This window comes from Novipirellula caenicola, assembly GCF_039545035.1.
Lineage (GTDB): Bacteria > Planctomycetota > Planctomycetia > Pirellulales > Pirellulaceae > Novipirellula > Novipirellula caenicola.
This window is the reverse complement of the sequence record NZ_BAABRO010000005.1, coordinates 1-115,343: the sequence shown is the minus strand read 5'-3', so window position 1 is coordinate 115,343 and position 115,343 is coordinate 1. Positions and strand designations below refer to the sequence as shown.

The 115,343-nt window shown below is 55.7% G+C and carries 81 protein-coding genes (1 of these 81 running past the window's edge); 32 read left to right on the top strand and 49 right to left on the bottom strand.

The genetic code is table 11. From position 1 onward, the window contains the following. The 4 genes from miaB to ABEA92_RS12210 all read right to left on the bottom strand — a co-directional run. On the bottom strand, positions 1 to 52 hold the start of the coding sequence (gene miaB, locus ABEA92_RS12225; RefSeq protein ID WP_345684113.1) for a tRNA (N6-isopentenyl adenosine(37)-C2)-methylthiotransferase MiaB. The gene continues 1,364 nt to the left of window position 1, outside the view; the window shows 52 of its 1,416 coding nt (coding positions 1-52); the start codon lies at positions 50 to 52; the stop codon falls past the left edge of the window. Between the two features lie 469 nt (positions 53 to 521). Continuing rightward, on the bottom strand, positions 522 to 1,742 hold the full coding sequence (locus tag ABEA92_RS12220) for a DUF1573 domain-containing protein (RefSeq protein ID WP_345684112.1): 1,221 nt from the start codon (positions 1,740 to 1,742) through the stop codon (positions 522 to 524). Positions 1,743 to 1,901: 159 nt separating this feature from the next. Then, a complete protein-coding gene (locus ABEA92_RS12215) occupies positions 1,902 to 3,173 on the bottom strand; it encodes a DUF1559 family PulG-like putative transporter (protein ID WP_345684111.1) in 1,272 nt (423 codons plus the stop codon). A 326-nt stretch (positions 3,174 to 3,499) separates the two neighbouring features. Further along, positions 3,500 to 4,741 (bottom strand): DUF1559 family PulG-like putative transporter, encoded by a 1,242-nt coding sequence (locus ABEA92_RS12210; RefSeq protein WP_345684110.1) that lies wholly within the window; start codon positions 4,739 to 4,741, stop codon positions 3,500 to 3,502. Positions 4,742 to 5,340: 599 nt separating this feature from the next. Between ABEA92_RS12210 and ABEA92_RS12205 the strand changes: the two genes are divergently transcribed. After that, on the top strand, positions 5,341 to 6,534 hold the full coding sequence (locus tag ABEA92_RS12205) for a phenylacetate--CoA ligase family protein (protein WP_345684109.1): 1,194 nt from the start codon (positions 5,341 to 5,343) through the stop codon (positions 6,532 to 6,534). A gap of 12 nt (positions 6,535 to 6,546) precedes the next feature. After that, on the top strand, positions 6,547 to 6,924 hold the full coding sequence (locus ABEA92_RS12200) for a DUF971 domain-containing protein (protein WP_345684108.1): 378 nt from the start codon (positions 6,547 to 6,549) through the stop codon (positions 6,922 to 6,924). Between the two features lie 112 nt (positions 6,925 to 7,036). Here the strand turns inward: ABEA92_RS12200 and ABEA92_RS12195 are convergent, their stop codons facing one another. Further along, positions 7,037 to 8,758 (bottom strand): outer membrane protein assembly factor BamB family protein, encoded by a 1,722-nt coding sequence (locus ABEA92_RS12195; protein WP_345684107.1) that lies wholly within the window; start codon positions 8,756 to 8,758, stop codon positions 7,037 to 7,039. 726 nt (positions 8,759 to 9,484) lie between these two features. Between ABEA92_RS12195 and ABEA92_RS12190 the strand changes: the two genes are divergently transcribed. Together ABEA92_RS12190 and ABEA92_RS12185 are read left to right on the top strand one after the other, a co-directional pair. After that, a complete protein-coding gene (locus ABEA92_RS12190) occupies positions 9,485 to 11,920 on the top strand; it encodes a PSD1 and planctomycete cytochrome C domain-containing protein (RefSeq protein ID WP_345684106.1) in 2,436 nt (811 codons plus the stop codon). After that, entirely contained in the window at positions 11,910 to 13,346 is a 1,437-nt protein-coding gene (locus ABEA92_RS12185; RefSeq protein WP_345684105.1) for a DUF1501 domain-containing protein, read from the top strand. Before ABEA92_RS12190 ends, ABEA92_RS12185 begins: the two co-directional genes overlap by 11 nt. A gap of 99 nt (positions 13,347 to 13,445) precedes the next feature. Here the strand turns inward: ABEA92_RS12185 and ABEA92_RS12180 are convergent, their stop codons facing one another. The 3 genes from ABEA92_RS12180 to rpmA all read right to left on the bottom strand — a co-directional run bounded on the left by ABEA92_RS12180 (position 13,446) and on the right by rpmA (position 16,275). Continuing rightward, positions 13,446 to 14,429 carry a hypothetical protein gene (locus ABEA92_RS12180; protein WP_345684104.1) on the bottom strand — a complete coding sequence of 328 codons (984 nt, stop codon included), beginning with the start codon at positions 14,427 to 14,429 and terminating at the stop codon, positions 13,446 to 13,448. Between the two features lie 40 nt (positions 14,430 to 14,469). After that, positions 14,470 to 15,705: a hypothetical protein gene (locus ABEA92_RS12175; protein ID WP_345684103.1), complete on the bottom strand. Its 1,236-nt coding sequence runs from the start codon at positions 15,703 to 15,705 to the stop codon at positions 14,470 to 14,472. A 324-nt stretch (positions 15,706 to 16,029) separates the two neighbouring features. After that, positions 16,030 to 16,275, bottom strand: a complete 246-nt coding sequence (gene rpmA, locus ABEA92_RS12170; protein WP_339941165.1) for a 50S ribosomal protein L27 — start codon at positions 16,273 to 16,275, stop codon at positions 16,030 to 16,032. A gap of 207 nt (positions 16,276 to 16,482) precedes the next feature. Between rpmA and tsaD the strand changes: the two genes are divergently transcribed. The 3 genes from tsaD (at position 16,483) to ABEA92_RS12155 (ending at position 19,162) form a co-directional block, all read left to right on the top strand. Further along, positions 16,483 to 17,520 carry a tRNA (adenosine(37)-N6)-threonylcarbamoyltransferase complex transferase subunit TsaD gene (tsaD, locus tag ABEA92_RS12165; RefSeq protein ID WP_345684102.1) on the top strand — a complete coding sequence of 346 codons (1,038 nt, stop codon included), beginning with the start codon at positions 16,483 to 16,485 and terminating at the stop codon, positions 17,518 to 17,520. Continuing rightward, a complete protein-coding gene (gene mqnB, locus ABEA92_RS12160) occupies positions 17,510 to 18,145 on the top strand; it encodes a futalosine hydrolase (RefSeq protein ID WP_345684101.1) in 636 nt (211 codons plus the stop codon). The genes tsaD and mqnB overlap by 11 nt, the downstream gene beginning before the upstream one ends. Before the next feature lie 168 nt (positions 18,146 to 18,313). After that, a complete protein-coding gene (locus ABEA92_RS12155; RefSeq protein WP_345684100.1) occupies positions 18,314 to 19,162 on the top strand; it encodes a menaquinone biosynthesis family protein in 849 nt (282 codons plus the stop codon). 147 nt (positions 19,163 to 19,309) lie between these two features. Here the strand turns inward: ABEA92_RS12155 and ABEA92_RS12150 are convergent, their stop codons facing one another. After that, positions 19,310 to 20,098 (bottom strand): sugar phosphate isomerase/epimerase family protein, encoded by a 789-nt coding sequence (locus ABEA92_RS12150; RefSeq protein WP_345684099.1) that lies wholly within the window; start codon positions 20,096 to 20,098, stop codon positions 19,310 to 19,312. 23 nt (positions 20,099 to 20,121) lie between these two features. On the opposite strand from ABEA92_RS12150, the gene ABEA92_RS12145 reads away from it, so the two are divergent. Continuing rightward, positions 20,122 to 23,070, top strand: coding sequence for a COG1470 family protein (locus ABEA92_RS12145; RefSeq protein ID WP_345684098.1), 2,949 nt, complete (start codon positions 20,122 to 20,124; stop codon positions 23,068 to 23,070). Between the two features lie 39 nt (positions 23,071 to 23,109). Here the strand turns inward: ABEA92_RS12145 and cysN are convergent, their stop codons facing one another. The 3 genes from cysN to rsmG form a co-directional block, all read right to left on the bottom strand. Beyond that, entirely contained in the window at positions 23,110 to 25,053 is a 1,944-nt protein-coding gene (gene cysN / locus ABEA92_RS12140) for a sulfate adenylyltransferase subunit CysN (protein ID WP_345684097.1), read from the bottom strand. Between the two features lie 54 nt (positions 25,054 to 25,107). Continuing rightward, entirely contained in the window at positions 25,108 to 26,019 is a 912-nt protein-coding gene (gene cysD, locus ABEA92_RS12135) for a sulfate adenylyltransferase subunit CysD (RefSeq protein WP_008702189.1), read from the bottom strand. A gap of 167 nt (positions 26,020 to 26,186) precedes the next feature. Further along, positions 26,187 to 26,852, bottom strand: coding sequence for a 16S rRNA (guanine(527)-N(7))-methyltransferase RsmG (rsmG, locus tag ABEA92_RS12130; protein WP_345684096.1), 666 nt, complete (start codon positions 26,850 to 26,852; stop codon positions 26,187 to 26,189). A 204-nt stretch (positions 26,853 to 27,056) separates the two neighbouring features. Between rsmG and ABEA92_RS12125 the strand changes: the two genes are divergently transcribed. After that, positions 27,057 to 27,461 carry a gamma-glutamylcyclotransferase family protein gene (locus tag ABEA92_RS12125; RefSeq protein ID WP_345684095.1) on the top strand — a complete coding sequence of 135 codons (405 nt, stop codon included), beginning with the start codon at positions 27,057 to 27,059 and terminating at the stop codon, positions 27,459 to 27,461. Positions 27,462 to 27,647: 186 nt separating this feature from the next. On the opposite strand, the gene ABEA92_RS12120 is transcribed toward ABEA92_RS12125, so the two are convergent. Beyond that, complete coding sequence (locus tag ABEA92_RS12120) at positions 27,648 to 28,655, bottom strand: helix-turn-helix transcriptional regulator (RefSeq protein WP_339941183.1); 1,008 nt, start codon at positions 28,653 to 28,655, stop codon at positions 27,648 to 27,650. Positions 28,656 to 28,875: 220 nt separating this feature from the next. On the opposite strand from ABEA92_RS12120, the gene ABEA92_RS12115 reads away from it, so the two are divergent. The 4 genes from ABEA92_RS12115 to ABEA92_RS12100 all read left to right on the top strand — a co-directional run bounded on the left by ABEA92_RS12115 (position 28,876) and on the right by ABEA92_RS12100 (position 34,006). Further along, positions 28,876 to 29,859: a 2-hydroxyacid dehydrogenase gene (locus ABEA92_RS12115; RefSeq protein WP_345684094.1), complete on the top strand. Its 984-nt coding sequence runs from the start codon at positions 28,876 to 28,878 to the stop codon at positions 29,857 to 29,859. 400 nt (positions 29,860 to 30,259) lie between these two features. Then, complete coding sequence (locus tag ABEA92_RS12110; protein ID WP_486348735.1) at positions 30,260 to 31,285, top strand: DUF1559 family PulG-like putative transporter; 1,026 nt, start codon at positions 30,260 to 30,262, stop codon at positions 31,283 to 31,285. Positions 31,286 to 31,389: 104 nt separating this feature from the next. Then, on the top strand, positions 31,390 to 31,884 hold the full coding sequence (locus ABEA92_RS12105; protein ID WP_345684093.1) for a transthyretin-like family protein: 495 nt from the start codon (positions 31,390 to 31,392) through the stop codon (positions 31,882 to 31,884). A gap of 121 nt (positions 31,885 to 32,005) precedes the next feature. After that, positions 32,006 to 34,006: a LamG-like jellyroll fold domain-containing protein gene (locus tag ABEA92_RS12100; protein ID WP_345684092.1), complete on the top strand. Its 2,001-nt coding sequence runs from the start codon at positions 32,006 to 32,008 to the stop codon at positions 34,004 to 34,006. A 126-nt stretch (positions 34,007 to 34,132) separates the two neighbouring features. On the opposite strand, the gene modA is transcribed toward ABEA92_RS12100, so the two are convergent. The 7 genes from modA to ABEA92_RS12065 all read right to left on the bottom strand — a co-directional run bounded on the left by modA (position 34,133) and on the right by ABEA92_RS12065 (position 42,095). Continuing rightward, positions 34,133 to 34,927: a molybdate ABC transporter substrate-binding protein gene (gene modA, locus ABEA92_RS12095; RefSeq protein ID WP_345684091.1), complete on the bottom strand. Its 795-nt coding sequence runs from the start codon at positions 34,925 to 34,927 to the stop codon at positions 34,133 to 34,135. Between the two features lie 78 nt (positions 34,928 to 35,005). After that, positions 35,006 to 35,446 (bottom strand): DUF3293 domain-containing protein, encoded by a 441-nt coding sequence (locus ABEA92_RS12090; protein ID WP_345684090.1) that lies wholly within the window; start codon positions 35,444 to 35,446, stop codon positions 35,006 to 35,008. Between the two features lie 15 nt (positions 35,447 to 35,461). Next, positions 35,462 to 36,748, bottom strand: coding sequence for a threonine/serine exporter family protein (locus ABEA92_RS12085; RefSeq protein ID WP_345684089.1), 1,287 nt, complete (start codon positions 36,746 to 36,748; stop codon positions 35,462 to 35,464). A 1,155-nt stretch (positions 36,749 to 37,903) separates the two neighbouring features. Then, positions 37,904 to 38,110 carry a hypothetical protein gene (locus tag ABEA92_RS12080; RefSeq protein WP_345684088.1) on the bottom strand — a complete coding sequence of 69 codons (207 nt, stop codon included), beginning with the start codon at positions 38,108 to 38,110 and terminating at the stop codon, positions 37,904 to 37,906. Between the two features lie 291 nt (positions 38,111 to 38,401). Beyond that, the gene (locus tag ABEA92_RS12075) at positions 38,402 to 40,615 is read right to left on the bottom strand and encodes an APC family permease (protein ID WP_345684087.1); all 2,214 of its coding nucleotides are present in this window, start codon (positions 40,613 to 40,615) and stop codon (positions 38,402 to 38,404) included. A 220-nt stretch (positions 40,616 to 40,835) separates the two neighbouring features. After that, entirely contained in the window at positions 40,836 to 41,654 is an 819-nt protein-coding gene (locus ABEA92_RS12070) for a TatD family hydrolase (protein ID WP_345684086.1), read from the bottom strand. A gap of 171 nt (positions 41,655 to 41,825) precedes the next feature. Then, positions 41,826 to 42,095, bottom strand: a complete 270-nt coding sequence (locus ABEA92_RS12065; RefSeq protein ID WP_345684085.1) for a hypothetical protein — start codon at positions 42,093 to 42,095, stop codon at positions 41,826 to 41,828. A gap of 458 nt (positions 42,096 to 42,553) precedes the next feature. Between ABEA92_RS12065 and ABEA92_RS12060 the strand changes: the two genes are divergently transcribed. Next, positions 42,554 to 44,095 carry a hypothetical protein gene (locus ABEA92_RS12060; RefSeq protein ID WP_345684084.1) on the top strand — a complete coding sequence of 514 codons (1,542 nt, stop codon included), beginning with the start codon at positions 42,554 to 42,556 and terminating at the stop codon, positions 44,093 to 44,095. 79 nt (positions 44,096 to 44,174) lie between these two features. Then, positions 44,175 to 44,591 (top strand): LPXTG cell wall anchor domain-containing protein, encoded by a 417-nt coding sequence (locus ABEA92_RS12055; RefSeq protein WP_345684083.1) that lies wholly within the window; start codon positions 44,175 to 44,177, stop codon positions 44,589 to 44,591. 15 nt (positions 44,592 to 44,606) lie between these two features. Here the strand turns inward: ABEA92_RS12055 and ABEA92_RS12050 are convergent, their stop codons facing one another. From ABEA92_RS12050 to ABEA92_RS12020, 7 genes are all read right to left on the bottom strand, one after another. Then, positions 44,607 to 46,292, bottom strand: coding sequence for a cation:proton antiporter domain-containing protein (locus tag ABEA92_RS12050; RefSeq protein WP_345684082.1), 1,686 nt, complete (start codon positions 46,290 to 46,292; stop codon positions 44,607 to 44,609). Positions 46,293 to 46,387: 95 nt separating this feature from the next. Beyond that, positions 46,388 to 47,680: a TlpA family protein disulfide reductase gene (locus ABEA92_RS12045; protein ID WP_345684081.1), complete on the bottom strand. Its 1,293-nt coding sequence runs from the start codon at positions 47,678 to 47,680 to the stop codon at positions 46,388 to 46,390. Between the two features lie 161 nt (positions 47,681 to 47,841). Next, positions 47,842 to 49,326 (bottom strand): MlaD family protein, encoded by a 1,485-nt coding sequence (locus ABEA92_RS12040; RefSeq protein ID WP_345684080.1) that lies wholly within the window; start codon positions 49,324 to 49,326, stop codon positions 47,842 to 47,844. After that, positions 49,323 to 49,913 (bottom strand): paraquat-inducible protein A, encoded by a 591-nt coding sequence (locus ABEA92_RS12035; RefSeq protein WP_345684079.1) that lies wholly within the window; start codon positions 49,911 to 49,913, stop codon positions 49,323 to 49,325. The genes ABEA92_RS12040 and ABEA92_RS12035 overlap by 4 nt, the downstream gene beginning before the upstream one ends. 54 nt (positions 49,914 to 49,967) lie before the next feature. After that, on the bottom strand, positions 49,968 to 52,304 hold the full coding sequence (locus ABEA92_RS12030; RefSeq protein ID WP_345684078.1) for a redoxin domain-containing protein: 2,337 nt from the start codon (positions 52,302 to 52,304) through the stop codon (positions 49,968 to 49,970). A gap of 158 nt (positions 52,305 to 52,462) precedes the next feature. Continuing rightward, on the bottom strand, positions 52,463 to 53,371 hold the full coding sequence (locus tag ABEA92_RS12025) for an alkaline phosphatase family protein (protein WP_345684077.1): 909 nt from the start codon (positions 53,369 to 53,371) through the stop codon (positions 52,463 to 52,465). After that, positions 53,361 to 56,534 carry a DUF6797 domain-containing protein gene (locus tag ABEA92_RS12020; RefSeq protein ID WP_345684076.1) on the bottom strand — a complete coding sequence of 1,058 codons (3,174 nt, stop codon included), beginning with the start codon at positions 56,532 to 56,534 and terminating at the stop codon, positions 53,361 to 53,363. The genes ABEA92_RS12025 and ABEA92_RS12020 overlap by 11 nt, the downstream gene beginning before the upstream one ends. Before the next feature lie 410 nt (positions 56,535 to 56,944). Here ABEA92_RS12020 and ABEA92_RS12015 point away from each other — a divergent pair, with 410 nt between their 5' ends. Both ABEA92_RS12015 and ABEA92_RS12010 read left to right on the top strand, forming a co-directional pair. Next, positions 56,945 to 57,634 carry a DUF1449 domain-containing protein gene (locus tag ABEA92_RS12015; RefSeq protein ID WP_345684075.1) on the top strand — a complete coding sequence of 230 codons (690 nt, stop codon included), beginning with the start codon at positions 56,945 to 56,947 and terminating at the stop codon, positions 57,632 to 57,634. Positions 57,635 to 57,678: 44 nt separating this feature from the next. Beyond that, a complete protein-coding gene (locus ABEA92_RS12010; RefSeq protein WP_345684432.1) occupies positions 57,679 to 59,769 on the top strand; it encodes an SPFH domain-containing protein in 2,091 nt (696 codons plus the stop codon). A gap of 53 nt (positions 59,770 to 59,822) precedes the next feature. On the opposite strand, the gene ABEA92_RS12005 is transcribed toward ABEA92_RS12010, so the two are convergent. After that, positions 59,823 to 60,068: a hypothetical protein gene (locus ABEA92_RS12005; protein WP_345684074.1), complete on the bottom strand. Its 246-nt coding sequence runs from the start codon at positions 60,066 to 60,068 to the stop codon at positions 59,823 to 59,825. 19 nt (positions 60,069 to 60,087) lie between these two features. Between ABEA92_RS12005 and ABEA92_RS12000 the strand changes: the two genes are divergently transcribed. The 4 genes from ABEA92_RS12000 to ABEA92_RS11985 all read left to right on the top strand — a co-directional run bounded on the left by ABEA92_RS12000 (position 60,088) and on the right by ABEA92_RS11985 (position 70,475). Next, complete coding sequence (locus ABEA92_RS12000) at positions 60,088 to 65,346, top strand: DNA repair ATPase (RefSeq protein ID WP_345684073.1); 5,259 nt, start codon at positions 60,088 to 60,090, stop codon at positions 65,344 to 65,346. A gap of 335 nt (positions 65,347 to 65,681) precedes the next feature. After that, positions 65,682 to 67,907, top strand: a complete 2,226-nt coding sequence (locus ABEA92_RS11995; protein WP_345684072.1) for an arylsulfatase — start codon at positions 65,682 to 65,684, stop codon at positions 67,905 to 67,907. Positions 67,908 to 68,058: 151 nt separating this feature from the next. Then, positions 68,059 to 69,405, top strand: coding sequence for a Gfo/Idh/MocA family protein (locus ABEA92_RS11990; protein ID WP_345684071.1), 1,347 nt, complete (start codon positions 68,059 to 68,061; stop codon positions 69,403 to 69,405). An 80-nt stretch (positions 69,406 to 69,485) separates the two neighbouring features. Next, positions 69,486 to 70,475, top strand: coding sequence for a hypothetical protein (locus tag ABEA92_RS11985; RefSeq protein WP_345684070.1), 990 nt, complete (start codon positions 69,486 to 69,488; stop codon positions 70,473 to 70,475). Here the strand turns inward: ABEA92_RS11985 and ABEA92_RS11980 are convergent. From ABEA92_RS11980 to ABEA92_RS11965, 4 genes are all read right to left on the bottom strand, one after another. Then, positions 70,465 to 70,863: a hypothetical protein gene (locus ABEA92_RS11980; protein ID WP_345684069.1), complete on the bottom strand. Its 399-nt coding sequence runs from the start codon at positions 70,861 to 70,863 to the stop codon at positions 70,465 to 70,467. The two genes, ABEA92_RS11985 and ABEA92_RS11980, sit on opposite strands and share 11 nt — an antisense overlap. A gap of 194 nt (positions 70,864 to 71,057) precedes the next feature. Then, positions 71,058 to 71,513, bottom strand: a complete 456-nt coding sequence (locus ABEA92_RS11975) for a TadE/TadG family type IV pilus assembly protein (RefSeq protein ID WP_345684068.1) — start codon at positions 71,511 to 71,513, stop codon at positions 71,058 to 71,060. Positions 71,514 to 71,517: 4 nt separating this feature from the next. Next, positions 71,518 to 72,705 carry a pilus assembly protein TadG-related protein gene (locus ABEA92_RS11970; protein ID WP_345684067.1) on the bottom strand — a complete coding sequence of 396 codons (1,188 nt, stop codon included), beginning with the start codon at positions 72,703 to 72,705 and terminating at the stop codon, positions 71,518 to 71,520. Between the two features lie 70 nt (positions 72,706 to 72,775). After that, on the bottom strand, positions 72,776 to 73,255 hold the full coding sequence (locus ABEA92_RS11965) for a TadE/TadG family type IV pilus assembly protein (RefSeq protein ID WP_345684066.1): 480 nt from the start codon (positions 73,253 to 73,255) through the stop codon (positions 72,776 to 72,778). Between the two features lie 378 nt (positions 73,256 to 73,633). Between ABEA92_RS11965 and ABEA92_RS11960 the strand changes: the two genes are divergently transcribed. Further along, positions 73,634 to 73,807, top strand: coding sequence for a hypothetical protein (locus tag ABEA92_RS11960; protein ID WP_008691263.1), 174 nt, complete (start codon positions 73,634 to 73,636; stop codon positions 73,805 to 73,807). 17 nt (positions 73,808 to 73,824) lie between these two features. On the opposite strand, the gene ABEA92_RS11955 is transcribed toward ABEA92_RS11960, so the two are convergent. From ABEA92_RS11955 to ABEA92_RS11945, 3 genes are all read right to left on the bottom strand, one after another. After that, a complete protein-coding gene (locus ABEA92_RS11955; protein WP_345684065.1) occupies positions 73,825 to 80,214 on the bottom strand; it encodes a type I polyketide synthase in 6,390 nt (2,129 codons plus the stop codon). Positions 80,215 to 80,220: 6 nt separating this feature from the next. Continuing rightward, entirely contained in the window at positions 80,221 to 82,545 is a 2,325-nt protein-coding gene (locus ABEA92_RS11950) for an AMP-binding protein (RefSeq protein ID WP_345684064.1), read from the bottom strand. Between the two features lie 303 nt (positions 82,546 to 82,848). Then, a complete protein-coding gene (locus ABEA92_RS11945) occupies positions 82,849 to 83,298 on the bottom strand; it encodes a hypothetical protein (RefSeq protein WP_345684063.1) in 450 nt (149 codons plus the stop codon). Between the two features lie 209 nt (positions 83,299 to 83,507). Here ABEA92_RS11945 and ABEA92_RS11940 point away from each other — a divergent pair, with 209 nt between their 5' ends. From ABEA92_RS11940 to ABEA92_RS11905, 8 genes are all read left to right on the top strand, one after another. Then, complete coding sequence (locus ABEA92_RS11940) at positions 83,508 to 84,212, top strand: hypothetical protein (protein WP_345684062.1); 705 nt, start codon at positions 83,508 to 83,510, stop codon at positions 84,210 to 84,212. 153 nt (positions 84,213 to 84,365) lie between these two features. Next, positions 84,366 to 84,806 carry a hypothetical protein gene (locus ABEA92_RS11935; protein ID WP_345684061.1) on the top strand — a complete coding sequence of 147 codons (441 nt, stop codon included), beginning with the start codon at positions 84,366 to 84,368 and terminating at the stop codon, positions 84,804 to 84,806. Positions 84,807 to 84,843: 37 nt separating this feature from the next. Next, positions 84,844 to 85,458: a class I SAM-dependent methyltransferase gene (locus ABEA92_RS11930; protein WP_345684060.1), complete on the top strand. Its 615-nt coding sequence runs from the start codon at positions 84,844 to 84,846 to the stop codon at positions 85,456 to 85,458. A 273-nt stretch (positions 85,459 to 85,731) separates the two neighbouring features. Further along, the gene (locus tag ABEA92_RS11925) at positions 85,732 to 86,583 is read left to right on the top strand and encodes a hypothetical protein (RefSeq protein WP_345684059.1); all 852 of its coding nucleotides are present in this window, start codon (positions 85,732 to 85,734) and stop codon (positions 86,581 to 86,583) included. Between the two features lie 186 nt (positions 86,584 to 86,769). After that, positions 86,770 to 87,411, top strand: a complete 642-nt coding sequence (locus ABEA92_RS11920) for a metal-dependent hydrolase (RefSeq protein ID WP_345684058.1) — start codon at positions 86,770 to 86,772, stop codon at positions 87,409 to 87,411. A gap of 172 nt (positions 87,412 to 87,583) precedes the next feature. After that, complete coding sequence (locus tag ABEA92_RS11915) at positions 87,584 to 88,645, top strand: glycosyltransferase family 61 protein (RefSeq protein ID WP_345684057.1); 1,062 nt, start codon at positions 87,584 to 87,586, stop codon at positions 88,643 to 88,645. Between the two features lie 196 nt (positions 88,646 to 88,841). After that, on the top strand, positions 88,842 to 89,666 hold the full coding sequence (locus ABEA92_RS11910; protein WP_345684056.1) for a serine/threonine-protein kinase: 825 nt from the start codon (positions 88,842 to 88,844) through the stop codon (positions 89,664 to 89,666). A gap of 61 nt (positions 89,667 to 89,727) precedes the next feature. Further along, positions 89,728 to 90,543, top strand: coding sequence for a PP2C family protein-serine/threonine phosphatase (locus ABEA92_RS11905; RefSeq protein WP_345684055.1), 816 nt, complete (start codon positions 89,728 to 89,730; stop codon positions 90,541 to 90,543). A 164-nt stretch (positions 90,544 to 90,707) separates the two neighbouring features. Here the strand turns inward: ABEA92_RS11905 and ABEA92_RS11900 are convergent, their stop codons facing one another. From ABEA92_RS11900 to ABEA92_RS11860, 9 genes are all read right to left on the bottom strand, one after another. Then, complete coding sequence (locus ABEA92_RS11900) at positions 90,708 to 92,297, bottom strand: sulfite reductase subunit alpha (RefSeq protein WP_345684054.1); 1,590 nt, start codon at positions 92,295 to 92,297, stop codon at positions 90,708 to 90,710. A gap of 60 nt (positions 92,298 to 92,357) precedes the next feature. Further along, a complete protein-coding gene (locus tag ABEA92_RS11895; RefSeq protein ID WP_345684053.1) occupies positions 92,358 to 94,181 on the bottom strand; it encodes a NirA family protein in 1,824 nt (607 codons plus the stop codon). Then, a complete protein-coding gene (locus tag ABEA92_RS11890) occupies positions 94,178 to 96,418 on the bottom strand; it encodes a molybdopterin oxidoreductase family protein (protein ID WP_345684052.1) in 2,241 nt (746 codons plus the stop codon). The genes ABEA92_RS11895 and ABEA92_RS11890 overlap by 4 nt, the downstream gene beginning before the upstream one ends. Further along, positions 96,415 to 98,106: a DmsC/YnfH family molybdoenzyme membrane anchor subunit gene (locus ABEA92_RS11885; protein WP_345684051.1), complete on the bottom strand. Its 1,692-nt coding sequence runs from the start codon at positions 98,104 to 98,106 to the stop codon at positions 96,415 to 96,417. Before ABEA92_RS11885 ends, ABEA92_RS11890 begins: the two co-directional genes overlap by 4 nt. 2 nt (positions 98,107 to 98,108) lie before the next feature. Then, entirely contained in the window at positions 98,109 to 98,969 is an 861-nt protein-coding gene (locus ABEA92_RS11880; RefSeq protein WP_345684050.1) for a GAF domain-containing protein, read from the bottom strand. Beyond that, on the bottom strand, positions 98,960 to 99,814 hold the full coding sequence (locus ABEA92_RS11875) for an ABC transporter ATP-binding protein (RefSeq protein WP_345684049.1): 855 nt from the start codon (positions 99,812 to 99,814) through the stop codon (positions 98,960 to 98,962). The genes ABEA92_RS11880 and ABEA92_RS11875 overlap by 10 nt, the downstream gene beginning before the upstream one ends. An 18-nt stretch (positions 99,815 to 99,832) precedes the next feature. Then, a complete protein-coding gene (locus tag ABEA92_RS11870) occupies positions 99,833 to 100,780 on the bottom strand; it encodes an ABC transporter ATP-binding protein (protein WP_345684048.1) in 948 nt (315 codons plus the stop codon). A gap of 52 nt (positions 100,781 to 100,832) precedes the next feature. After that, positions 100,833 to 101,948, bottom strand: a complete 1,116-nt coding sequence (locus ABEA92_RS11865) for an ABC transporter permease (RefSeq protein ID WP_345684047.1) — start codon at positions 101,946 to 101,948, stop codon at positions 100,833 to 100,835. A gap of 320 nt (positions 101,949 to 102,268) precedes the next feature. Beyond that, the gene (locus ABEA92_RS11860; protein ID WP_345684431.1) at positions 102,269 to 103,708 is read right to left on the bottom strand and encodes a CmpA/NrtA family ABC transporter substrate-binding protein; all 1,440 of its coding nucleotides are present in this window, start codon (positions 103,706 to 103,708) and stop codon (positions 102,269 to 102,271) included. A gap of 793 nt (positions 103,709 to 104,501) precedes the next feature. On the opposite strand from ABEA92_RS11860, the gene ABEA92_RS11855 reads away from it, so the two are divergent. After that, complete coding sequence (locus ABEA92_RS11855; protein ID WP_345684046.1) at positions 104,502 to 106,151, top strand: alginate export family protein; 1,650 nt, start codon at positions 104,502 to 104,504, stop codon at positions 106,149 to 106,151. A 139-nt stretch (positions 106,152 to 106,290) separates the two neighbouring features. Here ABEA92_RS11855 and ABEA92_RS11850 read toward each other — a convergent pair whose 3' ends face one another. The 4 genes from ABEA92_RS11850 to ABEA92_RS11835 all read right to left on the bottom strand — a co-directional run bounded on the left by ABEA92_RS11850 (position 106,291) and on the right by ABEA92_RS11835 (position 112,095). Continuing rightward, on the bottom strand, positions 106,291 to 108,033 hold the full coding sequence (locus tag ABEA92_RS11850; RefSeq protein ID WP_345684045.1) for a hypothetical protein: 1,743 nt from the start codon (positions 108,031 to 108,033) through the stop codon (positions 106,291 to 106,293). Positions 108,034 to 108,263: 230 nt separating this feature from the next. Then, positions 108,264 to 110,165, bottom strand: a complete 1,902-nt coding sequence (locus tag ABEA92_RS11845; RefSeq protein WP_345684044.1) for an adenylate/guanylate cyclase domain-containing protein — start codon at positions 110,163 to 110,165, stop codon at positions 108,264 to 108,266. 3 nt (positions 110,166 to 110,168) lie between these two features. Continuing rightward, positions 110,169 to 111,167, bottom strand: coding sequence for an esterase/lipase family protein (locus ABEA92_RS11840; RefSeq protein WP_345684043.1), 999 nt, complete (start codon positions 111,165 to 111,167; stop codon positions 110,169 to 110,171). A gap of 193 nt (positions 111,168 to 111,360) precedes the next feature. After that, positions 111,361 to 112,095, bottom strand: coding sequence for a methionine-R-sulfoxide reductase (locus ABEA92_RS11835; protein ID WP_345684042.1), 735 nt, complete (start codon positions 112,093 to 112,095; stop codon positions 111,361 to 111,363). Between the two features lie 348 nt (positions 112,096 to 112,443). Between ABEA92_RS11835 and acs the strand changes: the two genes are divergently transcribed. Beyond that, entirely contained in the window at positions 112,444 to 114,402 is a 1,959-nt protein-coding gene (acs, locus tag ABEA92_RS11830; RefSeq protein WP_345684041.1) for an acetate--CoA ligase, read from the top strand. 99 nt (positions 114,403 to 114,501) lie between these two features. On the opposite strand, the gene ABEA92_RS11825 is transcribed toward acs, so the two are convergent. Then, positions 114,502 to 114,987, bottom strand: a complete 486-nt coding sequence (locus ABEA92_RS11825; RefSeq protein WP_345684040.1) for a hypothetical protein — start codon at positions 114,985 to 114,987, stop codon at positions 114,502 to 114,504. Between the last annotated feature and the right edge of the window lie 356 nt (positions 114,988 to 115,343).

Below are 115,343 nucleotides of genomic sequence, written 5' to 3'. Positions count from 1 at the left end.
TGTCAAGCACATTCATTTGACAGCCAACGGTGTGGATAAAAACTTTGCTCATGTCTTCTTTTTTGATTTCTCTTTTTCGGTTTTGCTGCCGGCGTTTTGAGTACGCTGCACGAAGGATCGCAGGGCGTCGGTCAGTCGAGAGCGTCGACGATGGAGCCCCGAAAATAATAGCATTGCCGCGATTAACGAAAACACGAGCCACAACACAGTGGGTGGCGATATGCTTATCTGGCTCATTTCTGCGAACATGCCAATAAGATACCCGCATGTCCATCGTGTGCGGTAGGCATCTTCGGCGGTCCTGTGCCCCTTGCAACGCCGAAATTGCCGGTTTCGCAGTGAAAAACCGGGGGATCGCGAGTGAAATTAGGCTCGGGCGAGCGATCAAGGCCACGATTCCGCCCCAGCAAGGAACGGTCAGGACAAGCGTTTCCGGTGGCGAAACTCGCGAAGAGTCTCGGTCGGGACGTGAAGGAGGCCCGCAACTCTTGTCGACTTTCGCTACGATTTGCGGCCGAAAATTAGCGGCCCACCAAGCCCTTGGCGGCGGGCGTGATGATCTGTCCCGAAAGGGGCATCCAGTCGCTCTGCTCGGGATTCGCCTTGTTCGCGATTTCGATATAGCCTTGGCGATCAAAATAGAACCGGTGCGGCTTGGCATCCTCGGCCAACTTGATCGTCACGCGAAACGTGTTTTTGACCCGTTTGACGCGTTCAAGGACCGCGGTCAATCCAGCCGGGGCCATATCCGTGACGATCGCTTCGGTCACCTCGGTTTCCGTACGAAAACGGACAAAGAAGGACCATTCTTTCGGATCGCCGACTTCGACTGTGCCCAAGTCGAGTCCCTGTGCATCAAGCTCCGGGCCGTGAAAGATTAGCGGTTTGCCGATCGTTCCTTGGACGGGCAGATCGATCCACTCCGTTTGCGTTGTCTTGGTGTCGAGCACACAGACCCGAATGTTCTCTTGGAACGCCCCCATGCGGTCGGTGGGCGAACGGTATTTCACATTCAGCTTGTAACCGCAACGTCCTTGCAGCGAACGCAGATCAAGCGGCTCGAGTGGTTCGCTAGCAACCTCGATCGCTCCGCTGGATGTTTCGGTTTCCAGAATGACAAAGTCATCAAAGACTTGGCTGTACAACACGCACGAAGCTTCGATCGGTTTGTCGACGCTGCCTTTCAGATGAATGAGCGTGTCGGAGTTGACGGCCCATGTGGATCGCACCTTGCCACGGACGGTCAATTCGATGGTTGGTTTTCGTGGGTCGTTGGTTTCAATGATGGCGACCTGTTCGTATTGGTCGCTGACGTCCTCGCCGACGTTCCAGATCAACGTGACCGGGCGTGATTCGCCGGGCGGAACAATGCGGTCTTCGATCTTGGCAACCGTGCATTTGCAACTGCTGCCTGCCGCGGTCAACAGCAGTTCATCTTGTCCGTCGTTGTGAATGACGAAATCGTGTTTGGCTCCGTTGGTTCCAGGATCAAGCAAGCCAAAGTCGAATTCCGTTTGCTCAATTTTTGCGATCGGGCTCTTGCTCTTCTCCGCTTTGGCAATCGCCTTGGCTTCGGCGCCAAGCTTTGCCAGGATCGCGTCATACTCGGCACGACGATGATCCGGTACGCCGTACGGTTTGTACTTGGTCACCGAACCTAGTGCGATGGCAAGACCAAAAACGACCGTCAGAGCCAAGAAGCCAACTGCGATGCGAAGGCCTGTTGCGCGGAGTAAAAGCATGGGAAAAGTTCCGTCGTCAAAATCAATCGTGTTTATGAAAGAACGGGGATGAGGTCTGGCGATTCACCATCACTCATCCCCGTCGTTTGTGACTCATCGTCCGGTTTGACTCGCTTTAGACGAAAAGCGTCCAAGCGGCGTCAGCGCGGTAGACGATGTTTAGCTGCCCGAGGCACTTTCAAAAGTGCCCTTCAGGGTTGCGGAATCGATGAACAAGCCGTTGAACATTTCGTTGGGCATCAATTCCACTTCGCTGTCGGCGTAGCCACTGACTTGCGAGTCGGTGGCAATTCCGTTGGCGAATTGGAAGCCTGGGTTCAAGTAGCCGTCGCCGTTGCGACCGTCGTAGAACTGTTTGACCGAACCGTCCGCCATCAAAATGTTGGCGATACCACCGTGAACGGCCATCCAGTCACGCGTGTCTTGAAGGTAAAGATTGTTACCGCCTTTTCCGGTAGGACCTCGGTTGGAGGTGCCGGTGGTGGTGCTGTCAAAGTCAAAGCAAGCCGCGATCGTCGCATTGCCCTTTTCGCATGCCATTTGGCCTGCGATCGGAAGCGAGCTGTCACCGGCGGCATCTTGTTTGGCCAACGAAAGCGAGTCGGCCGAGTTGACGTAAGCAGGGCCGTCGTTGAACGCTTCGGTCAACAGCATGCCTTGAGGAAGCAATTCTTCACCGTTGCTGTCGGTGATCGAAACGATCAAAACCGCTTCGTCGATATCGCCAGGACCGGCGTCGCCAAGCAGGGCGATGCTTGACGATGGGATGCGGCTGCCGTCGATGATCGACAATTGGATCGGACCGTACGTGCCTTCGCGTTGTTTGAAGTCGGTTTGGTTGGCCGAGCGAGTGCTCAATACGATGTTCGATCCGGTTCCCGAGGTCAGCGGAGCGTTACGAACCAAGTGATAACCGGCCGCGTAGTTCGTGTTGTAGCCCTTTTCAAGGAATTGGGTTCCAATGTGTGCAGCACGTTCGGCTGATCCTGCGGCCAAAGCAGGGGTTGCACCAAAGATCTCGCGGCAAGCCCCTTTGTTCAAACGGGCGGCCGTGGTGCCTTTGCCGTTGGTCGAATTGCTGCCGAGCAAGTCATTGAGTTTTTCCGAACCCTTGCCACCGTTGCTCGGGCAAAGCATGTCCGATGGAAGTGCGGCACCCGAATTGACAAGGTCCGCGACCCAGCCGTAGGTGTCCATACATCCGTCGCGATTGTAGTCGCTCGCACCGGTGCACAAGCGACCGATTTGATCGCGTTCAGCATAGGTCAGTAGCCCGACGCCGAATTGGCGAAGGTTGTTCGAGCAGGTGCTGCGGCGAGCTGCTTCACGGGCTTTGGCGAGCGCCGGAAGCGCCAGTGCTGCCAGGATTGCGATGATCGAAATGACGACCAGCATTTCGATTAGGGTAAAGCCTTTTTTCGACAATTTCATTTGTAAAGTTCCTTGTTGACTCTGGACCCGCTTCGCAGAAGCAGTCCAGAATGGAAATAGTTAGGTGGAGTGTTGTGGCGTGGTCGCCAGCTTCCTGTGAAAGGGAGGCTGCTGTTTTGGTTGTCACGAACCAACACGATGACGATTTCACGCCACTCGCTCCGCTCTTTGGTTACTGCTTAGAAAAATGCACCGTGTCCGCTTGATGGAATTAGCTCCACCCAAGCCACCGGGTGCGTCGGTATTGCGTCTCCGCTTGCCCCCTCCTTCGTTGTTGAAAATCGAATCTCGGTAAATAAGACAGGTCTCGGTAATTCATCGGCAGCTTAGTTTTCGCTGCCTTTGGAGTTCAGCGAGTAGTAGCTGGACAACATGATCTCGGGTGCTTCGACATCGCTGCTGGTCCAGTAATCGGGATGTTGTGTAAAGCCGTTGTTGATGTAGCCGTCGCCGTTTTTGTCCGCAATCGCACGAATCGATCCGTCGGCCATCAGCACATAGGCGACGCCAAGGTGCAGCGGAGCCATGCCGCGATAGTCTTGGCGTGTCTTGTGATTCCAAACTCGTAGCCATCCGGAAACGCCTTCGCGTGGGGTGCCCGCTGGCAGACTGGGCACCTCGAGCAGACTCCAATCCGCACCATTGCTGATTGCGACCGGCTGTCCGACCATCGAAGTGGCGTACAGCACACTCTCGGGCATCGTTTCGCCGACTCCGATCTCTAAGAATCCGATGGCGGCGGCATCGCACAACAGCGGAATCGTGCTAGCGGGAGCCTTGCCCGAATCAACACGATTGGTCGAAAGCGGACCGCGAGTTTTGTAGCGGCCGCGAGTGTCGTTCATCAATTGCTTGAAGTCGCTGCTTGCCGAGGCAATCGCGGCACTGCATCCCGATTCGCTCGCCGCCGGGTTTCCGCTGTCGTCAAATGTGAACTCGGTGCGAAACAGGAACCAAGTGCCTGCGTAGTTGGTGTTGTATCCCTTTTGGATCAAACGCCGATCAACAAGGTTGGCACGCCCGGCGAGGTCGTTCACGGCGTTTTCGTCGATCTCGCGAGCGATGTTCATCACTCGGTCGCCCATCGCATCCTCGAACGGCTCGCTGCCGAGTCGGCGATCTTCGAGACAGTCGACGCAGGGTGCACAGCCAGCGTACTTCGATAAATTGATTTCACTGATATCCATCGTCAACAGCTGTTGGATCGCGGTTGACGCCATCGCTGGATTGCTCGGACATCGCATTTCACCGACCAACACGCCGCGGTTCACCAGATCGGCGACCCATCCAATTTCCGTGGGAACACCATCGCGTTCATAGTTGAAATCGCCTGAGCAAAACGTTGAATCGGGGGCGGTGGCCGTGCGTGAGGTCAATCCGACTCCGAATTGTTTTAGGTTGCTTTGGCACTGAGTTCCTCGTGCGGCAGCGCGAGCTCGGTTGATTGCCGGTAACATCAGTGTCGCTAACACGCCGATAATCGAAATCACCACCAACATCTCGACAAGCGTGAAAGCTGCACACGCTCGCGTTGCTGTAAGCGGAGTCTTCGAACGTTCGCGAAACATGATTTTTCTCAAGTGCATTTTGAAGGGGAACGGCAAAGTTCAAGGTTCGTTGGCATTCAATTTCACGCCGATGAAGGCAAGGTGATGGCCGTGATGAATTTGATGTAAAATCACACCGTCACTCGCCTTCAGGCGGAGAACCGTTGGTCGTGGTGGCAACCGTGATGGCTCCGAAAACCGAGGCTGAGTTGCAAGCTCGACGCCAACGTTGCGGAGCATTTAAAGCCCTCGATGCCGGGTTGAAAATGGCAATCTGAGTTACTCACAAAGGCTTCATCGAGTCTTCATCCGGCGCCGGGGCGTGGGGGGGGCCGCAGGGCTAACGGATTGCCTACGGGCGGCGATGATGTCTCCGCTAGAGCGGTCTAGTGGCGGCAGATGTGCCGCTGGAAAATTGGCGATGCAAAAATTACGCTTTTCCGAACCTTCCGGACGGACCTCGGAGCTTAACGGACACTTCACAATGGTAAGCCGCGATTTCCTCGCAATTTAGATGGATATGTTGGATGCGTGAGAGCAACTCAGAGACTTTTCCAGCAAGTGGATCCCGCGACCGCTTGCGCCAATGGCAGCTCGATCGGCTCAATGCCTTGTTAACCGTGGCTCAAAAGCGTCCGTTTTATCGAGATCGGCTGCAAAACTTGTCATTGCCACTGAAATCGCTTGAGCAATTGCAGCAGATTCCGCTGTTGACCAAGGCCGATTTGATTCCCTCGTCACAACCCAAAGCTGCGGGCATATTCGATCTGCCCATGTCGCATTACACCCGGATGCATCAAACCAGCGGGACTCGGGGATGGCCGCTGCCAGTACTCGATACGCAAGACGATTGGAGATGGTGGATTCGTTGTTGGCACTACGTGTTGGATGTGGCGAAGGTGACCGAGGATGACATTGCCATGATGGCGTTTTCGTTTGGTCCCTTCATTGGATTTTGGACGGCCAACGACGCCATGATCGACCGCGGCGCTACCTGTGTGCCGCTTGGCGGGATGTCCAGTGAATCACGATTGAAGATGATCCAAGATCACGGATGTACCGTGTTGTGCTGCACGCCTACCTATGCGTTGCATTTGGTTTCGACTGCAAAGTCGCTGGGCTTGGATCTGACGAAAAACCGTGTCTCGCGGATCATCGTCGCGGGAGAACCCGGTGGGTCGTTGCCTGCGGTCCGAAATCGAATCGAACAGGGATGGGGCGCGAAATTGATCGACCATGCCGGGGCCAGTGAACTTGGGGCTTGGGGATTCGGCAGTCCCGATGGACGCGGGCTGCATGTGATCGAATCGGAATTTATCGCAGAAGTGCTTGATTTCAGCGGTGACGATCCTGGCGGCAGCCAAGTCGCTGAGGGTCAGATCGGTGAATTGGTGTTGACCAATTTGGGGCGATACGGAGGCCCCGCAATTCGCTATCGTACCGGCGACATCGTGCGAGCATTTCGCGATCACGATCAGCCGTCGACGTTCCTGTGGCTCGAAGGAGGCGTGATTGGCCGAGCGGATGACATGATCGTCATTCGTGGAGTGAATATTTTTCCAAGTAGCATTGAGTCGATTATCCGCGAGATAAGCGAGTCGAGCGAATACCGGATCATTGTCGAGCAGGTCGATGAAATGGACCAGATTCGGCTCGAGTTGGAAGGGACGGCAGAGCAGGCTGCGTTCGTTTCACAATTACTGCGTGATCGTCTTGCATTACGGGTCGAAGTGGCGGCGGTCGCCGAAGGATCGCTGCCTCGATTCGAAGCCAAATCACGTCGTCTCGTTGACCAAAGGTCGAGCCAAGGTTAAACCGTGAGCACGATGAATACCTCTGAAAACAAATCTGCGTCAAACGAATCCGACCCCACGCCCGTTTCGATCACCCGCGAAGGCGAAACCGCGATCCAAATTCAATGGGATGACGGAACGACCACTCGCTGGACGGTGGCTCAATTGCGTGCCGCTTGCCCCTGTGCAACTTGCCGCGAAAAGAAACGCGGCGAACAGGAAAAGCAGGCCGAGAAAAAGCAGGCGTCGCCAAAATCGCTAAGTTTGCCGGTGCTTAGTGCCGAAGAGGCTCGGCCGCTACGGATCGAATCGATGCGACCGGTCGGCTCCTACGCCTACAGCATTGCGTTTTCTGATGGCCATTCCTCCGGCATCTTCCCGATGAAGATGCTGGCCAATCCGGCCGAATAGTTCGATGCCATCCACATCGATCGAAATCCTAACCCGGAGCGTTGGTTTTTGATGTTGCGATGGCGATGTCTCGTGCCGCACCGCTAAAAAGGTCGGCGGCATTGGGATTCGACTACTCTCGCTTGGGCAGCAGAAAACAGATCGCTTCACGATCATTTCGCGCGATCAGATGACGGCCTGCGATGGTCGGCACGTTCCATGTTTTCGAGGTGAGGGCCGGCAAGCGAAGTTCGAGTTGATATTGTGCTTCGTCTAATTTGACAAACAGCACATCGCCCGCTTCATCCTGGACCACCATCGTGTCTTCCACAACCAAGAGTTGACCTTGCCCCGAGCGTTCGCGTCGAGGTTGTTGCCATCGCTGATCACCGTCGGCAATCGCCACGGCTTCGAGCGACCCATTGCTTAGTGCGTAGGCGGTATCGCCGATGACAACCGTGTTGGCAAACTTGGTTTTGAGCACGCGGCCGGATTGCCAAACCGACTTTGCGACGAGTTCTCCGTCCGGATCGGCTGTGACTTCGACGAGAGCGCTTCCACCACCGTAGCCTTTGCCAACCAGGAATCGGTTTTTGCCCGCCAGGACCACCGAAGAGCAATTCGCCCCCGCATTACTTTGCCCAGGCCACTCGAACGACCACAAGCGTTTTCCATCCTCGACGCGATGTCCGCTCACCGTGCTTTCGTTGACAATCACAATTTGGCGTTGTCCCGCCAAGGTCATTAGCATGGGCGAAGCGTAGCTGATTTGGTCCTCGCCGGCGGTCCAGCGAATCTCGCCGCTGACGGCGTCAAACGCGATCAGCCCGCGGCCGGCTTTAGCTAGGTCGGACGATGGGATCGCAGCATCACTTGTCGCACCGAATGGCACAATGCAAAGCCCGTCGACCAACAAGGGAGACGCCGAGCGTCCCCAAGGAATCGCCGTTTCGGATTCAGCTTGATTCCATCCGGCAAGTGTCAGTAAGTCGGCGTTCCAGATCTCTTCACCGGTGTTGATGTTGACGCACCAGAGCTTGCCGGTGGCTCCGAGCGCGTAAACTCGTTCGCCCATGATCGTCGGGGTTGATCGTGGACCGACTCCTCCCAGCGGATTTTCGTGCCTCGCCTGATGACTAACCGCCCACAGCAAGGCGCCGTCGCCAAGTTGGTAACAGGTTAGCGATTCAGTGGTTTCTCGCTGTTCGAGCGTGACGGCTCGGTCGCTGCTAACGGCGAATCCCGCCCATCCTTTGCCAATACCTTGTCGCCACAGTACTTCGGCCTCCGCTGCATCGGCGGGCACTTCGAATTGTCGTTTTGCGATGTAGCCGTTTCGTGAATTTCCTAGAAACCCCGTTGAGTCTTCGGCAGCAATCGTCCGTTCCGACGGTTCAAGTGGCGCGATCGAGTCGGTGGATCCTGCTGCGATCGGAATGCGTTCGGGTTGATTGGCACTTCCAAATCTCCACTTGAAGTCCGGGACCATCTCGCCACTGAAACCTTCGAAGCGAAACAGAACGGCAAATGCGGCGGCCGCGGTGAGTGCCACGATCGGCACCAGCAGCGGATAGCCATGGTTGCGCGCAAGACGAAAGAGTTGAAATAAAATCGTCAGCAGCGCAATTGCAACGACGCCAAACGAAAACAGATTGGCGTTCTGGTGGTCTCGTTCGGAAACGAATTGCTGCAGCAAGAACACGATGATTGCTGCCGTAATCGCGACCACCGCCATCCGAAGCGGCAAGTTGGGTTCGCGTTGAGATGCAAAGGGAGTACGCGTCGAGGACGCATGATCTTCGTGGTGGGCAGGTTCGGAAGGGGAGGATGCGGCGTCTTGATTCGAATCGGTCAAGGAAAAGTCTCGATCACGGAATGGATGAGTGGTCACCGACAGGCATGTCGATATTTCCATCCATTGTAACGATTGACTTTAAAGCAACGTATGGATCACGATTGCCAACCGCCGTCGTTTTCGGCATCGGTTGCAGCGGTAGGCAGCAGAACAAAAGACGCGTTCCAGCCAATGGCGTGGCACGCGAAACATGGTGCTTTTGCATCGCGGGCATTGTTTACCAAAATCGGCCATCTTTCTGCTCCTTTCGTAAAGTAGTAAATGTAATATCACGTTTACCAGTAGAGTGGGGGGCAATGGCGGTTTCAAGTCGAGAAAACTCAGCGGGGTGTTTTTTAACCACCCGTGCGACGCAGTGGTGTTCATTGTCCCCTAGATGGTCGTTTTTATCGCGTCAATGTGCTGGATTTCTTGTTTGAGTTATTTGGGGGGCATGGCAGGCTCCAACAGGCGCAACTCAGGGCAAAGATGTTCGCTTTTCCGATAACTTGAGCGCTTATGGCAGGCGGATTCGCGATTTTTACCAAGTTCATACGTGAAAGCGAACGTTGGTGCGAAAAGGCGAATGTGGATGTTTTCACAAGATCTTTGGGGGATTGAATACAAATGATCCCGTCGCCTGGTTCTCGCGGAAACAAGGAATGAATGCTTTGCATCCGCCATCACGGTGCGTTTACAATACGAGTCCCGCCTCCGTTACCCTTCCTTCCCCCCCAGTCGATTGCCATGCCAATGTTTAACGGTGCTCCTCAGCCGTTGCCGCTCGGTCGCATGTCTGTATTGCTGATCGGTCTGACAATCGTAGGGCCAATAGTTCTGTTGCCATCTGTCGCGTTAGCAGAACCAGCGGAGTCCGTACCGCAGTCCGAGATTGATTTCTTCGAGAATCGCATTCGCCCGGTGCTGGTCGAACATTGTTATTCGTGTCATTCAAGCGACGCAGCGATTGTTCAAGGCGGTTTGTTGTTGGACAGTCGTGAGGCGACCCGGGTTGGGGGCGATAGCGGCCCCGCCGTAGTGCCGGGGGATGTTTCAGAGAGTTTGTTGGTTTCGGCACTTCAGTACGACGACTTTGAAATGCCACCGAAGCAGCAGTTGCCGCAATCCGTCATTGACGATTTTGTCACGTGGGTTGAACGAGGAGCGGTTGATCCTCGCACGCAGGCTGTCGCTGCCCCGCGTCATGGAATCGATCCCGTTGCCGCTCGCGATCATTGGGCGTTCCAACGCTTGGTTGCACCCGAGGTGCCGCAGGAAGAAATCCGTCAAGATGATCGAGATTGGGTTCGCAACCCGATCGACGCCTTTGTGCTGGCGAAACTCAACGAGAAAGGTTGGCGTCCAGCCGCCAAGGCCGACAAGTATACGCTGCTTCGTCGGGCGACGTTTGATCTGATCGGCTTGCCGCCGAGTCAGAGTGAGATCGACGCTTTCCTTGCCGACGACTCGCCACAAAGTTTTGCACGAGTCGTGGACCGCTTGCTGGCATCGCCCCATTATGGCCAGCGGTGGGGACGACACTGGTTGGACCTTGTTCGCTACGCTGACACCAATGGCGCCGATGAAAATCACAAAATGCCTCATGCTTGGCGTTATCGCGATTGGGTTTTTGATCGGCTCAATGAAGATCAGCCGCTTGATGAATTTATCATTCACCAACTTGCCGGTGACTTGTTGCCCTCGGGCGACGAGCAACTCAACCGTCAGCGGATCACTGCAACCGGGATGCTGGTGATCGGTCCCAAGATGTTGGCCGAGCAAGATAAAGAGAAAATGCGGATCGACATTGTCGATGAACAGATCGATTGTGTCACTCGCACGATGTTGGGGATGACCGTTGCGTGTGCTCGTTGTCACGATCACAAATTTGATCCGATTTCGACCGAAGATTACTACGCGTTGGCAGGCATCTTTGCGAGCACTCGCACCATGCTGCATGAAAAGTTTGTTTCGAAATGGATGGAGCGGGATCTACCATCGACCGAGATCGACAAACAGCGGAGCGAACACCAGAAGAAGGTTGATCGCAGCCGAGCTGCGGTCGAGAAGATCGTTGCCGACGCCAACAAAGCGTTACTGGATCAATTGAAATCAGAAACGTTGCCCGACAAGCCTGAAGATCAATACCCCGAAACGACAAAGAAGCAGCTCGCCACAGCCCGGAAATCGTTAGCCGATGTTGAGAAAGCGATGCCCGCGTACGACATCGCGATGGCGGTCGAAGAAGGAACGCCGACGTCATTGGCGGTGCACATCCGTGGGAATCATCTCAGCAAAGGCGATACGCCGGTGCCTCGCGGAGTGCCGCAGCGGCTGCAAAGCGTCGTCGGGTTCGACACGATTGCCGACGACGAAAGTGGGCGTTTGAACTTGGCTCGCTGGCTGACTTCGGCCGATCATCCGCTGACCGGACGTGTGATGGCCAATCGATTGTGGATGTGGCATTTCGGACAGCCGTTGATGCGGTCCCCTTCGAATTTTGGTTTGCAAAGTGAAGCTCCGCTGCATCAAGATTTGTTGGATTGGCTGGCGCGACGATTGGTCGATGATGGTTGGTCGCTTAAGCGAATGCATCGCACGATCATGCTCAGCAGTACCTACCAAATGCGGAGCGACCTTGCGGACTATTCCGAAGACGACCCTGAAAATGAGTACCTCTCGCACCAGAATCGCCGGCGATTGGAGGTTGAGCCGCTGCGTGATGCGATTCACATCGCTGGCGACTCGTTGGATCGCACGTTTGGGGGCAGCCCGGTTGATGCGGATGCCCCTCGGAGATCGGTTTATTTGCTGATCAATCGAGCGGCGCTGTTGGATCTGTTTTCAACTTTTGATTACGTCGAAACCGCCAACCATATCGAACAGCGTCCCGTTACCACGGTGCCCAACCAGGCCCTGTTCCTACTCAACAGCAAGCTGGTCCATCAACAAGCCGAGCGGCTAAGTGCATCGATGTTGGACCACAACGACGATGAGGAGCGAATCACCCATTTGTGGATGACGCTGTATGGCCGTCCGCCCACCGAGACCGACATCACGCTTTGCCGGGAATTTATCGTAGATGCCGCACAGCGACTTCCCGCACAGGCGAGTCCGCAGGAAGCTTGGTCGGGACTGTGCCGTACACTCATTGCGGGGAGTTTGTTTAGTTATGTCGATTGAATCCAAGCACGGTAATGCGTGTGGTCGAAATGGGGCTTGGGCTCACCGTCGCGATTGGATCAAAGGATCGATCGGTTTAGGCGGCATTGCCATGGCCGAGATGATGTCGGGCAATCTGGCCAACGCTGCCACGTCGCGAGCGGATTCGGATGCGGGATTGCCACATTTTCCGCCGCGAGCCAAGCGTGTCATCTTCTTGTTCATGCATGGTGGCCCGTCGCATCTCGATACGTTTGATTACAAACCGCAGCTCGCCAAACACGATGGCAAGCCGCTGCCGTTTGATAAGCCGCGGATCCAATTCGCCAAGACAGGCAATTTGCTTAAGAGTCCCTGGGCATTTCGCCAGTACGGGCAATCCGGTGCATGGGTCAGTGATCTGTTCCCTCACGTTGCAAAACACGTCGACGATTTGACCTTCGTTAAATCGATGCATGGATCCAATGAAGCCCATGGCGGGGCGATGTTGAAGGTGCATACCGGTTCGGACACCTTTGTTCGACCCAGTATGGGGTCATGGATCAGCTATGGTTTGGGATCTGAAAACGAGAACTTGCCAAGCTTTATTACGATCAATCCGACTTTGGGACATGGCGGAGTGCGTAATTTTGGCTCGGCCTTTTTGCCTCCGATCCATCAAGCCACTCGGATCGGATCGACGCGGGCCCCGATGAAGAACGCCAAGATCGAAAACCTTGCCAGCGCTACTGCGACCACGCCAAAGCTGCAACAGCTGCAGCTCGATTTGCTGCACAAGTTGGACGCTGCCAACGCGGGTCCCGAAGGCTTGGATGCTCAGTTGGCGGCGAGGCTGGAATCGTTCGAGCTGGCTTTTCGCATGCAGATGGAAACGCCCTCGCTGATGGAGCTTTCCCGAGAAACCGCGACGACGTTTGCCGAGTACGGGATCAATGGCGGTCCGACCGATAACTTTGGGCGTCAATGTTTATTGGCTCGCCGGTTATCAGAATCGGGGGTGCGGTTTGTCCAAGTCACGCATAACTACTGGGATCAACACAGCCAATTAAAAGAAAAGCACACCGAATTGGCGGCCGAGGTGGATCAGCCGATCGCAGCGCTGCTTGCCGATCTGAAACAACGTGGATTGCTCGAGGATACGCTTGTGATTTGGGGGGCCGAGTTTGGGCGAACGCCGACGGCGCAAGGCAACAACGGTCGCGACCACAATCCGCACGCGTTTACCTACTGGATGGCGGGTGGCGGAGTGAAGCGAGGGTTTAGTTACGGTCAATCGGACGAGTTTGGCTTTTACGCAGCCGAGCAAAAGGTCCATATCCACGACTTCCATGCCACGGTGTTGCATCTGTTGGGGATCGATCACCAACGATTGACCTATCGATACGGCGGCCGAGATTTTCGATTGACCGATGTCGAAGGCACCGTCATCTCGGAACTGTTTGCGTGACTCCGGCGTCATTCCAGTGGGCTCGGAATCACATGGACTCGGGATTGTTTGTCGGCAACGCAGCGGAGGGTCGATGCCCGATGCAATCGATTGGGGCGATTAGGAAGCCTGGTCTTCGGAAGGCAGATTTTTCAGCATCGCTTGTTCGGTCAGCTGCTTTTCTCGTTTGTGAGTGTGCCACAGCTTTAGCATGATCCACAACGCGGCAAACGTGCCTGCGAAGGCGAGTGCGGCGTAGAACAGCGGTTGCAGAAAGTTGTTAGAGATGTGTTCGGCTGCCTTGCCGGTTGATTCAATCGATCGGCCGACGATGCCAGCCTTGGAGACCACGATCGGGTTCCCGTCGGCATCAAAGACGACCTCGTCGCCCCCGAGAATCCGTTCGGGTTCGGCTAAGATGATTGTCGTGGTGGCGACCGTGAACAACGATTTGCCTGGGTTTGCTTCGATAAAACGTCCCGCAAACGCGACAACTTTCTCGGTATCCTTGCGGATCAGCGATAGCACACCGGTCCGTTGCGCCGCGGGCAACGCTGCGATTTCGTCGGCATGTCGTGCAATCACGATCGCTTGGTCGCTCGTCATTTTGCTGGCCAATTCGGCTCCGTCGTCGCCAAAATGTTTTAAGAGCACCAGCCCGGCGCCAGGGTGTTTGAGTTCCGTTTCGAGCGTTTTCACGCCATAGCGAGTGACCGCGGTGCTGAGGGCTTTGCCCGACTCGCCCGCCGCCAATTTGCCCAACGCCACGCGAACCTGTGATGCCGGCAGTTCTTCGAGTGCCTTCATGACGGGCAGCACCGCCGTGCTGTTGTCGAGCGCCATCAGGACTTCGGGGCCATGTTTGGCGGTCAGCCGAGCGACCTGCTCCACCGCTTCTTCGCCCCCTTCGCGAGCCGCGGTCGTTGCGACGCGTTCCATCACCTCCTTGCTAACATTCTTGGCAAGGAACTCGGTCGCTTGTTCGGCCCCTTCTTTGCCAAAGTACTTGACGATGGCTTTGACGACCGAGGTGGGGATTGCGTTTGCGGTGATTTGCTGACCCGCCGCGTCGCGGCCCATGCCCACCAAAGATAGGATCGACAACGCTGCTAATGAATAGAGGCAAACGCGAAAGCGTGAGGCGTTAATGAGCGTTGTCATCGGTTGCACCTGGAGAAACGATTTTGGTAAAGAATTGGTCACGGTAAGCGTTGACTAATTGGTCGCACACAAGCGGCAACGTTGCCTTTAACCCGCTGGCGTTGTCGATCGAACCAAGTCCGCGTGAAGCGGCCGGTTGGCTTGGCTGCGTCGCAAGCGATTGGGAATTGCGATCACGCGGCGCTCCGTCGATCAAGGTGGCTTCGAGCATGTCGAGATAATCGTGCAGTTGCTCACTGACTTTGCTCTCGAATTTTTCAGTCATCCACCAATCGATGATCAGCCCGACGGCCAATCCAACGCCCAGCCCGACGACGGTTCCGACCGGCCCGACAAAACTTCCGCCACCGGCTCCGGTGGCCGCCGCACCGGCGGTGGTTCCCGCACCCGCAGCAGCGCCGACGGCAGCGGATGCGGTAAAACGCGTCAGCAGACCAGCCACGATGGTCGTGGCCGCATAGCTGCCGGCTTCGCTAATCAAAATCACCACGATCGCGTTGTACACACTCGTCGCCCCCTGCTCGGCAGAGAACGATTGCAACCGATGTGAGATCGATTCGTAGAACGTTTCGTATTGATCGAGTCGGACTTCGGGAAGGTCCGCTACTGCAAGCGACGCGTGCACGTTGACGAGCATGCTTTTTTGATTGGCATCGATCTCTTTGCGAAAATCGTCGAGGATCGCGGCAATGTCGTCTGTCAGGTCCTGTTCCGAGAAAAGATGCTTCTCGAACTTTTCTGCAACATAGCTTTGGATGCGATTGTCTTCTCGCCACCAATCACCCGGCATTCGTTTGACGATTCCCAAGCGAGTCGAGATGCTGGTTAAATCGTTGACAAACGGGGTGACTCCGCGATGGTAGCGGCGGATTAGCAGTCCGATTCGCTGGATGCAGCGATCGGCCGCGTCCCGATTCAATCGGTCGGTCTTGGCGATCTCGGGTTCGACCTCGCGATCAAAGAACGCGGCGCGGACCACATCGCGGGAAGGCTCGAGAACCTTTGGGACGATGACATCGAATTCGTGGTGAGCGGGCGGCTCGACCTGTGGCGTCCTCGTCACATTGAACGTGGCGATGCCGACGATGCATGCCGCGATCGCCGCGAGCGATACTGCCACGCGGGTCGATGTTGGTGTGGTCGACGTTGGCTTGGTCGACATTGGCTTGCCCAGCGGTTTCGTTGGCGACGGGCCTGTTCTCGATCGGTCGGATGTCATCGCCATTGGCTCCGTCGGGAGATTGGCCCGGTGAAAGATCGAGCGCGATTTTGGGGGTGCCGCTGCGTTCTGGGTTTTTGCGGTTAGCGGAGGCAAGCGACGAAACACGTTGCTTTATTATAGCGGAACGGCGTCAACACGCCTGTCACGATGTTCGCCCCCTGCGACAGCGTCGGCGCACGAAAAAACCCAAGGCAGCGACGGACGCATTTGCCTCGGGTTCGTTTCATGGTGCCTGCGCGCAGGCGTCTACGGTCAATCAAGCGGCCACTGCCTACGAGTCTTCACGTAGGGATCGGGGCACGGGGTGACTCGATTTTGACTTTACTCGGTAACGATATTGATACGGCGGCCTTCACGGTCAAACATGACCTTGCCGTCGACCAATGCGAACAGGGTGTAATCCTTGCCTTGGCCGACACCTTTTCCAGCGTGGAACTTGGTGCCAACTTGGCGAACGAGGATATTGCCTGCGCGGACGGCTTCGCCACCAAACTTCTTGACTCCACGTCGCTGAGCGTTCGAATCGCGACCGTTTCGGCTGGAGCCCTGCCCTTTCTTATGTGCCATCAGTACCACCTGGGGGTTTTAGCGTGTTTTGAGCCACGAAATGTAGCAACCTGCCGCCAATCGATCAAGGCAGGCCTACCGCTGGATTCAAGCTAGTTTTAGGATTTAAGTTTCTTTTTATGCGGACAATTGCGGCTGGAACGCTTGTTTGTCGCAAAACCACTCTCGTTGCCCCTCTTCGGACGGGTTTTTCTGGCGGACTCTATTTTGCCTATTTTGACGATCGAATCGACATGTGACGAGACCGCTGCGGCTGTGATCAGCGACGATTGCGTGGTGCTAGGCCAATGCATCGCGACTCAGGAAGCACTTCACGAGCAGTTTCGCGGGGTCGTCCCCGAAGTCGCCGCCCGTGCTCATTTGGAGCGAATTTTGCCGGTCATCGACACCGCGATTCGCCAAGCAGGGGTGTCGCCAGACGATTTGACTGCGATTGCAGTCGCGGATCGGCCTGGGCTCGCCGGGTCGCTGTTGGTGGGGGTGGTGGCTGCCAAAGCGTTGGCAATTGCCTGGCAGAAACCGCTGGTGTCGCTGAATCATTTGCACGCTCACCTGTATGCGTGCCAGTTGTCAAATGACCAATTGTCGAACGAATCGTCGGTCTATCCCTGCGTGGGATTGATTGTCAGCGGCGGGCATACCAGTTTGTATTACTGCACCAGCCCGCTGGATTTGGAATACCTCGGCGGCACGATCGATGACGCGGCAGGCGAAGCGTTTGACAAAGTCGGTGCGATGCTAAGTCTGGGCTTCCCCGGGGGACCCGAAGTTTCAAAATTGGCAGCCGAAGGCAAGCGAGATGCGTATGCGTTCCCCCGCTCGATGATTCATGAGAAGCATTTTGATTTCAGTTTTAGTGGGCTAAAGACGGCGGTGCGTTATGCGATTACCGGTCCCGGGCAACAGGATTTTGCAAAACTGCAAATCGACGATCAAGTCAAAGCGGACGTCTGTGCATCGTTCGAAACCGCCGTAGTCGACGTGTTGCTTAGCAAGTGTCGTCGAGCACTGAAGCAGTACAAATGCAAGCAGTTGATCATTGGTGGCGGGGTTGCGGCCAATCGCTATTTACGTCAGCGATTCGAAAACGCGGCCCAGCAAGATAAGTTTGCATTGACGATCGCCCCACCGGATCTGTGCACCGACAATGCAGTGATGGGGGCGATTGCGTTGGAAAAAATTCGACGCGGCGATTTTGCTTCCTTTGATCTCGATATCACTCCGGGACTGCAGCGTGGCTTCTAATTTATTGCTGATTCCAACGGCGCTGGAACGTGACAAAATTGCGGCGCGGTTGGATACGAATGTGGGCAATGATCGATGGACGACGCAATTGTGTGGGTTTGGCCAGATCGCAGCCGCGGCACGAACCTCGCAATTGATTGCAACGTACCGTCCCGAACAAGTCGTGTTAGTTGGAATTGCAGGTGTGTTCTCGGGTCACGGCGATGTCGGGGCTGCGTACCGGTTTAGACAGGTGACGTGTGAAGGCATTGGGGTTGGCGTCGGTGAATCGTTTCGTTCGGCATCCGAAATCGGTTGGCCGCATTTCGACGATATTGGGGATACGATCGAACTGGGCGGATCGAACGGTATAACGACGGATTCAGCGGGGCGATTGCTCAGTGTGTGTGCGGCGTCGCAGTCAGCGAGAGACGCCGAGCACCGGGCAGGCCGATTTCCCGACGCAATCGCCGAAGACATGGAAGCGTTTGGGGTCGCGATGGCATGTCGGATGCACGAAGTGCCGCTAGAGGTGGTTCGCGGCATCTCGAATCAGGTGGGGGACCGTGATCATCGTCGATGGCAAATCGACGAGGCCCTGCAAGCCGCCGCAGAACTCGTGAATCGGCTATTTGATCGTCATTGATCGTTTCGCAATGAAAACGAATTCGTAAACAAAACGAAAACGCACCATGAACGCGAAAATGCGAAGGCAAGATCGCTGAGCGATCAGCGACACAACTTGGCGAGCTCGCTATGCTGTAGGATCCGACAAGCTCCGCTTGTAAAAAATGCTTTTCTGAGAGGCTCTGACGTGAATCGACCGATTGAACTTGGTATTTCGACTTGCCCCAATGACACGTTTGCGTTTCATGCCCTGATGAACCGGCTGGTCGATTGGCGTGGCCTCGATTTTCATGTTCGGCTGTTGGATATCCAACAGCTCAATGATGGGCTGTTTCGCAACGAGTTTGACGTCGCCAAGACCAGCTTTCATGCGGCGTTGTTGCTCAGCGAAGAGACGGTCGTGTTGCCCAGTGGTTCGGCGATGGGGTTTGGGGTCGGTCCGCTATTGTTATCCGCGTCGCCCGATGATGCGGGAACGCCCGAGGACGAAAATAAAACAACGTTGTGCCCTGGCGAACACACGACCGCGACGCTGCTGTTGAAAATTTTTCATCCCAAGACGGTAAACATCAAACAGGTTGTCTTCTCAGAGATCATGCCGATGTTGCAGCAGCGGGAAGCGGATTTTGGTGTCTGCATCCACGAGGGCCGCTTCACGTGGCAAGACCAAGGGCTTGGTCGCGTAGAGGATTTGGGGGAGCGTTGGGAAACCGAATCGACGACGCCGTTGCCGTTGGGCGGCATTGTGGCTCGTCGTGTTTTGCCAGCGGATGTGATTGCAAAGGTCCAACAAGTCATCCACGAATCGATCGCCTTTGCGATGGCCAACCGCGACGCGGCGCTGCCGACGATGCGAAAGTACGCTCAAGAGTTTAGCGACGACGTGTTGATGAAGCATGTCGATTTGTACGTCAACGATTGGACGCTCGACCTGGGCGACGTCGGTCGTCACGCGATCACGATCCTGTCGCGGCGTGCCCGCGAAGCCGGCATCGGCACTGAGAAAGCGATCGAAGTGTTTCGCATGCCGACGTAGCGGGTGCACCATCCAGCTTTCACGATGCGGTAGTGGACGAGGCAACGCGTCGCTGAAGTGCGGTCGAATCGTGGGAACTCGTTGCCTCGTCCACTGCAGCAAACCCCAAAATCAGTGCTGTTGCCGCTAAGCCACTACTTGGCAAACTTACAGGTTCTGCAAGTACTCGACGCCTTGCGAGAGTTCTTCGTAGGCCGAGTCGACGGGCATGTCGCGACGGCCCACGACGAAATAGCCGCGGTACTGGAAATTCTCGAGCATTCCCAGCAGTTCCGGAAAGTCGGCAGTCCCCTGACCCAGCGGCACCGACAATCCACGACCGGCGGCTAGATCGACCACCCCGTCGACTGCGCAGACGATCTGGATCCGATTGCCCAACGCCTTAATCGCTTCTCGTGGGCTGTGCCGGTTGATGATCAATTGCCCAGGGTTCAGGGCGGCGGAGACATAACTGTCTTCGCTAGCATCCAATAGCTCTGCTAGCGTTTCGCCTGATTCGGTGCCTGTTTCAGCGGCGAACACCGATCCGATTCGGGTGCCGTAGCGGCCGAGATCCTCCATGACGCTTTGCAGTGTGATGTAGCGAGGATCGTCTTTTTCCGCGGGAATGGAGCCGATTTGGTTAACGACCACCGGAGCGCCAAGCTTGTAAGCGAATGCCATCGCCGCCTTGGTCGCTTCGACTCGGCGGTCGAGGTCCTGGGTGACTTCGTATCCCCGGCGGGTGGGGAAACGGACCGCGGCTACCCGTAAATTCAGATCATCCAGCATTTTCCGCAATTGTCGCAGCCCAGTGTCCGACAATTCAGAAGGGCGAATACCGTTCCTTGCGTCGATTTCGATTGCCGTTGCACCCATGCCTGCAACCAGCGGCAGCGATTTGCGTAACGGAGTTCGCAAGTTATCCAGTCGTACCGCCACTTTGACTTCAGCCACAGAATTCCTACTTTCGTTTGCAAATGAACCTTCGAATCGGCGGCATTTTACCCTGCCGTTATCGAAACGAAAGCCAGTATCGCGATTGCCGCCGGATCGTTTCTGCGATCATGGTAGCGGTGCTGGGGGTCTGCGCCGTGGCGGCATCCCCAATAATCCTGTCGGCTCAATCCACTTCGCTAGCAAACGGCATGACTTCAGGATCGGCCGAATCCTCCTCAATGTCTCACGCCGCGTCGGAATCGTTATCAACGGGATCAAGGTCTGCTGATCGGCTGCCTCCGGACAAGCTGCCTCGACACCTTTGGAATTTTGGCCGCGGCAGCGACAAGAACTTTGACGATTGGCCCGACAATTGGCAGCGACGCGTTGGTCGTCGTTATCCCAAGTACGTCAAAGTGGCGATTGCGCCGAAGGACCCTGCGGCCGAACAGCAGTTGCGAGCGATCGACACGATGGTGATCCGCGAGTGGCCTCGGCTCCGCAGGCATCTCGACACTTTACCAGTGCTGCCACCCTCGCTTGCCGACGCGGTCGTGGATCGTTATTTGAAAGTGGACTTGGATGGCGGTTTGGTAATGACCCAGTCGCCTCCGGTGAAAACCAGTCACGTCTATCAATATCGATTCAGCGTGAAGGTGATGACCCATGGATTGCGTCATGACCGCGCCCGAGCGGAGTTTGTTTTTGTTAATGACGATGGCGACGAGGTCGAGACCCACGGGACCGAATCGATTTCCGGCACTACCGATTGGACCGAATTGGTGCTCGATCGCATCCGTGCGCCCCGCGCCGCCACGGGGGTGTTTGTTCGGTTGATTGTCGAGGGCGCCGAAGATGGGCTCGAGGATATCCGCGGCGAAATCGGGTTTGACGACATCAGCATCGAGCCTTTTCCACAGCTGCAACTTGTGACCGATCATCCGATGGGGATTCACACGGTGGGCGGTCCGGTGGATGTCGCGGCAACGGTGCTGGGGTTGCCCAGCGGAGCGACTCAGGTCTTGTTTCGGTTGATGGATGTCGATGGTCGTGAGATCACTCGACAGATATCGGATATTCCCAACACCGATGCAGCAAACGTGAAGCGGCCAGCGAGCGGGTTGCCGGCGAAGCCCGCATCGGGCGGCCCACGCGGAATGGAGGTGCACTGGGAATTGCCCGATCTGCAGCCTGGTTTTTATCGTGTGATGGCGTCGTTGCAGGGACGCAACCTTCGTACGTTGGCGACCGAGACGACGTTTGCGGTGGTTGACCCCGCGATTGGTCAACCGCATCAAGGAAGTTTCGGATGGACGCTGGTTGAAAGTGGCCGAGACATGCCGCCGCGCGAACTCGCCGCCTGGCTCGCTCAGCTTGGCGTCGATTGGGTCAAGATTCCGTGTTGGATCGAGCCCAATGACACTGCGACGGCGGACCGAATTTTAGACGCCAGTTCACGGCTGCAAGATGTCGGTATCCAAACGATCGGGTTGCTGGATGTGCCTCCGGAATCGCAGGTGCCGTTGTTTGACATTCGCGGCCGCCGCGATGTCGTGGCGTCTCAGTTGTTCCGTGATTCGCGTGTTTGGCAACCTTTGCTTGAACCGGTGATGACGCGGTTGACATTGAAGGTAAAGATGTGGCAGTTGGGCGGCAATCAGGATTACAGTTTCTTGGACCGCAGCCATCTGCAGGAATCGATCGCCGAGATTGCGACTGGGCTGCAAGGCTATGGGCAACCGATCGAAGTTGCAATTTGTTGGCCTTGGACCGAACGCGATCTGATGCCATCGGAAACATCCTGGAACGCGGTGCAGCGATCGAGCGACCCTGAGTTGACTGCAGACGAACTGGACGAATACCTACGTCTGGAAGAACTGCAGGGCGGCAGCAACGGTCCGCGAACCTGGGTGGTGGTCGAGCCGATCGAGCAAAGCCGCTATGACCGTAACGCTCGAATTCTAGACCTGGCAAAACGAATGGCGGTCGTACGTAAGCATCGTGTTCAAGCCGCGTTTGTTTCTGAACCAAGGGATCCCGAACGAGGTCTTTTGAACGCCGATGGACGCCCCGAAGAGATGTTGTTGCCGTGGCGCACCACCTCGTTGATGATCGGCGACTTGCGTCAAATGGGGTCGTTAAGATTGCGAAGCAAGGCTGAGAACATTGTTTTTGCCGGAGCGAACCGTGCGGTGGTGATGTTGTGGTCGCCGCTGCCTTGTGAAGAGCTGATCTATCTTGGTGACCAAGTACAAGTGGTTGATATCTGGGGCCGACGACAGCCATTGGAACTAGTCGAGGTCGAAGGCCAAGTGGCACACCGTGTCGAAATCGGTCCTCGTCCGATTTTTATCGCCGGAGCGGACCCCACGCTATTGGCGTTTCGGATGTCAGTGGAAGTCGAGCAAGAACAGGTCGATAGTTTGCTCGGGCAAACACAACCGGTTGATGTCACGTTCACTAACCCGACCCGCGAAGGTCTCGGAGGCTCGCTTAGTGTGCTGGCACCCGAGCACTGGAGCTTTAATGAGCCGTCGATTCCTTGGGAATTGCAAGCCGGCAAGAGTGCGACGCTGCAGTTCAATTTGGTGTTGGGCAACAGTGCCAAGGTCGGCAAATACGAGATCCCGCTGCGGTTTGAACACCAATCGATCCCGTCCAAGAAATTCACGGTCTATCGTGATTTGACGGTCGGGCCGATTGGATTACGAATCGAAACCGAAACACGTCTGTTGGCCGACAATCAATTGCGAGTCGAAATTGAGATGACCAACGATTCCAATGTCACGCAAGCCTATGACTGCATGCTTTTTCCTCAGGGTGGCCGCCAATACCAACGCCGCTTTATCACCGTCAAACCAGGCGAAACCGTGCGTCGCGAATTCTACTGGGACGACGCCGAGTCGCTGCTTGGCAAAACGATGCTGCTGCGTGCCGGTGAACAAGACGGCAAGCGGATATTGAACTACGAGATCCCCGTGCGGCGTTAATTCGCCGCTGCTGGGTCCACCCAATAGCCGAATTCGCGACTAGCGGATGATTCCCTGCGTTCGCAACAGTTTGATGATGGCGTCCGCACATTCATCAATGCTCTGTTGGCTCGCATCGAGCGTCAAATCAGGATTTTTGGGTTCGTCGTACTCGGCGGTAACCCCGGGGAAATTCAACAGTTCACCGGCGTCGGCTTTGGCGTATTGGCCTTTGGTGTCTCGTGTTCGGCATACGTTCACCGGGGTCGCCACATGGATCACCAAGAAACGGTCTTCGCCGATCAGCTTGCCGACCTTGCTTCGCACCTCTTCGGACGGCGCCACAAACGCGGCAACGCAAATCATGCCCGCTTGGTTCAGTGCTTGGGCCAAGTGAGCACTACGGCGAAGGTTTTCGCTGCGGTCGGCGGCGGAAAAACCGAGGTCGCGACTCAATCCACGTCGCACGCTTTCGCCATCGATCATCGCTGCGGCGCGACCTTCCTCGAACAGCTTGCGCTCGACAGCCAAGGCGATCGACGTCTTGCCGCTGCCGGTCAATCCGGTCAACAGGATCGTGGCCGGTTTTTGGCCAAAACGAGCTTCCCGTTCGGCAGGCGTCACCGCGGAAACTTCGTTCGGATCGCCCGAATCGCTCGCTTGCAAATCGTCATCCCAAATGCTCTTGGAATCGTTATCGCCCGATTTGTCCAAGATCATCCCGGCTGCGACGGTGGCGTTGGTGATCCGGTCGATCACGATAAAGGCACCGGTGCTGCGGTTACGGCGATAAGCATCGAAATGAATGGGGCCGCTTAGCGAGATGCTGACACGTCCAATCTCATTCAGTTCCAACTGCGGAGCGGGCTCGCGATGCAATGTGTTTACATCCACACGATATTTCAGTGTGTCGATCGTGCCTGGCAGCGTTTGAGTGGTGTGTTTGAAGAGGTACGTTTTACCAGGCACCATGGCGCCGGCGTCCATCCAAACCAACATGGCATCGATATGATCGCGGCTCTTGGGAAGGTTGCCTTCGCGGACGATCATGTCACCGCGGCTGGCGTCGATTTCATCCTCGAGCGTCAACGTGATCGACAGCGGAGCAAACGCTTCGTCTAGATTGCCGTCAAACGTGACGATCTCTTTGACCTTGGATTTTTGTCGGCTCGGCAGCACCATGATCTCTTCGCCCGGCCGGATAATGCCCGAGGAAATCGTGCCACAGAAACCGCGGAAATTAAGGTTCGGACGGTTCACGTATTGGACGGGCAAACGGAAATCTTGCAGGTTTCGGTCGCTGCCGATGTACACGGTTTCCAAGAAATTCATCAGCGTGCTGCCGCTGTACCACGGCATGTTCTCGCTGCGGTCAACAAGGTTGTCCCCTTTGAGTGCACTGATCGGAATGAAGTGCAAATCGGGCAGGTCCAATCGGGTTGCGAACGCGCGATAATCATCGCAGATTTCGTTGAATCGCTGCTCGTCAAAATCGACGATGTCCATCTTGTTGACCGCCACGATCACGTGGCGGATTCCCAACAGCGAAACGATAAAGCTGTGACGCCGCGTTTGCGTTAGCACGCCGTGACGCGCATCGATCAAGATCACCGCCAAGTCGGCGGAGCTTGCACCGGTGGCCATGTTGCGAGTGTATTGTTCGTGCCCGGGCGTGTCGGCGATGATGAATTTTCGTTTCGCCGTGCTGAAGTAGCGATAGGCCACGTCGATCGTGATGCCTTGTTCGCGTTCAGCCTTTAGTCCGTCGGTCAGCAAGGCGGGGTCAAAATCGCCGCCGGTGGTGCCGATCTTTTTCGAGTCGGCTTCAAGCTGCGACAGTTGATCTTCGTAAATCATCTTGCTGTCGTACAGCAAGCGGCCGATCAACGTGCTTTTGCCATCGTCAACACTGCCACACGTAATGAACCGCAGCAACTGCTTGTGCTCGTGTTGCTTCAGGTAGGCTTCGATATCGGTGGCGATCAGGTCAGATTTGTGGGACATGCGTCAAATATGAAGTTGAAAGGGTGACGTTTGGCGTGGGCAGGACACCAGTTTCTAGAAGTATCCTCGGCGTTTCTTTTCTTCCATGCCGGCGCCGCCTTCGTCTTGGTCGATGATGCGGCCTTGTCGTTCACTGGTCGTCGCCAACAACATCTCCTGGATCACTTCGGGCAGCGTTGTCGCTTCGCTTTCAACCGCGCCGGACAGCGGATAACAACCGAGCGTGCGGAAGCGAACCATGCGGGTTTCTTCCTTTTCGCCTTCCAACAGCGGCATGCGGTCGTCGTTTCGCATCAGCAGCACGCCGTTTCGATTGACCACCTTGCGAGGGGCGGACAAGTACAGCGGGACGATCGGAATGTTTTCCAAGTGGATGTATTGCCAAACATCCAGTTCCGTCCAATTGCTCATCGGAAAAACGCGAATCGATTCGCCCTTGTTCACCCGGCCGTTGTACAGATTCCACAGCTCGGGGCGTTGGTTCTTGGGATCCCAGCGATGCGCCTTGTCACGGAAACTGAAGACGCGTTCTTTCGCACGGCTCTTTTCTTCGTCACGCCGGGCACCACCAAAGGCAGCATCGAAACCGTACTTGTTCAACGCCGCCTTCAGCGCGTCGGTCTTCATCAATTCCGTATGCCGCTCGCTGTCTTCCCACGGTTTGATGTCGTGCTTCAGCCCCTCTTCGTTGATGTAAACGAGCAGGTCCAAACCGAGCTCTTTTTTCACCAAGTTGTCGCGGAACTCGATCATCTCGCGGAATTTCCACGTCGTGTCGACATGCAACAGCGGGAACGGGATCTTGGCAGGAGCAAACGCTTTTCGTGCCAAATGCAACAGCACCGCCGAGTCCTTGCCGATCGAATACAGCATGACGGGCTTGTTAAATTCCGAGACCACTTCACGAATAATGTGAATGCTCTCGGCTTCAAGTTGCTTGAGGTGAGTTAGGTTATAATCCGACATCGCGCCGAGGAATCGAGTGCAAAAGGGAGAGGGGTGGGCCATTTCAGCCCAATTTGGGCCGCCTTGGGCCACGTTCAATGCACGAGTATAGACGTTCGCCGATTTGTGGCTAGGTGAACCTGATGCCTGCCCTTGGCGAATCCGCGACCGATGGGCAGCAATCGCCGTTAGTTGTATCGAGCACCGCGGGCCCCTGCGGGCCAAATCTGCAGAATCACCCCTTCGCTGGCCTCGTCATCGCCCAGCGGATAAGTTGCGACTCGCCGCAATTGCAAATTGGCGAGCGCCCCGAGATGACGTGCTTCGCCCCGCTCTTCGACCCATTTTGGACCTTTGATCAGCAGCAGACGATCGACGCTGGCCCAGTGGGGTTCGATCCAGCGACAAAATTTCGCGATACTGCCGACCGCACGGCTGACGACGCTCGAAAAACGGAAATCCTCGAGCAAATCTTCGCCGCGAGCGGCGTAAACCGGCACGGGAAGCTCAAGTTCTTCGATGATCTCGCCCAACGCGTTGGCTCGCTTGGCAACCGATTCAGCCAGCGAAACGTCGATATCAGGCCGCAAAATCGCCAGCGGAATTCCAGGAACTCCGTTGCCACTGCCCAAATCCAAGACCTCCTCGCCCGCCTCTAGAAGTGGAGCTAATTGCAAGCAATCACGTAGATCGCGGCTGACATACAGGTCCCAGGTCGTGTGACGGGTCAAGTTCAATTGCTCGTTCCATCGCCACATCGTTTCGGCATAGGCCTGCAGCTTTAGCGCGATCACCTCGTCGATTTCCATCGAATGAGCGTCAAGGGCAGCAGCGAATTCAGGATCCAATGACATCGGCAAATAATAGCAAAGAGAACTGGCAAGGAAGGGGTACGATCATCATCATGCATCATGCCGCGATTGAGAACCAGAGCACCGCAGGATCTTCACCGCTGCATTCGGATTAAATTTCTGGCTCGACTAGCTCGGGTTGTGATTTTGCGAAGCCGGACGGTCTTCGTTAGTGAGACTTCCTTATAGCCAGCAAAGTGGAGCAACATGCTGACATCGGTCTTTGTTTACGGAACGCTCAAACGGGGGCAATGTCGCGAATCGCTTTGGCCGTGTGCTCCGCAATCCATTCAAGTCGCTTGGACACGGGGGACGCTGTTTGATCGTCACGATTATCCGGCAATGCAGGCGGGCGAGGACCGAGTGCTGGGCGAATTCTGGAGCTTTACCGACGATCAAATGCCGCAAGTGCTGCGTGTTTTGGACCAGATCGAAGGGACGAATCAGCCGGGTTTTGATGATCTTTACCACCGCGTCCGGGTTGAGGTTCACACGATCGATGGCCAGCCTCTGGGGACCGCGTTTGGCTATCATTACGCCACTGATCCGCTCGGCGATGGATTCACCCGCGTCGTTCCGGCCGAACCCGATGCGTGGGTCCAGTGGCCGTAGCCCGAATTGGCGTTCTGTAAATGCATTTTTAGCGGAGCGGACGTCGTCAACGGCTTTCGGTCCACGGCGAGTACCCCCCCGAAACTCTTGACGAGTTCCGCTACGAAATGCTTCACCGCGTTGAACCAAGGCGGCCAACTCATTTGGCAGCCCAATCTAAGTCTGCACCGCCAGCGGAAATCGAACTCAGTACTTTGCCGCCATGCCTTGCACTGCTTCGGCGACGGCGTCGCGGAATTCTTTCGGCTCCAATACCTCGGCGTCCACCCCCAGCGACAGCACTTTGGGCAGGACTTCGCGAGGATGGGCGGCTGGCACGGTCAGGATCGACGTGCCATCGTCCTGCAGCTCCATTCGTTGTTCGGGGTGCCAGGGGTCTTCGCTGACCCACGCGGCAGCTCGCTCGCCCAGGCGGATGTGGACGATTGTCGGTGATTCGCCCGAAAAAATTCCAATGCCTCGCCCCAATCGATCGGCCAGTTCGATGCTGGGGTCGGGCTTGAAATATTCGTCTAACGCCACCGCATGGCGAAACCGGTCGAGTTTCCAGTTTCGCAGCCGCTGGCTCGGCTCTTTGACTTCCGGCGCCGTTGCGACCACATAGATGCTGCTCTGGTAAACCGCCAATCCATAGGGTTCGATTCGCCGCGTCGAAACCGGTTTGCCCACCGACGCGTATTGGATCTCGACGACTCGGTGTTCGAGAATCGCACGATTGAGCGTTTTCAGCATCCCTTCGTGTTGTTCGTACGTTTTGTTGGGCGATCCGAACACATACAGCGTTTTTCGGTAGCGGTCGTAGTGTTCAAAAACGCCGTCGGGAATCACTTCACGAACCTTGTTCCAGAACGTCTCGATCCCTCGCCAATATTGGGTGCCCAGCAGTGGGTACAGCAATTCACGTCCGATCGACAACGCAATCAATTCGGTCGCAGAGATCCCGATCTCGTGAACGCCCTTGTTGTTGCGGCCCAGCTTGAAGACTTTGCCGCGTTCGAGCGTCTCGCTTTGGATGTCAAAACCGGCCGCTTGCAGCGCTTCGACGTCTCGACGAACCGTTCGCTCGTGCAGGGTCGTTAGCCCCAAGTCGCTGACCAAGTCATCGCGTAATTCGTCAAGCGTCTTGCCGAAGCGTGACATTTCTAACAGTTGAAGCAGTTTGTGTTGGCGAATCAGTTGTTCGTTGCGTGCCATTCAGAAACCCCCTCCACGGGTCGAAAAGAATCGTCAAAAAGCGTGCGGACAATCTCCAATTGTCTTCCCCCTGTTTTCGATTGGAATGTGTCGAGCCGCGATTGCCAATCCGGCCTTAGCCAATCGGTGCTAGGATCGACGGGCATATCCGTTACGATATCGCAGACGTAGGACGCGGTTTTCTACTTTCTACCGTTTGCAGGACACCCAGGTTATTTCGATGAGCGATCTGCCCCGTATCTTTCTCACTCGCGAGCTGCCGCCGGCCACCATGAAACGGTTGAAGGAAAGTTCGCAGTTGACGATGAATCACGAAGATCGGTCGCTCAGCAAGCAGGAACTGCTCGAAGGGCTGCAAGGCGTTGACGGGTTGTTGTGCCAATTGACCGACATCATCGATGACGAGGTGCTTGCGTCGAATCCAAACTTAAAAGTGGTTTCCAATTACGCCGTTGGATTCAACAACATCGACGTTGCCGCCGCCACGAAGCGTAAAATCGCGGTCACGAACACTCCAGGCGTGCTTAGTGATTCGACCGCCGATATGGCGTGGGCGTTGATGTTCGCGGTGGCCCGCCGCGTGGTCGAAGGCGATCGCTATGTTCGCGGCGGGCATTGGCAAGGCTGGGCTCCGCTGCAATATCTAGGACTCGATATCAGCGGCAGCACGTTGGGGTTGGTTGGGCTCGGACGGATCGGCCGCGCGATGATCCAGCGGGCCAAAGGCTTCGACATGAAGGTGTTGTATTGGAACCGCACGCGAATGGAGCCCGACGAGGAACGCGAACTTGGCGTCGAGTATGTCGAACTTGACGAATTGCTCGCGCAAAGCGACTTTGTCTCGCTGCATGTGGCTTTGGCCGAAGGGACCAAGCATCTCATTGACGAGCGGCGGCTTGGTCAAATGAAGTCAACGGCTTACCTGATCAACACCGCCCGCGGTCCGGTCGTGGATGAAAAAGCGCTCGTCCGCGCGCTGCAAACCGATACGATCGCGGGTGCGGGTTTGGACGTGTTTGAAAACGAACCGGAAATTGAACCGGAACTGTTCGAGCTCGACAACACGGTGCTTGCCCCACATCTCGGCAGCGCCACGATCGCCACTCGCAGCAAGATGGGCGAGTTGGCGGTAGAGAATTGTCTCGCCGGTTGCCTCGGCAAACGCCCCCCGAATCTCGTCAACCCCGACTACGACCGCGATTGATTCGCATCCTTAACCGGACGTCTCACGTCACCATTGTGATGTTAATTGCGAAGCGGCCCGCGGGTTAACGAGTTCGTTTTGCGCCGGATGCTCTCTTCAGTCCGAGAGGTTTCTTTTTCGGACCACCATTTCGTGGAACCGTCACAAATATTTCTCGGCAGTTTCACGCCCCGCCGTAGAAGGCTCGCCTGCGGACTATTGCGCTGGATTTCCACTTAGTGGTTGCCTTAGTGCGACTTGGAATTGCCCTTCTTTTTGCCGCGTTTTTCGCTGCCGGGGGGCTCTTCGGTGGATCCGGTCAGCTACACGATTCCTTCACATTTCGTTGACGGAAACCTCATCGCGTGTCTCTATTCTTCCGCCGATTCAGATCACTGTGATCTGGTTTTTGAAAAGAGAAATGCAACGAAAACGCCCATACGTTTTCATTGAAATCCCCCATAATGGAATGAAGAAAAACATGCAGTGGAATCCTACTTCCGCGAAACTTCCCGGCCGCCAATTGCGTGGCGCGTTCACGCTGGTTGAACTGTTGGTTGTCATTGCGATCATCGGCGTATTAGTCGGATTGCTATTGCCCGCAGTGCAAGCTGCTCGCGAGGCGGCGCGGCGGATGTCTTGTAGCAACAACTTGAAACAAATTGGTTTAGGGCTGCACACTTATCACGATACCTTTCGCGTTTTTCCCTACGGCTGGGATAACCGCGGAATGACCTGGAGCGGTCATATCTTGCCACAAATCGAGCAAGCCAATCTGTACCAAACGCTGATCTTTCAAGAGAGCGGACCTGGGAACTGGGACGCGGATGGTTCGCCTAACGAGATCGCCGTCAGCACGGTGATCCCGACCTATCGATGTCCCAGCATGGCGCTGAAGGAACATTTTAATTACAACGGAATCCCCGAGCGTGTTCCCGGCAGCTATCGCGGTAGCGCGGGGACCGAATCGAGTTCCGACGATACAAGCACCGCCGTGGCTGGAACCAAGGGCCTCGAAAATCTTGACCAAGACGGCATTTTCTATGCCTGTAGTAAAACCAAGTTTCGCGACATCATCGACGGAACCTCCAACACGATCATGATCGGCGAATCCTATACCGACCCGGAATTTGTCAAAGACGGCCAAGGGATGGATTACTGGTATATCGGTTCACCGCAAGCCGATCCATGTCGCTGTGATGGCGGCACCGGCGGTACGGAATTCTCGGAAGTCGTCGGCACCACGATCGCCCAAATCAATGCGATTCGCCAAGCACCGACCACCAGCGGCTATCTGATGGAGCTTTCCTTTGGCAGTTACCACATTGGCGGAGCTCATTTTACGATGAGCGACGGTTCGGTTCGTTTCATCACCGATTCGCTCGACATGGAAACGTACAAGGCCATCGGGTCGCGAGATGGTCACGAAATCGTCACCGAGTACTAAACACAGCACAAAAAGTCCTTTCATTTAAAATCAAACCAACCAAAGCATCTCTGGGCGACCGCAGGCTGCGAACGTGCTGTCGCTCAGTGAAGGAGTCAAATCGAATGCGTCCTCATTTACAAGCCACCGCGTTCATCGCTACCGCGTGTATCGTGCTTGTGCTTTCCACTCTCGGTTGCGGCGGATCGCTGGATGCCGACTACTCCAGCATCGGACTGGTTCCTGTCTCGGGAACGGTGACGCTCGATGGCGAACCGATCGAAGGCGCCGTCGTCTTTTTTGAAGCGGACGATCGCACGTTTTCTTATGGCACGACTGATGAATCAGGCCATTACGAATTGAAATTCAACAGCAAAACCGCTGGCGTCACGCAAGGTCCCAAGACGGTGCGAATCAGCACGGTCGCCAGCACGGGTGAACGAGGCGAAGAAGACGAGGAAGAGTCCGAGTCCGAATCAAGTGCCCCGAAAGCAAAGCGAACCGAGCGTTTTCCCGTGACTTACAACGAAAAATCCGAATTGAAGGTCAGCGTCTCTGATTCGCAGACGACATTCAATTTTGATCTCCGCGGCGACGGAACGACCAAGTCCGCCTCGTAACACCGCTTGCAAACCTGCTGCTCGGTGGCCGACGAAAATTTTAGGTATCATGGGATGGCTCGCGTCTCGCCCCATCCCTTCCTTTACCCCCCCTCTCTCTCCCCATGGTCTAACGAACAAGATGTCACGACTACTTTTGCATTGCTCCGTTTTCTCGCTGTTAATTCTGTGTCTTCCAAACGCCCACGCTCATGAGGGCCCGCATCCTCATGTGCACAGCCAGAGTCATGGTCACGGTGAAGCGGGTAAATTCTTTACGACCCGCAAATCATCGCGAGTTCTGCCGCTGGCTAAAGAAGAGGATGTCTTTCACTTCGTCGTGTATGGCGATCGCACCGGAGGTGTGCCTGCAGGTTTGAAGGTGCTCGAACAAGCGGTCATCGATACCAATTTGCTTGATCCCGATTTGGTCATGACCGTGGGCGATTTGATCCAAGGCTACAACGACGCGCCGTTGTGGATGGAACAGATGGCTGAGTACAAAGAGATCATGGATCGTTTGAAGATGCAGTGGTTTCCCGTCGCGGGAAATCATGACGTCTATTGGCGCGGTGAGGGCAAAGCTCCCCAAGGCCAACATGAAACCAATTACGAAAAACATTTCGGGCCGTTGTGGTATACATTCCAGCACAAGAACGCTGGGTTTGTGGTGCTGTACAGTGACGAAGGGGACGCGGCCACCAACGAAAAAGGATTCAACGAGGGCCGATTGCAAAAGATGAGCCCCGAGCAGCTTGACTTTTTGCGTCAGTCGCTCGAAAAGCACAAAAATCTCGACCACGTCTTTTTGTTCCTGCATCACCCACGCTGGATCGGCGCCGGTTATACCGATGGCAATTGGGATGAAGTTCACGGGATTTTGAAGGATGCGGGAAACGTCAGCGCCGTTTTCGCCGGGCACATTCATCACATGCGTTTTGATGGGCCCAAAGACGGGATCGCCTATTACACTTTGGCGACCACCGGGGGCCATTTGTCGGCCGATATTCCGGAGGCCGGTTACCTGCATCACTTGAACGTGGTGACGGTTCGTAAAGAAAGTGTCACGGTGGCGGCATTGCCTGTCGGTTCGGTCATCGATCCGACCGAATTCACTCCCGAATTTCTTGCCGATGTCGACAAGGCACGCAAGATTCGGCCTGTAGAGGTTGACAACAATCTCACCTTGCAAATCGACGGATCCGCGTCGGGCGAGTTGACGTTCTCGTTGACAAACACTTCGGCCCAACCGATCGAAGTCACCGCGTCACTGGACCCCGTGAACCGAGATTGGATCACGACGCTCGATCATCAACATCTCGAGATTGAAGCAGGGAAAACAATCCAAATGTCGTTCGGGTTGCAACGCAAAGCGGATTTGCAGTCCGAACTGACCAACCCACGCATCCGCATGGATCTTCACTATGTGGGCCAATCGACACGGATTAATTTGCCGCCGACTTCGACTCCCGTTTCGATGAAGCTGGCTGCGGTTCCAGCCGACTATTTCAGCGGCAGCGAGAATCATTGTTTGAACGTTGTCGATGAGCGATCTGCCGTGCGAGTCGATTCTTCGGAACTGAAGCTCCCCAACGGACCGTTCACGCTCGAAGCTTGGGTGAACCCGGTTCAAGCCGCCGGCCATCGCGGATTGATTGCCAAGACACAGCAGAGTGAGTTCGCGTTCTTTATGGATGAGGGCGTGCCACAATTTGATGTGAATTTAAAAGGCAAATACTACAGTGCCAAAGCCACCGATGTGTTGCCGGTGAACCAGTGGTCTCACTTGGCCGGCGTCTATGACGGAAGCGAAGTGAAGTTGTACATCAACGGAGCCCTTGCCGGTTCCAAAAAGGCCACCGGCAAGCGAACGACCAACAAATTGCCACTGTTCATCGGAGCTGATCCCGACACGCAGGGGCAACCCACGCGTCCGTTCCTGGGCAAGATCGATGAAGTGCGTGTGTCAAAGAAGGCGATCTACGCATCCGACTTCAAACCCGAGCGACGTTTGGCCGCTGGATCCGATACCGTGCTGATGCTGCATCTCGATCGGCAATTTGGGCCGTTTGTTTTGGATCAGAGCACGTCGGCAGCGAAGGGAACCCTCGGCGTGAATGCCAAGCTCGTACCTGTTCAGTAGTGATGTGTTACAGCTTGATTTTAGGGTAGCGGAACTCGTCAAGAGTTTCGTTTTCTCAGCTAAGCGTCGAAAGTCTTGACGGCTTGCACCCTGATTTTTAACTGTAACGAAACAGCTGCTACCCGTTCATTGGCTGGTGTCAAAGCCGTAATTCTTGTAGTGCTCGCGCGAGCGAGCACTACGGGAAACGTAGCGGGCAAAGTGCGCCGCCGCTTCGCGATGCCGAGTCGTTGCGATGATTCCGATCGAAACCTGCGAAGCGGCGTCTTTGAGTTCTGCGATCCGGACGAACGAGAGGTTGGGATAGGTGTGCAGCACCGCGTCGTAAACGATGCCCGCGTCGGCGGACCCTGCTTCGATGTCGTTCGCCACCTCGTTGACCGAAGTGCGATATCCAATGGTCGCCGCATCGATCGCGTCCCAGCGTCCCAGACGCTTCAGTGCCGTCTGAGTCACCTTGCCGATCGCGGCCGAGTCGGGACTCGCTTGAACAAAGCGAATGTCGTCTTGCAGCAAGTCGTCGAGTTTAGAAATCGAGTGAGGGTTGTCTTTTCTAACACCCACCACGGCATGCATCATCGCGATCGGGAATTGCTGTACGACAAGCTGCTTCTGTTCCGCGATCTTCAAGTAGCTGTCGTCCGCAGGCAGAAACAAATCGCCCGTCTTGCTGACGGCAATCGATGACAACAAGGTTTGCGAAGGGCCGTATTGGACATGGATTCGCCGCTGAAACTCGAGTTGGTAATCCCGGATGACCTTGTCCATCACCGCTCGGTTGCTGGCGGCGCAGTACAGCATCAAAGGCCGCGAATCGAAACCGCCATCCGAAGTCCGGTCTCCATCGGTAGCAAACAGCAACGCCATGCAAATGACGAAGACGATCACCGATCCGCCGGCTAGTAACGAAATTCGATTCATGAGTGAAGGCTAACAAGGAGCGATTGCGTCACTTATTAATTTGACATTCCTCGCTTTGGGGGACGGTGGGTAGAGTCTTCAGCGACATCCAGGTGCAGAAGTCAAAAAGAGCAATTCCGCAGCACCACCGACACGTCCGATGACGATCGCGTTCTGGTGGTATTTCCTGCCGATATCGGCTGCGGTGGAATGATCGATTCCGACGACCAAAAAACTGGCCTCAGGCGGCCATTGCCCCTTGGGGTCGATGCCGGTGCCGTGCCAGTAGGAGTAGCCGAGACGGACGATCTCGCACTCTAATTGCTCGTTCGTTGCACGATTTTGTGGCGGCGTCTTTAGAGTCGAATGAGGGTTATAGGCGGTGATGAAGGCCCACTCGTTCACCGCTTCGTTTCGCAGTGCATCGTCTAGCACGGGATGTGTGTGGCCAATGCGAATTGCAACGGATTGTTCCGGCAATTCGCACCAATAGATCGTTTGCCGATAGGCATCGTCCAGCTGTTGAGCGGAGGTTTCCATGGCGGCCACTTTGGATTAAAGAATGCGGTTCGGTGGCACCAACGCGTTGGACATCAGCAACCCACCGACCAAACACATCGCAATCATCACGGTGTGAAAACCAATCTCGATACCCGCGATGGTTTCGTGGTCCAACATCGCGATCAGCGATCGATAGCCAAACGACCCTGGAACCAGGATGATCATTGCGGGGGTTTGCACAATCAACGCGGGACGACCACGGAAACGAGCGTACAGGTTGCTGCCACATCCAACCGCCAGTGCTGCGGAGAACGAGGCGACTTCCGAGCCATAGTGAGGATCCACCGAGCGAAGGACCAAGATTCCCAGCATCGATACGCTGAAGATCGCAGGCCACTGAGCCATGCGAGCTTGAAAGATGATGGCAAACGCCATCGGAGCAATCAACAACGCGATCCATTGCCAATAGGTTCCTGTGACCGCAATTTTCTCTGGGATGTCACGCCACGGGAGTGCAAAACGCCAAGCGATCGCGGCGCCCAGCAGCAATGTAAATAACATCACAATCGCGCCGGCGAGCCTCGCCACGCCTGCCGACAAATGCCCTACCGCCAACTCGGTAAGGGCGACGGTTAGCCGGAGTCCTGGCAGCAGCACGACCAACCCCGCGAGCGTGACCAAGCGGTCATCAATCGGGACGACGAAGCGGGCAATGGCAAGCGACAAGATCGCTGCCACAAAACCCGAGATTGGATGCAGTAGGCTTGGTTCGCCACTGAATCGTTCGGCTGTCCGTTCGATCACGGCGATGACCAATCCAATCACCATCGCGGCCAACACTTCGGCGAGCGAACCTTGGAACAGCGTAGCTAGCACGCCGCAGCCGGTCGCGCAGGCAATCGCAAAGGGAATGAACCGATACGTCGGTTCGCTGTGATCAATCTCGCGAAGACGTGAAGCGGCGATTTTGATCGTGATTTCGCCCCGCTCGAGCTTTCCCAAGACATCGTCGGCTTGGAACAGCTTGTCGACATGCATTTCGCGTGAATCCACGCGGCGAACCACCGTCTCTTCGTTGGCTCCGTTGGTGATCGAGATCACCAGTGCTGTGGGCGTATACAGAAACACCGCTTCCACCCCCAACGATGATGCCACTTGTGTCATCACACGCTCGAGCCGGTGCGAGGGCGTTCCGTAGCGATGCAATATCATTGCCGCGTGAATCAGAAACGCGTTGATCGCTGACTTTCCGGTGGGAGTGGATGGTTCGCTTGGCACTGCGTCGGACTGGGAAAGAGAATTTTGCCACGGATTTGGCGTCGGAAATCGTAAGCCACTCATTCTTGCCGATCGCTCGTATCCTCGAAAGAGGCTACGCATCCACACGTGACCGGAAGGATAAGGCCGAAGTTTTGAAGTTGCGCGTTTGTATTTAGGGGCAAAGCCCCGGACGTTTACCTAGACCAGCCCAACGGGCTGGGCCCAAGAAAACCAATGAATTGTAGGGCCAACGGTCCGGCCGTTTGCTGGGACTTAATGAGGGCGGCTAGCAAATGGCCGGGCCTTTGGCCCTTAGGTTTCTTTGCATCGAAAACCTGGCCCGTTGGACCAGGCTAGGCAAATCGCTGGGCCTTTGGCCCGAAGAACGTCTAAACGCGCAACTTCAAAACGCGTAAGCGAGGGACTCCTTATCTTGACACGGTCCCTCGCTGACCCCAAACCGTAAGAAGCTGTGCGGCCGTCAGGAAGTGGTGATCGGACGACCTGCCCGAGACATCGCAAGTATCGCACCGGACATCATGCCAAGAGCTGCAGGCAGGTATAAGGCAGACCTAAGTTCGGCCTCGGTGATAGCCCAATCGTGCCACAAGAGAATGGCGATCATGCAAGCCGCATTCAGGGCAACAGCGCAGCCAAACGCTGCGACCCAAAGGAGTGCGATCCACGCAATCCCAGATCGGCCAACGCGTCGAGCCCGTCGAAAGATGGCGACGCTAAGGAACATCAGGACGAACAAACCAATGGGCATAGGCCGCACGACGGGGTTGTGTACGACACGGTGTCGTACTTAACGGGGGGCGATACTCTATGTTTGAAGGCTCGCGTTTGATTACCCCGATTCTATTTCATTGTTGCAGGCAAGGTATTGTGGGTTGTTAATAAGTTCAGTGTGTAGGAATTGACATCGCGAAGCATCGCTTCATTGATCAATCAAGCAAAGGTGAATTTACAGGAAGATGAGGGACAGGAGAATGGTCCGCCCCAAAATCCAGCATCTTCATCTTTCTGTCACCCATTTTCTTGTTTTCTCCTGACCGTGTGATAAAGCAATACTCGGCGAAGCATTACAACGGTGTACGGCGATGCATCGAGCTGCACTTCCCATTAGCGCTTCGTAGTGTCATACGACGTCGCCCCTGGTTGAAGCGAAAGGCGTTGGCGGCATGGATGCCGCAACTCAGCGGCCATGCGTTGTTGTGCGGTGGTGGGACTTGATTAGTCGTCGGGTGAGCGTTCTGGGGCATCAACCGATTGCGTGACAACACCAACGATATCGTACACGGTTGATCCGTCGGACGAGAACAACGCTTGTTTACATGCGGGGCAGTTAAAGTTAGGACGCTCGTCGCGGACACCATAGCCGCAAGCAACAACGCGAATTACGGCATCGCAATGCAAACAGGTGTCGAGTGTGTGAGACATCCGGACTGAATCCTGCTGGCATAGGCCGCACGACGGAGTTATGTACGACGCGGTGTCGTACTTGACAGAGGGCGAGGCTCCACGTTTGGAGGCTCGCGTTTGATTACCCCGATTTTAATCCGTTTTGATTTGGCAAGGTATTGTTCGTTGCTGTTTGCACTGTCGTGCTCACTTGCGTTTTACGGCTGACTGCTGATCAAGCCGTTTGTGTTTGGATGAATGATCGCAATCGGCTTGGAAAGCCGAGCGACAATGGGGTGATGCCGGGGCTCCGGTCACGCCCCTCGATTCTTAGGACTCGAGCCGCATTCCGCCGGCGCTTTGCACAAAGACGACTCGCGGCAATCCGCCCGCTAATTTCTCGGTGCGGTAGAAGAACGCTTCTTCGTCGCCGATGTTGGGCGGTTGCATGCCCAAAAAGACCATCGCGGCATTGCGGCTGGTCGTTTGGATCGCCAACTCGGGATCCTTCGAGACGACGACCTTGGTGACGCCGGGGATTCGGGCTGCTTTTAATAATCCATCGAGGTGGTTTCGCACCTCGTCGATCCCCGCTTCGTTATCGACCACGCGCAACAGTCGCAGTTCACGGCCACGCCAATCTTCGTTCTGCAAAAGCAGGTGAGCCAACAGGACCATCAATTCGCCATTGGCTCGTCCTCGCCACCAAACATCGACGGTGCCGCTCGGAGGCCGCCAATCGTCGCTAGGTTCGTCGGTGCGGCGGAGCACCACGGTGCTGCGTGAGAGTCCTTTTAGATTGCGTAGCAATCCACCAAAGACCTTCATGCGGTCAGCCGATAACGGGCAGCCCAACAAGACGACATTGGGTCGCAGTCGCCCGAGTCCTTGGCATTGCACCAGGGCTTCGACGCCGGTCACGTAGTCGCTACTGACCACCACGGCGGGAAATGCGTTCAATCCATGTTCGCCGATCATCGCGTGCAACATTCTTTCCTGCGAGATGCGACGTCGATGACGATCGTCCAATTCGCCCTGAATGACTTGCCCGAGCGTTAGGATGCCGGTGCGTGATGTCAGCCAATGACCAAAAACAACCAGATGCGGCCGAGAGAAACCGGTGCCGCTGAGGGCTAATACAAACGGTCGCCAATTTTTGGGGTGGTAAAGTTCGCCTTCGAGTTTTAGCAAATTTTTGCGGGTCCGCTCGAACAGCAAACCGCTGGTGACGTTGCCAAAATCGGCGGCAAGATCAATCTTTGACAGGTACCAATGGAGTGCCGCGAAAAGCGAAATGGCGACAAATGCCCACTGCCAATCGATCAATAACATCACGACCCCGCAGCCGATCGCACCCGCTAACGAAGTTGTCCAGTGGCAAAATTTGAAGCGAGGACGGTAGCTAGGGTTCTTGGTGATCGATTCATAAAAAGTCGCCAGATTCAGCAGCCCATAGGTCACAAGGAATGCCATCGTGATCAAAGGCGCAATCGTGTTGAGATCGGCAAGCAGAATGCCGGCTTGCGAAATCAAAAACGTCACTAAAATAGCGCGGCGGGGTTCCGAGTTGACGCCCGAACCGACACCCAATGGTTGGATCCAGCGAAACAAACGGTCGCGAGCTAATGACTGCAAAATCCGTGGCGCTCCCATCATGCTGCCCAGCGCCGACGAGATGGTCGCGGCGAACACGCCTGCGGCGATCAAGGCGGGTAAGACCGCAATATCCGAGAGCACCAAGTTGTTGGTGACCAAGGTTTCGCGGTCACGACATCCGCCGATCAAAATCGCTTCGGAAAGGTAGATCAGCCCAGTGACAAACACGGCCGCGAGCGTTCCCAGGGGGATCGAACGAGCCGGATTGCGTAGGTCGCCCGACATGTTCGCTCCGGCCATGATTCCGGTCACTGCGGGAAAGAACAATGCGAACACGGTCCAAAACGACTCGCCACCGCTGAACCCCATCCCTTTGTTCTGCAGAAAGATGGCGGTATCGAACTGCGTCCAAGCACCGGCATAGAAAGAAAACAAGGCAAACAGGACCGCCGCAAGAATCAGAAACTGCAGCTTCATCGTCCACGCCGCACCGATGGCGACACAAGCAAACACGGCGACGTTGGTCAGCGATGCAACGAGTGTTGACGACGTGCCCTCGGGCAAATAGCCGACCAAGGCTTCGGTGAACCCGATCACATACATGGCCACCGATAACGCTTGAGCGGCGAAGAAGACGAGGCCAATTGCCCCGCCAAACTCGGCTCCCAAACTGCGGCTGATCAGAAAGTACGCGCCGCCGCCTTCGACTTTGGTGTTGGTGGCAATCGCCGACAACGATAGCGTGGTCAACAGCGTGATCGCGTTACTGAACAACACGATCAAGATCGTGCCAATGATCCCCGCTTGGCCAACAACAAAGCCAAATCGCAGAAACATGATGACACCAAGGATCGTCAGCATGCAGGGCGTAAAGACCCCAGCGATGGTTCCGAATCGATGGCCACTTTGTTGTTTGGTTGTGGCGCTGCTAAGGGATGCGGAACTCATCAAGGTTTGCCGTCTTGGCGAAGAGATGATCTAGTGAATGTCTAAAACGCAACGCTGTGAAATGTTTTTTGGTTGAAGGGTTTGTGCATTTTTACCGTAGCGGAAGTCGTCAAGACTTTTGATCCACGTCGTGTATCCCCGAAATTCTTGACGGTTTGCCGCGACGAGATGCTTCACAGCGTTGGCCAAAACGGCTAACTAAATCAGCAGACTTCAATGTCTACGAGGCGTCGCGTGGTTTGAATTTAAAGTTAGAACTTTTCGAAAAGAACTCAATCGGGTTGTCGTAAACTACTTTTTTGATCAACGATTCGCGGTGACCGCGACGACGTAATTCGAAAATCAAATCGGGAACGGCGGTCGGTTTACTCGGCCCCCAATCCCCCGCCGAATTCACCAGCAAACGTTCGCCTCCGGTCATTTCAATCATGTCCGCAGCGCGTTCGGGGGTGCATTTGGTGACGGGGTACAGCGTCATGCCAGCCCAGAAACCTCGGTCAAGCACTTCGGCAATCGTATGTTCTTCGACATGGTCAACGAGAACGCGAGTGCGATCGAGCCGTTGGTCGTCCGACAACATATCAAGGATCATCCGGGTCCCTTGGAACTTATCTTCCAAATGGGGTGTGTGAATCAAGATCGATTGATTGTGTTTGATCGCCAATTCGAGATGTTCTAGGAAAACGATCGATTCATTGCGAGTGTTTTTGTTTAGCCCGATCTCGCCGATCCCCAACACGTTTGGGGCGTCGAGGAATTCAGGGATCATCGCGATCACATCGCGCGAGAGCGAAACGTTCTCGGCTTCTTTGGCGTTGATGCAGAGCCAAGTGAAATGTTGGATTCCATAGGCGGCGGCGCGTTTCGGTTCGGTTTCGGTCAGTTGGCGAAAGTAATCGCGGAACCCGTCCACGCTGCCTCGGTCGTAGCCCGCCCAGAAGGCTGGCTCGCTCATCGCCACGCATCCCATCCGCGCCAGCGTCGCGTAGTCGTCGGTGGTCCGAGACACCATATGAATGTGGGGGTCGATGTAGTCCATGGCAAATTAGCTCGAGATCAAAAATGGAAAGAGGCAGACAGGATGTGATAGGAGTCAGTCTCGCTCGCGTTAGCGGGCGGAGGTGACTGATGCGTTGTTAGATCGCCGGGCAGACGATTGAAAGTGAACTTCGACAGGGCAGCGATCGATGATACGAAATGGATCAGCCCATTAGTCGACTTTTAATTCAGACCGCCAAGCGGGAGAATATTTACGCGAAAACAGCAATTGGACTCGTTCAGCGCGATCGGGCTCTTCGCTCAACAGCAACCGGATCGCATCGTGAATCTTATCACGCCGAATGCTGATGTCTTCGTCCAATGGCGTGCCGTCTTGCAGCGACCGATCGACGCGATCGAGAACCGCGGCAATCTCGAGAATCTTCGCTCGGACATCCAAAAAGGATTCCTCGAGGACAATGTTTGCGGGACGTTGATTCATTGGATTAACAAAAAGGTGGTAGGTTCGTTGTCGATACCCAAGCGGGTGGTTTTTGATCGAGCCAGGTGCCGCCCGAATCGATGCTCACGTGCCGCACGCCGCTCTGCGGCGGAAAAAGTGGCGTGACGAAATCTCTCGTGGCAAATGCTTCCCCGACGCGGGGCTCCGTGACTCAGCATGATTATAGAGCATACGCCGCGAGAATCGAAACCGACATAACGCGGCCCCAAAGCGTCGCATGCGCGGGTTGTCTCACCCCACAAATAGGTGCCAATTGGCTCGGTTGTGTGGTTTGTGCGGTTTGCAGTGTCGATTCACGTTGGCTGAGCGACACATTTTCTGCGGGTCAGCCAATTTTGTGGTCTGCATCAAGCTACGGTTACCTGACGACATGATGGTGAATGTCCTTCTTGGCACGTCGGATTGATATCGAGACCCTCAACATTGTCATTTGAAGAATGCAAGGTCCCTCCCTCACGTTCGCAACGCTCGCAGAATCCCGCAATGCAGCTGCGGTCGATTTGCTCTTGATCGCGCTCGAGGACACCAGCGAATCGGTGCGATCCTATGCGGTCGAATCGTTGTTGCAGCGTGTTGAGCCGCATTGCGCCGAAGCGGTGCTATCGCGATGGGACATTTTTCCCTCGGATTTGTTTGGTCAACTTCGCAAGCGAAAGAGTTGGATTACGCCAGCGGTTCAAAAATCGCTGCAACTGCAAGATGACAGCCTCGCTCATGCGATCAACGCTTCGGTGATGATCGGATTGTACCCGTTGTTGGTGGATTTGATTCCGATTGCCGAGTCGCATTCCAGTGAAGAGATGCGTGATGCGGCAACCGAGGCGATTTTGCAGCTGGCACATGAACTTGGGCACGAAGCACGGGCCAATCGAGACAAGCCGTCAATTCGCACTCCCGTGGTCGCGGCGCTTGCCGAGTCGGTCCGCCGAATTCATCGACATAAAAACGAGCGACTGATCGATGCCTTTTTGGTGAATTCCACTTGGGCCGATGCTGAATTACGGCAATTTACAGCATCCAGCTCCGAATTTTGCAAAATGATCGGCAACCGATTGTTGACCACCCAGCGTGCAGGCATGGTCGAGTTGTTGGCGGGGTTCATTTGTCGCCGCAGTGTGCCATCGTTTCTGCTCGAAATCTTGGCGAGCCGCACGGACGATGTGTTCCGTGATTCGCTATTGCGTGCGATTGGCGAAGAACCCTCGGCCACGGTGCTCAAGAATCTGCACGATCTCGGGATGCCCAAGTGTTGCGCGGATGACGACTCGCTGATGGACGCGATCAGTGCGAATCATCGTGCTGCGGCGATTCACGTATACAGTCAATCCGGTGGCGATCCGTTGGTCAATCTGCGGACGATCGTCGCAGCCATCCATCGTGACGGTCACGGCTGCATTCCCGCCGCCGTCGCGGGGATGATGAAATGCCCTGTGCCCGATTTCGAAATCTGGCATCAAGCGGCGCTGTTGATCGCAAAGGGCAATCAGGAAGCAATTGCCGCGGATCCCGTCGCCTTGCTGCTTCATCATTTGATTCAATTGCTCGATCATTCAGACGCTTCGCTGGTGCGTTCGGTTCGTCGTATCCTCAACCCGCTGCATGCGGACGCCATGCTGAACCGATTGTCAGACATGCCCGAGAAACATCGTCGCGCCCTCGGTCGAGTGGTGATGACGATCGACACCGAAGCGATCGCTCGGATTCGCGACGGACTCCGGCATCCTGTCCTCAACAAACGGCTCGATGCGATCGCCGCAGCTGACGCGTTAGCTGCCGTCGATCTGCTAAGCGATTCGTTCGAGCGAATCTCGCGTGAAGATCACCAGGAAGCTCGTGTGCTTGCATGCCAAGTGATGTCACGAGCCGAAAGCAACAGCACCATGTCGCTGCTTAAAGAGATGTCCGCATTGCCGCCGTGTCCTGTCAGTGATGCTGCAATCAAGGCGATCCGATATCGAGAAGCCATGAAAACTTTCTAAATCCAACCGCGATTCGCTCGTCGTTATTGAACATCTGCTAACACCCGCATCCTTTCACACTGCATATTGATTTTCGGACATGGTCAATTTAACGTCCTACCTGTTGTTCGCAGAAACCCGGATGAGTGACGTCAATCTGGATTACAAAGAAGCGGCTGCCGCCACAGGCGATTCGTCGCAGTGGATCTTGATCGCCGCTGCGATCGTGGTGGGTTCGTCGCTGGCCGCTTACTTGATCCGGCGTCGTATCCTCAATAACGCTCATTCGTCGGCGTCGCTGTTTGGCGATCTTTGTCATGCCCACCGAATCAATGGCAAAGGCTGTAAGTTATTACAAGCGATTGCCGATGAAGCGTCGTTGCAGCAGCCTGCGATGTTGTTTTTGGCCGATCATCATTTCGATTCGGCGTTGGCAACGGCCAAGCAGACCATGACACTGAAACCCGACCAATTGGCCACGATCGCGATGGTTCGTCGGCGTATGTTTTCGTCGTAAACGAAGACGGTTTGGCTATTTTGTTTTGCGATGCTGGGTGATCAACGCGTGCATGATGTCGCTACGTCGAACCACACCGGCTAATTCGTGCGGTTCGGCTCGAGCGACAACCGGGATACAATCGTCGGTTTCGGCTTCGAACAGTTCGAAAGCTCGCTGCGCAGGTTCGTCGGGGTAGAGAAACGAATCGGTCTCGCTCGCCAAATCTTCGGCCCGAATCAGCGTCGTGGCGTTTTCGTCAAACATCACGTTGCTGAGCAGCGGATAGCGGATGACGCCGACCACGCGTTTTCGCTCATCGACCACCGGATAGGTGTTGTCGTGGCTGTGTTCGATATGCGAGATGACTTCGTCAAAGCTCGCGGATTGCACAATGCCGTTGGTTTTTCGTAACAGGTCGGCGACTTTGACCCGGTTGGCGACGGTGCGTTCGGTGGCGTCTTGGTGAATCGCGGCGCGAAAACGGTCGACGACCGCGCGAACTTGCTCGAGCGGCGTGCGGTTGGTGTGGCTGATCGCTTGAGCCAACGGGACCTCGCCGGTTCGCAACAACGACTTGCGAATGAACAGCGGCCCGATGATTTCGAACACCACCACCGAGCCGAGGATGATGTCTTGAATCGGTTTACCCAATTCGGGATCACGGTTTGCGGCGATCGTCGATAATGCAATCGCGGCACCGGCTTGGGCAAACAAACACGTTCCCAGCCAATGACGCACTTCGAGCGGTTGACGCGTCAAGCGCGCAGCACCGTAAACGCCTAACCATTTCCCGGCCATGCGAAGAACGATGTAGAGTGCTCCGATCCCGCCGGCGGCGATGAACGCGTTGGCGTCCAAGTGCGTTCCATGCACGGCAAAGAATACCACCGCCAATAAACCGGACAAATGGTCCAATTCGCCGACGATCTTGTTCTTCATGTCCGATGTGTTGGCGACCGTGACTCCCATCACCAGGAACGTCACCATGTAAGGCAGGTGCAGTGATTCGCAAGCACCCAATAGAAAAGTCGTTGTCGCCATCAGCAACACCAACCATCGGCTGAACTTTAGCAATCCACATCCGTAGCTGATAATCAAGCCGCCCGCGATGCCCAGGACAAACGCGGTCCCCAGATTCGAAAACAGCCACTGCAGTTCGCTGGTCATGCTGATGTCCAATTTGCCTTGGAACAGATGGATCAACAGAAAGGCAAATTCGAACAAAACGATGCAAGCGAAATTATTGACCGCAACTAGGAACCCCGTGCTTTCGGTGACGGGACCCTCCGAGCGAAATTCTTTCAAAACCAAAATGGTTGTCGCTGGTGCTGTGGCGACAGCCAAGCATCCCAGCAAGATTGCGGTACTGCTGCCGTAGCCAAACAATTTCAGCCCGAGCGTGACCAATCCGCAGGTCAATAGGATTTCCGCTGCGGATAACGGCAAGCAATGAGCTGCGATTCGCCGCACCTTGGAAAACGTAAATTCGCAGCCCAGGTTAAACAGCACGATCGCCATCGCAAACTCGAGCACCGGTTCGAGTCCGTCGACATGGATTTCGGGGATCCAATCCAAAACGCTGGGGCCAACCAACAGGCCGACAAGCAGGTAGGCGGTGACTTTGGGCAGATGAAACACATCGGCGAACACGCCGGCGGCCAGACTGACGCCCAGCAACAGTCCTAGCGTGCTCGTGATGTGCAAATGGAAATCACCCATGAACTAACCCGATCCAATCTCGCTGGTGCAACCCCAGCGGGAATCAACAGTCCGTTCCGGCTTGAGGGCAATCTTGCTGCGATTCCGTTGACGCGCTATTCGGCCGCGTCGTCGCTTGATTCGCCTTCTGGATCCGTTTCGGTTTCGGGTTCTCCGAGTGTGTCAGCCAACAGTTTGTCAAGGCGTTGCCCCCGAGCACTCAGCGAGATCACCTTGCCTTCGCCGTTGACAAGAATTGCGGTAGGGATTCCCGAGACGCCGTAATGAACCGCCATCGGATGTTGCCATCCTTTGCTTTCGGGTTCAAAGTTGACCAGATTGACCCACGGAATCTCTTCCTTTTCGACATACGACTCGAAGGCCTCTTGAGTGCTGTCCATGTTGATTCCGACAATCGCGAAGCCGGCATCGCCATATTTCTCGAGATTCTTTTTCATGTTGGGGACTTCGGCGCGACAAGGTCCACACCAACTGGCCCAGTAGTCGACGAGCACCACTTTGCCGCGATAGGCACTCCAATCGAACGTTTCGCCGTCGGCCGTGGTGCCACTGAGTTCAAAGAAATTGCCGGGCAATCGCAAACGACGCGCAGCGCCCGCGGCCCGTGGTGCTGCTTCACGCAACTTGTCGTCCTCGGCGTCGTTTAAACGCGAGGCAAGATCGTCGTAGAACGATGCTGCCAATTCGGTGTTCTCGCCGTAACCAAGAGCATAGGCGAGTTGCGACGCCATGCGGTAGTTGGTTTGGTCGATCCCACCTTCGTCGATGATCGCCAACACCTTGTCAACGAGTTCACGCTTCTTTTCGTCCGATGCAGTGCGGACCGATTGGATTTCTTGCTTGAGTTGTTCCGCAGCAGCGATTCGCTGAATCTGTTCGCGTGGATCGTTGGCGAGTTCTTCGATGTAATTATTGAATTGTTCACGCGCCGGAGGTGAAAATCGCGATAACATTTGCTGCGCCGCCAATGCTTCGTTGATCGCTTTGAGTTCATCTTCGAGCGAGAGGTCTTCGATCTCGCGAATTTTCTCGGTGGTATCAAACACGCCTTGCATCGATCGCATCACGGTTTCCAGTGTGCGACCACGTTCGCTTTTGACTTTCTCGATGAATGCAAACAACTCTTCGGCGGATCCATCAGGGACTTCGATCGGTTTGGTTTCGTCTTCGGTCTCTTTCTCGGCCTCGTCCTCGGCTACGTTTTCGGTTTTGCTCGTTTCACCGGCGGCATCGGTTTTATCGTCGGCGTAACACGACGTGCTGGTGATAGGAATCGCAAGCAGCGAAGCGACGAGCATGAATCGACACGTCGTCCGGAACGCCAGCGAGTTGCGCCAAGATGCGTTATCCAGAACGGGATGCATTTTGTTGGGTGACCACAGTGCCATGGTAATTCTTCTGTGATAAAAGGTACGGGAATCGAAGTTGCCCCCGATCACTTCACCCGCAACGGTTGCGGGGTATTTGCGGATGTTATTTATACACCCTCACAGCGAGGGAATGACGCTATCGAACGCTGCAGGAGCGCATTTTTGACCGATTTGCGCGGTCATTTCGGGTCATCGGCGAAATCGCGAAGCGGTGAAATTCGCACCCCATTTTCGTCGACCAAGAGGACCCCAATCAGTTTTTCGTCTCGGCTGGCCAGGATCGCCGCTCCATGCCAAACCTCGCGGCTGAACCTTGCGTCACTGCAATTCCATTGGTTCTCGTCGAAGGTGAGTTGTTCAGCCCCTATCATCTCGATTGTCAGTGCCGACTCGCCATTGCCGGATCGCCGGCTGACGGCAAAGCAATCTTCGGGAGTCCGCGGAATCCGCATGCGGTCCTCGGAAACCGTCTGTTTCGGTGGTAATTCGTTTGCAGCGATCGACACCACCCAAACCCCCGCTGCGGATTGCGGCAATGTTGGCGTCGGTAGCGTCACAGGCGACTTGCCCGCTTGGTATGTCAGCTGAAACGAATCTTCGATTGCGTTTTCTTTGGCGGCGATTAAATCCGTCGGGACAAGGATGCCAGCGGTTTGCCCATCGATTGGTATCGCCAAACCGGCGGCGTGCTCGGAATATGTCCGAGTGATCCCGAAATAGCTCTGTCTCCACGTCGCAACGACCTCTCCGACCGGAGGCGGTGAATGCGCAAGTAGATTCAGCGGTACAGCCGATTCGAGCCACGTGTCGTCACGTCTCCGGTGCAGCGTAAAGACATCGCCGGGGCGGACGTCGTCGGCTGACGCGATGGGGCCGGGGGTGATAAAGGCGACACCGCCTCGTGCGATGGTCGTCAATGATTCGGCCGAAAACTCGAATCCAGTCACGTCGAGTCCCATCTGCACACCGCTGGTTACCCAGAACTTTGAATTGCGAGAAAGCAATCGAACGTGCCGCTGGTCCACTCGTACGCGAATGTCCACATGCATCGCATCTGCCGAAAGACTGCTCGACAAAACCTGGCCCACGTCGATTCCTCGCCATGTGAGTGGCGATCCCAGATGAATCCCCCAGCGATCGTCGCCACGCAAAACCAACTCGATTCCGCCCCGTCCCAAATCATCCGGTGGTCTCGAGTGTAACCCCGTAAATTCAAATTGCTTTTCCGCGGGATGACCGGGGATGACCGCGATGTATTTTGCCCCCACGGCGGTTTCCAGTCCGCTTACGCCCGTGATTGCCACTTCGGGCCGGACAATCCAAAATCGAGAGCCTTCGCACGCGACCATCGACGATGCTTGATCCAAAACCGCCGTGACATCGATCCCTTTAAGATCTTGGCGAAGCGAGACGTTTTCAACCACTCCGATTTGGATCCCACGATGACGAATGGCGTCCCCCGGTTTCAAACCGTGGCCATCATCAAAATGCACGACAATTTGGACTCCGGCAGTATCCGACGAGTACCAGGTCAAGCCGATCGCGATCACCAAGCACAGCAGGGTCACGAGCCACATCGGCGAATGACGCCGCAGCCAATTCGGCTTCGATTTGGCGATTTCCGCGACTGGAAAATCGGAAACATGGTTGTCGCGGTCACTCATCCCGTTTCTTCCCAAATCGAGTGGGGGTCAAACGACAACGACGCGATCATGCTCATTGCGACGCACAACGTAAACGCGATCACCGCCGGGCCAAATTGAAAGTGGACGAGATTGCCAAGCTTCACCATCATCACGAGAAACGCCAACAACATCACATCCATCATGCTCCACTTGCCAACGTGTTTCATCAATCGCAAGGTGAATGCTTTGTGTCGCCGCTGCAGCACCTCGAGCCAACTAAGTTCCACCAACAACACGATTTTGGCCAGTGGAAAAAGAATCGAAAACAGCAGCACCACGCCGCCGACAAAGTAGTTGCCGTGATGGAATAAATCCAGAATGCCGCTCAGGATGCTCTGTTCGTTGCGTTGGCCCAATCGTTCAATCTCGAGGATCGGTAGCAGCACCGCAGGCCAAAACAGGATAAACGCGGCAACCGAGGCGGCTGCCGTTCGGCTGGCGCTGCGATGCGAAGGCGAGCTGTCGGCGAGGATCGAACTGCAACGCGTGCATTTTGCACGGTCGCCTGATTGCAGCGGAGGCAATTGATGGATCAATCCGCAACAATGACAAGCTCGATACTGCATCCGTCGCCTTGACGTTCAGAGGGTTAGGAAATGGAGGTTTTGCCCCGCAGGCGACTATGGCAATTTCAGTAGCCGCTGAGATTCCTCGAGCAAGAAATCGACGTCCATGAATGGCTCGTAACCAATGTCTTGCCAACGTACCCGGTCTCGTGAATCGATCAGGAAGGTGCCATGTAGCGGTTGGTTCTCGAAATCGTCCCAACAGCGGTACGACTTGAAAATGTGATGCTGGGCGTCGGCGAGCAACGGGATCTCGATCGGTTTGTCGAAATCGTCGATCCCAGTCTTTAGTGTCTCGGGATCTTCGGTGCTGATTGCGACGATGTCAATTCCTGCCTTGCGAAACTCATTCACTCGAGGTGACATCGCATGCAGCTGTTCCATGCAGTGCAGGCAGCCAAAGCCGAGATAGAAGATGACGATGCGAGGCCGTCCACTGAACTCTTCGGCGCTTGTCAGCGATCCATCGGGCAGTTTGGCTTCCCACGTCGGCGCCTCGTAGGTTTGCCAGCGGAATGGGCCTAGTTCATCCAGCGGGGGTCGATCGCCCAAATCCGCCGCCGGTTCGCGTGGGATTCGCCAATCGCCTTGGACACCGGCTGCTTTGGCGATGTGGCTCAATCGCGACAACAGCGGTGTGTCGATGTCGGCGTCTGCAGCCACGTTTCGCAGTTCTTGGAATTGCTTGATCGCTTCCTCTTTCTGCTCGTTTCGCCATAACAGATCGACCAGAATCGCCAGCGGCCGCACCTCGCCGGTCCGCTTTTTGTATTCACGTTTGGCGATTTCCAACGCCCCCTTCAAATCGCGTGCATCGGCCAACCAGCGTGCTTCGATCAGCGGTTCGAGCTTGGCGTGTTTGGCGTGCTCTTTGAATTTTGCCTCCTCGCGGCGATGGGATGCGGCGGCCGCCGCAGCGCGAGCAATGATGGTGCGGAGCGTTTTTAGGTGCGACTTGATCTGATCGGGGGTCTCTTGCGTTTCCGATTCGTCGGCGTCCGCTTCGGACTTCTCTTCCGATTGTTGTGGCTCGGATTTGTTTGTTTCGGCCTCCTTTGCGGCAGCCGCGGCGTCAGCCAAATCCAGCAGTTTTGTTTCCAACGCGATTCGGCGGCGATTGAGCGACCGCAGGGTTTTGGCACCGCGAGCCGCGTCACCGGTGCGGAAATGGGCAACGGCCAACCAACCGAGCCATTCTTCTTGTTGCGCCGCATCCGAGGTCGGGGGCAAGTAGTAGCCGCCGGATTCTTTGATCAATTCGTCCCACAATGCGAACTGCGTCAGCACTTGTAGCAAGCGTTCGCGACCGTATTTGTAGCTGCCTCGTTTATCGAGGGTGTTGTATTTGGGGTGCTGGGGTAGCGAGACCAGATTTTGGGCTTGGTCAATCGCATCGCGAACCCGTCCGATGTGAATCAGGTTGCGTGTGAGCCATTCATTGTTATGAGCAAAGTTGTGGATTTGGTCGGGCATCAAACGAGCCCGCGTCATATGCGCGTGGTCAACTCGCGCCGACGCTTCCTGTTGCCATGCTGCATCGGCATAGCGGTGAAGTTTCGAGTAGATATGACCCGGCATGTGCCACATGTGGGCAACCCCGGGCATCGAGGGACCGCAATTCGCAGCCGATTCCAGTGCCAACTTGGGCTGCGCCGAATCCCACAGGTGGATGCGATAGTGGTGGGCGGGATGCATGGGATCGACCGCAAAGATTTCACTCAAAAGTGCGTTGACCGCATAGCGACTGGTCAATTTGACTCCTTCGCGGTCGCTAAGCCAGATTTGCAGAACTAGAAACGCTTTGGCTTCGATGTCATCGGGGTACGCATGCAGGATTTTTTCGAGATCGGCGATGAATTTTTCCGCTCGTTTCTTCTTGGCGTCGCTGTCGTCTTTCGGAGCGTCCTCACCAAATTTGGGCAGATAGCGATTGAGGGCATCGATATAAAGTTTCTCGCGTTGATCGGCTCCCTTGTCCTTCTTGGCAACGCCTTCGTCGATCAACCCGCGTGCCCGTTCGCGATTGTTGACGTTGGCCATGGCCATGCCCCAGTAAGCAATCGCCATCTCGGGATCCTCTTTGGCCGCTTGCCGAAACGAACGCTCGGCCTCGAGGTACCAGAATCCATGAAGTTGCGCAACGCCCTGCTCAAAGAACTGCTGAGCACGCTCGGATTTGGTCGACGTCGGAAAGTCGATCTTGGGGATTCCGGGAATCAAGACGGCTTGTTGACGCGGCCCCTCGTTGAACGCTTCGCCGTGAAAACTATGCCCCGCGGTGGTAGACGATTCGTCGTGGTCGCCGCCAGCGGATGGTTCCAACGCCCACAGTTGAGAAGTGATGCACAGACAACACAGCAGGGGAATTGCCGCAAAATAGCGCAGATTCATGGTGAGGCAGGATTTTTGGGGAAGGGAAGGAAATCGCGAGTGTCCGCATTGTAATCGATCGTTACGCGAGAACGGACACCCGAGGTTGCCTATTTTCCAAAAGCACCCTACCGGCTCTCAGCGGTCGCGTGCCTTCCCTTGAACCGGCGAATTTTGGGCTATTTTTTCAATCCAACCGGTTTGCCGTCGAGTTGCCAGTCCTCAGATGCATCGATCCCCAAGTGTTTCAGCGCCGTTGCCGGTGCATCGACGATATACGTATCGGAATCGAACTTGCCTCGCTGTGCCGCATCGCCGCTGACGATCAGGAAACTGTTGTAGATTTCGGGGACCTCGTGGCCGTTGGAATGGCTGGTTCCTTTGCCCCCATGATCCGAGGTGACGACGACTAACCAATCCTCGTTCTCGAAAGACGAACGGGCCTGGATCGCGGTGAGAACGCGACCAATCCTGGCGTCCGCCGCTTGGATCGTTTCCACGTACTGTGGGTTTGCTGGATGAAATCCCGAAGCGTGGCCCGCTTCATCGGTGGCACCCAAGTACAAAAACATGACATCGAGCGACTCGTCAGCGAGTTGTTTTACCGCTTCGTCGGTTGCCGCATCGTCGCGTTTTCCGTAGTCCTTTTCGGTGAACGAGAATCGCTTGTCCGCATTGGCGACGATGTATTGGTCGATCGGTGCCCAACAGATTAACGAAGCGGTTTTTAGCTCGGGCGATTGTTCTTTGACGCGAGCAAAAAAGTGGGGGAATTTGTCGTAGTGCGATACCTTGAATTGGTTGTCCAGTACCCCATGCTTGTCCGCCCAGACCCCTGTCAAAATGCTGCTCCAACCGGGGCCGCTAATGGTGTCCGCAGTGGTGTAACGAGGATGAAAGATGCGTGTGTTGTCCGCATAGATGCCTTGTTCGATCAGTCGATCGAGATTGGGCGTATTCGCTTTTCGCAGCGCGTCAAAACGACATCCATCGATTCCCAGGAACAAAACCTTGGGCGTGTCGGCGGCGACGACCACCACAGGTGACATTAACACAAACGCCAGACAGACAAACCATTTACTTTGCACGATTAATTTCCACTTCGGGTACACGGTTGATGGTCCAGTAGATCTCTTCGTCAAATGCATTCCCGTTGCGATCACGCAGATGCAAAATCAGATGCAATTGATCGGCGGGCTGCATGTCATCGATCTGCAGCTTGACCGCCGAGCCGCTGTTGTCGACGGTGGCGGATCGAATTGCAACTTGGTCGACCCCAACTTCGTCAGTTTTCACAGAAAATTGATCCGATCCATAATTTCGGCTCCAGTGATAGTTCCACTGCGTGGCGTCGTACGAAGTGACATCGGTGGCGACTTTGGGATCGAGTTGAAAGTTGAAACGGAGAGTCAATCCGTCCGGCTGAACTGAGGCATCGGTCACCATTGGATAGGGGCGTCCGGTGTAGCGAAGTCGCTGCACCCCCTTTTCTTCCAATCCAACACGTCCGCCACCGTTCCAGCCTTGCAGTCCTGTTGCATAGACTTGGCCATCGGCGGGGTTCACTTGCCCTCGCATGATTCCGGTCGAAAAGTCAAAGGGCAAGTTGACAATTGCCGCTTGGCTGACGTCATCCACATCTTGGATCATCAAATACGACATCCATCCTTTGCCAAAGCTGGTATGCAGCAGATGGCCTGCGAGCGGACCAAACCGTGGATCATCGACCCAAATTTGCCCGCCTGACGAATTGTCGAATACTTGCGGCATCCAAACCAAGGGCGGGTCAAAGGATTGGGGAGGCACCACTTTGGTGATGTCAATTTTGCCGCCATCGGGCGACCATTTTCCGGGGATCGCATAGGTGGGGACCCAGCCATAGAAGCCGTCTGGTTTTAGCAAGTTGATTTTCGAGGCCGGCGTCCATTGCCCCTGGTTATCGCTGGCGGTGATCCGGCCACCGGGCATGCTGCCCATCCCATTGGGCGTGCGAAAGCCGGTTGAAAAGACCTCACGATGTTTGCCATCAGGCGAAATTTTGAAGACCGCACCTGGTAGCGAAAAATCGGCGCCATGACCGCTTTTGGCGTAATAGAAGTTGCCCTCGTCGTCGGTTTGTAAATCAAAATTGAACGCATGAAAGTTGGTCGACACATCAATGTCGGCACAAAAGCTTTCATAGAAATCGGCCTCGCCATTGCCATCTTGGTCGTGCAATCTCGTCAACCGGTCTTTGCACGTGACGTAGATCTTTCCGTCGACGATCTTTACCCCGAAGGGTTCGTACAGCCCTGCGGCGAACCGTTTCCAACGCAGCTGTAGCAAATCATCATCGATGCCCGAGACAATCCAGATATCACCGCCATGCGTTGCCAAGGCCATTCGGCCGTCGGGAAAGAAATCGAGGGCCGAGGTGCGAAACCAAGTGTTCCAAGGTGTCGATTCAGGAATCGTGAGCGTGTCGAGCGCGTAGCCCCCCTTTTCAAGCCCCAAGTAACCTACTGTTTCCATTTCACCGGGCCACAGCAGCGGGCCACCTGTGGTAAGTGATGCAAGATTTGTCGTCGGGGTAAACGTATCCGCAATTTTGTGTAGCGACGCGCGATCGAGCCCTTCGCTACGAAAGACTTGCAGCGTTCGTGGTCTGGTATCCGCCGGGATTCGCAGCACCAAGCGGTTGCGGTCGTCGGATTGGATCGTCAAATCATGCGAGTCGCCGCGGACAATGGCGGTTGCGTTTTTCGCGTTGTTGGCAACGGCAAGGATCAGTTCACCTCCGGGACCAATCTTTAACTCGTGAACGATCACCTCGCTGCCGACGCGATGTTTCAGTTCCCGCGGAGACTCGAGGATTTCGCGACCATCGATCGCATAGCTGAGAGTCACGCGGTTGTTGTGAAGGTAGTGGCCGTGGTAGTCCATCCACTCCGCTGGCATGGGCCCACGCGGCAGCAAGCCTTTGCGAGAATAGTCGAGCGTGCCACCGTGGCCCCATCGCCAACCGGCAAGTCCGCGGATCGATTCACCATCGGGATTCGCCGTGCCTTCGCCACGAGGACGGATGTGTTGTGTTTCGCTCAGATCGAGAAAACCACCGCTCCACAAATCCGCTTGGTCCATCGAATGCAAATTGTAAGCGATCGTCGTTTCACCCAACCGGATGTTCAGCACGCTGGGGAAATCGCGGCGAAGTTGGGATGCTAGTGCCGGGCCAAAATCACGCTGTACGTTCTCGATCTCGGTTCCATCCTTGGTACCGGTGGGCAGCGATTTTAGCAGTTCGGGTGTGACTTTGACGTAATCAGGATTGTTTCCCTTCATGAACGCTTCGCGGATGTAGTGCACGACTTGGTAACGCTCTTTCGGCGTCAAGTGAGACATCGACGCCATCAATCCGTTGCCTTTGGTTAGCGTCATAAACATCTGGTAGGGATCGGCACCAAATTTTAGCTTTTGAGTTCCAAACGCTCGCGCTGTCGAAAGCGACGGGGTATTGCCGTCGCTGCCATGGCAATCGAAACAGTAGCCGTGATAGATCGCCTCGCCGGCCGCGAAGTCACGGCTGCCCAACCCTTTGATGATCCCGGCATGGTCCAAGTCGATCGAGTCGTCGACGACCCGCAGTTGTTCCGGCGAAGGACGCAGTTGTGATGCTCGTGTTTTGCCTTGGCGAGCCACTTCGATCACGTAGCGAGCGAGGTCGAGGAATTCACGTTGGTCTTTCAGCGATCCGATCAAACCATCGGGCATCAACGATTTTGAATTCACATTGCGTTCTTCGACATCTTCCTGAGGCACGGAAAAATCGCGAGTCAGATCGTTTGACAATCGCATGCGGATCTGTTGGTCATCTTCGTCGGTGATCAAACCGGCATACACTTGCCCGTCCACCGTTAACAACGAAACGGTTTCAAATCCTTTGCGGATGTGTCGTGAAGGAAACAACAGCGACTCGATCAAGTATTCATCAGTCAAATCAGAGCCGAGTTCGGCAAGATTCGGGCCCAGCGGCGAGGCTTGGTCACCGCTGCTGTGGCAATTCACGCAGCCCGCAGCCGATTTAAAGAACACCAAGGCGCCGCGTCTCGCGTCACCTCGCAGTCGGACTTGTTCGGCCAGATCGTGCGGGTCGGTTTCTTTGAGTTGCTGTTCTAGTGGTGCGGCGCGTCGAAGCATTTCCGCCTGCAGCGACAGCGAATGAAAGACAGCGCAAACGAGAATCAGGCAATAAGCAAGGCGAGATGAGATCATGTTGTTGACGGATGCCTAGCAGGGACATCGGCGATTGGAAGGAAGGCGTTCGGGTTAGGCCGAAAGTGGGTGGGAGCGTCCATCATAGTCGATTTTCAATGTGGGATTGGCTTCCAGCGTGTCAGCCGTCCCGCAAGCCAATTTTTGCCTCGTAGACGAGGCCACGAGGTTCCGCACGTCCCGATTGCTAAAGGACTCGTTGCATCGTCCACTACCGGTGACATGCAGCGAAGTCTGCAGACTATTGAGGGCCGAAGACACTCTGAAGGGCCTGTCCCACGCTCCTGCGGCTTATTTATGACCTAAAATACTCTGGATTATTGCCTGCCTTGCGCCCTGGTTCTGCTTGGTTGAGGCCCTGCAACTAAGCTGTACCGTCATTATCCATCCCATTTTGGAGGCTCGACTCCGTGTCGGACTCGATCATCGATCTCGCCAACCGCATGTTTGTCGGCCCGTTGTGGCCGGCATCGATCCTGATTTGTTTGTTGGTTGGCTACACGATCTTGGCGATTGTGGGGTTGGTTGATCTCGGTTTTGACGTTCCGGAGGTTGATTTGGACGTTCCCGACGTGGGCGTCGATCTACCGGACGGCGAAATGATTTCGGTCGACGCCGACTTATTGCAGGGGCTCGGCGGAGCCGCAGTTCGCTGGACCAATTTTGGACGGATTCCCATCGTATTGTGGGGCGGGATCTTCTCGGTCGCGTTCTGGGGAGTCACGTATTGGCTTTGGCACAGCTTTGATTCGGCCCGTTATTCCCCGACTTGGCTGCCCAGCACGCTGTTGTCGATCCGCAATTTTGTGATCGCGACCGGAATTACCAAGTCGGTCACTCAGCCGATGCTAGGCTACTTTGTCGATCCCCCCTTGTACGACGCACGTCGCATGGTCGGTGGCACCTGTGAAATCACCACCAGCGAAGCGACACCGGAGTTTGGTCAAGCAAAATTTCGCACCAACGCAGCTCCCCTACTACTGAATGTCCGCACCGATGGAGCCCGGATCCCCAAAGGGACCGAAGTTCGTATCGTCGGATTTGAAAAACACAAACGCATCTACATCGTCACTCATCTGCCATCGGAGACCGCATCGTGACCTCCTTGTACCTGATCTCGGAAATCAATTGGACCTCGGGTCCAATGTTGCTGCTGTACTTCGTTTTGATCGCGTTCATCGCAATGTTGGTGACGTTCAAACAGTACTACATCGTCGTTGGCCCAGACCGCGCGATCGTTAAATCCGGACTTGGCGGACTCGACGTGACCACCGCAGGCGGCAAGTTCATCGTGCCGATGTTTCATCGCTACGAGTTCATGGATTTGACACTGAAAAGTTTCGAAATCCATCGTCAGGGCAGCGAGGGACTGATCTGTAAAGACAACATTCGAGCGGACATCAAAGTGGCGTTCTTTATTCGAGTCGACAAGACCGACGAAGAAATGCGCGAGGTGGCTCAGTCGATCGGTGCAAAGCGATGTAGCGAACTGGAAACCCTTCGCGAATTGTTCGATGCCAAGTTCAGCGAAGCACTCAAGACGGTCGGTAAGCAATTCGATTTCGTCGACTTGTACGATCAGCGAGACAAATTCAAAGAAGAGATTTTGAAAGTCATCGGTACCGATTTGAATGGTTACCGCTTGGACGACGCGGCGATCGATTACCTCGAGCAAACGCCGCTCGAGATGCTCAGCCCGAACAATATTCTTGACGCCGAGGGAATCAAAAAGATCACCGAATTGACCTCGACGGAAAAGGTCAAAGAGAACCAATTCACTCGCGACAAAGAAAAAACGCTCAAGAAGCAGGACGTCGAAGCGGAAGAGACCATCTTGGAACTCGAACGCCAACGTGTCGAGGCGGTCGAGAAGCAGAAACGCGAGATCGCGGAAATCACCTCGCGTGAACAAGCGTCTGCGGCCAAAGTACGTGAAGAACAGCGACTCGAAGCCGAGCGAGCTCGGATCGCGACCGAAGAAGAACTCGGCATTGCCGAAGAAAACAAAGCACGTCAAATCTTGGTCGCTCAGCGAAACAAAGAGAAAACCGACGCGGTCGAACTGGAGCGTGTCAATCGTGATCGCGACTTGGAAATGACCGAGCGACTGCGAGTGGTCGGAGTCGCCGAGGTCGAAAAAGAGAAGGCGATCGAGATCGAAAAGCGAAACATTCAAGAAGTGATTCGCGAACGTGTTGCGGTCGAGCGGGCCGTGGTCGAAGAGAAAGAACGAATCAAGGACACCGAAGAAATCGCAGCAGCCGACCGGCTGAAGAAAGTCCAAGTGACGGCGGCCGAGATGAAGGCCGAAGAAGAATTGATTCGCGTCACCAAACAGGCGCAAGCCGAAAAGGATTCGAGTACGCTGATCGCGGAAAAGATCCGTATCGAAGCCGAAGCTCGTCGCGATGCTGCCGAGAAAGACACAGCGGCAAAGAAAATGTTGGCCGAAGCCGACGCCGCGACCGCAGCGGCCTCGGGATTGGCCGAAGCGACCGTGCAAGAAGCCAAAGCGACCAGTCTCGAGAAGGAAGGCAGTGCCGAAGCGATCGTGCTCGAGAAGAAGGCGATCGCCGAAGCCAAGGGAATCGAAGCCAAAGCGCAAGCGATCGAGAAACAGGGGTTGGCCGAAGCGAACGTGGCTCGCGAGAAGTACCACAGCGAGGCGACCGGAATCACCGAGAAAGCCGAAGCGATGAAGCAGCTCGACAGCGTCGGCAAGGAACACGAAGAGTTCAAGCTGAAGCTCGAGAAAGAGAAGGACGTCGAGATCGCAGCAATCGATGCTCAGCGTGGCATTGCCGAAAGCCAAGCTGGCGTCATGGGCGAAGCCTTGCGAGCGGCACGAATCGACATCGTCGGCGGCGATGGCGAGTTCTTCGAGCAGATCACTTCGGCCGTCAAGGGCGGCAAGGCGATCGACCGTTTTGTCTACAACAGCCGCGTGGCAACCGATATCAAGGACACGTTCTTTGATGGTAACGCAGATTACTTCCGTGGTCAGTTGTCCGATTTGATCAAACAGTTCAATTTGGACGCTGACTCGGTCAAGGACCTGTCGATCGCAGCGTTGATCGCAAAGATGATGGGATTGGCCAAGACCGATGATGTTCGCTCACAGTTGACCAGTTTGCTGGGCGTCGTGGGCACCGCGAACATCGCCGACCAGAAGGCAAGTCGAATCTTGACTCCCGCCCTGCCCGTCGATGCAAAGCCGAGGAAAGGCAAGGCATAAGTCCAAGCGTTGGCGGGCCGGACCAGCCATCTGCTTTGGCTAGCGGCGAGCGGCTAGCCTTGTTGCAGCGAGTAAAACGTGCGAAACGTACCAAGCGACGCCCCACGCCGCGTCGCGATATAAAACACCCTGGCGGAGGCAATGTCGATCAACCGCGATGCGGTCAATGTTGTTCGCGTTCCGCCAACCTCAGGGCGTTGTCCTGGGCGGACCCGACTCGACGACGCCTTTGGGGCTGAACTAGTCCGCTGCACAATGTCAAACAACACGCCAAACACAATCAACCCGAACCCTTCCATGGCTTCTTGACGTTCACCTATGACCGAGACTCAACTTGCTGCCGGAACGTACGAGGTGCTTCGCAATCGGCTTCGCGACGCATCGTCGGATTTGCGTGCGCGGCTGGCCAAGCTGAACGAAGAACGAGCGACGGTTTTCGGCAATATCGAAACTCGGCTGATCACCACCGAGCGAGTTACTACCGAGCACAACTGTGTGCCTCGTGACTTGATCTCGGTCGGCGACAAGTTCCTGTTTGGTTACAACGTTCAATTCGGGCTGAAAACCGAAATCGAACTGGCCGATGTCTTTTCGGTCTATCGTTTTGCTGAGAATCAATTCCACCAAGAATCGCTCGATCTGATTGGCGACAAGCGTTTCGCCAACGACTTTCACGAGCTGTATCGGTTTTACAAAGGGACGGCATTCGCCCGGTTTTTCCGCGTGGGTCCGATGCTGCATATGGTGTTTCGAGTTGGCAAGAGCCATCGCGACATCAAGAGTTTCAAATGGCGAGTGACGCCCGATTCGATCGAATATCTCGACAACCGCAGCGAGCACGAAGTTCGTGATCCGCAGCAACACGAATTCACTTGGAAACGAACCACTCGCGACCAACACCACTACGGTGCCCACCCCCACATCTCGATCGAAGATCGTGTTTTTATCGAAACCGTAGGCGGTGATTTGACCGTCAAGGTCGAAAACAATACCGATTCGGGGGAAGGCATCTACGCCGAACCGGTCGATCATCACGACCAAAAACTCGATGATGCCGAGATTCATTACGCCATCGTGGGCAATCTCGTGCTGTTGAAGGTGCGTCCCTACCAGGAAGCCAAGACTCGCTACATCATCTTCAACGGCAAAATCCAGCAAGCGGTTCGGCTCGACGAAATCGAACATGCTTGTGTGATGCTGCCCGGCGACCAAGGGTTGATCTTTCCCGGCGGCTACTACTTGCAAACCGGCCAGTGCAAACGGTTTGATCATGGGCTTAGCGACATGCGTTATCAACGCACCATCGCGGCCGCCAATGGCGAAGATTTTTTGTATCTGTTCTACAACCACGATTCCGGCACCTATGTCCAACTTCGCTACAACCTGATTCGACAATCGGTCGATACCCCCTTGGTTTGCAACGGACAAACGCTGTTTGATGCCGGCGAGATGGTTTGTTTTAAAACGCACGATCAGCCGCAGAAGCATCATGCGATCCAGGTCTGGCAAACTCCGTTCACCAGCGCCGATCATGTTCCCGAAAATCAAACCGATTCACTGCTGTTCAAAATCGGTAATAAAGAGATTGTTCGAGGGATGGCTGAATGCAGCGAACTGCTGCAGTTGATCGATAAAGACGACAGCTACGATGGGTTGTATGTCGACTTGGTGAAAAAAGCGTCAGATGTTTTAGATAGCTATTTCTGGATCGACAAACCCGAAACAGAAAAGCTTTCGGAACCGCTGCTGAAAATTCGTGAAGCCGCTGCGGCCGCGGTCGAAGAGTTTGAAAAGGTCGTTCGCGTTCGCCGCGATACGTTGACGCGAACCAATCAAGTGCAGCAGGACGTCGAGTCGCTGATCAAAGAGATCGAGCGTGGACGATTCGAGTCGATCGAAAACTTTGTCGATTCCCTTGCGAAATTGCGACAGCAGCGTGGGCACGCACTGGCGCTAAAAGAACTGCGATACGTCGATCTTGAATTGGTCGAATCGCTTGAAAAAACGACCGCCGAACGTGCCGAACGGCTCAGTCGCCGCTGTGTCGATTTTCTGCTGACTCCCGGGGCCCTCGATCCCTATCAACACCAAGTCACTGCGTCGGGCGAGGCCGTAGGCGAAGTGCAAACGGTTGCCGAAGCGAAAAAACTTGGCGAAACGATTGACGAGTCGGCTAGCCAATTGGAATTGTTGACCGAAACGGTAAGCAATTTGCGAATTGATGACGCGACCAAGCGGACTGAGATTATTGATGCCATCGGCAACGTGTTTGCTTCGCTGAACCGAGTCCGTAGTTCGCTGAAGGCACGCGTTAGCGAATTGGTCAGCGTCGAAGGGCAAGCCGAGTTCGCGTCCCAATTGAAGTTGTTGCAACAGACCACGGCGGGCTATTTGGATGTCAGCGATTCGGCTGCCAAATGTGACGAGTATCTGACCAAGGTGATGGTCCAGTTGGAAGAATTGGAGGGACGCTTTGCCGAGTTTGATGAGTTCATCGTTCAATTGGCTCAGCGACGCGAAGATGTTTACGCGGCGTTCGAGTCGCGAAAGGTCCAGCTGACCGAGAAACGCAATCGTCGCGCTGAGTCATTGTCCTCGGCTGCAGAGCGGATTCTAAAGGGGATCGATTCGCGAGTCCGGTCGATGGAATCGAGCGACGAGATCGCCGCCTATTTCGCCGGCGATCTGATGGTCGAAAAGGTTCGCGACATCATCGTGCAGTTGGGCGAACTTGACGATGCCGTGCGAGTGGAAGATCTGCAGAGCCGGCTAAAAACCATTCGCGAAGATGCATCGCGTCAACTGAAAGACCGCCAAGATCTTTACGAAGATGGCGGCGACGTGATTCGGCTGGGGCAACACCGATTCGCCGTCAACACGCAGCCATTGGATTTGACCACCGTGCTGCGTGGAGGCGAAATCTGTTTGCATTTGACCGGGACTCAGTTCTTTGAGCCGCTTCACAACGAAGCACTCGCGGCAGCAAAGGATCTTTGGAACCAAGAACTGATCAGCGAAAATGCGGAGGTTTACCGCGGCGAGTATCTGGCCGTTGATTTGTTTGAATCGTTGACGGCATCAGGCGCCAATGCGATCGATCCCAACACGATCGATGCGAAATGGATGCAAGCACAATTGGCGGGCCGGTTCAGCGAAGGTTATGCCAAAGGCGTACACGACGGGGACGCCATCCGGATTCTGACAACGCTGTTGAAAATGAATCGATCGATCGGCCTGCTACGTCATTCGCCATCGGTTCGAGCCGCCGCAATGCTTTGGTTCACCAAACTGTTGGATGCCGAGCTGAACAAAGCGATGACCGAATGGATCGGAGGCTTTGCCAAGCTTGCGAAGGCCTACCCCAACGCCAAACCCGCAGTCCAATTTCGTCAGCGGCTTTGCGAACTAGCGTTAGCGGACCACTCACGCTGGGCACCGATCTTTGCAGCAAGTGTGAATGCAGAGCGGATCGCAGACTATTTGTTCGACCAATTGGTTGCCAAGGGGCGTCAAAACACGGTCAGCAAACGGGCCGCCGATCTGTATGATGCATTTGCAGAATCGTTGCCTGCGTCCGAGCGTCAAAAACTGCTTGACGGGGCACTCAAAAATAATCAATCCGATCCGGTGGCTAGTTTCATCCTTGCGCGTAACTGGGCCGAGGCATTTTTGCAGTCGCATGAAAATCCAAATGAGTTGGATCCATCGTCGTTCTACTTAGACGAACTGGCGTGGCTGATTCAATGTGGCGGTAGCGATTCGATGTCGATTGCCGAGGCGACCGTCGCTGAAAAACTCGATTCGATGGCGGGAGCTCACCCCAGGATCGAAAAGGGAGTTTTGAAGCTGCACTATCACGAGTTGCTTGATCGGGTGCGGGGATATCGCGAGGACGTGGTTCCTCGGTTTGAACGATTGCATGAAACGAAAACGCGTTTGGTTGACACCGCACGCGACGAGATGCGGTTGGACGAGTTCAAACCACGCGTGTTGACCAGCTTCGTACGCAACCGTTTGTTGGACGAAGTCTACTTGCCACTGATTGGCGACAATCTAGCGAAACAGATGGGTTCGGCGGGCGCCGACAAACGAACCGATCGGATGGGATTGTTGTTGCTGATTTCGCCTCCGGGCTACGGCAAGACGACGTTGATGGAATACGTTGCCAACCGGTTAGGCATCGTTTTCATGAAGATCAATGGACCGGCGATCGGCCACGGTGTGACGTCGTTGGATCCGGCCGAGGCTCCCAATGCCGCCGCTCGCGAAGAAGTCGAACGGCTCAATCTGGCGCTCGAAATGGGCGACAATGTCATGCTGTATCTCGACGACATCCAGCATACGCATCCCGAATTTTTGCAGAAGTTCATCTCGCTGTGTGATGCGACTCGCAAGATCGAAGGCGTCCGCAATGGAAAAACGCGTACCTACGATCTGCGTGGTCGACGCGTGGCCGTGGTGATGGCGGGCAACCCGTACACCGAGAGCGGCGAGCGGTTCCAGATTCCGGACATGCTTTCCAATCGCGCCGACGTCTATAACCTGGGCGAAATCATCGGCGATTCGGCGGACGCGTTCGAAATGAGCTACCTGGAAAATTGTCTAACCAGCAATCGCGCGTTGGCCCCGCTTTCCACGGTTCCGGTAGAGGATTCGCGTGCGATCATTCACGCCGCCCAGCGAGATTCGTTCGAAGGCATTGAGCTGGAAAGCAATTTGTCGATGGATCAAGTCCGCGAAATGTTCGAGGTGATGCGCAAATTGTTGCGAGTTCGCGATGTGGTGCTGAAGGTCAACCGCGCCTACATTCGCAGTGCCGCGCAGGCCGATTCCTATCGCACCGAGCCTCCGTTTAAATTGCAGGGTAGTTACCGAAATATGAATCGCATCGCCGAGCGAGTGGCGGGCGTGATGAATGAAAAGGAACTGCAGACGCTGATTATCAGCAATTACGAACAGGACGCGCAGACGTTGACCACCGACAACGAAGCGAATGTGTTGAAGTTCAAAGAGTTGATGGGGATCTTGACGGCGGAAGAGAAAGAACGCTGGGATGCAATCAAGTATGCATTCGTCGAAAGCGTTCGGATGCAGGGAATGGATAGCGAAGACCAAGCGGGCCAGTTGATGCGTCAGCTTGGGGCGATGCGAGACGGGCTCGAATCGATCCGCCAAGTGATCGCACGTGCGATCGCGGTGGGCAGCGATGGATCCGAAGAACGGATGGATGCTCGGGTCGATCTGTTGCGGCAAAGCGTAACCGCGTCGGCGTCTCAGCTTTCCGAAACGCTTCACGCCACCAGCAAAAATCTCGAGCGAATCAGCGAACAGCAGGCTGCATCGCCGCCGGACCAGAAAGTCTTGGTCCAGCACAAGGTGCCACGTGTGTTAGCGGATCTTGTCAAAGGCCAATTTCATTTGATGCAAGAATGGATGCGTCCGATTTTGACCGAGTCGCTCGAAAACGGCCGTGACTTAGAAGCGTTGAAATCGCAGCTCGACGCGATGCTGAAAAGCTACCAGCGAATGGAATCAGTGATCGATCCCGGCGACCAGAATATCACTCCGCCGCAATAGAACCTGATTGCAGGACAGCGAAAACTGGCCACGGTTTGTTGATTGAGTGAGCCGCTCGCGCGTCAGCGGCCGGTTCCCACACGCTACCCGGTGCCTTACGGCCCACGGCTCACTGTTGCGATTTGCATTTGGATTAAATCAACAATCCGGTCAAAAGCTTCGCTCCGCACCGTGCTCCCGCTCGCAATTCTTGCCGAGTCTCTCAGGGCAGATCGGCGACGTTGCCCCGGGTTTGTCTTTTGGACTTTGTGTATACTTGCACTACCATCGGTATCGCGGCGGTGCCGAAAAGCGTTCCCCCCCTCCCCCCGACTCCCCCCAACAACAATCTCATCATGCTTTGGAATTCAGTGCGTCATTGCGTTTTAGCTTGCCTGGTTCTCGCCATCCTCGCGAACTCTCATTCGCTACGGGCGGACACGAACGAGCGTCCCAATATCATCTACATCTTGTCGGATGACATGGGGTTTTCAGATATCGGTTGTTACGGCGGCGAAATCAAAACCCCGAACCTTGATTCGCTTGCACAGCACGGTGTTCGCTTTACCCAATTCTATAACACCGCCCGTTGCTGTCCGACGCGGGCAAGTTTAATGAGCGGGCTGTATCCTCATCAGGCCGGTGTCGGCCACATGATGGACGACCGTGGCTACGACGGTTACCGCGGTGAACTGAGCCGACACTGCGTGACGATTCCCGAAGCCCTCAAAGACGCCGGCTATCGTTCCTACATGGCGGGTAAGTGGCACGTCACCAAAGCGATCAATCCAAAGTCGGACGCCGACAAGGCCAATTGGCCAATCCAACGAGGCTTTGATCGTTTCTACGGCACGATCCACGGAGCGGGCAGCTTCTTTGACCCCAATACGTTAACGCGTGACAACGAATTTATCTCGCCATTTAATGATCCCGAATATGGCAAAGAAGACTGGCCGGGCGAAACCTACTACTACACCGACGCGATCGCCGATCATGCAGCACGGTTCGTTCGCGAACATCACTATCGAACCGGTGACAAGCCGTTCTTTATGTATGTGGCCTTTACCGCAGCGCATTGGCCCATGCACGCGCTGGACAAAGACATTGCCAAGTACGAAGGCACGTATGATGCAGGCTACGATGCAATTCGCGATGCCCGTTACAAACGGATGATTGAACTTGGTTTGATCGATGCCGACAGCACCGTTAACTGGCCGATCCCCGATGCTTGGAAAGAGTCCAAGTTTTGGGAATGGGACAAACGGAATATGGAAGTCTATGCCGCGATGATCGATTCGATGGACCAAGGCATTGGACGTATCGTTGCCTCGCTGAAAGAAACCGGGCAATTCGAAAACACACTGATTTGTTTTCTGCAAGATAACGGCGGCTGTGCCGAAGGTTATGGTCGCGGCGGTATCGGTAGCGAGCGAGCGGACAAACCGACCCTGCCAACGTTGCCAGCGGACTATTTGCAGCCGGACATGACGCCCAAACAGACGCGTGACGGCTTTGTGATGCGTACGGGCAAAGGATCGATGGCAGGGCCCGCGGACACCGCGATCGGTTACGGCCGTGGCTGGGCTACGGTGTCCAACACGCCGTTTCGTGAATACAAACACTGGACCCACGAAGGCGGTATCTCGACCCCATTGATTGTCCATTGGCCTGCGAAAATTCAACGCCATGGTGAACTCGAAACGACTCCGGGGCATTTGATCGACTTGATGGCCACGGCCGTCGATGTGTCCGGCGCAAACTATCCCGCCACCTACCACGATGGTCAAGCAATCAAGCCAATGGAAGGAAAGAGCTTGGTGCCACTGTTTGCTAAGGATGCGGACACTCGCGAACAGTTTCAGCGCGAAGCGATCTACTGGGAACACGAAGGGAACCGCGCCGTTCGCGTAGGCGACCTTAAATTGGTCGCCAAAGGCGTGAAGGGAGAGTGGGAGCTGTACAACATCGCCAACGATCGCAGCGAACAACGTGATTTGAGCAGCGAGATGCCCGAGACTGTCGCCAAGCTTGCTGCGATGTGGCAAGCCTACGCCGAACGGGCGAACGTATTGCCGTTAAACCCGGGCAGCAACAAGCACGATGGACGAGCGTCCATGAACTTGAAGCAAACTCGCTTCAAGCTCAACATGGACGATAAACTCGATCGAACCGAGGCTCCTTACATTAAAAACAAAGCGTTTGCGGTCGTCGCCGACATCGATGCCATGGGGGACGGCGTGATTGTGGCTCAGGGAGGATCGTCGCAGGGTTGGTCGTTGTATCTGAAAAACGGAAAACTTTGTTTTGCTTGGACAAAAAATGGCAAGCGAACGGTGACCACGGCGGATGCGACCATCAGCGGGAAGCAGCAGGTGACCGCGATTGTCAGTAAGCCCGCAGTGGTGCGACTAAAAATCGGCGAGCAATTGGTCGCTGAATCCAAGATCGACGGATTGCTCGACGAACAGCCACTCGATGGATTGCAGGTGGGACAGGACGAGAATGGCGCCGTTGGCCCGTACGCGGTTCCATTTCCATTTGGCGGTACCGTGAACCAAGTCGTCATCGAAATGCTGAAGTAGCCGGGGTTCGTCGCTTCGGTGGGACGGGTTCCCCCGCGTCTTGTTTGCTGGAATCTTGGCAACGAGGTATTCTAGAGGACACCGATCAATGAAGTGCTGCTCCGCGTTTACCCAGGGTTGATTCACTGATATGCCAACTCGCTCGCCAAAAATGCCAACGCAATCCACGTTGCCGACGCAGACGCCTTCACGCCGTGGATTTTTGAAGGGCGGAGGGATGATGTTGGCTGGTGGTGCGATCGCCGGCGCCGAGCTTGGCGTCGCTCGTGCTGCCCATGCCTTCGGTAGCGATGCGATCCGAATCGGCTTGGTCGGATGTGGCAAACGAGGAACCGAAGCGGCGATCGATGCACTAAGCACCCATGGTGGTGAAGTGAAATTGGTCGCGATGGCCGACGTGTTTGAAAACAATCTGCAATCGGCCTATCGATCGATCAAAGGCAGGTACGCCTCATGCGTCGATTTAGAAGATCGTCGTTTCGTTGGATTGGATGGCTACAAGAACGTGATGGCCAGTGACGCGGACGTCCTGATCTTGGCCACGCCGCCTGGATTTCGTCCCTTGCATTTCGAGGCGGCGGTTCAGGCGGGCAAGCATGTGTTTATGGAAAAGCCGGTGGCGACCGATGCGGTCGGAGTTCGCCGAGTGCTAGCGACCAATCAAGTCGCGATTGAAAAAGGCTTGTCCGTCGCGGTGGGGCTGCAACGTCGTCACGAAGTTCGCTATCGCGAGTGCGTGAAGCGGATCCAAGACGGTGCGATTGGTGACGTGGTGTTTGCCCGGGCTTATTGGAACGGAGCCGGAGTGTGGGTGCGGCCGCGGACCGAAGAGCAAACCGAACTCGAATACCAGCTTCGCAATTGGTACTACTTCAACTGGCTCAGCGGTGACCATATCGTCGAACAACACGTTCACAATTTGGACGTGATCAATTGGTTATTGGGATCGCATCCGATCGAAGCTCAAGGCCAAGGGGGACGGCAGCTGCGTGATGGGATCGACCATGGCCAAATCTTTGATCATCACATGGTCGAGTACCATTATGCCAGCGGCGTACGGATGCTGAGCCAATGTCGGCACATGAAAGGTTGCCGGACCATGATCGGCGAATTTGTCCACGGCACTCTGGGGTCGGCTGATATTGCCAACGCGATCTTGCATGATTCGCGAGGCAACGTGGTGTGGCAAAGTGATGTCACGCCACGCCGCGGTCAAAACGGTTACTCGCAGCAGCATGTCGATTGGTTCGCCGCACTTCGTCGCGGTGAAACGCTCAGCGAAGGCGAATACGGTGCGCACAGCACGATGACGGCGATCATGGGCCGCATGGCAACCTATAGCGGCAAAGTCGTCTGCTGGGACGATGCCATCAACAGCAATATCGAATTGGCCGATACCGCGGCACTACATTCGCTCGCCGATGCCGCGCCGGTGGTGCCCGATGCGGACGGCCGCTATCCCATCCCGGTGCCGGGCAGCAAGACGAAAAACGTCTAGCGTCCGCCTGGATTGCCGCTCTTGATTTTCACCCCCCTGGTTTGCTAATCCTGGTGGTTGCCGACCCCGACGGAGCCAGGATGTCGCTGAGATTACGTAAATGCGTCCTTTCGCCTGCCATCGCCTTGATTTGGGCGTTGGCCACGCCGGGGGTGCATTCACAAGAGCTGACACCAAGCTTCGCAGGCGTCTCCGCGTTCGCAGACGATTTCGATGTCGCTGCGTCGCCAATGATCGAAACGCATGACCCCGCTTTTTTCGCCCTTCGTGAAACTACCGTTCCACGATTTCGGCAGAGTTTTTATCAGGGAGCAGAGCTGCTTGGCGGTTACTTGCATGACACCGGAGACGCGGCGGGCGGGTTGGACATCACGTTCGAAGAAGTGCGTGCGGGATTCGCGGTGCCGTTGGGCAGTCTGGAAAACATCCTGGTGTTACGCCCCTACTTTCGGGCTGATCATTTAAATGGACCTCAGACGGTCGATTTGCCAGGCACGCTATACAACACCGGGGTAACCTTCTTTAACCGCAAACAGTGGTCGACGATGGTCTCGACCACGCTTGTCATCACGCCATCGATTCGCAGCGACTTTACCACCGACGAAAACGCACTGCGATTGTTTGGATTGGGGTTAGTGAATTGGCAGTGTCGCCCCGATTTGAGTTTCTCGTTCGGCGCGGTCTACTTGGACCGAGTCGATTTGCCACTGTTGCCTGCCGCCGGAGCAACGTGGACGCCCACGCCATGGTGGAAAATCGATGCCATGCTGCCGCGTCCGCGGATCGCCCGTCGTCTTTCCAAAGATGGTGGCAATTCGGAATCGTGGGCCTACCTTGGCGGCACGTTGGGTGGGAACACTTGGGCCGTCACACGCGACAATGGCACCCCTGACGAATTAACACTCAGCGACGTGCGGTTGTTCGTAGGTTATGAGTGGGTGCAAGCTGGAAACCGAGGCTTTTTTATCGAGTCGGGCTGCGCGCTGAATCGTTCGATCGAATTCGAAAGTAGCGACATGGAGATTGATCTCGACGATGCGCTGTTTGTCGAAGCCAGCATCAAGTTTTAGGATCCGTTAGGGTGGCGTCACTGGATGGATCGGTCGCGGGATCCTCGGTTGATTTATCATCCTCTTCGCTGCCCTCTTCGGCGGCTTTCGCAGCTTTCCTTGCTTCGCGACGCGCCATGTGTTCCGCCGCCATGTCTTCGATTGAACGCACGTCATCAGGTTGGGTTTTGCCAAACTTCTTTTCGTACAACGATTCGATGAACTGCGGCAGCGGTACCTTCCATGGTTTGTGTTCGGTGTTGGCGAGCCGGTCGAAGCGTTTGGGAGACATCCCCAATTCGCGAGCCATTTGAACTTGAGCGTGTGACAGCCGATACTTCTTGCGAGCGTCGATCCAAGGCAAGAATTTGTGAGGAATGCGGGTGTTTTTCTTTTTCTTCTTGCTCATCGTCAGCTTTAAGTACGTCGTCCGTTAATCAGTTTGCTCGCCATGCGGGGGGCGTGTGTCGGGCGAGCCAATCCCAGATTGTATCAAGAACTGGCAAATGTTCGACTTCCGTTCGCGAAGAATCATCCTTCGCTCCCAACCGAGTCGTGACGCGAGCTGGACATCGCAGATGTCCAGCGGAAACGCAGACGGTTTTAGCGTGATTCCGCTGGCAGCGTCGTACTGGCGGTGACCGTCGAACCGGCCAACATCCACTGGACGCCGACTCCGACTTGGTTATAAGGCACTGAAATGGTTACGGTCACCGGCTGCATCTCGGCCGTGATTTCCGCCTTGGTCGCCGGAACAAATTCGATGCTGTGTCCCGAGATGCCTGCCTCGTTAAGCGACCGTTGGATCATGTCGCTGGCCTGCTGTTGTGTTTTGTCGCCAAGGGCGTAGATGCGGCACCCATTCACGCAGGCTTCTTGCAGCGAGTGCTGGACGGCAAACGCGCGAGCCACTTCGACCGACACCAGGATCATCAACAGCAGCGGCGGCAAGACCACCGCAAATTCGACCGCCGCGATCCCGCGTGATTTTCGTCGTCCGACGAATCGAGATTTCGCACGACCGCGAATAGCGGATTCGAAGTTTAAAAATGGCATCATGATTCTATTGCACCAAGACGGTACGGTTGATCGTACCAACGATGTTACGGTAAGCCTGTTTCAGCGTGCTGGTCAGTTCGCTTCCACTGCCTGTCGCCGCAAAATGTTTACCGCCGGTTACGTTCGCAATCGCGGTCATCAACGCAACATCCGCGTCATCTCCCAAGCTAATGGTGTGAATTTCGATTCCCAGGCTTTCGGCATAGTTTGCCATCGAAATTGCGTATTGGTCGGGATCGTTTTCGGGCTTATTGGCATAGCCGTCGCTCATCACCACCATCAACATTTTGACCTTGTTGCCGTGGCTGTCGTGTTTGCGATGATTGACGTATAGGTAATGTGCTCCGTCGCGAACGGCGGCACCGATCGGAGTTCCTCCGCCGTACTTGTCGGCCTGCAAGGAACCGCTTGACAATATGTCGTTCTTCAAAGATGAGAAGTCGTTTGTCATCGGAGCTTCCAGGACGCCGACCCAATCGGTGGAAGTGTCATACGGATCTGGATACAAACTGGACGGCGTGGCGGTATACAGGATTCCGGTGTGTCCCTCTTTCTTTGGGTCGTAGCTGCCTTTTTGGACGCCGTACCCCATCACGCCGATGCGATCTTCTTTGAGCGACAACTCCATCATTGTCACAAATTCCGGCGAAGCTTGTTGCAGGGCTTCGATCCGTCCATCGGAACTCATTGATCCCGATAAATCGAGCACCATGACGATATCCAGCGGGATACCGGGTGACGATGCAATGGCATGGCGTGGAATCGAAAAGGAGGATTGGCCAAAGATTCCCGCGAAAAAGAACGGTTCCTTGTCTTGAACCGCGTGCACTCGAATCGCACTGGCACTGGTGTTCGATGCCGTGAACGTTTCGCTGTTGGGATCCCACGTGCCGGTTTCTAAAGCGATCGTGTCGGGCGGAACATTGGCGACAAACCCCACTTTATTCTTGGCAATAAAACTTTCTGCTACCGCCTTGGCACCTTGAATGTCACCGGGGTTGTTTTTCAGATGCAGTCCTCCGGCGATCGCTCCTGCGTCCACTGCGGACTGTAATTGGCTGCGGACCAATTGCATCCGGCCGATGTCCACCGCAAAGGCTGCCATGCCGACAATGACGACCATCAAAACGGCGAACAACACGATCGTGCCTCCGTGCCGTTTTGACGAAGTGGAGAAGGCAATTCGTGGCATGATCAAGGCTCGGTGAGGAAAAGTGAAATGCCATTGTGTATGGCGAGAAAAGCACGTTAGCGCATTGAGGCTATTGAACGAGTTCGCCTTCACGAGGCAAGACACAAGCGGCGGTGTAGCTCATCCCGCTAAAATGACGTGGGACTGGCAACCAGCTCATGTCGGCAAAGTTCGCAGTCACACGTACCGTGACGGGATCCCACTGCGGCGTCGTTTCCAGCGTAGCGGGCTCGATCTCGATGCTGAGTTTTGAGATTCCCATTGCGTCGGTCAATTGTTTGACTTCCGCTTTGACATCCTTTTCGTTACTTCCTCTTAGCACTGCGACTCGGCAACCCGATCGAGCTGCCTCCTCTAGCGCTTGAACGGTCATCATCCCACGCCCCAGTTCGATGGCTGCAAACAGCAGGATAAACATTGGGATCGCGACAAAGGCAAATTCGACGCTGACGGTCCCCCATCGCATGGATCGGCGATCGATGGCAGAAGAGCGGCTACCGCCACGGTTGCTGCGAGGCTCGGCGACGCGTTGTGATTCGGTAACACCCATGAAAACAGAAGCTCGCTTTTAAACACCGTTACGACAGGGATGGACTCGCGTCGCTACAGGTGACGCCACGACGGATTTTGCGTTCAATCAATAAGTAGCTTGTTCCCCCCCAGAGAAGCGGCGTTCCGTTTGTGTTTTTTACAACCCGAGTTGGCATGTGATGCAGAATGTGCCGATTGCATCGTGTGTACCGCTGTTTGCAGCGATACGAGCGACGATGAATGACAGCGGAGAGTGTCGATTTTGGGATGCAGCACCAACTTGCTGCTCCGCGCGGTTGCCCGTGGCTTTTCCGCAAGCCGACTCGGCGTGCGAAGGATATGAAGTACAATGTGGGATTAGTTGCTCCCCCCTTTCACTCCCTTGCATAACGAAATCATGGATAAAAAAGCGAAGAAGCGTCTTGATGTCATCAATAAGAAACTGCAAACCCTGCGTCCCCGTTTGGCTGGGTCACGCGAACAGGCCGACGATCTTGATGAACTGAAGCAACTCGAAGACGAAGTCGCTGCGCTCGAAGCCGAAGCAAAGAAACTAAAAGAATCGAAGTAAGCGAACGGCCATAGCGGCTACTGCGAAGCGACCGACGATGCTTGCTCGAGATCCGCTTCCGCTGCATCGTCGACGATGATTTCGGCCGCAATCTTTGCCAATGTCGCAATGCTGGGTTCGTCCATGAAATGGCTGATCGGGATCACGATCGCTAATTTGGCCTCGATTGTGTTTTTCAGTTCGATGGCCATCAGCGAATCAAGGCCAAGCGAACCCAGTGATTCGGATCGATCAAACGAGGTCGGGTCCAACGACATGATCTTTCCGAGTTGCTCGCTAAAGTAGACTTCGAGCCGTTCGCATCGCGCGTCGTGATCGAGCAAACGCAATTCCATCAGCAAGGCGTCGTCTTTGGCCGAAACGACTTCGGATTGAGGTTGGCCGTTTGCCGAGTGCAACGATCGCAATACCGAGGGGACGGACGATTCGGGAATGGTAGAGAACATTTGGTGCCAATTGGCATCGACCACCACTCGCGATTGTGGGCAGGCTGGATTGCCGGCATCGATCAGCAAATCCAACGCCGCATCAAATCGCAGCGGACGCAGGCCACGCGAGGCCAGGTTCTTTAGTCGCGTCGGATCGTCCGCCATGCCAGCCGAACTCCAAGGCCCCCAGTGGACCACGTTCGCAGGCAATCCTTGTTTGCGTCGCGATGACGCAAATGCATCGAGAAATCCGTTCGCAGCGGCATAGTTCGCTTGCCCCGGCGACCCGAATACCGAAGCCACCGACCCGAGCATGTTGAACATCGTTAGCGGTTGGTCCTCGGTGGCCTTGGCCAACGCAATCGCTCCGTCCACTTTGGGGCGTAGCACACGGGCCACCGATTCAGGTGTCATCTCGTGTAGCAGGCTGTCGTCCAAAAGCCCGGCAGTGTGAATCACGCCCACAATCGGTCGCATTGATTCAGGCAATCGCTGTAACGCGGCGACCAATTCGTCCTGATTCGTGCAGTCACATTGCAGATAGTGACATTCCGCACCGTTTTCTTTGGCCCACGCGATCAATGCGTCGACGGGTTCCGTCGCGCTGCGGCGCGCAAGCAAGACGACCTTGGTTGCACCACGTTGGATCAATCGCCGGGTCACGCCCGCAGCGATCGCGCCGCTACCACCCGAGATCAAATACGATCCGTCGGCGGTGACGTGATCACGCGAGGCAACGCAGGAACTCTTTTCAGGCGATACGACAATCTTGCCGATGTTTCGCCTCGCACTCATGAATCGTAGCGATGCTGGCAGATCCGATAACGCAAACGTGGTAATCGGTTTGGGTTGATAGATGCCCTTGGCGAATTGCTCGGCGACTTCGGCAAACAACGTCCGCACTTCATTGGGACGATGCCGGAACAGCCGATCCAAATCAATCGCCGAATAGGTCAGATTGTCCTGGAACGGCAACAAACCGAGTTGCCGGTTTTGATAGATATCGGTTTTGCCGATCTCTAAGAATCGGCCATGTGCCGCCAACAATTCCAACGACCGGTTGATCCATTCGCCTGGTAACGAATTCAGAACCACATCCACACCGCGGCCATTGGTGCGAGCTCCGATGGCATGCAGCGAATCGATATCCCGGCTGTCAAAAATGTTTTGCGGGTCGATGCCCAACATCGACAACAAACGCCGTTTCAGCTTGCTGCCCGCCGTGGCGAATACGGTCGCTCCGACACTTTGTGCGACCTCGATGGCCGCTAAACCGACGCCGCCTGCGGCCGCATGGATCAAAACCGATTCGCCCGCAGCCAACCGGCCGATGTTTCGCAGGGCATAATGTGCCGTCATGTAGGCGACCGGGATGCTCGCTGCCTCTTGCGGGCTGATTCCCGGTGGAACTTGGGTGACCAAGTATTCTTTGGTCGCGGCATCCGAGGCAAAACCATAGGGGACCACTCCCATCACTTTGTCGCCCACGGCAACCGATTGCACTTGATCGCCAATCGCCGTCACCGTGCCGCTTGCTTCGATCCCCAACGGAACCACGTCATCCGAGATTCCGGGGTACAGTCCCATCGCCTTTAGCACATCACTAAAGTTCAAGCCAACTGCATCGACCGAAATCACCACTTCGTCCGGTTTCGGCGTCGGCATCGCCATTCGCTCGACCCACAACCCTTCGGTTCGATTGGTTCCATCAAGTCGAATGCGATAGCTGCCGCTCAGTGGAATTGGCAATTGCGATTCGGCGGAGGCCTTCGAGAATGAACGTGGTGACGGATGCAAACGTGGCGACAAAAATTGGTTTTTGCGAAAGGCGAGCTCGGTTTCATCCGATTGCCGAGCCAGCCAAGCCATCACCGGTTCGGTGCTAGCGGCATCGCACTTCGTGACATCGAGCACTCGGATTTGCAAGGCCGGGTATTCGTTGGCTGCAACGCGGGCCATCGCCGCAAGTGCCGCTGACGCCGGGAGGTTGTCATCACCGTTGATCGAAAATGCACGCTGTAATACCAACGAAACCAGTGGCGTCTTGGGTTGGCGAACTGCCGATTGAATGAATTCCAATAATTCGCAAACGCTCGCTTCGACATCGTCATGCGTGCGCGGCTGAGTCCACAGCCAGTGTTCTTGTTGCGAATTTTGTTCCCACGTCGCAGGGATCAGCGTTTGGTAATTCGCCGATCCAAAATGGCGGATCGCAGGTGCGATTGGGTGAGCGTTGGCTTGCGGATTCTTGACCGATACGGGGTTCCAGACGGATTCATAAATCCATTGGTGCGGATCGATTTGGTAACGGGCGTGGTCTTTTTGCAGTCGCTTGCATCGCACGCCTTGTAACGACACACAAATGCGGTCGTCACGGTCGAGCAATTGGACATCGGCAACGACTTCGTTCCATTGATCGGTCGTGTTCGGGTGGCGACGCACGACGGCCGAGACGATTTCATTTCCATCCTGAGTCACAACCCGGTCGACGCCAACCGGCAGAAAGGTAGGAGGATCGGCCGATTCCCGAATCGACTCCGGCATGGTGGTGGCAATCAGTTGCAAGGCGCCGTCGAGCAAGGTGGGGTGGACCATCGAACGTTTGGCTTCGCTGACCAAGCTGGTGTCAATTTCCAGCCCGGCACTTGCGACGGCGTCTTGAGTCAGGATCGATCGTAGCGGTTGAAACAATTCGCCGTAGCGAAGTCCCGACTCGGCGAGCGATTCGTAGAACGCGGCTCGATCGACCAATGTTGCTTCTGCGGGGTTGAGACGTTTCAAAGCTGCCAGTATCGTTCCGCCCGACTTTTTCACTCGGCAGGTGGCCGATAACGTCCACTCTGAATCAGAGCCTTGCGGCCGCGAGTGGATTTGGATTTGAGATTGTCCGCTCTGGATCGGATCGGCCGTGGTTTGAATTTCCACGGCTTGGTCCTTGTGCAGAAACAAAGCCCGATGGATGGTGATTTCAAACAGCTCGAAAGATAACTCGCCGAACAATTCCTTGGCGGCTATTCCCAACGCATCAATCCAGGCCGCCGCAGGGACGGTCACCGATTCAGCAACGACGTGTTCGGAAAGGTAGCCAGGCTTGTTGACCGCGAGATGGGAAATGAACAGCATGCCACCGGACGCCAACCGCTGACGCGTCCCCAAGATCGGATGGATGCTTTGACCGCCGATCCCCGATTCCAAGGCGGGAGGGGAATGCCAGCAACGTTGACGTACAAACGGGTAGGTCGGCAGCGGCACGCGGCGTGACGGATAGATACGATCGATAACGCCGAAATCGACTGGGGCCCCTACGCACCATGCGGTGGCGACCGCGCGAATCCAATTGGTGTAATCGTGATCGTCTGGGTGCAACGTGTCGACGGTGCGGAGCAGCGGTTCGCCATCGTCAGTTTTCAGCGAACGACGAATCATTCCCGTCAATTGAGGCCGCGGTCCTATTTCGATCGCCAGGTCAATGTTCTGGGTGGCTAGTTCGTTCATCACGTCGTGAAAACGCACCGGGTTCAATAAGTGATCGATCCAGTAGTCGACGCTGATCGAGCCCTCGTGAACGGTCCCGGTGACCGAAGAGACAAAGGTGATGTACGGCGGCAATTTAACGTCGCCAACCCACTGCAACAGACTCGCCCGCAGCGGGTCAGTCGCATCTTGCATCAGCGGTGAATGGAAGGCGTGCGAGACCTTCAGCGGACGACATACCGTTCCCGCCGCCTCGGCTTTCGAGACAATCTGCTGGACTGCGTGATGGGTGCCCGCGATGACCGTGTTTTGATCACCATTGATTGCGGCAATCACCGCTTCGGATTGCAATTCGTCGATCCAGTTTTGAACCTGTGACGCCGCAGCTAACACCGCGGTCATCGTGCCGCATGCGGGAAGGTCGCCCATATGGCGTCCGCGATGGGCAGCGAGCATCAGAGCTTGTTCTTTGCTTAACGCTTTGGCGGCATACAACGCAGCGATCTCGCCGATGCTATGGCCTGCGACCACATGGGGCACGATCCCCACGTCGGCGAGCGAATCGACCAAGGCAATTTGCACCGCTGTGATCGCGGGCTGGGCCATCGCGGTGTCGTCGAGCGAACGGGACGGCACGTCGTCACAGAGCAGTTCCACAAGGGACAAATCCAGCACGGGGTCGAGAATCGCAGCGCATGATTCAAGCGATGATTGGAAACTTGGCAACGTCGAGATAAGTCCCGAGGCCATTCCCGCGTATTGAGACCCTTGGCCGGTAAACAGCAACGCGATTCGTGGCCGACGACCATGCACCGGTCGCCCGCTGACCACTTGTTTGGTCGCAACGCCCTCGGCAAGCCGCTGTAATCCTTTGCAAAGTTCCGATTGGGTTTCACCGAACGCGACGGCGCGGTGCGTTAACGTGCTGCGGTATTTTGCGTAGGAACCACACAAGTTGTGCGTTTGCATCGCATCGGTCATCGCGGGGTCGCACAATCGATCCCAAGCTTGCCGAGCCGCCATCGGGATCGCGTCGTCGCTACGAGTCGACAGTGGCAGGAAAAAACATGGCGGTACGCGCGAGGGTTCTTGGTTGGCCGTCGTGTCCTGCGATGCCTTTTCTAGAATCACATGTGCGTTGGTGCCTCCGAACCCAAATGAACTAACGCCCGCCAGAAAGCGACCGTGTTTGCTGGGGATCCAAGCTTGATTTTCCGTGGCAATCTTGAGCCGTTTTGGATCCAGTTTTGCGTTGGGATTCAGTTTGTCGAAATTGGCTTGCCCCGCGATCCATTCATGTTGACACATTTTCAACACCTTGATCAAACCGGCGATGCCAGAGACCGTTTCGGTGTGCCCAATGTTCGCTTTCACGCTGCCGATGTGAAGCGGCGGAAGGTTGTCGTTTCTCGCGGCAAACGTTTCCGCCAACGCCATCAACTCGATCGGATCACCAAGCGGGGTGCCGGTGCCATGCGCTTCGATGTAGGTCAAATCGTCAACCGAGACTCCAGCCGCCTTCATCGCTTCGCGGATGACGCGCTGCTGAGCCGATCCGCTCGGTGCCGTAATCCCGCTGGTTCGTCCGTCTTGATTCACCGCACTGCCGCGGATCATGGCCAAGATTCGATCGCCATCGCGAATGGCATCGGCGGCACGTTTGAGCAAGATCAAACCACAACCTTCGCCTCGGACGTAACCGTTAGCATTCTCGTCGAACGAACGGCAGCGACCATCGGGGCTTAGCATTCTCGCCTTGCTAAAGGCGATCGTGGTTTCCGGCGAAAGGATCAAATTCACGCCGCCGGCAATGGCCGCATCGCTTTCCCCTCGCAACAGCGAGATGACTGCCGAGTGGACTGCAACCAACGCAGAGGAACACGCGGTGTCCACGATAAACGATGGGCCTTGTAAATCAAACAGATACGAGATCCGGCCCGCCGCGATACTAAGCGCGTTGCCCGTTCCCATGTGGGCGTCGATCTGTTCGAAGTAATCAGGGTAGCGGGCCGGGATTTTGGAATAATCGGTACCGCCAATGCCGATAAATACACCGGTTTGTGTACTCGAGAGACGTTCGATAGGAACCCCAGCGTCTTCGATTGTTTCCCAGGCGACTTCGAGCAACAGTCGTTGTTGGGGATCCATTCGGGAGGCTTCACGCGGTGCGATCCCAAAAAAAGCAGGGTCGAACATGTCGACGTTCGAAACCGCCCCCATCGCGTCCACGGACATTTTCCCAGGGGTGCGGCCGCTGGGATCATAATATTGATCGCGGTCCCATCGACTTGGCGGCACCGGACCGACACTCTCTCGTTGATGTTGGATCAGGTCCCAGAACGCATCAGGCGAATCCGCGCCGGGCATCCGGCATCCCATGCCGATGATCGCAATCGCGTTGGAGTCATCAACCGGCGTTGGTGGCCGCGATCCGAGCCGGTTCTGTAGCAACTCGCGTTGCGCAGGAGTCAATTTGGCCAGTCGTGCCGCAAGTTGTTTGTCCATCGCCGATTACGTTTTTTTCTTGTCGCTGAGGGCCGCGTCGATCTCGGCATCCGAAAGTTGTTCGATTTCATTCAATAAAGCTTCGAGCTCTTCGGGTGACACGTCTTGCGACACCAATTCGTCGGCGGACTCGGATGCAGGGGCGCCATTTTTTGAAGCGTTTTCATGCAATGCCTGACCCCGCGGGGCATGGTTGTCCGATGCGTTCGCGATCGACGTCTCGCCAGCCGCCAATTGGCTTTCGGGCGTATCCGAACCAATCAATTCGTTGGCGATAAACCGACTCAACTGCGCCACCGTCGGATGGTTCCATGCCACGATCGGGGTCAGCTCGATTCCCGACCAATCTTCGGTTTCGCCACTGAGTTCGACCGAGGTCATCGAATCAAGTCCGTAATCGGCGAACGGTTTGTCCAGCTCGACGGTCTGCGGCGGCACCCCGGCGCGGACGACCAACCACTCAGCAAGCCAAGCTTCAATCATACGCGTCAGAGGTTCACGGTCCGCTGCGGTGGGATGTTCAGGAAGTTTCGGGATCGCAATCGGCGCCTGTTCGGACAGAAATTTGCGGTCGTAGCGATACTTGTAACGGATCTCGTCGGCATCAAACATTTTGCGGCATCGATGCCGCTGGACCTTTCCGCTGCTGGTCAGCGGTACTGTCGCAGGGCGAACCAGCAGCACGCTGCGTGGATCGACTTCATGCACATCGATCACGGTGCGCCGGATCGAACGCACCCATTCGGGATACGCGGATTCGTCGCTATGACGAGGGACTTCGGCCACGATCGCCAACCCTTCGCCTCGCGGGCCGTCGACGGAAAAGGCAGCACATTTTCCTCCTTCGCTGCCGAGGGTCTCGCGAACGGTGGCTTCGATGTCTTGAGGGTACAAGTTGCGTCCGCGTAGGATCACGACGTCCTTGATCCGTCCGCTGACATACAGTTGACCATCGTCCAAAAAACCAAGGTCCCCGGTGCGACAAAAACCGGTACGACCGTCGGCGGTCAACGCGGCAAATCGCTGACGATTCTCTTCGTCACGATTCCAATAGCCCGCCGTAACGCTGGCCCCTTTGATCCAGATCTCGCCAATCACCCGTTCATCGCACACGGATAAGGTTTGCGGATCCACGATCAGTAATTCCGTTTGGTCGACCGCGGAACCACAGGACACCAGCTTTTGAAACGCTTTGCCGCGGCCTTCGGGTTGGATCTCGACCAAACCTTCGCTGAGTTTGTCGCGGGTGACGGTTAGAAACCGTGGTTCTGCGGGACCGTTTCCGCCCGCCGCTAACAACGTCGCCTCGGCGAGTCCGTAGCAGGGGTAGAACGAGTTTGCCGAAAAATTGCAGCTGGAAAAACGATGAGCAAAATCACTAAGCGTCCGCGGCATGATGGGCTCGGCACCACAGAATGCCGTTCGCCAATTGGAGAGATCCAGTGAATCGGTTTGATCCGGCGAGATACGATCGATACACAATTGGTAGGCAAAGTTCGGAGCACCGCTGATCGTCGCCTTGTAGTCGCTGATCAATTGCAGCCAGCGAAGCGGCCGCTGCAGGAAGGCTCGCGGGCTGATGAACACCGAGGATCGGCCCATGTACAGTGACGCCAACAATCCGCCAATCAGCCCCATGTCATGGAAAAACGGCAGCCAGAATACTCCGATCTCGCTTTCATTGGGATCATCGTCCATCCACGAAATTTGAAATCCGCGACGAATCGCTTCGAGGTTCGCCATCACATTGCGATGACGGACCATCACGCCCTTGGGACGGCTGGTGCTGCCGCTGGTGTATTGCAGCAACGCCAACGATTCCGGATCGATCGATAGCGAATGGGGATCGATCCCGTTCGTTGCAGCGTTCGCTGCATGCGGCGGTGGCGAGGCGTCAGTCGCTAAATGCGGGATCCCTCGCGCTTCGTCACACAATTTTGCGGGATCCATCCCCGCCAAGGTTTCCGCGTCGGCAAGGATCGCCGAAGGATGACAATCGCGGGCGGCCGAATCGAGCCGTTCCATCACCCGGCCCGGTTTGGGGTAACAGGTCGGAACGGGAACCCAGCCTGCGACTTGGGCCGCAAAGAAGCCCGCAACAAACTCCAATCCCGGTGGGAACAGCAGCAGCACGCGGGGTTGGTCCTGATCAACCTGAGGCATCCGAGCGGCAAGCTCGCAAACACGTGACCACAGTTCGCGATACGTCCATTGAGTTGTGCCGCCATCATCGTCGATGAACGTCAACGCCAACCGGTCGCCATGTCGTTGGGCACGGATACCAATCCACTGCGGCAAAGGGGTCGCGGTGGATGGATCGAGTGATGACATAACAGGATACTCTGCGTCTTGCTTTGCGCTTTGCGTCTCGTTTTACACGGGACGCAAGAGCGCAAAGAAATGGATGGGCGTCAAAGTTTTGATGGGCTTGGTCCGTCAAGACGGAACCATGATCGCTGCTAACGAGTCGGTCGTTGCGGTCACTCCGAGACGAATCCGTTTAGGGGCAATCGGATGGTTGGGGTGCAATTTCTTCTTCGTCCCTTCGCTCACGCAACTTCAGTGTACTCCAACCTAGTAGCCAAGAGGGATCATGGCAAACACATCCCTCCGCTCCGCTATTCCGTCTAAACGTTAAAACCGGTTCCGGCCTGAGAAGAGACGACGCAGACCAAACGTGTTCGGGGTCGCGGGTGGGTTGCTGGTTCCCGGCTGCGGATAGGTCACAGGCGCGTACGAGTTGGTGGGCGCCGCGGACTGGTAATTCGGCACCGCCGGCTGGTTGCTCGCCGCCGCCGCAGGTGCGATCACCGTGGGAACGATGTTCTGTGTCACCGGCAGATCGCTGGGGCGTGGTAGCACTTCGCCGCGGTAATGGAGACGTCGGACGGTGTTGCCGTAAAAATGTCCGGGACGATACGGACGCTGTTCGATCGGCATCGATTTGATCTCTTGCCGATAGGCACCGGTCGGAATGATGATCGGCGACCAACCGGGTTCGGCGGCTTGCGTGGTCACGCCATCGACACCCCAAACCGCTAGAAATAGGGTGAACACCAAAACCGCACCTAGAACGTTCTTCACGCTGTTTTCCTCTTTTCTGCTGCAAATGTGTATGATCTTTAGTACAGGTACAATCGATACGCCATGATTGTGCCCCGCAAGTTTCCCATCTTCTCACGATTTTAGGGGTTTGCAAGGCTGCCCATCATGACTCGATCTCGCTGCGAGTCTACTAATCTAGGTTACTCCGACGGGAATAAGTGATGGATAAATCGGGACCTTCTCGGAAAATGTCCCCGACCGCAGGAAAGTCCTCCATTGGGGCGATCGCAGTGGTCGTCCTTGTGGGGGTCTACTCCCTCGTCCAACCGGAGCTGAACGCTCGATTCGGTTGGGATCTGCCGCAGCTGCGGTCGGGCGATGCCGGCGAGGTCGCGGCGGTGCCCGAGCCTCAGGCTAGACCCAAGTCTCAGTCAAAATCGGAGTCCCAGGCCAGACAAGAGTCTCAGTCCAAATCGGAGTCCCAGTCGGATTCTGATCTGGCATCTGCGTCGGAACCTTCGGTGAATGCCGGGCCTGAGTCGGATCTGAAACCCGAGTCGGATCTGAAATACGGGTTACTGCGTGAGATTGCTGCGGATCGTTATCTTTCGCCCGCCGGATTGCTGTACACCCCCGGCAGCGCCGAAGGCCATCGGCTCGAACACCTACGTCGCCACACCACAGATGACCCGTCGCGACCGGGCAGCCACGGTGTTTTCGATGGCGACATGGAAGGGGCGCTCGAGACGATTGATCAAGCTTACGAGAAGGCCAAACAAGGCACAAAAACGACCAAGCGAGTCGATGACGGGCGAACCATCTATACCGTGGATCTCGGTCGCCGAATCGGATTCGTCGGCGGACGCGAGGGAGCTCGCAAACGACATCCGATGGCGCGTCGTGTTCGTATTGTTTTGGAAGGGACGCGAGTGATCACCGCGTACCCGTTGTAGCGGTGATCGCCATACGTTTGTTTTGCGTCGTCGTATCTTCCTATCGTCGCGGCTTCGATTGCCTTGTTTGCATCCCGCTGCTTGATTGCCCCTTTCGATCTAACCTGTCGCGTCAACTAGCCTGTCGCATCGTGTTTCCGGAGACCTACCATCGTGAGTCCAGTCCATTCAGTTGACCATTGCCCGATTTGCGGCGGTGGATTGTGCGGGGTGCGTATCTGCGGTTTACCCGAGCCATCCAAGGAATCGGCAACGTCGGCGATGACCGCCGGCGGCAACGCATCGCCGTCGCCTCATGGGTTGGTGGTTTGTGATGAGTGCGAAGCCATTTGGCTCGAGCCTGATCTGACGTCACGCCATCAATACCCCAACGGTTGCGACGCTCGCTGTCCGGTTTGCATGGCCCCGTTGTGGGGCGATCAAAGTCGCTGGGCTTCCCAAGCGGACCTCGAAGTGCTTGGATGGTCCGGTTGCACCAATCCCGAACTCGATGGACTTCCCGAATCAAACCAGCCCGAACTGGATCAGCCCGAGCTAGATCCGTCCAAGCTCGATCAGCCTAAGCCAAACCCATCGGATTCGAATCCCGAGTAACGCAGCTCCGCACCGTCAAGCTATCGAAAGCACTGCCTTGTTAGAACGAATCGTCATCCCATCGTCCGTTGATCGGCGGACTCCCCCCGCTGAGATCCAGTTATGGATCAGCGATGCGCGGCAGCGGATCGAAGCGTTCCAAGATCGCTGGGACCGACCCCAAATCGAACAGTTTGTCGCCGCCGATTATGAATTGGTTTATCAATCGCTCGGTTGGGCATTGGAATCACAGATGCTGATTGGCAAACGGTTTCTCGAATGGGGCTGCGGATTTGCGGTGGTCAGCGCGCTGGCGGGGACGTTTGATTTGGACGTCATTGGAATCGAAGCCGAGCCCGAGTTGCTGGCCCAGGGGCGTCGTTTGGTTGGCGAATGGAATGCGGATGTCGAATTGATCCATGGCAATTTTTTACCCCGTGGTGGCGAATCGCTTGCCGACGATCCGACCTTACCCAGTTTGGGGCATGATGTCCCCTGCGGTTACACGGCGGTGGGATTGGAACTGGATGATTTTGCAATCGTCTACTCGTATCCTTGGCCGGGTGAGGACGACTTTCATGAGCGAGTCTTTGACCGTTATGCATCTGTCGGAGCTCTCTTGATGCAGTTTTGCGGTCCCAACGACGTTCGTTTGTGGCGAAAACGAGGCTGAAACCGCGACGACCGCGATAGCAATGCCTGTGTCGTCAATGCAGTGACAACTCCAACAACCGGTTCACTCGGCACAGTTTTCCTCAACTTGATCCTCCCCGATCGCCGAAACTTCATCTTAAGCACAGGGGTCTGCACTTAGCGGATCACGAAGCTCGCCGTGGTTGGTGGACTGCGGCAAAGAACACGGTGGGGGATGACGGTGCCGGGGGGATCGATTCAACGAATCGTAGGCGGGAGATGCGCGCTCGCAGCGGCACTGCTTCTGACGTTGGTGTTTTCAACATCCACCGCGTCGGCACAGGGGCTGTTGGACCGTTTCGGTGCCGGCATCGGGAATTCCGATGATGGGCAAAGCGGAACCGCGTCAATCGAACGCCGTCGCGAAGTATTGGCTAGCTTGCCGATGCAGCGATTGACGGCCGATGCGCAACAGCGGATCCTGTCCATCGCCAATTCGCCGACGATCTTTCGCCAATTGCCGACCCAGGCAATTAGTTGCGATCGAGATCTGTTTTTGCTGATCGCGCGGAATCCCGAAATCCTTGTCGGCATGTGGGACGTGATGGGGGTCACCCAGGTGACCACCAAACGCATCGCCCCGTATCAGCTTGATGCATCCGATGGCAGTGGTACGCATTGCATCGTCGATTTGGTCTATGGCGACCCGAATATCCATATCTACGTCGCCGACGGATCGTACGATGGCAAATTGGTTGCCAGCCCAATCAAAGGCCGCGGCGTGTTTGTGTTCCGCAGTTCGTATGCAACATCGGCAAATGGTCAGACCACAGTCACCGGCACGCTGGATTGTTTTGTTCAATTGGATAGCTTAGGAGCGGATCTGATTGCCCGCACCTTCAGCGGATTTATTGGCCGGTCGGCGGACAGCAACTTCATTGAAACCGCTCGCTTTTTGAGTCAGATCTCTGCCGCCGCCCAGCAAAACCCGCACTCAATGATCGATCTGGCTCACCGCTTGCCCCAAGTTCCTCGCCAAACGAAACAGCAGTTTGTTGAGGTGGTCAAGAATGTGAACCGCCGCCAACTCGAACGCCAACAAGAACTCGTTCAATCGTCGCGGCCGCCCCGAACCGCCGTCGCGCCGTTGGCGGAACACCGCTAGGCCGTGTTGTGTTTGCGGCGAGTAAAACGTTCGATTTTGACCGGGCGGCTTGCGCCGCACTGCTGTAAAAACCACCCGGCTAGTACCAAAGTAGATGGACATTGGGTTCGCGCCGCGAGCGCTACCATCGTCGATGGCATTGGCCCCGCCGCCGCGGCCGCTATCCATTCGCGGGACCTTTTGACGATGACGACGTTCGAGCATGCACTGCTAGGGATCAACGGAGCACTCGCCGCCGGACTGCACCGTCACTACGGCTGGAAAATTGTGGCGTTGGCGGGCGTCGCTGCTGTTGCGCCGGATTGGGACGGATTGCCAATGCTGATCGACATGAGTCGGTTCGAAGCGGGGCATCGCGTTTGGGGACACAACCTGTTGGCGTGCTGGGTGCTGGGAATGTTGTTGGGCACGGCCGATTACCGCTGGGACCTTGGCGGACGCATCGCCGCATGGATCACTCGTTACGGACCGTTAAATGAATTGGCGGCGTCGATCGATCGTCGGCGATCGTTTTCGGCTCGCACATGGGGCGTGTGGGTGGGCGTTGCCGTCGCCGCGGCGCTAAGCCAAATTCCTGCCGACGCGGTGGTTTCGGGGGCCGCCGGTTTGAGCGATTGGGCACTAAAACCCTTTTGGCCGTTTTCCGATTTCCAATTCGTTTATCCACTGGTCCCGTGGGGCAATGTTGGGGTCACGATCGTGTTTAGTGTCGCCATGATCGCCGAGTTGAAGAAGCCTGCTGCAGCGCAGCGGATCGCCCTGGTGACGTTGGCGGTGGTCGTGGTCTACATCGTGGCGTGGGGGAATTTTGTGAACGTTCGCAGCTGATTCGCTGCCCGATCTATCCGCTCGGCAAGCTTCGGCAGCGGTCTCCGTTGACAAGTTAACCTTGACTTCGTTTCCGGCGGTTTGCTACCGAAGGGTGTTGGACGTATCAGAGCTGAGCACTCTGGTCAATTTTCCCTCTCTGACACACTCTTTTCTCAATGGGAATTTACGGATGGGCACTCTCGAAATCACCCTGCCGCTGCACACCAGTGTCCGTCATTTCCCCAAAAACCTTCGCTCTAGCGATATGCAACTTTTTGCCCCGTATCGCTATCAAGAGATTTTGCCCGCATCGATCGAGCGGCTGCGAGGGGTCGAGGCGTTTGGCCGGGGGCCCCTGCGTCACGAGGGACGTTATCTGCAAGAAAGTTTTGTGACGCCGGCGCACGCCGAAATTTGGCGACGCGAACGAGGGCATCTGCGAGCCGCCGCGGAACGTTTGATTCAATCACGCTCGGTAATCGAGTCCCCCACGATCTGGATCACCGATAACTGGAGCTGTGGCTATTACCACTGGATGTGCGACGCATTGCCACGTTTGGAAATGGCATCCCAGTCGCATGATTTGTCGGGGATCACGTTGTTGTTGCCCTACAAATATCGCAAGCACGCCTACATGCGGCAAAGTTTGGTTCCCTTTGGGCTTGGCGAAATTCGTTTCTTGAAGCGATTCGAGCGAGTGCTGTGTCACAATCTGATTTTGCCGTCCCACGTTGCGGTGACGGGCAACCACAGCCAACCGATCATTCAGCGGATGCACCAGCGGTTCAGTCGCTATTTGGACGAATCGGCCACGGCCGAGGATCATGCCATCGCTCGTCCCTTTGGCGAACGAGTTTACATCAGCCGCAGCATGGCAACGCGGCGACGTGTCGCTAACGAAGAAGCGATTTTGCCGGTGCTGAAAAAACACGGATTCACCGTCTTTACCGCCGAGCAGCATGATTGGCGAGTCCAGGTTCAAGTCGCTGCAAACGCGAAATTCCTGGTTTCCAACCATGGCGCCGGGCTGACCAATATGTTGATGATGAAACCGCGAGGCCGCGTGCTCGAAATTCGCGACGCGGTCCAGGAGACACCGAACTGCTACTTCTCGCTGGCTTCCGCATCACGACTGGACTACTACTATGCACTAGCCCAACGTGTGGATCCGAATCAGTGTGTGCATCATGGCAACGTCCACGTCGATCCCGAACAATTCGATGCGACGCTCGGCGAAATGCTCGCCGATTGATTTGACGCTCGGCGGTATTTTGCAGACACTCATGGCACGCACCAAGGATTGCCTGAGAAAACTTGTCGCTACGTCTTTCCGAGTCGCGCATCGCTAACGATAATCGAAGCATTCCCCTTGCCGACATGAGCGTCACCAAACGTGTGGCCGCTCGCTTGATTTTTCATTTTTTTCTCCAAATCGCATCACGTCTTTCATGCACACCAAGCCCAAGTCCCCTGTCCGCGTTGGTACGCGACTTGGAAAATATCGGATTGAAAGACGGCTAGGCGCGGGGGGATTTGCGACGGTCTATGCAGCGTTTGATACGTTGCTTGGGATCAAGGTGGCCTTGAAGATTCCGTCGCCCGAATTGGTGTCGCCCCAATTGCTTGAAGAGTTTCGGCGGGAAGCGAGATTGACGGTCCAGTTGGATCATCCCAACATCTTGCCGATTCGCGACGCCGCCTTTATCGAAGGCCACTTCGTGATCGTTTCGCCAATGGGGGAACGCACGTTGGCCGATCGAATCCAAAAACGGATCGGGTTCGAGTTGGCGTTTGACTACGTCAGCCAACTATTGGAAGGGGTCGCCTACGCCCATGAACAGGGTGTGATTCATTGCGATATCAAGCCCGAAAACATTTTGTTGTTCGAAGACAATGTGATCCGGCTGGGCGACTTTGGGATCGCCAAGGCGGCTCAAACCACGATTAGCGGATCGGGAACCGGAACACTTGGACATATGGCTCCGGAACAGGCGATGGGGAAACCGTCGACTCGATCGGACGTTTTTTCGATCGGTTTGATCGCTTATAGGATTTTTTCGGGTAAATGGCCTGAATACCCTTTTGAGTGGCCATTAGAGGGGGCTGCGCAGCTTCGCCGGCGTGCTCATGGTGATTTAATCGCTGTAATCCGCAAATCACTCGAAGTTAACCCCCGCCATCGTTATCGGGATGCGCCTCAAATGCTATCGGTCTTTGAACAAACTCGGCTGAAAGCGATCCGCTTCTCTCGTCGGAACCGAGTCACGGGCTAGAATTAGGTACACGCCAATTCTTTCCCCCTCCACCTGCGGGTGGGTCATGATTCCGCCAACCATGCTGTCCACTATCCCCGAAACGCTGCTCGAGTTCTGCATTGAAAGCGACATGAGCGAACCTTGCTCGTTGCCAATGCCGTCGGGATCCGTGATTTCGATTTCGCGGAGGTGTCCAGGGAAGACGGAACCCAACGATGATAGTTCGGTGGTCGTTCGCACTGCCGGGGGTGCGTTGGTGATGGCTGTGGCCGATGGCGTGGGCGGCTGTCCGCTCGGTTACAAGGCGTCTGCCATCGCGGTGCACTGTATTGCCGAAATGGTAGCCGCGTCCGATCCAGATGCGGATCTGCGGCCCGCGATCCTCGATGGTATCGAAAAAGCTAACACTGAAATTCTCGATCTTGGTATCGGAGCGGCCACCACATTGTCGGTCGTCGAGATTGTCCAGGGACGTGTTCGCGCCTACACCGTCGGCGATTCGATGACGATGATCGTGGGACAACGAGGATCGTTAAAGTGGAAATCGACGTCGCATTCGCCCGTGGGCTATGCCGTTGAATCGGGCATGTTGGACGAGGCCGCTGCGATGACGCACGACGATCGTCATGTCGTCTCGAATTTGGTCGGATCGAAAACGATGCACATCGAAGTCGGTCCGTCGCGTCAATTGGCCGCGCGTGACCGCGTGATCCTGGCCAGCGACGGGTTATTCGACAACATGCAGTTGTCCGAAGTCGTTGCCACCATGAAAAGTGGCAAACCGATGGGCTGTATGCAGCAGTTGGTTCAAATCGCTAGCCAACGGATGAGCGGCAGTGATGAACAGCTGCCCGGAAAACCCGATGATCTGACCATGTTGTTGTACGCCCGCTAAGCTCAACAACGCTGTACCGCTGCCCAAGCTAGATCGCATGGACCGCGAGTCGCCAGGTGATTACACATGCGAAACCCGGCCGCTCACGAGTGAGCGGCTCAGAGCATCAATACGCGGTTGTCGATTTGGGCTACGACACCTTGATCTGAAGTCCTGACAAAGGATCAATAGACGTCGCGGACGTAACGTTTGGCTTTCGACAACCCAGCCACATACTGATCGGCCTCTTCCTGGCTCATGTTGCCATGCTCGGCAACGATCTGCTTCAGCGTTCGATCAACATCAGCAGCCATTCGCGAGGCGTCGCCGCATACGTAAAAGTGAGCTCCGTCACAGAGCCACTGGAACAACTCGGCACCGTTTTCTCGCATCCGATCTTGGACGTAAACTTTCTTGTCCCCGTCGCGACTAAACGCGGTGTCCAGCCGTTGCAGCCGTCCCGATTGAACGTAGTCTTGCAACTGTTCTTCGTATAGAAAATCATACGCTTGGTGTTGGTCACCAAATAGCAACCAATTCTTGCCACTTGCATCGGTGGCGACGCGTTCTTGCAAGAACGCTACAAAGGGCGCGATACCGGTTCCAGGGCCGACCATGATGATGGGAATATTCGGGTCGCTCGGGACGGTAAAGCCTGTGTGGTTTGCATGGGTAAAGATCCGCAGTGACGAACCCGATTCCAAGCGATCGGTTAACATCGTGCTGGCGACTCCTTTGCGAACACGTCCTTCACGTTCGTAGGTGACCTTGCCGACCGTCAAGTGAACTTGTTCGCCAACCGCCTTCATGCTGCTGGCGATCGAATAGAGGCGAGGATTCAGTGGTTCGAGGTTTTCCATCAACTCGAGTCCCGTCAATTGGACGTCGCTGGCCAAGCCCAGGGTATCCAGAACGTCAAAGCCATCAGGCACGCCGTCTTCGAGCATGTTGGTGAGCGTTTGTTTGCCGGTTTCGTCGGCCGTTCGGCTGATCAGCGTTTCGAGCAGCTCGTCGCTGGGGTCTTTCAAGCAGCAATCTTCTTGCAATCCCAACGCGATTGGTTTGGCGTTCCCAAGTGGCGTCGTGACTTCCTCGTTCGGGGCCGCTTGGATCCGCATTAGTATCTCGTTTACCAAGTCGCTGCAATTCGTTGGGCAGACGCCGAGTGCATCGCCGACTTCGTACTTGATCCCCGATCCTGACAAATCGATTTCGACGTGGTGAACCGCTTTGGCCGATCCCTCTTTGTTTAAACAACGTGAATCGAGCAGTTTGGCGGTGTAGGGAGCATTACGCGAGGACCCGGGGGCTTCCTTTGCAACCGGTGCGGTCGCGGCGCCGTTGGCTTCTGCACCGCCCGATTCCTTCAGCAGTTTTTTGATCATCTGCTTCGTTTCTTTGCCACCGGGGCTGCACAACGATAGGTTCGTTTCCTCACCCGAAGCAATGGCTTCACTGTAGGTTTGGCAGACGTAGCCGCACGACCCACAGTCCAGCTGAGCCATCGCGGCCATCAATTTTCGGTCCAGCGGTTTGCCTTCGGCCAGACTCATGCGATCCACGATCGGCAGTGAATCGTCGTGCCAAGGGAAATCCTCTTCCTCTTCGGCGGGGGCGTCGGGTGTCGCGATGGTTTCGCTGGAAAAACCCATCGCGGCGAGCGCTTCGCTCTGCTGAGTATTGGACTGAATGCCCATCATGCCGGCGAAAAAACCGTTCAACCAAGCACGCTGCTCTTGAGAAAATGGCGCGCTATCAGGAATCAAGCTACTCATGGTTCGGTTCTGGAAGGAGTGGGAGTTTTCTTATTCTGTAATGACCGCGGTCACGTCCACTTAAACGCAACTAACGGCAAACGCTTTCAGATCATCGTCACTGGTTCGTCGAGCAAAATCGACGAACGATTCGTTGTCTTTGCGTCCCTGCAGATAGCCACCGACAATCGCCGTGATCAATGCTGGGACGTCCGTGAAGGCCACCGATTCAAACAGCAGCCGGGCGATCCCTTTGCGGGATCCCCATCCGCCACCCACATTGACGTGATACCCGTCGACCATGTCATCGCCTTGTTCGACTTTGCACGCCTGCAATCCGATGTCACCGATGTAATGTTGAGCACAACTGTGGTGGCATCCGGTCACGTGAATATTGATGGGTTGGTCGAGTTCGAATTGCGATTCAAGAGTGCTAGCGATGATCATCGCGTGCTTTTTGGTATCAGCGCCTGCGTACTTACAACCCGCACTTCCGGTGCAAGCGACCAATCCAGCACGAAACGAACTGGCATCGCAGCTGAGCCCGATTAAATCTAGCTTCGCTTTTACTGCCTCGACGTCTTCGTCGCGGATATGAGGGATCAAGACGTTTTGCCAAACGGTACAACGGATTTCACCGTTACCGTAGGTGTCGGCGATCTCGCTAAGACCGCGTGCTTGATCGCTGCTGATGCGGCCCACCGGCAACACCACGCCGATGTATTGGCGGCCGCTTTGCTTCTGCGGGTGGACGCCCACATGGGCTTGGCGGTTTTCATTGTCGGGGATCGAAACGAGACTGGCGTCGACTTTTCGCAGTTCATGCCCCATCTCGGTTTCGACCGCCTGGATGAACTTTTCAAAACCCCAATCGTCTAGCACGTATTTCAGCCGGGCTTTCTTGCGGTCGGTGCGATCACCGCTGCTCACGAACACGCGAACGATCGCTCCGGCGACTTCGACACATTCTTCTGGTCGCAGCAACACACCGGTGTCACGCGCGAAATCTTTGTGCCCGGTGATACCGCCGAGTGTCAATTGGAAATAGACCCCCGCGGGCAGCGATTCGCTGGCGTTTTCCTCACGGACTTGGACCGCGTGGAACCCGATGTCGTTGGTGTCGTCCAGCGCGCTGATGCTGCCGCCCCCGTCGAAGGCGATGTTGAATTTACGCGGTAATCCATACATTTCGCGATGGTTTAGAATGTAATGGTGCATCCGTTTCGCAAAGGGAATCGTTTCGATCAATTCACTCGGATCGATTCCCGACAAAGCGCTGGCGGTGCAGTTACGAATGTTGTCACCGCCCGAACCAAGGCTGATGATGTCGAGTTCGCGAAGTCCGTACAGGATGTTCATCGCATGATCGGCCGGGATTTCGCGAAGTTGCAGATTCGCACGAGTGGTCACGTCGACAAAACCGCCGGCGGATTTTTCCGATAGATCGGCCAATCCTCGCAGTTGCCACGAATGCAACACGCCACCGGGCAATCGCATTCGACACATAAAACTGTTCTGGGCCGGAGCGACATAAAACAGGCCATGAAATTTGGTCAGGAAGACGTCGTCGCCTTTGGGGAATTCGTTGGCATCAGATCGAGCTTGAATTTCGTCCCACATATCCAGCGGGTTTTTCGCCTGTTTGGCCTTCTCTTCCTTGCTCAGTTTCTTGCCTGCAGCAATGCAGTCCGCTTGGGCTTGCAAGGCGATCCGTTCGGGACCCACCGGCAGCGCTTTACCGTTGACTGTGGCAACGCCTCCGCCGACGGTGATCGAGTTCTCAGAGGGGCCGGAGATGCAATTGCTGACCAGCGGCAATCGGTTCACCGCGCGTGCCACGTCGGCACCGAAAGCAAATCCGGCGATGTATTGTTGTTGCGCTTCGCTAAAGGGTTTTTCACTCATGCTCGTTCGATCCTTACGGCACAGTCTTTGTAACTGGGTTGCCGACTGTGGGGGTCAAAATGTCCCAGCGTTAATTGGTTGGTGGCTTCATAATGCATTGGCATAAAGGCGTGCCCCGGTTTCACCGTCGGTGTCACCATGGCCGTGGCGAGCAAGCTGCCGCGGCGAGATTGGGCGCGGATTTGGTCGCCGTTGACGATGTCCATCGCGGCCGCGTCTTGGGGATTGATCTCGATGTACGCTTCGTTGGGATAGAGCTTGCGAAGCACGGGACTTTTGCTTGTGCGAGTTTGCGTATGCCACTGGCTGACCGTGCCACGACCGGTCATCAACAACGTCGGGTATTCCTCGTCGGGGGCTTCGGGCATCGGAGTCACGTTGTCGACCACCAAACGGGCTCGACCATCGTGGTGATAAAACCGGCCATCGGCGAACAGCCGACGTTGTTGTTCGGGTTGGAAATCGCCTTCCGCATCGGCTTCGGTCCACGGCCACTGGATGCCACCGCAGCGATCGATTTGTTCGTAGCCTTCGATGCCGGTGATGTCACAGGGTTGGTCTTCGCTAGCTCGCTGCATGATGCGAAACACGGCTTCAGGGTCGGTCCACTCGGAAAACATCTCCTCGACACCCCAGTACGATGCGAGTGCACGAAAGATGTGGAAATCCGCCAATGCTTTGCCCGGCGCTCGGCGTACCTTTTTCAGCACACCGTAGCGACGTTCGCTATTGATGAACGTCCCCGCTTTTTCACCCCAACCGGCCGCAGGCAGAATCAAATCCGCATGTCGAGCCGTCTCGGTGGTGTGATACATGTCTTGCACGACAAGGAAATCGAGCCGATCGAGTAGATTGCGAGCTTCGCTCTGGTGAATCCAGCTGTAGGCGGGATTGGTGGCGATCACCCACAATCCACGGATGTCACCACGACGAATCCCGTCCATGATCCCGTCGTAGCTCCAGCTGGGTTCTGTTGGAATTCGTTCCGGATCGATCCCCAAACTGCTGGCGACTTTCTCGCGATCGGCCGAGTCTTTGAAGTCGTGATGTCCGAATAGGTTGGTGGTGTTGCTCCACAATCGTGAACCCATCGCGTTGCATTGGCCGGTGATGCTATTGGCCCCGGTTCCGGGGCGGCCGATATTGCCAGTGATCAAGGCGATATTGATGATCGCTTGTGCTGTTCGCGTCCCTTCGTAACTTTGATTGACGCCCATCGTCCACCACAGCGACACCGCTTTTCGTCGCCCGATCGTTTCCGCGGTTTGGCGAATGACATCTGCTGAAATTCCCGTCGTCGATGCGACCGCATCGGGCGAAAATCGGCTGACATGCTCGCACAGCTTTTCAAACCCTTCGGTATGTTGGTCGATAAAATTTCGATCAACACATTCGCACGCGATCAAGTGATGGGTGATCGCATACAGCAGCGCGAGGTCGGATTTAGGACGGATTTGCAAGTGCTGTGTCGCCGCCATCGCACTTTCCGTACGACGAGGATCGATCACGATGATTTCGGGATTGTTCTGGTTTCGCAGCACGCGTTCCCACATGATCGGATGACCAATGCAAGGATTTGCACCGATGAACACCATGCAATCGCTTTGCTCGAAATCGTCATAGGTAAATGGCGGCGAGTCGAATCCGAACGATTCCTTGTAGGCCGTTGCGGCGGTTGCCATGCATTGACGCGTGTTTCCGTCGCCATGTTTGATCCCCATCCCGAACTTGGCCAATGCACCGAGAAACGCCATCTCTTCGCATGCGATTTGTCCGGTGCTCAAAAATGCAACCGAATCGGGGCCGTGTTGATGTTGGATCCCTTTCATCCGAGTCGTGAAAAGACGCAGTGCGTGGTCCCACGAAACCGGTGCGAATTTGCCGTCCGAGGTGCGGATCAACGGTTCGGTCGCACGGTCCTCGGAATCCAGCACTCGCAGCGCTTCCCAGCCCTTGGGGCAGGCCATGCCAAGATTAACAGGGTACGTCGTTTCCGGAGTCAGTCCGACGGCCTCGTCATCACGCAAATGCAGTCGCAATCCACAGCCGGTTGAACAGTAACCGCATACCGCCGTCGTTGTGGCGTCGGCTTGTAACGACTCGTGAGTCATTCCCAACCCATGGTCGCCCGGATGCAGCAGCAATTCACGCGTCATTTTGCCATCGTGCTTACGCAGCAGCTTTGGCAATAGCGATCGCGGTGACATTCCGCCCGTGTTTGGCGTTGGCTGAATCATCGGAAAGTTCCTGGCATCCGGTCGTAAACAACACTCATGAAATAAAGCAGTCGTTCGGCAATCTCGCCGCCGATCACAATCAATCCGGCCGCAATGGCAAGCGTGGCCGCAGTCCATGGAGAAACGAAAGTGGCCGCAGCGACCACGCACAACAATCCCAAACCCGCATTGGCCGCCAGCATCCGAGAACGGGCAAGCCGCGATAGTGATCGATGCACCAAGCGACGCGAGCGACGATCGTAGGCATCCCCACGTCCGTTGGGATTTAGATGCACGCTCCATTCCCAAGCTGCTTTGCTGGCTAATGTGATCAAGCCAAGCATCGTGATTGCCACGGAAATGAAACGGCTTTCACCCTGCAGGATCAACATGGGCAGTACCCCAATGGCTCCGGCAACCACCGCGGTTCCCATAAAGCGAATCAAGGTTCGCGAGCTTCGCCAAATCTGGCGACGCGTTGCGATGTAGATCATGGCGCTACTGAACAGCCCCGCGACGCCGACGATGATCGCCATCACAAGGGTCAAGCTTGCAGCCCAAGCAGGAATTGCGGGGATCCACGCTTGGATCGATTGCGGCAGGTAGTTGCTAACGACCGGTAACCAATACAGTGCGGTGGCAGCGGTTAGCAGTCCCACGTATTTGCCCAGCACAACGGCTTCGCGGCTGAGCCAGCTCGTTTTCAAACCTAAAAAGACTCGCCAAGCTCGCAGAGGTTGACCGAGGTGTAGCGATGCGATGTTCAATCCGATGCCACCAATCAGCAACGCGACTAGCAAAATGGATCGTGTTGCCATGATCGAGTGATCGTGCCCGGAAATCCAAGCCAATGTCGCGGCAAATCGCTCGACGAAGATCATTCCCACCGAGACTTGCGTGGCCACCAACATCACGGCCAATGGCCAATGGCTCTCGGCCACATGATCCACCCCGATGTCTTGAGGCGTTGCATTCTTGGCCGCATCACCGAAATCGCTGCGATAGTTCGTTGTGGGTTTCGTGATCGTCGATACCGGGGCACCGGCCGCGATCCGGTCGTCCGAAGTGAATTCGGTCTCAGCAATGTTGACCACCGCGATCGAGATGGCTTCGTTTGGACACGCCTGCACACACGCGGGAGCTTCGCCGGCGGACAAACGTTGGTGGCACATGTCGCATTTACGGACAATCCCCAATCGTTCGCTGTATTGCGGAACCTCGTACGGGCACATCATCGTGCAGTATTTACAGCCGATACATTGGTCATCGAGGTGACGGACAATTCCCGTCTGAGGATCCTTTTCGTAGGCTTTGACAGGGCATCCGTTTAAACACCCGGGGTCTTCGCAGTGGTGGCAAGCGGTCGTGACGTGTTGAATTCGCGGTGCCTCGGGTTCACCGATCGTCAACGTCCCAACACGTCGCCAACTTTCGTCTTCGTCCAATCCGTTCATGGTGTGACACGCGACCACGCACGCTTTGCAGCCACTGCATTGATCGAGATCAACGTCGAACGAGTATTGTTGTCCCGGCCCCGGAGGTGACGCGGGCATCAGGCTGCGGTAATAACGTGCCTGTGCCGGCGCTGCACTCGCTTCGCTGTCATGCGTGGAACTGAATTGTTCCACAGCCGAAAGCGACTGCTGCTCGGTCAGCAATTGCTCGACCAAGTCAGGTGACGACTGAACGATAGGGAGTGCGATGGCCATGATTAAAACAACAACACAGTAACGCTGGTGATGGCGTCGGATTCATAAAATGGGATCGCAAGACAACCTTGGATCGGAGTGACGTCTTCGCCGAATGATCGACCCGAACGCAAAATCGCCGGGTTTTCTGATACGGTGGCTCCGCCGTGCTCGGACGCTAGCGCTGGAATGCCCGAATTCGCGGGCATGGACGTACCGATCGAAAGTTCGATTCCAGGGTCGGGGTAGCTGGCGGATTCGAGCGTGTAGCCACCATCGGCATCCGCTCGCCAAACCTCAAAACCACGCGCCATCGGCGTGGCTTTGCTGCTAAGCAACATCACCGATGCGACGTAGTTTTCACCGGCAACCGGAATCCCAATCGCGGTTTCCAGCGTTCCGGCGCTTGCGCCAGCAGCACGTAGAAAACCGGGGTGGTTGGCTAGGTCGTTATGGATGATCGATCGCAGTGAGTTCCAGACCTGTCCGGGAAGTCCCGAGCCCTTTTCAAAGCGAATGAAGGACGAAACGTTCTGGAAACGTGCTAGATTGCCGTAATAGCCCGAGCTCAGTGCGACTTCTTCGTAGACGCCCACCGGCGACCATACTTCGAATACGCCTGGCGTCTGGTCGTTTGCCGCGGTAGCCAAGACGACGATCGAAACGATCGCGTCGGCGCGAAAGACGGGAAACGCTAGCGCCGCGCCGCAGGGATCTTGCTGTAACGTCACCACTTGAGCGGTTCCGGTTTGCAGACACTCGATGGCCAATCGATCGAGTTCCGATTCGCCTGAGTTGTCAACACATCGGTTGTCATGGACATCGTAAGCGCGGACGTCACACAAAAAAGCATTGGAGAGTTGGCTCGGTAATGCTAGGCACATACAGAGTCCTCCTCGTTGACGCTTTCCGCCTTCTTGGCTTCAAGCTTCACGACGTCTTGTTTCAACTTCTTGTGGTCTTGTTCCTCTAAGAAACAGAGTAGTTTTTCGCGGTAATCATAATACTCGGGGTGCTCGAGCACCTCGGTACGAACACGGGGGCGATCAAACGGAATGTCAAAAATGGCACCGACCGTCGCACGCGGGCCATTGGTCATCATCACGACGCGGTCGCTCATGAACAGAGCCTCGTCGACATCGTGGGTGATCATCATCGTGGTGACTTTGTCTCGCATCAGAATCTCGAGCAGGATCTCTTGCAGTTCCATACGAGTCAGCGAGTCGAGCATTCCGAACGGTTCGTCCAGCAACAGCATTTTGGGTTTCAGGGCAAACGCACGAGCAATGCCCACGCGTTGTTGCATGCCTTGGCTTAGATCCGACGCACGTGTGCGTAGGTTGTTGCCCAACCCAACGAGCGACAAGTAATACGCCGACAAATCGTGACGCTGTTTCTTGGTCGCGTGCGGGTAGACTTGATCGACGCCCAACAGCACGTTTTCGATCGCCGTCATCCACGGCATCAAACAGGGCGATTGGAATACGATCCCGCGATCGGGACCGGGGCCATCGATTTCGTGATTGGCAACCACCACGCCGCCGTCGGTGATATCACAGAGCCCCGCGACCATCATCAACACGGTGCTTTTACCACACCCCGAGTGTCCCAACAGACTCGCGTATTCGCCCTGCTTCATGTTCAAATTAAAGTCTTCGACAATGACCGCCGGACCTTTCAGCGTGTCGTACGTCTTGCCGAGACGAAACATTTCTACGTAGCCAGCCATTTTTTTTCCGTTTTGTAATTACTGAGCTGGTGAATTGACGATCAAGCGATGCGGCTTCGTCAAACTGATGGGATCGATGTCGGGTAGTTCAAACTTCGGTGCGGTCGAACCGGCTGCTTCGTCGCTACGTGATTTTTGGCGGACGGCCACCAAGTAATTGGTCACGGCGTTTCGCAGTCCTTTAAAACGTTCGTTGTGATTCAGCGCCGATTTGTCACGCGGGCGGTCAAGCTCGACCGTGAAGATCGGCCCCAGCGACGCCCGCGGGCCTGGGTTGAGCGCGACGATGCGATCGGCAACCAAGATCGCTTCGTCAACATCGTTGGTGATCATCAAACACGTTTGACGTTCCTCTTCCCAAATCTTCAAAATCTCTTCTTGCAACACGCTACGCGTCAATGCATCGAGAGCGGAAAGAGGCTCGTCCAACAACAGCACTTTGGGTTTCATCGCCAATGTGCGTGCCAACGAAGTGCGTTGCCGCATGCCGCCCGACAATTCATGCGGGTGACGATGGGCCGCGTGGCTGAGGCCGACCATCTCGATGAATTTTTCGACATGATCGCGGCGTTCGCCTTTGCCCCAGTGGCGAAACACGCTGTCGACTGACAATGCGATGTTGCCGCGTACGGTTAACCACGGCAGCAGCGAATAGTTTTGGAACACCAATCCGCGATCCGGCCCCGGCCCCGTGACCGGTTCGCCTTCCATCAAAATCTCTCCACTGTCGGGCTGGATCAAACCGGCCAACAACTGTGTGAAGGTGGTCTTGCCGCTTCCGGAAAAACCAACCACCGCTAGAAATTCGCCTTCGCGGATATTCAGGTTGATGTTCTGCAATACTTCATTGCGAGTCACCCCACTGCCATACCCCTTCGATACGTTACGCATCGTCAGAATCGGATTCGGTGGCGAGTTGTCGAGTCGTGTCTCGATTGCTGGATCAGCAAGGATGGCGACGCTCATTGTTGCTCTCGTTGGTGGTGAGTAAGGTTTGTGGACAAGGAACGCCTAGGTTCTAGCCCGCGACCGGGTTTCCGAAACTAACCATGTTGCGTAGACAAATCATGATCCGGTCCAAGACCAAGCCGATCAGACCAATGATCAAGACACTGAATGCAATTCGTGCATAGGTCGTGCTGCTGCCGTTCTGGAATTCGTCCCAAACAAACTTGCCCAGCCCCGGGTTTTGGGCCAACATGTCCGCAGCAATCAGCACCATCCATCCGACACCCAGACTGATTCGCAGGCCCGCAAACATCAGCGGCAGACTGGCGGGCAAAATGATCTTGAACAGCTTTTGAGACCACGTCAGCTTCAGCACACGAGCGACATTCAAGTAATCCTTGTCGACGCTGGCAACGCCAAGGGTGGTGTTGACCAGCGTCGGCCACAGCGAGCAGAGCGAGACCGTGACCGCCGAGATCAAGAATGCTTTTTCAAACAGCGTTTCGCCTGGTTGTGAATTGCTATAAGCCCAAATGATGACGAGGCTGGCCAACGGCAACCAAGCCAGCGGGCTGACCGGTTTGAACATCTGAATCGCCGGCGTCAACGCAGCGTTGAACCACGGGCTCATGCCACACAGCACTCCCAACGGGACCGCGATCAAGGTGGCGATGGCGAAACCAAAAAAGACAGTTTTCAAACTGGTGACGATTTGGTCGATAAAGGTCGGAGCACTCGATGGCACATAGTTCGCCGCTTGCAGTGCCTTCTTTTTGTAGATCATTGCGTTGGCGAGCAAGGCTTCTTGTTCAGTCGCGGGTACCGCGGCAGCTTGCTTCTCGAGCGTTTTAGCTTGCACCATGAAATGGATCGCATCGGCAAGCATCTCGCGTTTTTTCAGCTGATCTTCGGAGCGTTGGGCAAAGTGCATCGAGAACAAATCCGCACCGGCTTGCCAGGTCGCCGAAGGACTTGGCAGTTGCATGCTTTCGGTGACAACCGTCTTGGCGGCCAACGACCATGCACCGATGAACAAGGCGATTGCGACAATCGGCAGCAAAACAAATTTTGCGATCCCCTTGAATTGTTCACGTGGATCTTCGCCAGCGGCGAGTCGCACGAACGGCTCGAAAATCGGCATCCCGGTGACGTTGCAAAATTTTAAAGCGGTTCCACGCCAATTCATCTTTTTCTCTCGGTTACGGTTGTTGTGTTTTTGCGACGCGATGGTCGATGGAGGTGTTTGGTTTCGGGGGCTTCGTTTCGGTGGCGGCAGACCCAGAGCCTGCTTACGCAATTGGTCTGGGGTTGCTTCGCCCAGTCGTTTCCCGTTGACCGGTGCCGGCCCGCAGGCCAGGCACCATGACGACCCAGGAAAGACGTCGCTATAAAAATGACAACTGACTTTCTTCCGAACCCCGCTCTCCCCCGCGACAGGCTACGACGCGGGGGAGAGGAGACAGAAATGTCAAACTGATTTGTCAACCGGTTCGCGACGTCGATGCCTTATTGCTCAGTGGGCTTGGCGTCGGCAGCGTCGCCATCTTTGTTGCCAATCACAAAGCTGTTGATGTAGCCAATCGGGTCCCGAGCATCGTAGGTGTTGCCGTCGATAAACTCGTTGGTAGGCGGCCGATAGCCGTCGTAGTCGTCTTCAGGAATTTCGGTTTTCGCGATCTTGCCTTCGGCCACCAACATTGCGGCGGCCTTGCGGTAGATCTCAGGTTTGTAGACTTCTTTGGCCGTTTCTTCGTACCACTTGGCCGGCTTGCTTTCGGTGATCTGCCCCCAACGACGCATTTGGGTCAGGAACCAAATGCAATCGCTGTAGTGCGGATAGCTGGCGTAGTGTTTGAAGAACACGTTGAAATCGGGCATCGGACGAACATCAGTCTTCTGAAAGACAAAGGTCCCGGTCATGCTCTTTTTGATAAGCTCCTCGTCGGCACCGACATAGTCCTTGCCACTGAGGATCGTAGCGGCTTCTTCACGGTTGGTCAGATTGCCATCGGCATCGGTTTCGTCGAGCCACTTGCCTGCTCGAATCAGTGCTTTGACAATCGCAACATGCGTGTTCGGATACTTCTCGTTCCACTCGGCCGAAACCCCGAACACCTTTTCAGGGTTGTTCTTCCAAATGTCGTAGTTGGTCGTGATCGGGACGCCGATGCCCTTGGCAACCGCTTGCTGGTTCCAAGGTTCGCCGACACAGTAACCTAGAATCGTGCCGGCTTCGAGCGTCGACGGCATTTGCGGCGGCGGAGTGACCGAAAGCAAGACGTCGGCGTCCACCATTCCGGTGATGTTGTCTTTGTTATAGAAACCAGGGTGGATGCCGGCGGCTGCCAGCCAGTAACGAATTTCGTAGTTATGTGTGCTGACGGGGAACACCATCCCCATGTTGAATTCTTTGCCGTCCTGCTTGTAGCGATCCACAATCGGCTTGAGCGGCTTTGCCGAGATCGGATGCGGCGGCGTTGGCGACTTCAAACTTTCGTCGTTCTCTTGCATCTGGCTCCAGATCTCGTTGCTGACCGTGATGCCGTTTCCGTTGTAATCCAAGCTGTAAGCGGTGATGATGTGTGCTTTGGTGCCAAATCCGATGGTGGCTCCGATCGGTTGTCCGGCCAACATATGAGCACCATCAAGCTGCCCGTCGATGACGCGGTCCAGCAACACTTTCCAATTCGATTGGGCTTCGATTTCGACGTTCAGCCCTTCGTCCTGGAAGTACCCCTTCTCTTTCGCAATCACCAGCGGTGCACAGTCGGTTAGCTTGATGAAGCCAAACTTCAGCGATGGCTTTTCGATGTCCAGCATCTCGGCGATGACCGCGGGTTCCGCGCCCGTCGCTTCCTCGGATGCAGTTTCTTGCATTACCTTCTCGGCGGCGGCCTCCAAGTCCTCCAGTGTGATCTTGGATCCTCCGCAGCCGGCCGTCATCATCAACAAGCATGCAGCCAAGGAAAAAACGGAGCCGCATCGAGCGAAGGTCGAGAAAGATCGATAGAGGGTTACGGAGGGCATAGAAACAGACCTTGGCATCACGCCGTCGGAAAAAGTGGAATAGCGATAAGTAGGAGGGAAACACACACAACGCAGCCATCTGATGCACGCGATCGAGCACCGTCGGGGGCTGCGTTGCCGTCTGCAGTGTTAGGCAACAAATGGGCCAACCGCCTGTCTAGATAGGGGGACGCCGGAGCTAAGGTGGGATAAGTCGCGATAAGGCTGTCGTTGCGGGAATCAGAAGCTCGGTAACGCCGTTGGTTTTCTAAGAAATATCAGTTTTTGTATTTTGAGTATCGGTTTTGGATCCGCTTAGAATGTCAGCAGTTGCCTATTTGTTAAGCATGGCCAACCCCTTCCAGGCGTATGAGGGCGCAATCGAGGCCCACTAGCCATGATCGTCCCGTTTAATGGTCGATAGAGATGCGGGTTGAGTGCCCCCTGTATTGACGGTTCCGTTTAGGGGCGCTCGTTCGGATTGGTGCGATCGATCGCATTTTAAGTGCCAGCCACGAATTGCAGGTCCCACCCCTTTGGGATGTCGATGGCAACCGTAGTCTCGATTCTGCTTGAGACGGTAAGGGGTTGGCGGGAATGAGGAATTCTCACCATGAATGATGTTCTTGTTAATGCGGTCAACGCATCGACGAAGCGCGGGAACGCATGCTGCAAATCCGTGGCTCCTTACTTTGGTTTTGCAAAAATCATTCATCGAGGAAGGAACCTCACCATGTTGGCGACCCCAAAACGACGCCGTTCGCGTGCCGCATTGCTGGCCGCTCTCTCGACCTTGTTCACGCTCAATGCGGCAGTGGCGGATAACTATAGTGATGTCCGTGTATCGGACTCCGCGACGGAAACCGTTTTCGTCGAGCCGGCCGTCCGCGTCGTCAACGATACGTACTACACCGCAGCCGAAGCGATCGCCGAAGACGAGGCTGCACCGTTGTCGGACACGGCAATCTATCCCGAGGCATTACCTGCACCGGTGGAACATGCGTCGACGTCCTGTGGTTGCTGCAACAGCACCTGTTGCACCAAAAAGCAGCAAGATGCAGCGACAGAAAAGATGAAGAACGCCTATGGCGGCGTGTTCTATGCCAACGATTTCAGCTATTTGAATGATCCGTGCTACAACGGGCCTTCGTTTTTCGGTGATTCACTCAAGGGGCTTGCCGGTGGTAAGCTTGATCTCGGCGGCGAAGTTCGTGTTCGCTACCACGACGAAGATGGCATGCGTGGACTTGGGTTGACCGGACGTGACGACGAATTTTGGTTGACCCGTTTGCGATTGTTCTCGGACTATCGCATGAACGAATACATTCGTCTGTATGGTGAATACCTTTACGCGGATTCCGGAGGCGAGTTTTTCAACAACCGCCCGATCGAAGAGAATCGTGGTGAGATTCAGAACTTGTTCGCAGACGTGAATTTGTTCTCTGACGGATGCAGCAAGCTGACCGCACGCGTCGGACGCCAAGAATTGCTATACGGCAACCAACGATTGATCTCGCCCTTGGATTGGGCCAACACCCGTCGTACGTTCGAAGGTGGACGTTTGATGTATTCCAATCAAGATTGGAATGTGGATGGGTTCTTCGTTCATCCAGTCAATCGCAACGCTGCCACCGAGAGCAAGATTGATGACGCGGACGAGAGCGTTGACTTTTTCGGCACGTACCTAACCCGTAAAGGGTTGGACATCGGTACCTTGGATCTGTACTACCTAGGGCTGGATGATAGTACCGATGATTTTGACTACCACACGTTGGGGTCACGCGTCGCAGGCAGCAACGGCGATTTGCTTTACGAAGTCGAAGGTGGAGTTCAATTCGGTACTAACAGCAACGCCAGCAGTCACGATGCCGCCTTCTTTACCGGTGGTTTGGGACGCAAACTGAAGGTCGCCAATTGGAAACCTACGGTGTGGTTCTGGTATGACTATGCCTCCGGCGGCGATTCGGACTTTGTTGCTCGCGGGGATGACGCGTTTGATCACTTGTTCCCATTGGCCCACAAATACAATGGTTTCATGGACTTGTTTGGTCGTCGTAACCTTCACGACATCAACATGCAGTTCATCACTCCGGTGCTTGGGCCCAAAGTCAATCTGTTGGTGTGGTACCACTACTTCCTGCTCGATACATCGACCACGCCTTACGGCGTAACGATGCAGCCGTACAACACGACGGCGTTGGCCGAAGACAAGGAATTAGGACACGAGATCGACGTCGCGATCAACGTCAACTTGAACCCACGCAGCAGCATGTTGATTGGCTACTCGCGATTCTTTGCCGGCGATTACTACGACGAAACGCCCGGCGTGTTGTCCAACGACGATGCCCAATTTGTCTACACTCAGTTTCAAACTCGCTTCTAAACCAAACGACGAAGCATCGAAAACGAAAAACGCCGCCTGAGGACTCAGGCGGCGTTTTTTTTATGAGCTGCGGGACCGTAAAGGCAGCGGGAAGTGCGGCGTCGGTAACAGTGACACCTGCACTGCGAAATAACGCGTTTTAGCGAACGGCGATCGTCAGCCATCCATCACGCGAATCGATGTGATGGACGCGGTATCGCTGGCCCCGAATCGCGTCGATTTCAACCGTCTGCGGGACTTCGATCTCGCGTTGCAAAAGCGATTCCGGAAAGACTTCGTCAAAGCGATTTTGAATTGTTCGCTTAAGCCCTGCCTGGGAAACACTTAGCCGTTTTCGGCCGGGGAAGTCGACATTCACATCGGCATCCCGAATCAGAATCGCGTGCCCTTCGGGCGTCATCGCGGGCCGATAGGTAGCGGTGATTTCCATCGGGACCTTTAGCTCGCGTTCGCCTTGGGCAAAGCGAGTTCCGCGTATGCCAAAGCGAATCGCGCCGTCGCGAGCTTCGAACACGATCGGTTGTAAACGAGCAAAGTCGATCTCGAACGGCGGTTCCGTATTCTCGCCTTCCTGCTTTTCGACCGGGCGGCCTGCTTCGGCAAGCAATTCATTGATCGTCGCTTCGTTGACCGTGCGGCCTGCTAGGAATGGCCCCAGTGCGTTGTCGACCACCGATTCTTGGATTTGAATCGCGGCATCGTACGAGACCGTTATCGGCGGCCGCGATACGGTCGTCGAAATTTGGTCGTTGCGGCGAAGCGTGGCATCGACGAACAGCGAATCATCGGTCGAGCCCCATAGCCGAGCGGGATCGACAAGCGACAATCGGCTTAACGTCGGGCCGATCCTTTCCGAAATGTTTGGCGTTTGCATGCCGCCCGCTTCGCTGGTTTGTTGCACAAACTCTTCGCCTACCTGTTGCCGTAACCGCTCGACCGCAATCCGGTCGGCCTTGGGTTTCTGTTCGGCAGCTTTCTTGCGAGCGATGCGGCGGACGATTTTTAGTTTGTGTTCAATCGAAGTGATGTCGGTGTTCAATGACGCCGTCGCATAGGCGGCATCCATCGTGACACCCGATTCGTTGATGTTCAACGTGCGAGTTGCGGTCACATGCGCGTTACCCAATGTGCGAAGTTTCACCGGGCCGTTGTATCCCGTGCTGCGAGTCGAAACGTCTGCGTTGAGCGAGACTTGGATTCTGGCGGCGCCGATCGAGGGCAATAGGTTCGCGGTGACAAAGCCGGTTGTGTACGCTTCGCCAACAATCCGTGTCCCGAGAATACAATCGCGGATGGGACGTGATCGATTGACGTCGCGATTGACGGCTTGTTGGATTGCCGATTCGCCGACAAAGATCGCGACGTTGGCACGTCCAAAGACCTCGCGGATCGATGCCACCACGCCACGGGCTTGCTGCGATTCTTCGAGCAGTGATACCAATGCGGATAGCGCCGCTGCGTCTTCGGCCGACGGGACTTTGTCCATCGCCTCGATTCGCTCTGCCAATGAATCGAGCTGTTTGCTGAGTTGTTCGGCCGCTTTCTCGCCGTCGCGGAAACGGATCGCCGCGAGCAGTTGCTCGATCGAGCTGCGAAGCCGGGTAAGCGAACTCATTTCGAGCCCTTCGATGTTTCCAATCAAGCGGAAACGCGTATCGATCGCCGTTCGTGCCAGCTCCGAAAGCGAATCGGATTGCAAGGCGTCCGCGAGCGGATCGAGGTCCAAGTAATCGAGCCACGCTTGCCCATTGCTCTGCGAGCGTTGTGCCAACATGAACTGCCGAACCGATTCAATCTTTTCAGCGACGTCCTGTTTCGCCTTTTGTAGGTCAGGAAATCGGTCTTCGGTGATCTGGCTGGCGTCATAGCGAATCTGGGACACCAATCGTGCCCGATCGCTATCTGACAATTGGGCCGCCGATTCACTCGAAAAATAAGTCTGAGTCCCGAGCAAAGCGGTGAAGCAGAGCGTGCGAAGGAGTAAAGACGGTTGTGTGCTAAGCTGTTGCAGTCCCATTGCGTACCACGGTTAGTCTGGGGGTTTTGGGGCGGATTTGAGCCCTATTGTAAGTCGCTGGCAACGTTAGGGAGAGAGGGTGCCCCCGACAAAACCTAGCTCTTTTCCAGATCCAGCACTCCTAACCATCCCGCAGGGGGCGATTGTCCTTGCCGGGCCATTTGAGCCAGGATTCGCTGGCTCGGCCGATCTCGATCGGCAATGCAAGCAAAGGCCTCGCGTGCCACCGTCCAATCGCCCTCGATAAACGCCTCGAGTCCGCGTTGATAGGTCACCATGTCAGCGGCGGTGAGCGATTCGCTCGCTAGGCTGAGTTCGTAGATATTGACCGGATGGATCAAACCGGCGGGCCGCACCAATGCCAACCGCCGGGTCACCATCGTCGTGTCGCCGTCGCCAATCGTCCCTGAACTTGTCTGTTCGTCGCTGATCGCTTCCGTCTTTGTCCATTTGTCGTTGATCGCTCCGCGATCGTCGCGCCGATTCAACGCCATCGCGGTGGGTTCATCAATGATCGTTTGCACCCCAAATTGCTTGGTCAGTCCCTCTAACCGGCTGGCGAGATTCACCACCGGTCCAAACGCGGTGACTTTGACCTGATCGACAGTCCCAATCTGTCCCGCAACGGCGTTGCCGGTTGCAATACCGATACCATGTTGGAAGCGGTGTCCGATCTCGTTTTGATCTCGGTCGGTATGAATTGCGAGTTGCCTGCGAATTTGGATCGCGGCGTTGGCGGCTCGAGCGACATTATCGGGTTGGGCGATCGGCCAACCCCAGAATCCCATCGCCGCATCACCGTGGAAATCGCCGATGACGCCACCGCAATCGAGAATCGCACGGGTCATGACGCCAAGTGACTCGCTGACTTGGTTTAGCAGTTCCAACAGATGGTCGGATTGTTCTTCGCTTTTTCGTGTGAACCCTCGCAGGTCACAAAACATGACCGACAAATTGGCTTCGCGTGGCCGCAGCACCTCAGCGGGATCTTGGTTCGCTAACGCGTCCATCACGACAGGTGCAAAGAATTGTCGCATCGATGCTTGGCGTCGTTCCAATCGTCGCGTTTGCCGTAGGTTGGCGACCATCGATCCAACAAGTTCGGCAAACTTCAAATCATCCTGCAGCGCTTCCGGCGGGGTCGCGTTCTGGTCTCGCGGATCAAAACGTCCATGGGTTGACGATTGACCGGCGACGTAGATCGCCCAACCACGGCACGCGATACTTCGCAGCGGAACGCAGAAAGCCCAATCGACACCCTCGTTCGTCGTATACCCACTCTGCGTCACATCGTGAGGAGACCAGACTTGCAAAACGCTTTCGCGAGTTTCGATCGCCGAACGGGCAAGTCGTGCGCTGACTTGTGCCGATTCGTATTCAAACCCGCGGCTATCGTAATGCAGGATTTGGACGGGCAATTCCGCTCGCGGACGGTTGCGATGATCGGATGCCGGATCGTCTTGCAACGCGACAATCGCCACGGCAGTCGCCGCCGGTGTGGCTTGCAGCAATACATTGGTCATCCGCACCAACAATTCTTCGTCGGTCTCGCTGCTGGTGATCAAGTCGGGCAAACGACTCAGCATGTCGATGCGTGAATTGGCATCGCGGAAATGGCGGCGTCGCAACACCGTGTAGTCGTAGACGTGCTGAGTAACATTCTCGCTCGATGGCAACTCCGAGGCGCCGGGCCGATTGACTACCGTGAACGTGGTTTCGCCAATCACAAAATGTTCACCGACGGTCAATTTGAATTGCGGCGATTGTCGACCACGATAGAAGACGGGATTGCGAGCGTGCACGTTCTGGATGACTTCGACTTGATGATCCAGATGCACTTTGATTCGCGCGTGTCGTCGCGAGATCTTGGGATCCCACGGGACATTCCAATCGCTGTCAGCACGTCCCAGCAGGATTTCGCGACCGGACGTGGCGTCGGGCAATGCACGTCGCCAACGCTGTTGGTCATGGGGCCCTTGCGCGATTAAATCCGCCACGGTTTAGCTTTGAGTGCGATGAGAGATTAGAAAGTCGACCGTCAATTCCCGCGCCCGTTCGTTGTTCATCAAGAAACTGTGCAGCACGGGCACGGTATGAAATTCTTCGGCGCCTTCGAGTTGTGCTTCTTCGATGCTGACCACAAAATCACTCGCGCCGTCGACAAGAGGGTTTTGAATCGGGGTCGAAGAGACGTCACCGGCGACGATCGCAAAGGGGAATGGCGGGGTTGCCAACCGATCCGCAAACGCTTGCCACTGACTGCCCAATTCGCGGCATCCTTTGCCGGTGATGACGTCGAAGATACCCGTAGCGTTTAGCCGCCGAGCGATGGCGGCGCCTTGATTGGGTGGTCCTAACATGACCATCGATTCACAACGCGGCAACAGATTTCGAGGATCACCGTCACGTTGCAGATCGCCGATCAAATGTCGCGTGACAATGTTGCCCATGCTGTGCCCGACGAAGCTAATTTTCGTATCTTCGGGTAATCGTTCGAGCAACTCGCGAAGCGCCGCTGCGTGGTCGCCAATCGAACAACGTGTGCTCGCGTACGAGAACCGAATGATCTCGGCATCGTCGGTCGACTTCAGGTCCTTTTCCAACTGCGTCATCGAATGATGCGTCCGCATCAAACCATGAAGCAGGATGACGACTCGTTTGCATTGGGACGCAGGGGCCGATGGTGTGTGTTCTGCCAAACACGTTTCACAGTGCTGGCGAGTCCCCCAAGTGATGCGATTGTTGTTTCGGTCCAGCAAACGCCAATGTCCCGTCAACGCATTCTGCTGAAGACGGTTTCCATCGACCCATGCATGATCGGTCCAGACCTGGGTCCCCCCTGCGGTCTTGTTTAGAAAGGCCAACGAAGAGGAGCGCGGCACCACGGTTTCGTCATCACTGGATGTTTCGGCGATCGGCGGATTGGTGGGGGATTGCGATCGCACGAGATTCGATTCCTGAGCAAGAAACAGCAGGGCGAGGAGGCAGAAGTGTCGCATGATCGTCATTCAGGGTGAAGGAAAAAGCGGGTGATAAGCCTACAGAGACCGCCGACGGCCCATCGCTTCGCATTTCTTCAAAAAATTTCGATTGAATTGGACCTTCGCTTGACGGGGATCAGCGGGCGATCCCCGCGTCGCAATGCCTCGATCCGCGTCGTAGCGACCCGATCGCCCTCTGACGCGGTGCTCGCTACTCCGCTTTCGGAGCGTTCTTTTTCGCAGGCTCCTGTTTGGTTTTGGTCGTCTTGTCTGTGGGGGCTTTGATGACCGCAGGCGGCTTTTTGCCTTTGGGGACAAATCGCATCGAGATCGAATTGACGCAGTGGCGAGTATTTTTGGCGGTGAATCGCTCTCCCTCGAAAACGTGGCCAAGATGTCCCTTGCAGTTACTGCAGACAATTTCGATCCGCTCGCCATCGGCGTCCAAATGCCGCTCGACCGCCCCTTTGATTTCATCGTCAAAGCTGGGCCACCCGCAATGGCTTTCAAATTTGCTCTCTGAACTGTACAGCGGAGCGTTGCATTGCCGGCAAATGTAGATGCCGGGGTCTTTCGTATGGGTGTACTCACCGATTCCCGCTCGTTCGGTTCCCTTATGCAAAATCACATAGGCTTCGCGTTCATTGAGCGGATTGAATGAAAATGGCGTCTTGGCCTTGGCTGCAGTTTCGCTACCCGCATTCTTTTCCGTGGCCGACTGCGGTTGGGGGGCCGCTGCGGCATTGTCGGTGGGTTCGGCGGGAGCCGAGACGAAAATCGCGGCGGTGCTTTCGCTGTTTGTCCCCGTGCTCGCCGATTCGTTGTGGGCAATTTCGTCGCTGGCCGCATCCGCACGCGACGCAGCGGCGCTGGGACGTGAAACGTTCGTGTCGCAACCGGCAAAACATCCAGCCAGGAGGAGGGGGAATATGGCAGTCAGTCTCAAGCGAATTCTCCTGCAAGCGGATCGTGAGTGTGTGATCGTTATTGTTTGGATTTTGAAATCGTGAGGTCCGCTCCTCCGATCCCTTCCATTCTAGCCGCGAAATCACCTCGCGGGGCACCCCATTAGACAGGTGGCTTGGGGGGATCGGAGGTCGGCTAGTGGGGATCACGGCCCGCGTATGCCGTCGTAAGCTGGTTGCAATGCGAGTATAAAATCCATTGTGTGGTGAAATTGCCGTGTCGATTCCATTACACTGAGCGTTTGTAAGCATCAAAGCGTTTGAAGGCAGCAAGCTTGGGCCTTCGCGTTCGATTGATTCCCCCCTTTTTCCTGACTGGCTTTCCCACCATGACCAAATCTCCCTCAGGGCAAATTGACCACGTTCTGACCGAAGATCGTTTGTTTCCGCCCCCGGCCGAATTTACTCAGAAGGCCGTTTTTTCGACGACCGACCAGTACCAGGAAATGTACAAGCGTGCGGCCGAAAACACGGATGACTTTTGGCGTGAAGAAGCGCTCGAGCATCTGCATTGGTTCGAGCCGTTCAGCGAAGTGTGCAAGTGGAATCCGCCTCACGCTGAATGGTTTGTCGGCGGCAAGACGAACGCCAGCTATAACTGTTTGGACCGACACATCGACGCCGGCCGGGGCGATCGTGCGGCGATCATTTGGGAAGGGGAACCGGGCGATACGCGAACGCTTAGCTACAGCGAACTTCGCCGCGAAGTTTGCAAGTGCGCCGAAGGGCTCAAGCAACTTGGCGTCGGTGTCGGTGATGTCGTCAGCATTTACATGCCGATGACTCCCGAGCTTGCGATTGCGATGTTGGCTTGTGCTCGCATCGGAGCGGTCCATTCGGTGATCTTTGCCGGTTTTAGCGCCGAGTCGATTGTCGATCGCAATAACGACGCGGGGGCGAAATTGATGATCACCGCCGACGGGCTGTACCGCCGAGGCAAGATTTTGCCATTGAAGAAAACGGTGGACGAGGCGCTGGTAAAATCGCCGACGGTCCAGCACTGCTTGGTACTCAAGCGAACCGGTCAAGACGACGTGGCGATGACCGAAGGCCGCGACGTGTGGTGGCACGATGTGGTCGATACACAGGCTGGCGAAATCGCAGCCGAACCGATGGGCAGCGAAGCATCGTTGTTCATTCTGTATACCTCGGGCAGCACCGGGAAACCCAAAGGGATTCGACACACCACCGCAGGATACAACCTGTGGGCCAAGCGGACATTCCAGTGGGTGTTTGATCATCGCGAAGATGACGTCTATTGGTGCACCGCCGATTGTGGATGGATCACCGGTCACACCTACATCGTGTACGGACCGCTATCGGCCGGGGCGACCTGTTTGATGTACGAAGGCGCACCAAACTTTCCCGCCGAAGATCGCTTCTGGGATCTGGTCGAAAAGTACAAGGTGACGATTCTGTACACCGCTCCGACCGCCATTCGCGCCTTTATCAAATGGGGCGACGAGCACGTTGATAAACATGACCTATCGAGCTTGCGATTGCTGGGAAGCGTCGGCGAAGGGATCAACCCCGAAGCCTGGATGTGGTACCACAAAAAGATTGGTGGCGAGCGTTGCCCGATCGTTGACACGTGGTGGCAAACCGAAACGGGCGGCATCATGATGAGTCCGTTGCCAGGGATCACGGCAACCAAACCCGGTTCGTGTACCACACCGCTGCCGGGCGTGGTGCCTGCGATTGTCGACGAAACCGGCAACGAAGTTGACGATCACCACGGCGGGATGCTGTGTATCGCCAAACCGTGGCCAGGGATGCTACGAGGCATCTGGGGTGACGAAGACCGTTATGCCGACCAATATTGGTCAATGGTCCCCGGGAAATATCTGACTGGCGATAACGCTCGGCGTGACAAAGACGGTTACTACTGGATCATGGGCCGCATCGATGATGTGATCAACGTCTCAGGACACCGGCTTAGCACGATCGAAGTCGAAAGTGCATTGGTCAGCCACCCGGCGGTCTGCGAGGCGGCGGTCGTCGGACGTCCGGACGAGATCAAGGGGCAAGCCATCGCGGCGTTTGTTTCGATTCGCGATCGCGAACCTGACGAAGCGTTGCGGACGGAGTTGAAGATGCATGTGCGGAAGCAGATTGGAGCTCTGGCTCAGCCCGACGACCTGCGGTTCACCGCATCGCTTCCGAAGACGCGAAGCGGCAAAATCATGCGTCGCTTGCTGCGTGATATCGCCTCGGGCAACGAGATCGGCGGCGATACGTCGACACTCGAGGATTATTCGGTGTTGGCCAAGATCCGCGACGAAGACTAGTCGTCCGCGAGCGAAATTTGCAGTGGCGAAACTCGCCATGCGTTGCGGATGGATCGGTGATGAAACGAACGTCTTCGCGATGCTCGATCGCGAGGTTCGTTACGCGGTATAACGTGTCACGGCCGATTCGGGATAACCGTCATAGAAACGGCGGATCCAATGTCGGCCGGACCAATGTTCGAGATGCCGCTGCCATCCGTTTCGCTCGAGCAATCGGTCGCTGATCGCCCCGTTGGTGACATGCGCCACGATGGCGGCGGCATTGCGAACACGGGCGATTTCTTCGAGCACGCGGATGGCGCCGATAAACGTTTTGTAACCGGCTTTCTGACCCGAGCGAATGTAGTCGAGCGTCAAGAAGCCTGGCATCCCAAAGGGTTGATGGTAATCCAACCAGCAGATGTCGTCGTTCATCCGCCCGTATCTGGATTGCCACCAAACCTGGGCCACTGACACGCTGCCGGCGACCCACCGCCGCTGGACTTTGACAAAGCGGCCGCCTTGCATCACGATTCGGCCACATCGCCACGAACGCAACTGAGCTTGCCCGTCGCCAATGTCGGTGATGAAACTCGGTCCAAACATGATCCTGTTCTCGCTTATTGGTTCGCCGCCGTTTCTAGGTGTAGCGAAAGTCGCCAAGACTTTCGATCGGTCGACGCATGCCCCTCCGAAACTCACTCACGGCTTATTGATTTAATGAGCCGCGACGCGTCAGCGGCCGGGTCCCACGCACGACCCGGTGCCTTACGGCCCACGGCTCACCGCTGAGATTTGCATTTCGCTTAAATCAACACGTCGCCAAGACTTTCGGTCGGTCGACGCATGCCCCTCCGAAACTCACTCACGGCTTATTGATTTAATGAGCCGCGACGCGTCAGCGGCCGGGTCCCACGCACGACCCGGTGCCTTACGGCCCACGGCTCACCGCTGAGATTTGC

Bases quoted from the DNA above. Each gene is read 5' to 3' on its own strand.
- ABEA92_RS12220 (WP_345684112.1), bottom strand. From the start codon at position 1,742: ATGCTTTTACTCCGCGCAACAGGCCTTCGCATCGCAGTTGGCTTCTTG.
- ABEA92_RS12215 (WP_345684111.1), bottom strand. From the start codon at position 3,173: ATGAAATTGTCGAAAAAAGGCTTTACCCTAATCGAAATGCTGGTCGTC.
- ABEA92_RS12210 (WP_345684110.1), bottom strand. From the start codon at position 4,741: ATGTTTCGCGAACGTTCGAAGACTCCGCTTACAGCAACGCGAGCGTGT.
- ABEA92_RS12200 (WP_345684108.1), top strand. From the start codon at position 6,547: ATGAATACCTCTGAAAACAAATCTGCGTCAAACGAATCCGACCCCACG.
- ABEA92_RS12190 (WP_345684106.1), top strand. From the start codon at position 9,485: ATGCCAATGTTTAACGGTGCTCCTCAGCCGTTGCCGCTCGGTCGCATG.
- ABEA92_RS12185 (WP_345684105.1), top strand. From the start codon at position 11,910: ATGTCGATTGAATCCAAGCACGGTAATGCGTGTGGTCGAAATGGGGCT.
- ABEA92_RS12175 (WP_345684103.1), bottom strand. From the start codon at position 15,705: ATGACATCCGACCGATCGAGAACAGGCCCGTCGCCAACGAAACCGCTG.
- rpmA (WP_339941165.1), bottom strand. From the start codon at position 16,275: ATGGCACATAAGAAAGGGCAGGGCTCCAGCCGAAACGGTCGCGATTCG.
- ABEA92_RS12145 (WP_345684098.1), top strand. From the start codon at position 20,122: ATGAACCTTCGAATCGGCGGCATTTTACCCTGCCGTTATCGAAACGAA.
- cysN (WP_345684097.1), bottom strand. From the start codon at position 25,053: ATGTCCCACAAATCTGACCTGATCGCCACCGATATCGAAGCCTACCTG.
- cysD (WP_008702189.1), bottom strand. From the start codon at position 26,019: ATGTCGGATTATAACCTAACTCACCTCAAGCAACTTGAAGCCGAGAGC.
- rsmG (WP_345684096.1), bottom strand. From the start codon at position 26,852: ATGTCATTGGATCCTGAATTCGCTGCTGCCCTTGACGCTCATTCGATG.
- ABEA92_RS12125 (WP_345684095.1), top strand. From the start codon at position 27,057: ATGCTGACATCGGTCTTTGTTTACGGAACGCTCAAACGGGGGCAATGT.
- ABEA92_RS12120 (WP_339941183.1), bottom strand. From the start codon at position 28,655: ATGGCACGCAACGAACAACTGATTCGCCAACACAAACTGCTTCAACTG.
- ABEA92_RS12115 (WP_345684094.1), top strand. From the start codon at position 28,876: ATGAGCGATCTGCCCCGTATCTTTCTCACTCGCGAGCTGCCGCCGGCC.
- ABEA92_RS12110 (WP_486348735.1), top strand. From the start codon at position 30,260: ATGCAACGAAAACGCCCATACGTTTTCATTGAAATCCCCCATAATGGA.
- ABEA92_RS12105 (WP_345684093.1), top strand. From the start codon at position 31,390: ATGCGTCCTCATTTACAAGCCACCGCGTTCATCGCTACCGCGTGTATC.
- ABEA92_RS12100 (WP_345684092.1), top strand. From the start codon at position 32,006: ATGTCACGACTACTTTTGCATTGCTCCGTTTTCTCGCTGTTAATTCTG.
- modA (WP_345684091.1), bottom strand. From the start codon at position 34,927: ATGAATCGAATTTCGTTACTAGCCGGCGGATCGGTGATCGTCTTCGTC.
- ABEA92_RS12090 (WP_345684090.1), bottom strand. From the start codon at position 35,446: ATGGAAACCTCCGCTCAACAGCTGGACGATGCCTATCGGCAAACGATC.
- ABEA92_RS12085 (WP_345684089.1), bottom strand. From the start codon at position 36,748: ATGAGTGGCTTACGATTTCCGACGCCAAATCCGTGGCAAAATTCTCTT.
- ABEA92_RS12080 (WP_345684088.1), bottom strand. From the start codon at position 38,110: ATGTCTCACACACTCGACACCTGTTTGCATTGCGATGCCGTAATTCGC.
- ABEA92_RS12075 (WP_345684087.1), bottom strand. From the start codon at position 40,615: ATGAGTTCCGCATCCCTTAGCAGCGCCACAACCAAACAACAAAGTGGC.
- ABEA92_RS12070 (WP_345684086.1), bottom strand. From the start codon at position 41,654: ATGGACTACATCGACCCCCACATTCATATGGTGTCTCGGACCACCGAC.
- ABEA92_RS12065 (WP_345684085.1), bottom strand. From the start codon at position 42,095: ATGAATCAACGTCCCGCAAACATTGTCCTCGAGGAATCCTTTTTGGAT.
- ABEA92_RS12060 (WP_345684084.1), top strand. From the start codon at position 42,554: ATGCAAGGTCCCTCCCTCACGTTCGCAACGCTCGCAGAATCCCGCAAT.
- ABEA92_RS12055 (WP_345684083.1), top strand. From the start codon at position 44,175: ATGGTCAATTTAACGTCCTACCTGTTGTTCGCAGAAACCCGGATGAGT.
- ABEA92_RS12050 (WP_345684082.1), bottom strand. From the start codon at position 46,292: ATGGGTGATTTCCATTTGCACATCACGAGCACGCTAGGACTGTTGCTG.
- ABEA92_RS12045 (WP_345684081.1), bottom strand. From the start codon at position 47,680: ATGGCACTGTGGTCACCCAACAAAATGCATCCCGTTCTGGATAACGCA.
- ABEA92_RS12040 (WP_345684080.1), bottom strand. From the start codon at position 49,326: ATGAGTGACCGCGACAACCATGTTTCCGATTTTCCAGTCGCGGAAATC.
- ABEA92_RS12035 (WP_345684079.1), bottom strand. From the start codon at position 49,913: ATGCAGTATCGAGCTTGTCATTGTTGCGGATTGATCCATCAATTGCCT.
- ABEA92_RS12030 (WP_345684078.1), bottom strand. From the start codon at position 52,304: ATGAATCTGCGCTATTTTGCGGCAATTCCCCTGCTGTGTTGTCTGTGC.
- ABEA92_RS12020 (WP_345684076.1), bottom strand. From the start codon at position 56,534: ATGATCTCATCTCGCCTTGCTTATTGCCTGATTCTCGTTTGCGCTGTC.
- ABEA92_RS12010 (WP_345684432.1), top strand. From the start codon at position 57,679: ATGTTGCTGCTGTACTTCGTTTTGATCGCGTTCATCGCAATGTTGGTG.
- ABEA92_RS12005 (WP_345684074.1), bottom strand. From the start codon at position 60,068: ATGGAAGGGTTCGGGTTGATTGTGTTTGGCGTGTTGTTTGACATTGTG.
- ABEA92_RS12000 (WP_345684073.1), top strand. From the start codon at position 60,088: ATGACCGAGACTCAACTTGCTGCCGGAACGTACGAGGTGCTTCGCAAT.
- ABEA92_RS11995 (WP_345684072.1), top strand. From the start codon at position 65,682: ATGCTTTGGAATTCAGTGCGTCATTGCGTTTTAGCTTGCCTGGTTCTC.
- ABEA92_RS11990 (WP_345684071.1), top strand. From the start codon at position 68,059: ATGCCAACGCAATCCACGTTGCCGACGCAGACGCCTTCACGCCGTGGA.
- ABEA92_RS11985 (WP_345684070.1), top strand. From the start codon at position 69,486: ATGTCGCTGAGATTACGTAAATGCGTCCTTTCGCCTGCCATCGCCTTG.
- ABEA92_RS11980 (WP_345684069.1), bottom strand. From the start codon at position 70,863: ATGAGCAAGAAGAAAAAGAAAAACACCCGCATTCCTCACAAATTCTTG.
- ABEA92_RS11975 (WP_345684068.1), bottom strand. From the start codon at position 71,513: ATGATGCCATTTTTAAACTTCGAATCCGCTATTCGCGGTCGTGCGAAA.
- ABEA92_RS11970 (WP_345684067.1), bottom strand. From the start codon at position 72,705: ATGCCACGAATTGCCTTCTCCACTTCGTCAAAACGGCACGGAGGCACG.
- ABEA92_RS11965 (WP_345684066.1), bottom strand. From the start codon at position 73,255: ATGGGTGTTACCGAATCACAACGCGTCGCCGAGCCTCGCAGCAACCGT.
- ABEA92_RS11960 (WP_008691263.1), top strand. From the start codon at position 73,634: ATGGATAAAAAAGCGAAGAAGCGTCTTGATGTCATCAATAAGAAACTG.
- ABEA92_RS11955 (WP_345684065.1), bottom strand. From the start codon at position 80,214: ATGGACAAACAACTTGCGGCACGACTGGCCAAATTGACTCCTGCGCAA.
- ABEA92_RS11950 (WP_345684064.1), bottom strand. From the start codon at position 82,545: ATGTCATCACTCGATCCATCCACCGCGACCCCTTTGCCGCAGTGGATT.
- ABEA92_RS11940 (WP_345684062.1), top strand. From the start codon at position 83,508: ATGTCCCCGACCGCAGGAAAGTCCTCCATTGGGGCGATCGCAGTGGTC.
- ABEA92_RS11920 (WP_345684058.1), top strand. From the start codon at position 86,770: ATGACGACGTTCGAGCATGCACTGCTAGGGATCAACGGAGCACTCGCC.
- ABEA92_RS11915 (WP_345684057.1), top strand. From the start codon at position 87,584: ATGGGCACTCTCGAAATCACCCTGCCGCTGCACACCAGTGTCCGTCAT.
- ABEA92_RS11910 (WP_345684056.1), top strand. From the start codon at position 88,842: ATGCACACCAAGCCCAAGTCCCCTGTCCGCGTTGGTACGCGACTTGGA.
- ABEA92_RS11905 (WP_345684055.1), top strand. From the start codon at position 89,728: ATGCTGTCCACTATCCCCGAAACGCTGCTCGAGTTCTGCATTGAAAGC.
- ABEA92_RS11900 (WP_345684054.1), bottom strand. From the start codon at position 92,297: ATGAGTAGCTTGATTCCTGATAGCGCGCCATTTTCTCAAGAGCAGCGT.
- ABEA92_RS11895 (WP_345684053.1), bottom strand. From the start codon at position 94,181: ATGAGTGAAAAACCCTTTAGCGAAGCGCAACAACAATACATCGCCGGA.
- ABEA92_RS11890 (WP_345684052.1), bottom strand. From the start codon at position 96,418: ATGATTCAGCCAACGCCAAACACGGGCGGAATGTCACCGCGATCGCTA.
- ABEA92_RS11885 (WP_345684051.1), bottom strand. From the start codon at position 98,106: ATGGCCATCGCACTCCCTATCGTTCAGTCGTCACCTGACTTGGTCGAG.
- ABEA92_RS11880 (WP_345684050.1), bottom strand. From the start codon at position 98,969: ATGTGCCTAGCATTACCGAGCCAACTCTCCAATGCTTTTTTGTGTGAC.
- ABEA92_RS11875 (WP_345684049.1), bottom strand. From the start codon at position 99,814: ATGGCTGGCTACGTAGAAATGTTTCGTCTCGGCAAGACGTACGACACG.
- ABEA92_RS11870 (WP_345684048.1), bottom strand. From the start codon at position 100,780: ATGAGCGTCGCCATCCTTGCTGATCCAGCAATCGAGACACGACTCGAC.
- ABEA92_RS11865 (WP_345684047.1), bottom strand. From the start codon at position 101,948: ATGAATTGGCGTGGAACCGCTTTAAAATTTTGCAACGTCACCGGGATG.
- ABEA92_RS11860 (WP_345684431.1), bottom strand. From the start codon at position 103,708: ATGATGACGGCCGGCTGCGGAGGATCCAAGATCACACTGGAGGACTTG.
- ABEA92_RS11855 (WP_345684046.1), top strand. From the start codon at position 104,502: ATGTTGGCGACCCCAAAACGACGCCGTTCGCGTGCCGCATTGCTGGCC.
- ABEA92_RS11840 (WP_345684043.1), bottom strand. From the start codon at position 111,167: ATGCGACACTTCTGCCTCCTCGCCCTGCTGTTTCTTGCTCAGGAATCG.
- acs (WP_345684041.1), top strand. From the start codon at position 112,444: ATGACCAAATCTCCCTCAGGGCAAATTGACCACGTTCTGACCGAAGAT.
- ABEA92_RS11825 (WP_345684040.1), bottom strand. From the start codon at position 114,987: ATGTTTGGACCGAGTTTCATCACCGACATTGGCGACGGGCAAGCTCAG.